Annotated in this window: 89 protein-coding genes, 1 tRNA gene, 1 other RNA gene and 1 pseudogene; 66 read left to right on the forward strand and 26 right to left on the reverse strand. The window is 36.9% G+C overall.

Annotation, left to right across the window (positions count from 1 at the left end; all coding sequences use genetic code 11):
• Nucleotides 1-2: 2 nt before the first annotated feature.
• Together ACIP9W_RS18480 and ACIP9W_RS18485 are read right to left on the reverse strand one after the other, a co-directional pair.
• Nucleotides 3-92: transfer RNA gene (locus tag ACIP9W_RS18480), tRNA-Ser, on the reverse strand.
• Between the two features lie 139 nt (nucleotides 93-231).
• Nucleotides 232-873: a hypothetical protein gene (locus ACIP9W_RS18485; protein ID WP_400792407.1), complete on the reverse strand. Its 642-nt coding sequence runs from the start codon at nucleotides 871-873 to the stop codon at nucleotides 232-234.
• A 170-nt stretch (nucleotides 874-1,043) separates the two neighbouring features.
• Here ACIP9W_RS18485 and tlp point away from each other — a divergent pair, with 170 nt between their 5' ends.
• The 3 genes and pseudogenes from tlp to ACIP9W_RS18500 all read left to right on the forward strand — a co-directional run bounded on the left by tlp (nucleotide 1,044) and on the right by ACIP9W_RS18500 (nucleotide 3,733).
• Entirely contained in the window at nucleotides 1,044-1,280 is a 237-nt protein-coding gene (tlp, locus tag ACIP9W_RS18490) for a small acid-soluble spore protein Tlp (RefSeq protein WP_400792410.1), read from the forward strand.
• 126 nt (nucleotides 1,281-1,406) lie between these two features.
• Nucleotides 1,407-3,003 (forward strand): annotated as a pseudogene (locus ACIP9W_RS18495) (DEAD/DEAH box helicase).
• A complete protein-coding gene (locus ACIP9W_RS18500) occupies nucleotides 2,951-3,733 on the forward strand; it encodes a YqhG family protein (RefSeq protein WP_400792413.1) in 783 nt (260 codons plus the stop codon). The pseudogene ACIP9W_RS18495 and the gene ACIP9W_RS18500 overlap by 53 nt, the downstream one beginning before the upstream one ends.
• A 264-nt stretch (nucleotides 3,734-3,997) precedes the next feature.
• Here the strand turns inward: ACIP9W_RS18500 and ACIP9W_RS18505 are convergent, their stop codons facing one another.
• Nucleotides 3,998-4,555 carry a GbsR/MarR family transcriptional regulator gene (locus tag ACIP9W_RS18505; RefSeq protein ID WP_400792416.1) on the reverse strand — a complete coding sequence of 186 codons (558 nt, stop codon included), beginning with the start codon at nucleotides 4,553-4,555 and terminating at the stop codon, nucleotides 3,998-4,000.
• A gap of 353 nt (nucleotides 4,556-4,908) precedes the next feature.
• Here ACIP9W_RS18505 and ACIP9W_RS18510 point away from each other — a divergent pair, with 353 nt between their 5' ends.
• The 14 genes from ACIP9W_RS18510 to ACIP9W_RS18575 all read left to right on the forward strand — a co-directional run bounded on the left by ACIP9W_RS18510 (nucleotide 4,909) and on the right by ACIP9W_RS18575 (nucleotide 22,413).
• Entirely contained in the window at nucleotides 4,909-6,162 is a 1,254-nt protein-coding gene (locus tag ACIP9W_RS18510; RefSeq protein ID WP_400792419.1) for a quaternary amine ABC transporter ATP-binding protein, read from the forward strand.
• Nucleotide 6,163: 1 nt separating this feature from the next.
• The gene (locus ACIP9W_RS18515) at nucleotides 6,164-7,021 is read left to right on the forward strand and encodes an ABC transporter permease (RefSeq protein ID WP_400792422.1); all 858 of its coding nucleotides are present in this window, start codon (nucleotides 6,164-6,166) and stop codon (nucleotides 7,019-7,021) included.
• Nucleotides 7,018-7,917 (forward strand): glycine betaine ABC transporter substrate-binding protein, encoded by a 900-nt coding sequence (locus ACIP9W_RS18520; protein ID WP_400792425.1) that lies wholly within the window; start codon nucleotides 7,018-7,020, stop codon nucleotides 7,915-7,917. Before ACIP9W_RS18515 ends, ACIP9W_RS18520 begins: the two co-directional genes overlap by 4 nt.
• A gap of 229 nt (nucleotides 7,918-8,146) precedes the next feature.
• A complete protein-coding gene (locus ACIP9W_RS18525; RefSeq protein WP_400792428.1) occupies nucleotides 8,147-9,352 on the forward strand; it encodes an EAL-associated domain-containing protein in 1,206 nt (401 codons plus the stop codon).
• Nucleotides 9,353-9,920: 568 nt separating this feature from the next.
• Nucleotides 9,921-10,694, forward strand: a complete 774-nt coding sequence (locus ACIP9W_RS18530; protein ID WP_400792431.1) for an ABC transporter ATP-binding protein — start codon at nucleotides 9,921-9,923, stop codon at nucleotides 10,692-10,694.
• 15 nt (nucleotides 10,695-10,709) lie between these two features.
• Nucleotides 10,710-12,605, forward strand: coding sequence for an AMP-binding protein (locus tag ACIP9W_RS18535; RefSeq protein ID WP_400792434.1), 1,896 nt, complete (start codon nucleotides 10,710-10,712; stop codon nucleotides 12,603-12,605).
• 2 nt (nucleotides 12,606-12,607) lie between these two features.
• A complete protein-coding gene (locus tag ACIP9W_RS18540) occupies nucleotides 12,608-13,492 on the forward strand; it encodes a branched-chain amino acid ABC transporter permease (RefSeq protein ID WP_400792436.1) in 885 nt (294 codons plus the stop codon).
• Between the two features lie 4 nt (nucleotides 13,493-13,496).
• A complete protein-coding gene (locus tag ACIP9W_RS18545; protein ID WP_282242472.1) occupies nucleotides 13,497-14,558 on the forward strand; it encodes a branched-chain amino acid ABC transporter permease in 1,062 nt (353 codons plus the stop codon).
• A 160-nt stretch (nucleotides 14,559-14,718) separates the two neighbouring features.
• Complete coding sequence (locus tag ACIP9W_RS18550; protein WP_400792439.1) at nucleotides 14,719-15,942, forward strand: ABC transporter substrate-binding protein; 1,224 nt, start codon at nucleotides 14,719-14,721, stop codon at nucleotides 15,940-15,942.
• A gap of 42 nt (nucleotides 15,943-15,984) precedes the next feature.
• Nucleotides 15,985-16,773 (forward strand): ABC transporter ATP-binding protein, encoded by a 789-nt coding sequence (locus ACIP9W_RS18555; protein ID WP_400792442.1) that lies wholly within the window; start codon nucleotides 15,985-15,987, stop codon nucleotides 16,771-16,773.
• 209 nt (nucleotides 16,774-16,982) lie between these two features.
• On the forward strand, nucleotides 16,983-17,750 hold the full coding sequence (locus ACIP9W_RS18560) for a LysM peptidoglycan-binding and 3D domain-containing protein (protein ID WP_400792445.1): 768 nt from the start codon (nucleotides 16,983-16,985) through the stop codon (nucleotides 17,748-17,750).
• Nucleotides 17,751-18,518: 768 nt separating this feature from the next.
• Complete coding sequence (locus ACIP9W_RS18565) at nucleotides 18,519-20,123, forward strand: ATP-binding protein (protein WP_400792448.1); 1,605 nt, start codon at nucleotides 18,519-18,521, stop codon at nucleotides 20,121-20,123.
• A gap of 8 nt (nucleotides 20,124-20,131) precedes the next feature.
• Nucleotides 20,132-20,836, forward strand: coding sequence for a response regulator (locus tag ACIP9W_RS18570; protein ID WP_400792451.1), 705 nt, complete (start codon nucleotides 20,132-20,134; stop codon nucleotides 20,834-20,836).
• Nucleotides 20,837-21,090: 254 nt separating this feature from the next.
• Nucleotides 21,091-22,413 (forward strand): CitMHS family transporter, encoded by a 1,323-nt coding sequence (locus ACIP9W_RS18575; RefSeq protein WP_400792454.1) that lies wholly within the window; start codon nucleotides 21,091-21,093, stop codon nucleotides 22,411-22,413.
• Nucleotides 22,414-22,449: 36 nt separating this feature from the next.
• On the opposite strand, the gene yyaC is transcribed toward ACIP9W_RS18575, so the two are convergent.
• Nucleotides 22,450-23,022 (reverse strand): spore protease YyaC, encoded by a 573-nt coding sequence (gene yyaC, locus ACIP9W_RS18580; protein WP_400792457.1) that lies wholly within the window; start codon nucleotides 23,020-23,022, stop codon nucleotides 22,450-22,452.
• Nucleotides 23,023-23,214: 192 nt separating this feature from the next.
• On the opposite strand from yyaC, the gene ACIP9W_RS18585 reads away from it, so the two are divergent.
• A complete protein-coding gene (locus tag ACIP9W_RS18585; RefSeq protein WP_400792459.1) occupies nucleotides 23,215-23,856 on the forward strand; it encodes an SIMPL domain-containing protein in 642 nt (213 codons plus the stop codon).
• Nucleotides 23,857-24,095: 239 nt separating this feature from the next.
• On the opposite strand, the gene ACIP9W_RS18590 is transcribed toward ACIP9W_RS18585, so the two are convergent.
• Complete coding sequence (locus ACIP9W_RS18590; RefSeq protein ID WP_400792462.1) at nucleotides 24,096-25,220, reverse strand: amidohydrolase; 1,125 nt, start codon at nucleotides 25,218-25,220, stop codon at nucleotides 24,096-24,098.
• A gap of 177 nt (nucleotides 25,221-25,397) precedes the next feature.
• Between ACIP9W_RS18590 and ACIP9W_RS18595 the strand changes: the two genes are divergently transcribed.
• The 9 genes from ACIP9W_RS18595 (at nucleotide 25,398) to ACIP9W_RS18635 (ending at nucleotide 34,730) form a co-directional block, all read left to right on the forward strand.
• A complete protein-coding gene (locus ACIP9W_RS18595; protein ID WP_400792465.1) occupies nucleotides 25,398-25,847 on the forward strand; it encodes an Lrp/AsnC family transcriptional regulator in 450 nt (149 codons plus the stop codon).
• A 92-nt stretch (nucleotides 25,848-25,939) separates the two neighbouring features.
• A complete protein-coding gene (locus ACIP9W_RS18600) occupies nucleotides 25,940-26,788 on the forward strand; it encodes a M55 family metallopeptidase (RefSeq protein ID WP_400792468.1) in 849 nt (282 codons plus the stop codon).
• A 36-nt stretch (nucleotides 26,789-26,824) separates the two neighbouring features.
• The gene (locus tag ACIP9W_RS18605; protein ID WP_400792471.1) at nucleotides 26,825-27,751 is read left to right on the forward strand and encodes an ABC transporter permease; all 927 of its coding nucleotides are present in this window, start codon (nucleotides 26,825-26,827) and stop codon (nucleotides 27,749-27,751) included.
• Between the two features lie 3 nt (nucleotides 27,752-27,754).
• Complete coding sequence (locus tag ACIP9W_RS18610; protein ID WP_400792474.1) at nucleotides 27,755-28,696, forward strand: ABC transporter permease; 942 nt, start codon at nucleotides 27,755-27,757, stop codon at nucleotides 28,694-28,696.
• A gap of 13 nt (nucleotides 28,697-28,709) precedes the next feature.
• Nucleotides 28,710-29,753 (forward strand): ABC transporter ATP-binding protein, encoded by a 1,044-nt coding sequence (locus ACIP9W_RS18615; RefSeq protein ID WP_400792477.1) that lies wholly within the window; start codon nucleotides 28,710-28,712, stop codon nucleotides 29,751-29,753.
• Nucleotides 29,750-30,700, forward strand: coding sequence for an ABC transporter ATP-binding protein (locus ACIP9W_RS18620; protein ID WP_400792480.1), 951 nt, complete (start codon nucleotides 29,750-29,752; stop codon nucleotides 30,698-30,700). The genes ACIP9W_RS18615 and ACIP9W_RS18620 overlap by 4 nt, the downstream gene beginning before the upstream one ends.
• A 25-nt stretch (nucleotides 30,701-30,725) precedes the next feature.
• Complete coding sequence (locus ACIP9W_RS18625) at nucleotides 30,726-32,354, forward strand: peptide ABC transporter substrate-binding protein (protein ID WP_400792483.1); 1,629 nt, start codon at nucleotides 30,726-30,728, stop codon at nucleotides 32,352-32,354.
• A 158-nt stretch (nucleotides 32,355-32,512) separates the two neighbouring features.
• Nucleotides 32,513-32,890 (forward strand): DUF3899 domain-containing protein, encoded by a 378-nt coding sequence (locus ACIP9W_RS18630; protein WP_400792486.1) that lies wholly within the window; start codon nucleotides 32,513-32,515, stop codon nucleotides 32,888-32,890.
• 52 nt (nucleotides 32,891-32,942) lie between these two features.
• Entirely contained in the window at nucleotides 32,943-34,730 is a 1,788-nt protein-coding gene (locus ACIP9W_RS18635) for a S9 family peptidase (RefSeq protein WP_400792489.1), read from the forward strand.
• 218 nt (nucleotides 34,731-34,948) lie between these two features.
• On the opposite strand, the gene ACIP9W_RS18640 is transcribed toward ACIP9W_RS18635, so the two are convergent.
• A complete protein-coding gene (locus ACIP9W_RS18640) occupies nucleotides 34,949-36,262 on the reverse strand; it encodes a helix-turn-helix domain-containing protein (protein WP_400792491.1) in 1,314 nt (437 codons plus the stop codon).
• A 116-nt stretch (nucleotides 36,263-36,378) separates the two neighbouring features.
• Between ACIP9W_RS18640 and ACIP9W_RS18645 the strand changes: the two genes are divergently transcribed.
• From ACIP9W_RS18645 to ACIP9W_RS18655, 3 genes are read left to right on the forward strand one after another with little or no spacing between them, the layout of a single operon-like run.
• Nucleotides 36,379-37,911 carry an AbgT family transporter gene (locus ACIP9W_RS18645; protein ID WP_400792494.1) on the forward strand — a complete coding sequence of 511 codons (1,533 nt, stop codon included), beginning with the start codon at nucleotides 36,379-36,381 and terminating at the stop codon, nucleotides 37,909-37,911.
• Between the two features lie 17 nt (nucleotides 37,912-37,928).
• Nucleotides 37,929-39,239, forward strand: a complete 1,311-nt coding sequence (locus ACIP9W_RS18650) for an amidohydrolase (protein ID WP_400792497.1) — start codon at nucleotides 37,929-37,931, stop codon at nucleotides 39,237-39,239.
• Nucleotides 39,240-40,676 (forward strand): M20 family metallopeptidase, encoded by a 1,437-nt coding sequence (locus ACIP9W_RS18655; protein WP_400792500.1) that lies wholly within the window; start codon nucleotides 39,240-39,242, stop codon nucleotides 40,674-40,676.
• A gap of 671 nt (nucleotides 40,677-41,347) precedes the next feature.
• Here the strand turns inward: ACIP9W_RS18655 and ACIP9W_RS18660 are convergent.
• From ACIP9W_RS18660 to ACIP9W_RS18675, 4 genes are all read right to left on the reverse strand, one after another.
• On the reverse strand, nucleotides 41,348-41,914 hold the full coding sequence (locus ACIP9W_RS18660) for a PepSY domain-containing protein (RefSeq protein WP_400792503.1): 567 nt from the start codon (nucleotides 41,912-41,914) through the stop codon (nucleotides 41,348-41,350).
• Nucleotides 41,915-42,082: 168 nt separating this feature from the next.
• On the reverse strand, nucleotides 42,083-42,634 hold the full coding sequence (locus ACIP9W_RS18665; protein WP_400792506.1) for a PepSY domain-containing protein: 552 nt from the start codon (nucleotides 42,632-42,634) through the stop codon (nucleotides 42,083-42,085).
• 80 nt (nucleotides 42,635-42,714) lie between these two features.
• Nucleotides 42,715-44,073, reverse strand: coding sequence for a sensor histidine kinase (locus ACIP9W_RS18670; protein WP_400792509.1), 1,359 nt, complete (start codon nucleotides 44,071-44,073; stop codon nucleotides 42,715-42,717).
• Nucleotides 44,070-44,771 (reverse strand): response regulator transcription factor, encoded by a 702-nt coding sequence (locus ACIP9W_RS18675; RefSeq protein ID WP_400792512.1) that lies wholly within the window; start codon nucleotides 44,769-44,771, stop codon nucleotides 44,070-44,072. Before ACIP9W_RS18675 ends, ACIP9W_RS18670 begins: the two co-directional genes overlap by 4 nt.
• Nucleotides 44,772-45,248: 477 nt before the next feature.
• On the opposite strand from ACIP9W_RS18675, the gene ACIP9W_RS18680 reads away from it, so the two are divergent.
• From ACIP9W_RS18680 to ACIP9W_RS18775, 20 genes are all read left to right on the forward strand, one after another.
• Nucleotides 45,249-45,881, forward strand: coding sequence for a Yip1 family protein (locus tag ACIP9W_RS18680; protein ID WP_400792515.1), 633 nt, complete (start codon nucleotides 45,249-45,251; stop codon nucleotides 45,879-45,881).
• A 175-nt stretch (nucleotides 45,882-46,056) separates the two neighbouring features.
• Nucleotides 46,057-47,043, forward strand: a complete 987-nt coding sequence (locus tag ACIP9W_RS18685) for an N-acetylglucosamine kinase (protein WP_400792518.1) — start codon at nucleotides 46,057-46,059, stop codon at nucleotides 47,041-47,043.
• A complete protein-coding gene (locus ACIP9W_RS18690; RefSeq protein ID WP_400792521.1) occupies nucleotides 47,040-47,987 on the forward strand; it encodes a GNAT family N-acetyltransferase in 948 nt (315 codons plus the stop codon). Before ACIP9W_RS18685 ends, ACIP9W_RS18690 begins: the two co-directional genes overlap by 4 nt.
• Nucleotides 47,988-48,006: 19 nt before the next feature.
• Nucleotides 48,007-49,059 (forward strand): serine hydrolase domain-containing protein, encoded by a 1,053-nt coding sequence (locus ACIP9W_RS18695; protein WP_400792524.1) that lies wholly within the window; start codon nucleotides 48,007-48,009, stop codon nucleotides 49,057-49,059.
• 10 nt (nucleotides 49,060-49,069) lie between these two features.
• Complete coding sequence (locus ACIP9W_RS18700) at nucleotides 49,070-49,777, forward strand: PIG-L deacetylase family protein (RefSeq protein ID WP_400792526.1); 708 nt, start codon at nucleotides 49,070-49,072, stop codon at nucleotides 49,775-49,777.
• An 11-nt stretch (nucleotides 49,778-49,788) separates the two neighbouring features.
• Entirely contained in the window at nucleotides 49,789-51,357 is a 1,569-nt protein-coding gene (nagZ, locus tag ACIP9W_RS18705) for a beta-N-acetylhexosaminidase (protein ID WP_400792529.1), read from the forward strand.
• 119 nt (nucleotides 51,358-51,476) lie between these two features.
• A complete protein-coding gene (locus tag ACIP9W_RS18710; protein ID WP_400792631.1) occupies nucleotides 51,477-52,550 on the forward strand; it encodes an anhydro-N-acetylmuramic acid kinase in 1,074 nt (357 codons plus the stop codon).
• Between the two features lie 102 nt (nucleotides 52,551-52,652).
• Entirely contained in the window at nucleotides 52,653-53,987 is a 1,335-nt protein-coding gene (locus tag ACIP9W_RS18715; protein WP_400792532.1) for an ABC transporter substrate-binding protein, read from the forward strand.
• 60 nt (nucleotides 53,988-54,047) lie between these two features.
• Nucleotides 54,048-54,983, forward strand: a complete 936-nt coding sequence (locus tag ACIP9W_RS18720) for a carbohydrate ABC transporter permease (protein ID WP_400792534.1) — start codon at nucleotides 54,048-54,050, stop codon at nucleotides 54,981-54,983.
• A gap of 14 nt (nucleotides 54,984-54,997) precedes the next feature.
• Nucleotides 54,998-55,969, forward strand: a complete 972-nt coding sequence (locus ACIP9W_RS18725; RefSeq protein WP_400792537.1) for a carbohydrate ABC transporter permease — start codon at nucleotides 54,998-55,000, stop codon at nucleotides 55,967-55,969.
• Nucleotides 55,966-57,129 (forward strand): exo-beta-N-acetylmuramidase NamZ family protein, encoded by a 1,164-nt coding sequence (locus ACIP9W_RS18730; RefSeq protein WP_400792540.1) that lies wholly within the window; start codon nucleotides 55,966-55,968, stop codon nucleotides 57,127-57,129. The genes ACIP9W_RS18725 and ACIP9W_RS18730 overlap by 4 nt, the downstream gene beginning before the upstream one ends.
• A gap of 12 nt (nucleotides 57,130-57,141) precedes the next feature.
• Nucleotides 57,142-58,056, forward strand: a complete 915-nt coding sequence (gene murQ, locus ACIP9W_RS18735; protein ID WP_400792543.1) for an N-acetylmuramic acid 6-phosphate etherase — start codon at nucleotides 57,142-57,144, stop codon at nucleotides 58,054-58,056.
• A gap of 5 nt (nucleotides 58,057-58,061) precedes the next feature.
• A complete protein-coding gene (locus tag ACIP9W_RS18740) occupies nucleotides 58,062-59,021 on the forward strand; it encodes a GNAT family N-acetyltransferase (protein WP_400792546.1) in 960 nt (319 codons plus the stop codon).
• Nucleotides 59,022-59,061: 40 nt separating this feature from the next.
• On the forward strand, nucleotides 59,062-59,940 hold the full coding sequence (locus ACIP9W_RS18745; protein WP_400792549.1) for a MurR/RpiR family transcriptional regulator: 879 nt from the start codon (nucleotides 59,062-59,064) through the stop codon (nucleotides 59,938-59,940).
• Nucleotides 59,941-59,968: 28 nt separating this feature from the next.
• Nucleotides 59,969-61,135, forward strand: coding sequence for an N-acetylglucosamine-6-phosphate deacetylase (gene nagA, locus ACIP9W_RS18750; RefSeq protein WP_400792551.1), 1,167 nt, complete (start codon nucleotides 59,969-59,971; stop codon nucleotides 61,133-61,135).
• Nucleotides 61,136-61,145: 10 nt separating this feature from the next.
• Complete coding sequence (gene nagB, locus ACIP9W_RS18755; protein WP_400792633.1) at nucleotides 61,146-61,853, forward strand: glucosamine-6-phosphate deaminase; 708 nt, start codon at nucleotides 61,146-61,148, stop codon at nucleotides 61,851-61,853.
• A 24-nt stretch (nucleotides 61,854-61,877) separates the two neighbouring features.
• Nucleotides 61,878-62,975 (forward strand): ABC transporter ATP-binding protein, encoded by a 1,098-nt coding sequence (locus tag ACIP9W_RS18760; protein WP_400792554.1) that lies wholly within the window; start codon nucleotides 61,878-61,880, stop codon nucleotides 62,973-62,975.
• 672 nt (nucleotides 62,976-63,647) lie between these two features.
• On the forward strand, nucleotides 63,648-64,361 hold the full coding sequence (locus ACIP9W_RS18765) for a Type 1 glutamine amidotransferase-like domain-containing protein (RefSeq protein WP_400792556.1): 714 nt from the start codon (nucleotides 63,648-63,650) through the stop codon (nucleotides 64,359-64,361).
• A gap of 35 nt (nucleotides 64,362-64,396) precedes the next feature.
• Nucleotides 64,397-65,584 (forward strand): MFS transporter, encoded by a 1,188-nt coding sequence (locus tag ACIP9W_RS18770; protein ID WP_400792559.1) that lies wholly within the window; start codon nucleotides 64,397-64,399, stop codon nucleotides 65,582-65,584.
• Between the two features lie 58 nt (nucleotides 65,585-65,642).
• Nucleotides 65,643-65,834 carry a hypothetical protein gene (locus ACIP9W_RS18775; protein WP_282242431.1) on the forward strand — a complete coding sequence of 64 codons (192 nt, stop codon included), beginning with the start codon at nucleotides 65,643-65,645 and terminating at the stop codon, nucleotides 65,832-65,834.
• A gap of 64 nt (nucleotides 65,835-65,898) precedes the next feature.
• On the opposite strand, the gene ACIP9W_RS18780 is transcribed toward ACIP9W_RS18775, so the two are convergent.
• From ACIP9W_RS18780 to ACIP9W_RS18820, 9 genes are all read right to left on the reverse strand, one after another.
• On the reverse strand, nucleotides 65,899-66,477 hold the full coding sequence (locus ACIP9W_RS18780; RefSeq protein WP_400792561.1) for a TerD family protein: 579 nt from the start codon (nucleotides 66,475-66,477) through the stop codon (nucleotides 65,899-65,901).
• Nucleotides 66,478-66,510: 33 nt separating this feature from the next.
• Entirely contained in the window at nucleotides 66,511-67,587 is a 1,077-nt protein-coding gene (locus ACIP9W_RS18785) for a toxic anion resistance protein (RefSeq protein WP_400792564.1), read from the reverse strand.
• Between the two features lie 18 nt (nucleotides 67,588-67,605).
• Complete coding sequence (locus ACIP9W_RS18790) at nucleotides 67,606-69,219, reverse strand: YceG family protein (protein ID WP_400792566.1); 1,614 nt, start codon at nucleotides 69,217-69,219, stop codon at nucleotides 67,606-67,608.
• Nucleotides 69,220-69,243: 24 nt separating this feature from the next.
• A complete protein-coding gene (locus ACIP9W_RS18795; protein WP_400792569.1) occupies nucleotides 69,244-70,050 on the reverse strand; it encodes an HAD family hydrolase in 807 nt (268 codons plus the stop codon).
• Nucleotides 70,047-71,162 (reverse strand): cysteine protease StiP family protein, encoded by a 1,116-nt coding sequence (locus ACIP9W_RS18800; RefSeq protein ID WP_400792572.1) that lies wholly within the window; start codon nucleotides 71,160-71,162, stop codon nucleotides 70,047-70,049. The genes ACIP9W_RS18795 and ACIP9W_RS18800 overlap by 4 nt, the downstream gene beginning before the upstream one ends.
• A 1-nt stretch (nucleotide 71,163) precedes the next feature.
• The gene (locus ACIP9W_RS18805; protein ID WP_400792574.1) at nucleotides 71,164-72,519 is read right to left on the reverse strand and encodes a phosphoribosyltransferase domain-containing protein; all 1,356 of its coding nucleotides are present in this window, start codon (nucleotides 72,517-72,519) and stop codon (nucleotides 71,164-71,166) included.
• Entirely contained in the window at nucleotides 72,446-73,606 is a 1,161-nt protein-coding gene (locus ACIP9W_RS18810) for an HpcH/HpaI aldolase/citrate lyase family protein (protein WP_400792576.1), read from the reverse strand. Before ACIP9W_RS18810 ends, ACIP9W_RS18805 begins: the two co-directional genes overlap by 74 nt.
• Before the next feature lie 118 nt (nucleotides 73,607-73,724).
• Entirely contained in the window at nucleotides 73,725-74,300 is a 576-nt protein-coding gene (locus ACIP9W_RS18815) for a TerD family protein (protein ID WP_282242424.1), read from the reverse strand.
• A gap of 14 nt (nucleotides 74,301-74,314) precedes the next feature.
• Nucleotides 74,315-74,929, reverse strand: a complete 615-nt coding sequence (locus ACIP9W_RS18820) for a TerD family protein (RefSeq protein WP_282242423.1) — start codon at nucleotides 74,927-74,929, stop codon at nucleotides 74,315-74,317.
• 375 nt (nucleotides 74,930-75,304) lie between these two features.
• Between ACIP9W_RS18820 and ACIP9W_RS18825 the strand changes: the two genes are divergently transcribed.
• The 3 genes from ACIP9W_RS18825 to ACIP9W_RS18835 all read left to right on the forward strand — a co-directional run bounded on the left by ACIP9W_RS18825 (nucleotide 75,305) and on the right by ACIP9W_RS18835 (nucleotide 80,622).
• Nucleotides 75,305-77,644, forward strand: coding sequence for a helix-turn-helix domain-containing protein (locus ACIP9W_RS18825; RefSeq protein ID WP_400792580.1), 2,340 nt, complete (start codon nucleotides 75,305-75,307; stop codon nucleotides 77,642-77,644).
• Nucleotides 77,645-78,036: 392 nt separating this feature from the next.
• Nucleotides 78,037-79,425 (forward strand): MFS transporter, encoded by a 1,389-nt coding sequence (locus ACIP9W_RS18830; protein ID WP_282242421.1) that lies wholly within the window; start codon nucleotides 78,037-78,039, stop codon nucleotides 79,423-79,425.
• A 15-nt stretch (nucleotides 79,426-79,440) separates the two neighbouring features.
• On the forward strand, nucleotides 79,441-80,622 hold the full coding sequence (locus ACIP9W_RS18835) for an amidohydrolase (RefSeq protein WP_400792583.1): 1,182 nt from the start codon (nucleotides 79,441-79,443) through the stop codon (nucleotides 80,620-80,622).
• A gap of 422 nt (nucleotides 80,623-81,044) precedes the next feature.
• Here the strand turns inward: ACIP9W_RS18835 and ACIP9W_RS18840 are convergent, their stop codons facing one another.
• Together ACIP9W_RS18840 and ACIP9W_RS18845 are read right to left on the reverse strand one after the other, a co-directional pair.
• Nucleotides 81,045-82,694, reverse strand: coding sequence for a methyl-accepting chemotaxis protein (locus tag ACIP9W_RS18840; protein WP_400792586.1), 1,650 nt, complete (start codon nucleotides 82,692-82,694; stop codon nucleotides 81,045-81,047).
• Nucleotides 82,695-82,716: 22 nt separating this feature from the next.
• Entirely contained in the window at nucleotides 82,717-83,694 is a 978-nt protein-coding gene (locus tag ACIP9W_RS18845) for a BMP family lipoprotein (protein ID WP_400792589.1), read from the reverse strand.
• Between the two features lie 315 nt (nucleotides 83,695-84,009).
• On the opposite strand from ACIP9W_RS18845, the gene ACIP9W_RS18850 reads away from it, so the two are divergent.
• Nucleotides 84,010-85,413, forward strand: coding sequence for a tetratricopeptide repeat-containing diguanylate cyclase (locus ACIP9W_RS18850; protein WP_400792592.1), 1,404 nt, complete (start codon nucleotides 84,010-84,012; stop codon nucleotides 85,411-85,413).
• Between the two features lie 75 nt (nucleotides 85,414-85,488).
• On the opposite strand, the gene ACIP9W_RS18855 is transcribed toward ACIP9W_RS18850, so the two are convergent.
• Nucleotides 85,489-86,115, reverse strand: coding sequence for an alpha/beta hydrolase (locus tag ACIP9W_RS18855; RefSeq protein WP_400792595.1), 627 nt, complete (start codon nucleotides 86,113-86,115; stop codon nucleotides 85,489-85,491).
• 152 nt (nucleotides 86,116-86,267) lie between these two features.
• Between ACIP9W_RS18855 and cypC the strand changes: the two genes are divergently transcribed.
• Both cypC and ACIP9W_RS18865 read left to right on the forward strand, forming a co-directional pair.
• Nucleotides 86,268-87,524 carry a CYP152 family fatty-acid peroxygenase CypC gene (gene cypC, locus ACIP9W_RS18860; protein WP_400792597.1) on the forward strand — a complete coding sequence of 419 codons (1,257 nt, stop codon included), beginning with the start codon at nucleotides 86,268-86,270 and terminating at the stop codon, nucleotides 87,522-87,524.
• Between the two features lie 22 nt (nucleotides 87,525-87,546).
• Nucleotides 87,547-87,768: a hypothetical protein gene (locus tag ACIP9W_RS18865; protein WP_400792599.1), complete on the forward strand. Its 222-nt coding sequence runs from the start codon at nucleotides 87,547-87,549 to the stop codon at nucleotides 87,766-87,768.
• A 477-nt stretch (nucleotides 87,769-88,245) separates the two neighbouring features.
• Here ACIP9W_RS18865 and ACIP9W_RS18870 read toward each other — a convergent pair whose 3' ends face one another.
• Nucleotides 88,246-89,154 (reverse strand): DMT family transporter, encoded by a 909-nt coding sequence (locus ACIP9W_RS18870; protein ID WP_400792602.1) that lies wholly within the window; start codon nucleotides 89,152-89,154, stop codon nucleotides 88,246-88,248.
• A gap of 205 nt (nucleotides 89,155-89,359) precedes the next feature.
• Here ACIP9W_RS18870 and ACIP9W_RS18875 point away from each other — a divergent pair, with 205 nt between their 5' ends.
• From ACIP9W_RS18875 to ACIP9W_RS18885, 3 genes are all read left to right on the forward strand, one after another.
• Nucleotides 89,360-90,583 (forward strand): ATP-grasp domain-containing protein, encoded by a 1,224-nt coding sequence (locus ACIP9W_RS18875; RefSeq protein ID WP_400792605.1) that lies wholly within the window; start codon nucleotides 89,360-89,362, stop codon nucleotides 90,581-90,583.
• 87 nt (nucleotides 90,584-90,670) lie between these two features.
• Nucleotides 90,671-91,114 carry a CotY/CotZ family spore coat protein gene (locus ACIP9W_RS18880; protein ID WP_400792608.1) on the forward strand — a complete coding sequence of 148 codons (444 nt, stop codon included), beginning with the start codon at nucleotides 90,671-90,673 and terminating at the stop codon, nucleotides 91,112-91,114.
• Between the two features lie 136 nt (nucleotides 91,115-91,250).
• Nucleotides 91,251-93,419, forward strand: coding sequence for a YheC/YheD family protein (locus ACIP9W_RS18885; RefSeq protein WP_400792611.1), 2,169 nt, complete (start codon nucleotides 91,251-91,253; stop codon nucleotides 93,417-93,419).
• A gap of 495 nt (nucleotides 93,420-93,914) precedes the next feature.
• Here ACIP9W_RS18885 and ACIP9W_RS18890 read toward each other — a convergent pair whose 3' ends face one another.
• Entirely contained in the window at nucleotides 93,915-95,135 is a 1,221-nt protein-coding gene (locus tag ACIP9W_RS18890) for an ATP-grasp domain-containing protein (RefSeq protein ID WP_400792613.1), read from the reverse strand.
• Nucleotides 95,136-95,286: 151 nt separating this feature from the next.
• On the opposite strand from ACIP9W_RS18890, the gene ACIP9W_RS18895 reads away from it, so the two are divergent.
• Together ACIP9W_RS18895 and ACIP9W_RS18900 are read left to right on the forward strand one after the other, a co-directional pair.
• Nucleotides 95,287-96,678 (forward strand): Mur ligase family protein, encoded by a 1,392-nt coding sequence (locus ACIP9W_RS18895; protein ID WP_400792615.1) that lies wholly within the window; start codon nucleotides 95,287-95,289, stop codon nucleotides 96,676-96,678.
• A 144-nt stretch (nucleotides 96,679-96,822) separates the two neighbouring features.
• Nucleotides 96,823-98,217, forward strand: coding sequence for a UDP-N-acetylmuramoyl-tripeptide--D-alanyl-D-alanine ligase (locus ACIP9W_RS18900; protein ID WP_400792617.1), 1,395 nt, complete (start codon nucleotides 96,823-96,825; stop codon nucleotides 98,215-98,217).
• A 131-nt stretch (nucleotides 98,218-98,348) separates the two neighbouring features.
• Here the strand turns inward: ACIP9W_RS18900 and ACIP9W_RS18905 are convergent, their stop codons facing one another.
• Nucleotides 98,349-99,278 carry a C40 family peptidase gene (locus ACIP9W_RS18905; RefSeq protein ID WP_400792619.1) on the reverse strand — a complete coding sequence of 310 codons (930 nt, stop codon included), beginning with the start codon at nucleotides 99,276-99,278 and terminating at the stop codon, nucleotides 98,349-98,351.
• Nucleotides 99,279-99,630: 352 nt separating this feature from the next.
• On the opposite strand from ACIP9W_RS18905, the gene ACIP9W_RS18910 reads away from it, so the two are divergent.
• The 4 genes from ACIP9W_RS18910 (at nucleotide 99,631) to ssrS (ending at nucleotide 102,720) form a co-directional block, all read left to right on the forward strand.
• Nucleotides 99,631-101,082 carry a hypothetical protein gene (locus ACIP9W_RS18910; RefSeq protein ID WP_400792621.1) on the forward strand — a complete coding sequence of 484 codons (1,452 nt, stop codon included), beginning with the start codon at nucleotides 99,631-99,633 and terminating at the stop codon, nucleotides 101,080-101,082.
• Nucleotides 101,083-101,189: 107 nt separating this feature from the next.
• Nucleotides 101,190-101,873 (forward strand): YqjF family protein, encoded by a 684-nt coding sequence (locus ACIP9W_RS18915; RefSeq protein ID WP_400792623.1) that lies wholly within the window; start codon nucleotides 101,190-101,192, stop codon nucleotides 101,871-101,873.
• A gap of 65 nt (nucleotides 101,874-101,938) precedes the next feature.
• Nucleotides 101,939-102,460: a YhcN/YlaJ family sporulation lipoprotein gene (locus tag ACIP9W_RS18920; RefSeq protein WP_400792625.1), complete on the forward strand. Its 522-nt coding sequence runs from the start codon at nucleotides 101,939-101,941 to the stop codon at nucleotides 102,458-102,460.
• A 66-nt stretch (nucleotides 102,461-102,526) separates the two neighbouring features.
• Nucleotides 102,527-102,720, forward strand: a non-coding RNA gene (gene ssrS, locus ACIP9W_RS18925) — 6S RNA.
• A gap of 397 nt (nucleotides 102,721-103,117) precedes the next feature.
• On the opposite strand, the gene ACIP9W_RS18930 is transcribed toward ssrS, so the two are convergent.
• On the reverse strand, nucleotides 103,118-104,788 hold the full coding sequence (locus tag ACIP9W_RS18930) for a zinc-ribbon domain-containing protein (RefSeq protein WP_400792627.1): 1,671 nt from the start codon (nucleotides 104,786-104,788) through the stop codon (nucleotides 103,118-103,120).
• 202 nt (nucleotides 104,789-104,990) lie between these two features.
• Between ACIP9W_RS18930 and ACIP9W_RS18935 the strand changes: the two genes are divergently transcribed.
• Entirely contained in the window at nucleotides 104,991-105,365 is a 375-nt protein-coding gene (locus ACIP9W_RS18935) for a hypothetical protein (protein WP_400792629.1), read from the forward strand.
• Nucleotides 105,366-106,114 lie beyond the last annotated feature (749 nt).

Below are 106,114 nucleotides of genomic sequence, written 5' to 3' on the forward strand. Positions count from 1 at the left end.
GGAGGAGGAAGAGGGATTCGAACCCCCGCGCGGTATGACCCGCCTGTCGGTTTTCAAGACCGATCCCTTCAGCCAGACTTGGGTATTCCTCCGAAATATTATTGAAGACAAGATATAGTATACAACACATTTCATGAAAAAAGCAATACCTTTTTTAAAAAAAATTAAAACCAATAAAAGTTATTAAATCATTGCATTAAAAAGCACCTCTACAAAGAGATGCTTTTTAAATTATTCGTTTATAATTTCTTCATAGCCTACCATTTGATCCAGATGGCTGGCGATCATAGCGATGATTGTACTGCCCTCTTCTTTTTTAAAGCTAAAGTTACTTTCGTCTTCGAAGTACTCGGTGTCTTCCGTCCAAATACGATTAACTCTTCGTAAAACGCCATCACCATTTGCACTATCGATACCAAATTGATAGGTTACTTCAATCTTATCATCGATTTGGAAGGCGGTAACTTCTGGAGTTTCCCATTCAACGTCAATTTCTTCGAGCGTAATTTCATCATCTAGAACTTCGTATCCCTTTTCTAAATCATAATAATCAGCTTCATCTTCTTCCATAAATTCATGGAAGCTTTCATGAACTATTTCTATAATATCGGTTATGTCATCTAACATTATTCTAATAGGTTGGTGAAGTACTGTATCAAAACTTTCTTCGTAAAATTCTTCATTATAAGGGTCGAAATGCAGAGTAAAGAAATATTCTCTTTCTTCTTCATCGGTTTCTACAAAAAATTCCATTCGTGGATGTTTGGAAGCTTTATTTATACTCATATGTCCACGTTTGTCATATTCCTCACAAATGGATTCCAATTGTTCCTGAAGCTCACTAGCTACTCTGTTAAACCATTCCATCGACATATCACCTTCGCCTCCTTAGTAGTGTTTTTCCTTTTCTATCTTCTCCTAAATTCTTCATTTAATTCATACTATTTATAACGATTTTTGTATTAATTGTTATACAGAATATTTTTAGTTTGAATGGGCACGATAATTCTCGTATGCCTATATTTGTACAGAAGGAGGAAAAAATGCGTAAAAATACTTCAAATCCAGATGATCGTTCTGATAATGTAGAAAAGCTTCAAGATATGGTGAAGAACACAAAGGACAATATGGAAGCAGCTGAAGAATTAATGGCTTATACCAGTGGTGAGGAACGAGAAGCTATCAAACAGAAAAATGAACGTCGTGAAGAGAGTCTAGAAGGATTTCAAAAAGAGATTATCGATGAGACTCAGGTTAGAAAAAACGGTTACTCATCATAACTAGCAAAAAGATGGAGAGAAATCTCTATCTTTTTTTATTCGCCAATTTATTTCGCTTAAATGAACATAGGTACTTCTTTTTTGGACACTCTAAGAGGAAAAAGAAAGTTACATGAGGTGAGATTCATGATAATTGAAAGGTCATCTGAATGGAAAGAAGGTTTCATAAGCAGATTAGAAAACCAGGAGCCTTGGGATAATTGGACATTATATAAGATGAGTTACGAAGCGGTAAAAAACAATCTGATAACGGATTTTTCTGGGCTCCAATCACCTAAGTATTTACCAAACTTAACACCTCTTGCTCATCAATTAGAAGTGGCAGAAACGGTCATTAGTAGGATGAATGGAAAAGCAATTCTTGCAGATGAGGTAGGTCTAGGTAAAACAATTGAGGCAGGTTTAATATTGAAGGAATATCTTATTCGAGGATTAGTAAAAAAAGTATTGATTTTGGCACCTGCTTCTTTGATCAATCAATGGGTTGAAGAATTGAACTATAAATTTTACATTCCTGCAATTGCCTACAGAAAGAATACTTCCATCGATTACTATGATGTAGTTGTGATGAGTATGGACACTGCCAAAAAAAGCCCACATAAGGAACTTATATGTGCACAAAATTATGACATGATTATTATTGACGAAGCACATAAACTTAAAAACCATAAAACGAAAATTTACGAGTTTGTTCAAGGTTTGAAGAAAAAGTTTTGTTTGTTATTGACAGCAACTCCTATTCAAAATAACGTATTTGAACTATTTTATCTCATTTCGCTGCTGAAGCCAGGACATCTTGGTAGTTATGAAACATTTCAATCATCCTTTTCCGCTAGTAAACACAGTCTAGAACATGATGAATACTTAAGAGAATTAGTTAATCAAGTAATGGTAAGAAATAGAAGAGAAGAGACAGGTATTGAATGGACAAGTCGTCGTGTCCAAACTATACCAATTGAATTTACGAAAGAAGAAAGAGAAGTTTATGATTTGATATTGGAACTTAAAAATGTCTCATCAGTCTTCTCAGGTGCATTTTCGATGATTACTTTGCAAAAGGAAATGTGCAGTAGTAAAGAAGCGACCTATTTGACGTTAAATAAAATGCGGCAAAACTGTACTGCTCAAGAGGAAATTGCCTTCGTTGATCATATTATTCAAAAACTGATGACATTAGAAATAAACTCAAAGGCAGAAAAAGTGTATGAGATTATCTCCCAAGCAAATGATAAGGTGATTATCTTTACAGAATACAAGGCTAGTCAAGTTTATCTGCAATGGTACTTAAATTCTAAAGGCATAACAAGTGTACCCTTTAATGGGCAATTCAATAAGAGTAAAAGAGAATATATGAAGCATCTATTTAAAGAAAAATTTCAAGTGTTGATCGCTACTGAGTCTGGCGGGGAAGGGATAAACCTTCAGTTCTGTCATCACGTCATAAACTATGACTTGCCGTGGAATCCGATGAAGCTAGAGCAACGAATCGGACGTGTCCATCGGTTAGGGCAAGAACATGACGTTCATATTTACAATTTGGCGATTGAAAACACGATTGAAAAAGATATATTGGACTTACTTTACGTTAAATTAGATGTCTTTGAAAAAGTAGTAGGAGAGCTGGACGATATACTGACAACTTTTAAAAAGACAATTTAAGGAGGATCATTATGTATCCACAACAAGTTCACGATTACTTACAAAAGTTTTTCAAAGAAAATAATTGTGAAATAGTGCATGGTAATGAGCATTATATGACTGTTCAATTAACCGTTGATATGGACAAAAAAATTATGAATCGCCCTTTTCATTGGCAGTATATAGAGAATACAAACGGTGTGCCTGACCCGGCTCAATTAACTTTAATCACAGATCAAACGAAGATTAGTAACAATATGAAAGGAGAGGTGGTGCATTTTGGTTCTCCTAGACTAAGTCAGATCTTTCATACAACAAGAGAGCTTGGTGCTTGTGTACAAATGTATGAACGAATATTAAATAATATGGAAACTAGACCTATATTAACTCCGTGGCTAGGGGTGAATTATAAAGTATCATATTATTGTGATCGAACAAAGGAAATGCTCTATTCATTAGGTATTAATTTAATGACTGGTGAAGTGATAAATGGTTTTCAGGAATCAATCGCTACCAAAGAGTTGGATACTCAAAAGTCAGAAAGAGCCTTTCTTTTACCTTATATTATTAAACCTCTTCGTGCGCTAGAGAGATTAGATGCTGTAATTGAAAATCTAATACAACAGGAAGATCACGCATGGGCAGAAGAAGCAAAAAGTAGATGGCAAAAAGATCAGGCTATTTTAGAGCACTTTTACGAAGAGGTAAAAGAAAAGCCGGAATGCTATGAGATGGAGAAAAAAGCAATGGCAGAACAATACGAGGCAAAGATTAAAATTGACATTATAAACGGTGGATTATTTTATATAAGGTGAAACTTCAATCAGTGGGGGTTTTTCGACGCACAGGACGTGCTAGTGGGGACGTTGCGACATGGACGTCGTGCTTTTAGTCCCCGTCAGCCCCCACTGATTGTTAGGTGAACCAATCGGGCGCATGCCAGCAGTTGATCTCCCACTTATTTTTTAGCTTTTCTTTAATCTTGAAGTGGGAGTCTTGACTTGCCGTTAATGCGGGATGAAATGAAAAAAGGTACTGCTAGGAAAAGTTTTCTTTTCGGCAGTACCTTTTTCGATTGTTCAGTCTTTAGAATCGATATCTGAATCGTTCATGATTGGGACAAGGTCGAAAATCTTTTGGTCTTCAAAGACATCTACCAAGCGCTCGAGCCACTCATAATAATTTTTAATATATTTTAGTTTTTCGATATCGATTTGAACTTCTTCTAATAATTCCTCACTAGCTGTTGGATCCGTTGATAACTGCTCGAGTTCAGTTAATGATTTTTTAATCGCAACTAAATGAAGGGTAACCGATCTCCGCCATTTGATCGAAAATAGATCAATAAAACTTTGATACCAATCATCTGATACTTTATATAAATCCTTTCGAACTCCTTTTTTCCATGCGCGTTCGACTAATTTTAAATCAGACAAAGCTCTGACGGAAGTACTCATGCTTGTTTTACTCATTCCAAGCTTTTCCGTCATGTCATCTAATGTTAGTGGTTCATTTTGAAAAAACATCATTCCGTACTGTCTACCTGCAGAGGGTACCAAACCGTAGAGATGTATATTTTGTGCAATTGTCTCGATAATACGTTCCCGTGCTTTTTCGAGTTTTTCGTAACCTTCCATTTACGTCTTCCCTCCACTAAAAATCAGCTTATCTTACGTACACTAGCTGACAAAAAAATCAATTACGTCTCGGCGTAATTGCATCAAGATTTTGAATTGCGCAATCGCAATTAACTCCCTTCAAAATCTGTGACATCCGCCGGAGGCCTAATTTAAATTTAGAGGGATTTTGGGATCCTTCTAAATTTAAATTAAATGTATTATATCCATGAAAAAAAAGCAATTTATTTAAATATTTTTTATACAGTTTTTACTGTACAAACTATAGAAAAAGTTTTTACTGTTGTTTTGCGAACATATTACATATATAATGATTAGGTGTTCATTTATTATGAGCAGTTAGGAGTGTGTATATGAACGAACAAAGTATCAAGAAAAAAATCGTGGTTAAAGATACTACGAAGGTTTTCGGAAAGAACATGAAGCGAGCAGTACAGCTTCTAAAAGAAGGAAAGTCAAAAGGGGATATTTTAAAAGCAACCGGCGCAACAGTAGGTGTGAAGAATGTAACTTTTGATGTGTATGATGGTGAAATTTTTGTCATCATGGGTCTATCTGGAAGTGGTAAATCTACATTAGTTCGGATGTTAAATCGATTAATCGATCCGACCGTGGGGCAGATTTTGCTAGATGGCGAAGACATTGTGCAGATGAATAAAGAACAGTTACGAGAAGTAAGACGAAAAAAAATAGGCATGGTTTTTCAAAATTTTGCTCTTTTTCCACATAAGACAATTGTTGAGAATACCGAATATGGTTTGGAAATCCAAGGAGTACCAAAAGATCAGCGCCGAATAAAAGCGGTCGAATCATTAAAGCTTGTTGGTCTTGCTGGATACGAAGATCAATACCCGAACCAACTTAGCGGTGGAATGCAACAACGTGTGGGACTTGCAAGGGCACTAGCCAATGATCCAGATATTCTACTAATGGATGAAGCATTCAGTGCACTAGATCCCCTTATTCGGAAAGATATGCAAAATGAGCTACTGCAGCTTCATAGCGATATGGGGAAAACGTTTATTTTCATCACCCATGATTTAGATGAAGCCCTTCGCATTGGAGATCGTATCGCACTTATGAAAGACGGAGAAATTGTGCAAATTGGTACACCAGAAGAGATATTGATGAGCCCTTCGAATGAATATGTAGAACGCTTCGTTGAAGACGTCGACTTAGCGAAAGTATTAACGGCGGGACACATTATGAAACAAGCAGATACAGTACAGGTAGACAGAGGACCTCGCGTTGCCCTTCGTTTAATGAAACAACTCGGAATTTCTTCTATTTATGTGGTAGATAAAAGTAATCGTTTAATGGGTGCAGTAACTGCACAGGATGCAGTAGCAGCTTCAGAAACAGATAAGTCACTCGAAGAAGTATTAATCTCTAATCTTCCCATGATTTCGCCAGATACTGTGTTGACGGAGCTTTTTGATGTAGTATCCACTGCTACGATTCCGGTAGCAGTTATTAGTGAAGATCGAAAGTTGCTAGGGATTATTATTCGCGGGGCACTGATTGGTGCTTTATCAGGTGATAACCAGTTTATCAATAATGATGGAATGATCGAGCCAGCAGACCAAATGAATACGGAGGTAGTATAAGATGAACGAATTATTACCTAGACTTCCGTTTGCAGATTGGATTGATAGTGGCGTTGATTGGCTCGTTTCTACATTCGGTTCTGTGTTGGATGGAATTGCTAATGTACTAGGAGGAGTTGTGGAAGGAGCGGTAACAGTTCTGGATATGGTTCCATCGATTTTACTAGCGATCATCTTTGCTTTAATCGCTTATTTTATTTCTACTCGAAAAATAGCCTTATTTACATTAATCGGTCTTTTGTTCATCGATTACTTAGGCTATTGGTATCCAATGCTTCAAATGTTGGCCCTCGTATTAACCTCGGTATTTCTTGCTGTAGTAATCGGTATTCCAATTGGTATTTGGGGTTCGCAAAAGGAAGGCGTTCGTAAGGTGGTCAATCCGCTACTAGACTTAATGCAAACGATGCCTGCATTCGTTTACTTAATACCGGCGATTTTCTTCTTTAATATTGGAGTTGTTCCAGGAGTAGTAGCTTCGGTCATTTTTGCGATGCCTCCAACGATTCGTTTAACTATGTTAGGAATTGAACAGGTCCCAAAAGATTTAATAGAAGCGACAGAAGCATTTGGTTCTACGGCTGGACAACGACTAATGAAAATACAAATTCCACTTGCTAAACCAACGATCATGGCCGGCGTCAATCAAAGCATCATGCTTGCCCTATCGATGGTTGTTATTGCATCCATGGTTGGTGCACCAGGACTTGGGGAAGAAGTTTATCGATCTGTGACACAATTGAAAACCGGTGTAGGGGTGGAAACTGGAGTTTCTATCGTTATTATTGCCATTATTTTAGATCGTATTACGCAACAAGCAGGTGTAAGAAAGAAAAAAATAGGGGGAAAATTATCATGAATTTAGCTAAAAAAATTACAGGTTTAGGAGCAATCGCTCTACTATCTATCGGGCTTGCTGCATGTGGTTCAGATGAGGGTAATAGTTCCACTTCAGAAGCTGGTTCAGTTGGAAAGTCAGTCAATTATAAAATTACTGGTATTGACCCAGGTGCCGGAATTATGGAAGCAACAGAACGTGCTATTTCAGATTATGAATTAGAAAAATGGGATTTAGTTTCTGGTTCAGGGGCTGCGATGACTGCTGCATTGAAAAAAGCGTATGATGCAGAGAAGCCGATTATTATTACGGGTTGGACGCCTCATTGGAAGTTCGCAAAATATGATTTGAAATATCTTGAAGATCCAAAAGGCTCATATGGTGCGGAAGAAGAAATCCATACGATTGGTCGAACAGGACTGCAAGAAGACTTACCTGAGGCTCACCAAATCCTATCGAATTTCAGTTGGTCTGAAGAGGATATGGGTGAAATTATGATTGCCATTCAAGAAGGTGAAAAACCAGAAGTTGCTGCACAAAGCTGGGTAGATGCAAATACCGAAAAAATTGCTGAATGGACAAATGGCGTTGAAAAAGTAAACGGTGATGAAATTAAGCTAGCGTATGTTGCTTGGGATAGTGAAATTGCCAGCACAAATGTGATGAAAATCGTTTTAGAAGATATGGGGTATAAGGTAACAACAGTACAAGTAGAAGCAGGGCCTATGTGGACTGCGATTGCAGATGGTAGTGCAGATGCATCACTTGCTGGATGGTTACCTTTAACACACGCAACTTATGCAGAGAAGTTCGATGGAAAGTTTGAAGACCTTGGTGCTAGTATGACGGGTGTTAAAGTAGGTTTAGTTGTGCCATCTTATATGGACATTACATCTATTGAAGACTTACAAGAATAATAAGTAAATAGAAAGCTCATCATTCATATCGGATGATGAGCTTTTTGCACTCTGCCGAAAGCAACCAACTCTTCAAGTAAAAGGATTACTTGAATATAAGATATCATGAATGCTATGCATTACTGCACTATTTTGAAAGAATTCGATTGCATGTTATATTTTAATGGAATACCATAAGGAGAAGGATGAATGAAGATGAAATCGTCTGTAGTTTAAGGGGGTTCTGAAGATGGATGCAATTGAAGTACTAACTAACTTAGATAAATTAGAGGTGTGTTTTCAACCAATTTTTAGTGCGGATGAGCATGTAGTTATTGCATATGAAATCTCAGGCAAACTTATTGTTGACAATAAACAGCCTAACTTGAATTCATTTGCCTTTGACGAGGATATTCCGGAAGAGTACCGTGTGGAAGTAACACATAAAATTTGGGATCTTGCTCTTTCTCAGTTAAAAGGGGAAGCGAAAGATTTTGATATTTATTTGCCGTGTAATGCCAATTTACTTGTGCTTGACTATGGCGAAAGTTATTTTGATATCATTAAAAAATATATTCCGGAAGATGAGCTAGAACGCATAGTGGTCGTCGTATCGGAGCATGACTTTAAAGGTGCATTTAAAGAACTGAATAATGTTCTTCGTTATTTCCGAACATACGGGATAAAAATTGCTATAAACCAGGTTGGTTCAGAAAGTCATCTAGATTATATTAATATGCTATCTCCTAATATCCTAAAGTTGAATATAGCTAAGTTGAGCTATGAGTCGTGGGGTGTAGAAAATGACTTGTTCACCTCCCTTAGTACAATGGCGCGTAGAATTGGTGCAAATATGTTATTTGAAGGCATTGATAGTGTTCACCAGCTTCAATTTGCTTGGAAAAACGGCGGTCGCTATTATCAAGGGAAGTACTTAGCAGATGTACATACAGCAACGATTCCACGTGATCAGTTGAAAGAAAGCTTTAAAGAAAAATGTAAGCAATTCATCTCTGCAGAAAAACGGCTTCTTGAAGAAAACTACAAGGAGTTAAAAAGTTTACAGAGTATATTAGAAAAATCTATACACCTGATAAAGCCGACGAGTGATGACACGAATCAGCTTCTTGCACTTGCCGAAGCGTTAGATGATTATTCCTTCCGCCTTTATATTTGCGATGAAGAAGGTTTTCAAACATCCCCTAATATTATGCGTGTTAATGACAAGTGGCATATACAAAAAGAAGCGATCAATAAAAATTGGAGTTGGCGTCCATACTTTTTGAAGACGATTATTACAATGCGTAATAATCAAAGCGGAGTTTTTTCTGATGTGTATAGCGACATCGACACTGGGGAAATGACGCGTACTTTTTCATTGCCTATTAATGCAAATGGTTATTTATTTATCGATATTTCCTATGAATACTTATTTAAACATAATATTTTTAGGTAAAATAATATATGTTTTGATTGGTCCAAAGAACTTAGTAGTCCTATCCTATCTATGTTTAGGAATAGGTGATGAGTTCTTTGTACTTCATGATGCGGAGGGATGCGACTTTGTCATATCCTTTCGCATTTTTTAATGATTGTAGTAGTCGTTCGTTTTTTTAAAAGCATGGATAAGAGAGCCTCAATAGAGATGTTAAAAGATTATATCTACATTCTTATAAAAAATTTCAAATGCTGAAAGAGATATGAATGAAGAAGTTCTTGTCGAAAGTTGAATAACCTTAGTAACTCTGTTTATGATCAATCGTCATAGATGGAGTTTTTTTTCGTTAAAGTAATTACGAAATGAAAGAATATCTTAGTATAAGTAATCTATTTAGTCTATTTTATTGTAATTATATAGAAAATAGTATACTTTATTTCTCCTCCATATTCTGTGCATTTTAATGTAATTATCGACAAAATACTAGTTCTTAAGTTCCATAAATTACATTGACAAAGCTGTCGCTCCTGAAGTAGTATTCAGAATATATTAAAAATTATAATTTTTTTTGGGGAGGAGAATCCTAGTGGAGCCTATTCTAGAGATAGAAGCCGTGTCTTTACAATTCGGTGGAGTAAAAGCATTAGATGACGTCACCTATCATATAAAAAAGGGAGAGATTTTCTCACTTATTGGTCCCAATGGTGCAGGGAAAACAAGTATGCTCAACTGTATAAGCGGTTTATATCAACCAACTAGTGGTTCAATCCGTTATAAAGGACAGGAAATAGTGAATATGAAGCCTTATCATCGGACAACACTTGGAATTGCACGGGCTTTTCAAAATATAGCATTGTTTGCTCATATGTCGGTATTAGACAATTTAAAGCTAGGTAGACATACATTGATGAACTCGGGTGCAATAAGCGGAGGATTGTATGTTGGCAAAGCAGCCAAGGAAGAAATTGAACATCGAAGAAAAGTAGAAGAAGTCATTGAGTTTCTAGAACTGCAAGATATACGACATACGCCCGTAGGAACACTCCCTTACGGATTACAAAAAAGAGTGGAAGTAGGCAGAGCGCTAGCACTCGGACCGGAGTTAATACTATTAGATGAACCAATGGCCGGGATGAACAATACAGAAAAAGATTTGATGGCGCGTTTCATACTAGATATGCATGAGGTGATGGATATAACGGTTGTGTTGATCGAGCATGATTTAGGAATCGTCATGAATTTATCTGATCATATTGCAGTTTTAGATTTTGGAAAACGTATTGGATTTGGTACTCCGGAAGAAATACAGAAAAATCCGGATGTCATTCGAGCTTATATTGGGGAAGAAACCGTTATTTAGAAAGGTGGAACAAAAATGGGGTCAAAAAAAACATTACCTAATCTTTTAGCGGAACGCGGATTTCAACATGAACAAGAAGTTGCACTCAGGCAAAAACACCTGGGAATATGGAACGAAATTACTTGGGGTGACTATTTAAAAAAAGTAGAACAATTAGCTATTTCGCTTGCTAAAAGGTTAGCTTTCAAAAGCGGTGAAAAACTTGCAATCATAGGGGAAAATCGACCACAGTGGCTCTACTCACAAATGGCAGCCCAAAGTTTGGGAGGGATATCGGTTGGGATTTATCAAGAGTCCCTTCCGGAGCAGATTATCTATTACTTAAACGATTGTCAGGCACGTATTGTTGTAGTGGAAGATCAGGAGCAAGTGGATAAATTGCTTGAAATCGAAGAGGAGATTCCGCTGGTTGAACATATTATTTACTACAACAAACAGGGGATGCGCCATTACAGACATTCAAAGCTAATAGATTTGGAGGATTTATTAGATCAAGGAATCAATTTAATAGAGGATAATCCACACTTTTTTCAAGATAAACTAGCGCAGATGCTCGGAGATGATTATGCAATGATTGCATATAGTGCTGCGGCAACTGGCAAACCAAAAGGGGTGTTACTTACACATAATAGTTTAATAGAGGCTGCTAAAAATCTTACGCTGGTCGACAAGATGGAAAACAAAGAGGATTACTTTTCTTTTCTGCCGCTATCTTGGATTCATGAGCAAGTGATCAGTAGCGTTATTCCGTTAACAACTGGAATCGTTATAAATTTTCCGGAAAAGCCACATACCGTAATTGGTGATTTGCGCGAGATAGGGCCTAAAACACTGCTAGCACCGCCAAGAGTTTACCAAAAAATCATGTCTGATTTTACGATAAGAATGGAAGGAGCAAGTTGGTTTAAGAAAAAAGTCTACCAAACTTTTAAAAAGTTTGGAGACAAAATGGCGCAATCGAAGCTAAACAAACAAACTCTTTCAAATGGGGAAAAATTCATGTACCAACTTGGAGATATCCTTATTTTCAGCGCAATTCGAGATCATCTTGGATTATCTAGGATTAAAAGGGCGTACATTGCGGGAGCTGCACTTGAAGCAGAAGCTTTTTATTTCTTTCATAGTATTGGAGTGAATGTAAAACAAACGTATGGAGGGACAGAATTAGCTGGAATTGCCTTTGTTCAGCATGATAACGATATTAATGTGGAGAGTGCGGGTGTTCCTCTGCCTGGAACTGAAGTGAGAATTGGAGAGGATGGAGCTATTTACGTAAGAAATTCTTCCATTTCTACGGAGTATTTACACGAAAAAGATCGCGAAACAATTAGCGACGGTTGGATTACTCTAGGGGATTGTGGGCGCTTAGGAACAGATGGACATCTTTATATGCTTGACCGCAGAGAAGATATTATAAAAGACCAAAATGATAAACTCATCTATCCGAGAATTGTAGAAAGTAAACTGAAAACAAGTCCCTATATCCAAGAAGCTGTCTGCTTCGGCAAGGATAAGCCGTATATGACGGCTATTTTGAATATCGACTTGAATAGTGTAGGTCGCTGGGCAGATAAAAATAGAATTGTTTACACGGAGTATTCGGATTTAGCAAGAAATGACCAAGTGGTGGAGTTTATCGAACATCAAGTTACTGAGTTAATGGGTCAATTACCAGCTTATGCACGGGTAAAAAGGTTTACTATTTTACACAAACAGTTTACTGCTGATGATGGTGAGCTTACACGTACATTAAAGGTAAGGAGGAAGTTCATCGAGGATAAGTACCAGATGCTTATAAATGGTATGTATTCGGAAACTCAAAAAGTGACGATGACTAATTTTGAAAAAGAATCTATAGGGGAGATTAGTTTACAAGTCATTCAATTGAACATGAAACAGGGGGTGGCATAAACATGACATTTTTTCTTCAAATGCTCGTAACAGGAGTGGTAGTCGGAAGTATTTATGGACTCGTCGCATTAGGGTTTGTACTAATTTACAGAGCAAGCGGCGCATTGAATTTGGCGAATGGCGAATTCGTTATAATCGGACCTTATATCTGCTTGATCTTAATGACGGCTTATAAAATTCCATTCATCTATGCATTACTTATAACGCTCATTTTCAGTGCTGTTCTCGGTTTAGTTGTCGAGAGACTAGTTATCAGACCTATACAAAATGCACCGGTTGTATCGGTCATCATGGCCACCATAGGTTTGTCGAGCTTACTAGGCGGTGCAGTGCATATGATTTGGGGACATCAGACACGTACGTTTCCACCGGTTTTTCCACAAACCCCTATTAATATTGCGGGAGTCATTATTTCTCCTGTTTATCTTTGGTCATTTATAGTAGTAGTCCTGCTACTTGTCATTTTTTCTCTCTTCTTTAAGTTCTCTAAAATGGGAATTGCGATGAGAGCAGTTGCTGATGATCGTCAAGCTGCATTGTCCATGGGGATGAGTGTGAAATACGTTTATGCTGCAACTTGGACAATTGCAGCTGTTGTGGCTGCAGTTGGTGGGGTGCTTCTTGGTAATATAAATGGTCTGAGTCCTACCATGTCTGCAATTGGCTTAACGGTTTTGCCAGTCGTTATTTTAGGTGGTTTGGATAGTGTTCTAGGAGCAATTATTGGAGGATTTATCATCGGGATTGTTCAAAACTTAGCTGGAGGATATTTGGATCCTCTTGTAGGAGGGGGTCTGAAGGATGTAGTTCCTTTTATCATTGTACTCCTTATATTGATGTTAAAACCACATGGATTATTTGGTAGTCGAAGAATCGAGAGGGTGTGATGGAGTGCGTAATTTATTTGTAAGGGAAAGTGGGAATTATAAAACTTCCTATAGCGACGATATGAAGTTGTTTGGAACTACTGGAGCTAAAGTCAAAGCCCTACTTATTGTACTTATCGTACTCGCACTGCCTTTGTTGGTGTCCAACTATTGGATAGGACTGTTCACATTATGTGCAATTGCGTCTGTTGGGGCGATTGGGCTTAATATTTTGACTGGTTTAACAGGGCAAATATCGATTGGGGTAGGAGCCTTTCTAGGGGTGGGAGGTTATACTTCGGCAATATTGACGTCCACTTATGGTTTAAGTTTTTGGATAGCGTTGCCAATAGCGGGAATTGTAACGGCCCTAATAGGCGGTCTATTTGGCATCCCTTCATTGCGTTTGAAAGGCTTGTACTTAGCGATTGCCACCCTAGCTGCTCAAGTCATTATTCTTTTTGTTATTAGCAGATGGGATAGTGTAACAGGAGGAACGGCAGGAATGGTCCTGAACCGACCGACAATTGGGGAATTTTCTTTATCCAGTAATACAGGTTATTACTATTTATGTGCAATTATTCTTCTATTAACTATATTGTATGCTACAAATTTGATAAGAACACGAACTGGTAGAGCTTTTCTAGCGGTCCGAGATCGTGATATTGCAGCACAAATAATGGGGATTAATCTCTTCCAGTATAAAGTAATGGCATTTGCGATCAGTTCCTTTTTTGTCGGAATTGCAGGTGCGTTATTAGCGCATTATACGATGATTGTTAGCCCAGAGCTTTATAGTTTTCATGTATCAATCGAATATTTGGCTATGATTTTAATCGGGGGCTTAGGCAGTATATTTGGTTCCATATTGGGAGCTATCTTTATCACGCTTTTGCCGGTAAGTTTAAGCTCTATTATCGACGTTTTAGCTGCCTTTGCACCAGATTTGTACCAGCTACTCTCCGCTTTTAAAGATTTTGTATTTGGTGCGGTAATTATTTTGTTTTTAATATTTGAACCAGGTGGATTAGCTCATATTTGGCTCAATATGAAAAAGTACTTTAGATTATGGCCATTTTCCTATTAATAATAAAAGGGTTTTAACTTCATTCAGCAAATAATAACTGCTGAATAAAGTTAAAGCCTCCGGCGGATGCCACAGATTTTTAGAGGAATTTCTCGAGCAAGCTCGAGAAAATCTGGGCGCAAATACGCCGAGGCGAATTTGATAAAAAAGGGGGATATTTGTGAAAATGAGAAAAAGTAAGTTTACGAGTTTGATAATGGGGATAATATTCGTTTTATTGCTTGGTGCATGTTCGGATGAAAAAGTAGCGGTAAACGGAGAGGTAAAAGAAGGAGGTAGAACGGTTAAAATTGGTGGGCTTTATGATATTACTGGGGGAACTGGTGATGTAGGGACTCCTTATGCAGAAGGAGAACAAGCCTATTTCAAGTATTTAAAAAGCAAAGGTGGAGTTGATGGCCTAACTATTGAGTTAACGGGGAAAGACTATGCGTATGAAATTCCTCAAGCACAAAAGATTTATCAGGAACTTCGTGATAAGGAAGAGGTTTCCGCTGTACTTGGTTGGGGGACTGGTGACACGGAAGCTTTGCGTCAACAAGTGGCTAGTGATAAACTTCCATTCTTTTCTGCTTCCTACTCAGAAAACTTAAAGAGTCTCGAGGAAAGTCCGTATAATTTCTTGGCTGCTGCATCTTACTCAGACCAAGGGCGCTCTGTTTTGAAATGGATCAAAGATAATCATAAAGGTTCTGATCCAACAGTCGCACTTTTATACAATGATACTGCATTTGGACGTTCACCGATTGAAGATATTAAAGCATACGGTGAAGAAATAGGTGTAAAAATCGTAGATGAGCAAATCGTCGATGTACAAGCTACAGAAGCGCAATCTCAATTGTTGAATATGCAAAAGAAAAATCCTGATTATGCAATTATTCAAGAAACATGGGGGGCAACAGCGACTATTTTAAGAGATGCTAATACGCTTGGAATCGAGACACAATTTATCGGTTTGAACTGGGCATCTGGTGAAGGGGTAATTGACATTGTTGGTGCTGACGTTGCAGAAGGCTATATAGGAATTCTTTCTCATGCAATGCCGTCAGAGGATCTTCCAGGAATGGCTGAAATAAAAGAGTATTTAGATGCAGAAGGAAAGACGTTCGAAGATATAAACCAAAAATTCATTCAAGGGTGGACAACTGCAAAAATCCTAGTAGCGGGAATTCAAGAAGCAGCTAAAAAACATCCGGAAGGAGATTTAACTGGGGAAGAAATTCGTTCAGGACTGGAATCTTTAAAGGATTTAGATCTTGGTGGTTTAGGAGCTCCTGTTAGCTTTAGTGCAGATAGCCATACAGGCACTGAACAGACACGCCTTGGTATTGTGAAAGGTGGTAAATGGGAGCCGTTAACAGATTATTTCAGCCACAACGATTAATAAATGCTTACAAATAACTGAATTTGTGGAGAGGAGAATAAGATGCTCCATGTAAATAATGTCGAAGCGGTCTATTCGAAAATCATATTAGCCTTAAAGGGGATGTCGCTTCACGTACCAGAGGGAAAGATTGTTGCATTGTTAGGTAGCAATGGAGCAGGTAAGTCGACAACCTTAAAGTCAATTTCTGGTCTACTGTCTGGCGAAGGGGGACAAATCACAGCTGGTACAATCGAGTTTCAAGGGAAAAGTCTGAACAATATGACACCTGATGTAATTGTAAAGAATGGCATATTTCTTTGTATGGAAGGGAGACATGTATTTAGAGATTTAACAGTCGAAGAAAATTTATTGGCGGGGGCCTATTCACGTAAGGATCGAACTAATATTAAAGCAGATATAGAGAAAATATTTGTCTATTTTCCTAAACTAAAGTCTTTACGCTCAAGAAAAGCAGGGTACTTATCCGGTGGAGAGCAACAAATGCTTGCTATTGGGAGGGGGATTATGGCAAAACCCAAACTATTATTGCTGGATGAACCTTCCTTGGGGATTGCGCCGCTTCTTGTGAAAGAAATTTTTCAAATCATCAAGCGCATCAATCAAGAAGAGGGAACTTCCATGCTAGTTGTGGAGCAGAATGCCAATGTTGCCCTGTCCATTGCCGATTATGGATATATTATGGAGAACGGTAGAGTCGTCATGCAAGGAAAGGCGGACTATCTATTGTCCAATGAAGAGGTTCGTGAACATTATTTAGGTATAGGAAAGGAGGAAAAAAACTACAAAGAAAATAAAGTATATAGACGACGCCAACGAGTAGTATGGTAATTTCATTTTGTTAACGAGCTGACTATGTGAGTAGAATGAGTATAGAACCTCCTTATCGTCCCATATTTAATGGTCGATGAGGAGGTTTTTTAGTTAGTGCACTAAACCTTGTCATATAATTGAAATCTCCTTCTCATCATTTTGCAATCGTATTGACATCTTCAAATGTTAAACTAAGTGTCGTTAGTGAAAAGGAGGAAATTCATTTTATGAAAAAACAAATTGTTGCACTAACCGCAATCGCAGCACTATCAGTAGGGGCAGCGGGACAAGCATCCGCATCAAGCGTTCATACGGTAGAAAAAGGAGAAACACTTTGGTCTATTTCAAAAGAGAGAGATGTAACTGTACAAGACTTACAGGTATGGAATGGACTCGAATCAACTGTAATTTATCCAGCTCAAGAGTTAAAAATTGAAGATAAACCTGAAACGCATGTCGTTGTTTTGGGAGATTCTCTTTTCAATATTGCCAAACAACATAATATCTCGGTGGATGAGTTAATGGATCGTAATCAACTAACTAGCGATATGATCCATCCTGGAGATGAATTAGTAATTGAAGGTACTAAAAAGATTGTACCGAAAGTAAGCGCTGCTTCTTTAACAAGTGCAAATGTATCTAATGAGACAGTTAAAACTGCAGAGCCTACTGTAGCTAAAGCGACAGCTCCAGTGGAAACGGCAACGAAAGAGCTTACAGTCACTTCTACAGCTTATACAGCAAGTTGTGAAGGATGCTCAGGAGTAACAGCTACAGGGATTGACCTACTTGCAAATCCTAACCAAAAAGTTATATCAGTAGATCCTTCCGTTATTCCACTAGGTTCAAAAGTTTGGGTAGAAGGCTATGGGGAAGCAATTGCTGGAGATACTGGTGGGTCGATTAAAGGAAATAAAATAGATATTTTCATCCCATCAAAAGAAGAAGCGGTCAATTGGGGCAAGAAAACCGTTAAAGTGAAAATTTTAGATTAAGATAGTTGGAAAAGATGGGGCCTAGCACTCGTCTTTTTTTGTGTTTAAGAAGATAGTTTTCTGGATAACTTTTTTTCCACCGTATAAAGTATGCCACTTTATAGAGAAACTGATTGATAATCAGCAATGGTTGCTGCCAGTAGCAAATTGGTTTCTTTCACTGATAAATTGGTTGCTCTTATGCGGTTTTAGTTGCTTTCCGAATAAAATTGATTGCTTCCAAAAACTGATTGGTTGCTCTTAACCATAAATTGGGTAATAGTGTAGCTAGATACTTCACACTAATAGGGGAACTGCGCGGTAATTATCGGTGTCTCACTTCAAGTAAACTTGCTATTTTAAGAATTAGTTGCTTTTCAGGTAGATTTGATTGCTTTCAATGAACAATCTGTTGCTCTTATCCACTTATTGGAAATGTACAGTCGGAAAACTGTTGCTGATTTTTTTTTAGCAAGTCAATTACAAATAAAAAAGAATTTACCCTTGTTCCTCTAGTGGGCTAATGAGCCAGTCCAACGACGCCCTAAGCCTCATCGCCCGCCCGTACGACTGCAGCGAAAAACATAGCGGTCACCTTTATAAAACTTTAACTGCACAGTTTCCCTATAATGCGAAATATCCTTTATTACTCCTACTGATTTTGTTAGAAACAGTGTTACTCTTCCGCTCATTGAAGAAACAACCGACAAACTATATAATAACTGGATAGGCTATAACACTATATATACTAATAATACTGAAGGCGTGAAGTGAGTTATGGGTGTTTCAATGAAAAAATCGCGAGTGACGTTATTGACACAAATGACATTACTTATAATAGTTGTTGTGTTAATCAGCACATTGTTAGTAAGCATACTCTTTTCTACGATGCTCGATGATATTGTAGAAAACAATATGGGAAAACAAGCGATGACTGTCGCACAACTAACTGCACAACATCCTACAATTATTGAAGCATTTGAAGACGAAGATCCATCTGAGCGCATTCAATTGATTTCTGAAACAATACGAAAAACAACTGGAGCAGATTATGTAACTGTTGCGAATGATCAGGGGATACGTTATTCGCATCCTAATCCCGAAAATATAGGGAAACCAACACTCACGAGTAATGAAGCACCTCTTCAGGAGCATAAATCTATCATTTACCGAGGTAACGGGATATCAGGTCCAGCCATAAAAGCAAAAACCCCTATTTGGAACGATAAAGGAGAAGTGATCGGAGTCTCCTCCGTCGGATTTTTAGTGAATAGCATAGAACAACAAGTACTCAATTATAAAAAACATGTGATTCAACTAGCTATTATTCCACTTCTAATAGGAATAGGCGGTGCAATATTAATAGCGAGAAGGCTAAAAAAACTGACATATGGATTAGAACCAGCGGAAATCTCCTTTCTTTTTACAGAAAAAGAAGCAACGCTTGAATCTATTCGCGATGCCACAATCACTGTGAACATCGAGAAGAAAATTACATCAATGAATAGGCGTGCACGCGAATTATTTAATGATCAGCAGCTTATTGCTGGTTCGATTATTGCAGATAATCAGCTAGAGAACTATATAAATGAAGCAATCAAAACAAAAGAAAGTTTTACAAACAGAAAGCTGTTGCTTAATCAACAACTTTATGTGCTCGATGCTTCGCCAATATTAAGTGAGCAAGATATGATGGGGATTGTTTTAACAATACGAACAGTATCAGAAATTGAACAATTGACGGAAGAATTTTCGAAGATAAAAACCTTCTCTGAAAATATGAGAGCCCAAAATCATGAGTTTCTCAACAAATTAAATACCATCTATGGGTTGCTCACTTTGGAAGAATATGATCGTGCAATTAGTATCGTATCTTCGGAAGTGAGTGAACGACAAAATATTGTTTCTTTCCTTGTGGAGTCTGTAAAAGATCCATTAATCGCGGCTTGCTTGCTTGGCAAAATAAATCGTTCAAAAGAATTACAAGTCACTTTAGAAATCGATCCTGATAGTCGATTAGATAGCGTCTTAGATAATGCGGAATCGAATCATTTTGTCCCAATAATCGGTAATATTATAGAAAATGCAATGGAAGCAACAAGAAAAAAGAACGAGCATAAAGGTTTAGTCAAAGTATCATTTACCGATTTGGGTAAAGAAATCATATTTGATATTGAAGATAATGGTCCAGGTATTCCTACAATGATGGAAGATATTATTTTTCAAGAAGGATACACAACTAAAGGTGGAGAAAACCATGGTCTAGGATTGGCTATTGTGAAAAATTCCATTGGATTATTGAACGGTCAGATTTACATCGATACAAGTGAATTAGGCGGTGCAAGATTTACAATTGTTATTCCACAAAACAGTAGGATAGAAAAGGAGGGATAAAAGGAAATATGTCTAAAGAGACGATAAATGTCATTATTGTAGAAGATGATGAAGATGCAGTGAATATTTATAAACAGTTTACCAATCAACTCGATCATTTTAATGTCATAGCTACGGCAAGTTCTGGAAGCCAAACGTTACAGCTATTAAAAGCAATACAGCCTCAGCTTCTCTTGTTGGATGTTTTTTTACCTGATATGAATGGAATTGAATTACTTAGAGAAATTCGGAAGCAGTATCTTGGTATAGATGTCATTATGATCACTGCGGCGAATGATACTAAAACTGTCAGCGAAGCAATACGCGGTGGTGCGTTTGGTTATCTCATAAAACCTATCATCATCGATAAGTTTATTGCCGCACTAAAGCAATATGACGAAGTGCGGGAGCAATTACATCAAAATCCACTAGTTAATCAGGAAAACATAGACGATTTATTCCGGTCGAACAATAAAATAAAGTCGATGCCTAGCACTAGTCAAGTAACTTATCCAAAAGGAATTGATAAACACACGTTAAAACTGGTTAGAAGTAAGATTATGCATATTAATGAGAGTTTAAGCGCAGACGAATTTAGTCGAGTAGTTGGAATAAGTTATTCAACTATGCGTCGGTATTTGGAGTATTTAGTTTCACTAGAGGAAATGGAAGTAGAAGTTTTATACGGAAGTGTTGGAAGACCCGAAAGAAAATATAAACTGTTATCCAAATAAAATCCCTATTGATGAATTGTGATATACACTTCTCAATAGGGATTTTTTTGTGTGAAATAAATTGGTGAAAAATATGAAAATAATTATAACAATAAAAAAAATAACCATTATTATTTTTTTGTATTTTAAATTTTTTATAGCTGATAAGATTAGAAAAATAAGAAAAAGGTGAAGAAAGCGCTATCATTTAATTCATTCATTGGGGATGTTAAGTGAAAGCGAGCACGTTTTCAAAGTAATGAGGGGGTTAATAAATGTTATCACTATTAGGTTTTTCAATGGTCGCAGTATTTATGTATTTAATCATGTCGAAGCGACTGTCGGCATTAGTTGCAATTATGATTGTGCCTATAATTTTCGGAATTATCGGTGGATTCTTGACGGATTTAGGACCGATGATGGCAGCTGGCGTAGAAAAAGTGGCTATGACGGCTATTATGATTTTATTTGCTATTTTATATTTTGGAATAATGATCGATACCGGTCTATTTGATCCTTTAATCGCTAAAATATTGCAATTAGTAAAAGGTGATCCATTAAAGATTGTAATAGGGACTGCAGTACTTTCTATGATGGTAGCGTTGGATGGAGATGGGACAACTACTTACATCATCACGGTATCTTCCTTGTTGCCACTCTATAAGCGACTCGGTATGAATCGTTTAGTTTTAGCGACAGTAGCGATGTTATCTATGGGAGTTATGAATATGACGCCATGGGGTGGAGCATCCGCAATGGCTATGGCTTCATTAGGGCTAGATTCTTCGGAATTGTTCATCCCGATGATTCCAGTAATGGGAATCGGACTTGTTTGGGTTATTGTAGCGGCTTTTATGTTAGGAAAAATGGAACGAAAAAGAGTTGGAGTTATTGAACTAGAACCGATCCAAAAATCCGGGGGTAGTCAGTTCGATACAAAGCCAGAGCTAGCTGCAACAGCTGAAGTAGCTCATTATAAACGACCAAAACTTGTTTGGTTCAACCTAGGATTAACGATTTTACTAATGGTTTGTCTAATTCTTGACTTCATGTCGCTTGCTATCTTGTTTATGATTGCCTTTGGTATTGCATTGCTTGTAAACTATCCAGATATTAAACTACAACAGGAACGTATTGCGGTGCATTCTAAAAATGCATTAGCCGTAGTATCTATTGTTATCGCAGCAGGTATTTTCACGGGGATTATGAGTGGTACAGAAATGATTGATGCGATGGCAAATACATTAGTTGCGATTATTCCTGATGCACTAGGACCATATTTGACAGTAATCGTGGCATTTCTTAGTGCTCCATTTACTTTCTTCATGTCGAATAATGCATTCTATTTTGGTGTATTGCCGATTATTTCGCAAGCTGCTGAAGCATACGGTGTTAGTGCAGTAGAAATAGGACGTGCATCGTTACTAGGTCAACCAGTTCACGTACTAAGTCCTTTAGTTGCAGCAGCACATTTATTAATTGGCTTAGTTGAAACGGAATTTGGTGATTTGCAGCGATTTGCATTGAAATGGGCTTTTGGAACGGTTGTGGTAATGACAATTGCGGCATTAGTGATAGGTGTTATTACAATTGGATAATACAAAAAGACGATGAATCTAGGATTCGTCGTCTTTTTAGATTGATCTTAATAGAATGGTGGAGGTCGTTTTTGCGAGACTCATTACAGTATCTAGTCTCGTGCTATTTAATGATTTTATAGGGGAATCAGGGTCTAAATAATTTACAATTCCTTTTAAATGATAGTTACCCACAGCTGGTAGCATATTATTGATCGCATATCCTGGAGTGAGTGGACCGTCCTTTAATATAATAGAACCAATTTGGTGACCATCTCCTAAACAGGCATCCACGCCGAAAATAATAGGGTTTTTGAATTGGAGATGAATTTCTTCTAGTACAGTTTTCAAATTGAGTGCATGTACCGGTTCTGCAATTGTTCCAAAAACATGGAAGGGGAAGTTTTGTTCTTTTAACATAGTTCCAACAAATGGCCCGTATGAATCTCCGGTCGAACGATCAGATCCAATGCATAGAAAGACAATATCGCTTTTGGATGCTTTACATAATGTGCGTAGCAGAGAGGACATCTCATTCATATCTTCTTCCGTAGATGATTCTGCGGAATAAGTGAAATACAACGTACTATTATGCATAGTCACTGTTTTTCTTTTCTTAAAAGGAAACACCTCGTCACGCTCCCCTCAGTTGAAAGTCCACTTTAGAATATTCTTCCGATGTAACTGTTTATATTAATTGTAGTATAAGTCCGAATTGTTCGAAACTCAAGCGGAGTTTCTTTGCTTCAATCAAGGGGTATTATGTTTCTGAAATAGCGCGCATAGAATAATTAGGAGGAACAGTATGAAAGGGGCGATGGTATGTATTTTTCAAACGTTCAATATCCTCCACTGCGAGTTATAACAGTGACGGGAAATGGAAAAGTTGATGCACAACCGAACTATGTACAACTCCAGCTAGAGGTGAGTACAGAGGGGGAAGATTTAAGTAGAGTCCAACAAGAAAACGCGAACTTGATGAACCAGGTCATTCAGTCTATTTTAGCATTAGGGATACCTAGAGAGAATATCCAAACTTCTACTTATAACATAGTTCCGAATTATGACTTTGTAGATGGAAGGCAAGTGTTTCGCGGGTATGAAGTAAGAAATGCGATTACCGTAAAAGTAACAGACACAGCTCAAGTTGGTACTGTTATCGATACTGCCGTACAAAATGGTGCAAATCGCGTTTCATCTGTTCAGTTTAGAATTGATGATACGTCCCCATATTATCAGCAGGCACTTCGTCTAGCACTCCAAGATGCACAAACAAAAGCAAAAACGATAGCAGAAACGATGCAATTACCTTTACATCCACATCCAATAGAAATTGTAGAAGAAAGTCAAAATCAACCTGTTGCATTTAAATCAGTCGCCATGGTCGAACAAAATTTTACGACTCCAATTGAAGAGGGCCAAATCACAATTAGCGCAGCAGTAAGGGTTAAGTTTCAATACTGATTAATAAAGGTCAGGATAATTTTAGTGGAAAAGTTAACTGGTATCCCGATTTTAAGTATTAAATATAAAATAGATGAAATTAGTTTATAACAAAAAATGAACGATCTAGGATATCCGGATAAAATGTCCGCCTCTCTACTTTAGTGAAGAGGCGGAGAAGTTTAATCTATCAAAAAGATATTTTTAGAGATTTATTAAACACATTAATCTCCAATATTAAGAAAGTAGCGTTATTATGTTCAATTAACAATTTCTCCATTGATAAACACTTTCTCAACTTTACTCGTAATATTGAAGGGGTTACCACTCCAGATAACTAAATCTGCATCTTTGTTTGGGGCAATCGAGCCGACACGATCTTCAACTCCTAAATGTTTGGCAGCATTTAATGTAATTGCTTGCAAGGCTTGTTGTTCGGATATCCCATTTTTAATTGCGTGTACTGCACTCGTTACTAAATATTCAATACCAACTACAGGATGATCTGTGGTAATTGAACAAGGAACTCCGGCATCTATAAGAGCTTTTATTGTGGACCAGCCTTTATCTTTTAACTCCACTTTTGATCGTGTAGACATGGTGGGACCGACAGAAACTCGGACATCATGTTTTGCAATATAATCAGCAATATGATGACCATCAGTACAATGCTCAATAGTCACATCGATATCAAATTCTCGTTTAATACGGAGAACTGTTATAATATCATCTGCTCTATGTGCATGAACGCGTAATGGAATTTCTTTTTTTAGAACCTTTGCCATATTTTCCAAATCTAGCTTTCTTTCTTTTTTCTCGCTGTATAAATAATTTTGGGTCTCTATTAGTTTCTCACGTATTAAGGCGGCAACTCCCATCCTAGTAACCGGCATCTTTCCTTTAACTCCATGAAATCTTTTAGGATTTTCCCCAGTCGCCGCCTTCATTCCAGAAGGTGATTTAATAATCATCTCATCGACGATAATGCCAGCTGTTTTTAATACGACCATTTCTCCTCCAATGACATTTGCACTTCCAGGCATGACTTGAACGGTTGTAACACCAGCTTTACGTGCATCTGTAAATCCCATTTCCATAGGATTAATCCCATCTAAAGCGCGTACTTGTGGTGTTACTGGATGGCTAACTTCATTGAAATCAGCCCCTTCGTTTCCTACCCCCTCTTCAGAAACTCCAAGATGTGTATGTACATCTATTAAACCAGGTGTTATAAATTTTCCTTGTGCGTCTGTAACAGTATATTCTTCAGGAATATCTGCTTTCGGTTCAATGCTTTCAAAGATCCCATTTTTAATGAAAATTACATGATTCTCTAGAATATTACCCCGACCGTCCCATATTGTTGCATTAGTAATTGCATTCATTTTAAAACCCCCGTTATTTTTAAAAAAGATTGATTTATGAAAATAGTTAATATAGAATAGGCTCTAACATTCCCTATTCAGATAATACATTTTTTTCTGAATATTGTAAATCGGCAAAAATAACAATAATATTCCGGATTTCAGTAAAATTAATAATTTGAAAGGAGTAGGTTCTAGTTGAAATATGATCTGGATGAATTAGATCGAGGAATTATTAAGCATCTTTCAAATGATGGACGCTTATCATTTACTGAACTATCGATACGTCTGCAAGTGACTGAAAAAACAATTCGATTACGCTACAAGAGTTTAATAGACAAAAAAATCTTTGAAGTAGTTGGTGTAGTAAATCCTGTAGCGGTAGGACTGAAGGCAGGAGCCATTATTCAAGTGAAGGTGAAAGCAAAATCATTCTCGAAGGTAATTGAAAAATTAAAGGAAATTAGAGAAATTAGGTTCATAACCCTCGTATCAGGGGAATATCCAATTCTTTTTCAGGTATCGGTAAAGGATCAAGAAAGAATCACAGAAATTCTTCAAGAAGTCAATAAAATCGAATGGATAACTGAAACCAATACCATTATTCAGCTTGAGGTGTATAAAAATACGTTTGAGTATAATTTTTAAGTCAAAATATATTTAAAGTAGTCAGTATTTTTAGATTTATAGATAATGAAGCTTTTGCTTTTTTATAGAACTATACAAAGGAGTAGATACAAATGAAAATTTTTATTTCAGCTGATATGGAAGGAATTTCGGGAGTAGCAACTAATCAACAATTGAAAACTCCTTCTGAATACCAACGTTTTCGTAAGATGATGACGGCAGATGTAAATGCAGCAATTGAAGGTGCTGTTAATGGAGGAGCTACAGAAATAGTGGTAGCAGATGGTCACGGTAATATGTCTAACATATTAATAGAAGACTTGGATACTAGAGCAAGACTGGTATCAGGTAACAATAGAGTGATGTGCCAACTGGAAGGTTTGGATGATTCGTTTAATGGTATTCTTTTTGTCGGACATCATGGTCGTGAAGGAGGTTCTGATGTAGCAGTCATTAGCCACACTCTTGCAGGGATTTGCGTGAATGAAATGAAAATCAATGGTCATGTAGTCGGTGAAACGGAGATGAACACTTATGTAGCAGGAGCATTTGGTGTTCCACCTTTGTTTATAAGCGGCGATGACGCATATGTCAATGAAGTGCTAGAAACCTTACCTTATGTAGAATCAGCTATTACCAAACGGGCTGTAGACCGCTTTGCTGCGGAGCTGATACATCCTGAAATAGCGAGAAAACTCATTCGTCAAAAAGCCGAAGAGGCTGTAAGAAAAGCTGCTAGCCAGAAGCCGGTTACATTATCAGGACCTATTACATTTGAAATAGAATTTAAAGGTTCACAACAAGCGAAAATGACAACGACCATTCCAAGTGTGGAATTAATTGGGCCAAAGAAAATTCGTTTTACAAGTGACGACATTATTACCGCTTATAAACATATGTGGGGTTGTGTAATTATAGCTATGGCAGCAACTAATGGGGTTTTAGGCCATGTCAATACATAATTAGCTTGAGCAATAAGAACGGGGGTGTAGATAGGTATGTATATTGTGAAAAGATTTATCACAATGCTTCTTACAATCTGGGTGATTGCTTCATTGACTTTTTTAATCATGAAGATAATCCCGGGAGATCCATTTGCATCTGATGCAGATGTACTGCCTGAAGAGGTAGTAGAAAATATGAGAGCTAAGTATAACTTAGACGAACCAGTTCCTGTGCAATACATCCTGTACTTGAAGAATTTAGTAATGCTGGATTTGGGACCATCCATTAAGTCAGAAACTAGAACTGTTAATGATATTATTATGTCTGGATTTTCTGCCTCAGCAACTCTTGGGATGCAAGCAATCATTGTAGCCCTTGTATTTGGATTATTACTGGGGATTATTGCGGCTTTAAATCATAATCGATTCCTCGATAATGCATCTATGATTTTTGCCATCATCGGTATATCGGTACCTAGTTTTATTTTATCTCCATTACTTATCAACTTCTTTGCAGTAAAGTGGGGTTTACTCCCTGTAGCTTCGTGGGGAAGTTGGCAGCATTCTGTATTACCCACTTTGGCACTTGCAACTACGCCATTAGCGGTTATAGCTCGATACATGCGTTCTAGCATGTTGGAGGTAATGAACCAAAACTATATTAAAACGGCTGATGCAAAGGGATTATCTACCGTTAAAATTGTGCTTAATCATGGAGTTCGGAATGCTATTTTGCCTGTTGTATCATTCATAGGTCCTTTATTTGTATCATTAATTACAGGTACCTTTGTTATCGAAAAAATATTTGCGATTCCAGGTATCGGGAAGTACTTCGTTGATAGCATATTTAATCGTGATTATCCAGTTATCATGGGCACAACCGTGTTTTTCAGTACAATCTTAGTTGTCACTCTATTTTTAATCGATATCTCCTACCGTTTTATTGATCCGAGAATTAAGCTGACAAGCGAGGGGGATTAGTAGATGGAAAAAGTATTGAGCGATTCTTTGTTTCGTCCAGTAGATCCAACAAAGATACAAGAAAATGAAATTCAACGACCAAGTTTAGGGGTTTGGAAGGAAACCTTTCTAAGTATCCTTAAAAATAAATTAGCTTTAATAGGGCTCTTTCTTTTAGTCATAATTATCTTGTTAGCCCTTTTTGGACCAATGATGGTTCCCCACAGTGGCTCGCAACAAAATCTGGCTAACACAAATCAGTCGCCGTCAGGTGAGCATTGGTTTGGAACAGATAACTTAGGTCGTGATATGTGGACTCGTACATGGGAAGGTGCAAGGGTATCCTTGACTATTGGATTTGTAGCAGCCGTAATTGACCTTTTTCTAGGGGTAGTGATTGGTGGCGTTTCTGGTTATATGGCTGGAAGGGGAAAAACAGGGGATCGTGTTGACAGTGTATTAATGAGAATTGTAGAAATTCTATATGGAATTCCGTATTTGCTCGTTGTGATTCTATTAATGGTGATCATGGAGCCTGGTATTACATCTATTATCATAGCTTTATCTATTACCGGATGGGTAGGAATGGCAAGAATTATAAGGGGGCAAATTTTACAATTAAAATCCCAGGAATACGTTTTAGCGGCAGAAAAACTAGGTACTTCCCATTTCAAAATCATTACACGTCATCTATTACCAAATACAATGGGAATTATCATTATTAATTTAACGTTTACAATTCCCACAGCCATTTTTGCTGAGGCCTTTCTAAGCTTCCTAGGCCTGGGTGTCCAAGCTCCATTTGCAAGCTGGGGAACAATGGCTAATGATTCGCTAGGAGTTATATTAAGTGGGCATTGGTGGAGATTGTTTTTCCCTGGATTTATGATCGCATTGACTATGTTTGCATTCAACGCCTTTGGTGATGGAATACAAGATGCCCTTGATCCAAGAGCTCGTAAGTAGGAGGTATAAAACAATGAATCACTTATTAGAAGTAAATAATTTAGAAATTAATTTTAAAACATATGGCGGAGAAGTAAAAGCGGTTCGAGATGTTTCCTTTCATGTGGAAAAAGGAGAGGTAGTTGCCATTGTTGGTGAAAGTGGTAGTGGAAAAAGTGTTACTGTCCAATCTATTATGGGTCTAATTCCTACGCCACCAGGCATTATTAAGGGAGGAAGTATTAAATTTCAAGGAAAAGAACTACTGAGAGCATCAAAAAGGGAAATGCGGAAAGTCAAAGGGTCAAAAATCGGTATGATATTTCAGGATCCGATGACTTCCTTAAATCCCACCATGATTGTTGGTAAACAAATCGCGGAAGGACTTATTAATCATCAAAAACTATCAAAACAAGAGGCAAAAATAAAAGCAATTGATATGATAAGACAAGTTGGGATACCAAATCCTGAGGAACGTTATAACCAATACCCACACGAGTTCAGTGGAGGAATGAGACAACGAGTAATGATTGCGATTGCTCTCGCCTGTAACCCGGAATTACTTATTGCTGATGAACCAACCACGGCATTGGATGTAACCATTCAAGCACAAGTATTGGAGTTAATGAAGGATGTACAAAAGGACACGCAAACGTCCATTATACTCATTACTCATGATTTAGGCGTCGTTGCGGAAACTGCTCAACGTGTAATGGTAATGTATGGAGGGGTCATGGTCGAAAGCGCCTCCGTTTTCGATTTGTTCGAAAATCCCAAACATCCTTATACATGGGGGTTATTGAACTCCATTCCAGATATTGAAGGAACCGAGAAGAAAAAGTTAATACCGATAGAAGGCTCTCCACCTGATTTATTTGCACCTCCAAAAGGCTGCCCATTTGCTCCACGGTGTAAGTATGCAATGGATATATGCATAGAAGAAATGCCTAGTGATTACCAAATTAATAAGGGGCATTCTGCAAGATGTTGGCTAAATGATTCTCGTGCACCTAAAGTTGATATACCTGTCGCTATTAAAATTGATGAAGCAGTTGCAGTTGGGAGTGGGGCAAAATGACTGGAAACTTGGTAGAAATCCAATCATTAAAAAAATATTTTCAAATAAAAAAAGATGTAACTGTAAAATCAGTGGATGATATCTCTTTCTACATACGAAAAGGAGAGACTTTTGGTCTTGTAGGAGAAAGTGGAAGTGGCAAGTCTACTTTGGGGAAAACACTCGTAGGACTTCATGGTCCTTCTGAAGGGAATATTATTTATAATGGTCAAAATATTACGCAGTTAAATAAAGAAATAAAAAGAAAAGTGAATAAAGAAATGCAAATTATTTTCCAGGATCCTCATGCATCTCTTAACCCACGAATGCGTGTAGGAGACATTATCGCTGAAGGAATGGATGCATATAAGCTGTTTAGTGGAAAAGAACGAACAAATCGAATTTATGAATTATTAGAGCGGGTCGGCCTTAGCCCAGCACACGCTAAACGCTTCCCTCATGAATTCAGTGGAGGACAACGGCAACGAATCGGGATAGCTCGAGCTTTGGCAGTCGAACCCAAATTTATTGTTGCGGATGAGCCTATTTCAGCACTTGATGTCTCTATTCAAGCACAGGTTATTAACTTGTTGGAAGACTTAAAGCTATCTGAGGGTTTGACCTATCTATTTATAGCTCATGATTTAGGGATGGTAAAACATATTAGTGACCGAATTGGTGTGATGTATTTAGGTAAGATGATGGAGTTAAGTAAAAGTGATGATATATTCACAAACCCATTACACCCTTATACACAGGCATTATTATCCGCTATACCGAAAACAAATCCACGAGCTGTTCAAAAAGATCGGATTGTACTTGCTGGTGATCCACCGAGTCCTACTAATCCTCCAAGTGGTTGTCGTTTCCGAACAAGATGCCCACATGCTATGGAAATATGCGCATTGGAAGAGCCGCAATGGAAAGAGATTGAGGACGAGCATTGGACAGCTTGTCATTTATATTAAATTAAAAAAGTAGGGGGAAAATCAAATGAAAAAGTGGTTATTATCTTTGGGAATAATGCTAGCAACATCCACCGTTTTGGCAGGGTGTTATGGAGGGGGGACAGATGGTGAATCCTCGGACAAGGAAAATAACAAAGGAGATATCAAGCAAGAAATCGTGGTAAATGCGATGACTGAACCACCTGCAATTGATCCTGCTAAGGCAACGGATACAACTTCTGGTTGGGTACTAGATCATATCTTTGAAGGATTGTATACACGTGATAAGGAAGGGAAACCCGTTTTAGGCGTGGCAAAAGATGTAAAGGTGTCAGACGATGGAGCGACTTATACTTTTACACTACGTGATGATGCAAAATGGTCAGATGGCTCCCAAGTAACTGCGGGTGATTTCGAATATGCATGGAAAAGAGTATTAAATCCGGAAACTGGAAGTGCGTTTTCATTTTACCTGTATTATATAAAAGGTGCTGAAGAATATAACAAAGGTAACGGTACAGCAGAAAATGTTGGGGTAACAGCTGTTAATGATACTACACTAGAGGTACAACTGAATTCACCACTGGCTTACTTCGATAGCCTACTTACATTATGGACATTCTATCCAGTTCAACAAAAGCTAGTTGAAGATAATACAGAATGGGCTGCAGAAGCAAACACATATGTTAGTAATGGACCTTATAAGATGACAGAGTGGAAGCATGAAAGTAATGTTGTTCTTGAAAAGAACAATGAATACTATGATAAAGATGTTGTGAAATTAGATAAAGTGACTTTCAAGCTAGTAAATGAATCTACCACTTATTATCAAATGTTTAAAACAGGTGAACTTGATTTAATCAGCACATTACCGAGTGATGTACTTACAACTGAAAGGGAAAACGAAGAATATCTTGAAGTTCCTTATTATGGAACATATATGTATATGTTCAATGTTGAAAAAGAACCATTTACAAATGCCAAAGTTCGTAAAGCCTTTGCAATGTCAATTGATCGTCAATCCTTAACGGACAATGTAACATTAGGTGGAGAAACACCAGCATATGCAATGGTTCCTGAAGGTGCTGATACACCGGAAGGAGATTTCCGTAAAGTCGGCGGAGACTATTTTGAAGAAAACATTGAGGAAGCAAAAAAACTTTTGGCAGAAGGTATGGCTGAAGAAGGTTGGAGTGAGCTACCAGAAGTAACATTGATGTATAACACATCTGAGAATCATAAGAAAATTGCAGAAGCAGTACAGGAAATGATTAGTAAAAACTTAGGTGTGAATCTTAAATTAAGTAACCAAGAGTGGGGTACCTATTTGGAAACAACAAAACAAGGAAACTTCCAAATGGCTCGTATGGGCTGGATTGGGATTTTCTTAGATCCAGTCGTTAATCTTGATTACTACTTAGGGGACAGTCCGAATAACCGTACAGGATGGGTCAATGAAGAATATGATTCTATCATGGCTCAATCAAAAGTAGAGCAAGATGTAAATAAACGTTATGATCTCTTGCATCAAGCTGAGGAAATCTTAATGACAGATATGCCATTTATGCCGGTGAATTTCTATAAATTTAATTACTTGGCTAATCCTGATTTTGAAGACATCGTGTATTACGTGAATCGTTACCCTAACTTAAAGTGGGCAGAAAAAACGAAATAATAACTTTTTTTCTTAATGAAGTGTTGTAGATTGATAAAGTTCCTCCGCAAGCATTTTGCCGAAAAGAGTTTAAGCTTTTCTAAGAAGACTTGGTATTAGAGGGACTTTATCTTTTTTCTTATAGGAAAAATTGGTCTAAATTGTTAAGAGGTGACAGAATGGCAAGATTTATTTTACTTTCTAGTATTATAGCTATAATTTGGATAGGTTTAAAAGTGGTATTGAATTTGAGTCTAATAGAATGGATAAATTACACATTTTTGTATGGTTTAACTGCTACAATAATATCAGTTTGTGTGGTTATTTGGAAAACAAAATTTTTTAATTTATTTACAAGTGGATTTCAATCATTGGAGCATTTTTTGCTACCTATGAGTAAGTCTAGATCACTTGAACGTGCAAACAAAGAACTCGCTAATGATGAAAATTTAAATCAATTTAAACAAAAGCTAGCCAAGGTACTGTTTTTCACCATGTCGAGTCTATCTGTATCCTCTATTTCCGTATGTGTTATTGGATTAATGTTTTTCTATTAGAAAAAATATATTATTCGTTATAGCTTCTATTTCTGAGGAGGAGACTGAAAAAATGACATCTTTAAATCAAGACTTATATAAATACTTAAATGTCCGAGGAGCATACCATCCTCAAGTTCTACCAAATCAACAAGCTCTTACATTTATATCAAAGAAAACAGGGATTCCTCAAGTTTGGAAGTGGGATGCGGTAACAACAAAAATCCAACAGTACTCCCACTTACCTGACAGAGTTCTCTCCGTTCATCATTCTCCATCTGGAAAACAAACTATTATAGGAATGGATGAAAAAGGAAATGAAAAACAGCAATTGTACATATTGCATGAAAGTAGCTTGAATGCAAAGGAACTTGTGATATCAAAAGAACATTTTCATGAGTTTGGTGGCTGGTCGCCTGATGAAAGCAAGATTGCCTTTACAAGTAATCGTCGTCATCCAGGCTACTTCGATGTATTTATCATGGATTTGGAGACAAAAACAGAGAAAGTTGTTTATCAGATTGATGGAAATTGTACGCCAATTGGTTGGACAAAGGACGGAGAGCAATTAATCCTAAGTATGCCGGATACTAATATTGATCAATCCTACTATATATTAAACTTAGAAAAGAAAAAGCTCTTTAAACTCTTTGAAAGTAATAGTTTAGCTAGGTATCAATCGCTTCAACTAAGTAAAAATGGAGAGAAGGGATTTCTTCTAACGGATGTTAATCAGAACACTCTAGGTATCCATCAATTTACCTTTAAAGGAACTTACGAATTGCAACAACTTCTAACAATAGATAAATGGGATATTGAAGAAATTAAGTTGTCACCCGATAATTCTTTACTAGCTTTTACAATAAATGAGGGCGGATACTCTCGGTTAGGAGTCTATGATTTAACAAAGCAAATTCATCGTTACATAGATGGGTTACCGATCGGTGTAATTGATTCCCTAACTTGGCTTAACGATAATGAAATATGTCTAGGACTAAAAAGCCCTATTATCCCAGGGGATATTTGGAAGATTTCTCTAGAAAATAACCAAGTAGAACGTATCACATTCATGGGTGAAGAAAAAGATGTAGAACATTTGTGGCAAGAACCAGAGCTTTGCACATTCACTTCATTTGATGGACTGGAAGTATCATACTTTTTATATGGCAAAAAGAAGAATATTCAGCCGGTGGTTGTGTATGTTCATGGAGGACCTGAGAGTCAAATACGTGCCGAGTATAACCCTGTCATTCAATATCTTGCGGCTAATGGCTTTGCGGTAGCAGCGCCGAATGTGCGTGGTAGTATGGGATATGGACGAACGTACGTGAAATTAGATGATGTAAGAAAGCGAATGGATTCTGTGGCTGATTTAAAATGGCTTGCTGAGGATTTAGTACATACACATGGAGCTGACCCTAAACGAATAGGTATTATGGGGCGTAGCTACGGCGGATTTATGGTGTTGGCAGCTCTTACACATTATGCAGATATTTGGGCTGCAGGGGTGGATATTGTGGGTATATCACACTTTAAGTCATTCTTGCAAAATACGGGGTCTTGGCGTAGAAAATTACGTGAGTTTGAATATGGATCATTAAAAGAGGATGGGGAATTCTTTGAAGAAATCGCTCCATTGAATCATACCGATAAAATAAAAGTACCATTGCTCATTTTCCACGGAAGAAATGATACACGGGTGCCTGTTAGTGAAGCAGAACAACTAACGGCAGATTTAAAGGAACAGGGAAAGCAAGTAGAGCTTTTTATTTTCGAGGATGAAGGGCATCAAACAGAGAAGATTGAAAATCATATTAAAATGAATACGAAAATTGTTCAATTTATGCAAAAGTTTTTATAGGTTAATTTTAAGGAATCTAGAAAGTCTAGGGATGTTGTATTTGAATAGGGAAAATTTTAATAGATATATTAAGGCACAAAGTACTTCGACGAACTACCGTACTGCAAAAGTAGTTTAATAACGTATTTATGGTAGAGTTTGTATGATAGTTTAAGAATAGATTTGACCGTTTGATACTACTATCAAACGGTCTTTAAATGCCAATTTTGATTCACTCTCTATAGTCTGTCAAAATGTATTTCATACACCTTTTTCGGACGTCCTCGCAACTTTTTCTGTAGTTGAGTAGATACAGTGGCAGCTCCATGTTCCTCTAGTTTTTTTAATATGCGATTTGCAGCTCTTGTTGTAATTCCAAGATGGATGCTTAAGTCTTCTGACGCGATCATGTTAGATTGTAATTTATCCATTACGGCAATAATTTTTTGTATTTGTAAGGGAGAGGTGTTTAGTTTTACACTTAATTTTTCTATTCCCAAATCATATTGCGTATCTACTCTTATCCAATCTTTGTCGCCTAGTGGGCCGATCAATGTTTCCTCCTTGGACAAAATATAGGACTGAGTTTCTGAAGTTGCACAGATTTGTGAGGCTTTTTCTGCGTTAAGTTGCGCTTCTTGAATGGAGTTGCCAATTCCCCAACCGATGTGTACAGGAAATTTTAATTCCTGTGTTAAAAATGATGCTAATTGACAATTTTGCATCTCGTTTGTGATTAGTTTGAAATCACTATAGTTAGTAATAATTTCATAATAAAAAACATTTCGATGGATAATAAAAGACATTTGGTTGTTCTTACTAAAATCAAGAATTGCCTTATGTAATGACATTTGTCGATATTCTAAATCTGTCATATTATCACGATTAATAGCCATTTCCAAGTGACCAATAACTACTTGGTTTTCAATCAATTGAAGGAGCTGTATTTCTTTTAATAACGCCTCAATTATCTTGTTCATACTTTGTTCAGAGGGAACAACTAATATGGGCTTGATACCATACGGCTCTAACATTTCAGGTAAATTACCTAGTCGTGTCATACTCACATCTACTTTGTTTTGTTTCCACATCTCTATATGATAATCCCGCAACTTATTATATACATCCATATCTGCGTATGCTTGCATACTAAGATCAAAGAGATACGGGGTATCATCTTTTTCAGCCCATTCATACACACCTAAATAATTGTTTTCTTCATATAAAAAATCTACTAAACATCTTTTCATTTGGAAATCTTTATGCTTATAAATATATTCGGAAAGAGCTCTGTAAAAGTCTGCTTGAGTGATGTCGAAATGCAACATTGGGACGGGTACATTCGGAAAATGTTGTTGAATAAAAAAATAAGGAATCTGTCCACTAAACAATATACCATCTACTTGTTGAATTTTTTCTAAAAATATTTCTTGTAAATGGGCTAATGAATCATAAACAGTAAACTCAAAATTACATGGTTCAATGCTTAGTAATTCTACATTCTTTACCCACTTTAATGAATTTTTTGTAGTGAAAATACGAATTCTTGGCATTTTTATACTTTTCTCCTTTTTCTAAAAATATATTGATAATTTTTTTGTATTCGTTTACTCTGTTATTTAAAGACATATCACAAAGGGGTCTTTTAATCAAAAAAGGGGTGATTTTATTGCAACAAGTATTTACTAAGGCTGAAAAGAACGAGGAAAATAGATTTTCAAAGTTTTTGTCGTTTGTTGAGAAAGTAGGCAACAAGCTTCCACATCCATTTATCTTGTTTTTCTACTTAACTGTTCTTCTCGTCATTCTATCATGGATTTTAAGTTTGTTTAAGGCAGCGGTTGTCCATCCGAATACACAAGAGATGGTTGCGGTTAAAAGCATTATATCAGCGGAAGGTATTCAGTTTATATTATCTGATACACTCAAAAACTTTACGGGCTTTGCTCCTCTAGGTTTAGTTTTAACAATCATGCTAGGTATTGGTTTAGCTGAAAAAGTCGGATTATTGGAAATGCTCATGAAAAGGGCAATTCTAAGTACACCAAAAAAGATTATTACATTTGCAGTGTTCTTTATCGGTATTTTAGGAAATGTTGCTTCAGATGCAGCTTTTGTTGTAATACCTCCTTTAGCAGCACTTGTTTTCTTGTCTGTTGGTAGACATCCTATAGCTGGGTTAGCAGTTGGTTTAGCGAGTACGGGTATTGGATTTTCGGCGAATATATTAATTGCAGGTACAGATGCGCTTTTATCTGGAATTTCTACTGAGATTTCGAAAGGGATTAATCCCGATGTTATAGTGACTCCACTTGATAACTGGTTTTTCATGAGTGTTTCTACATTTGTGTTAGCTGCTCTAGGTACCTTGATTACCGAGAAATATGTCGAACCGCGTTTGGGCGTCTACAAAGGGGAGCAACAATCTATCTCCAAAGACATAAGTCCGTTAGAAAAAAGAGGCTTACGTAATTCCTTTATCTCTGCAATCGTTTTCATAGCAGTTATAGTTGCTGGAATGCTCATTCCAAACTCACCGCTTTTGAATGAAGATGGCACTATATTACGCTCGCCGTTTTTATCAGGTATTGTGCCAATTTTATTTTTATTCTTTTTAGTAGTTGGAATTACTTATGGTGTTAGTACAAAAAAGATTCAGTCTTCTGCTGATATTCCAAAATTGATGACGGAAGCGATTGGAAGTTTATCTGGATATATTGTATTAATCTTTATGATTGCTCAGTTTGTAGCTTACTTCAATTGGAGTAATATTGCCATTTGGTTGGCGGTTCATAGTGCAGATTTGTTAACTACACTAAATATGACGAATGTATTTGTTATTGTATTGTTTGTTTTATTAACAGCATTCTTGAGTTTATTTATTATTAGTGGTTCTGCGTTGTGGTCATTGGTTGGTCCAGTGTTTGTTCCACTGTTTATGGTGCTGGGCTATCATCCAGCATTTATTCAGTTGGCATATCGTATCGGTGAATCATCTACCAATATGGTGACACCTTTAAATCCTTATTTTGCGATTATTTTATCGTTCATGCATGTATATGATAAAAAAGCAGGCATAGGTACACTTATGTCACTCATGATCCCGTATACTATAGCGTTCCTCATTGTATGGACAATTTTAATGTTAGTATTCGCATTATTTGGAATTCCGATTGGACCAGGTGTTTCATTGTATCTATAGACTAAGGAGTGGAAAAGATGAGTATTTTTGCGATTAACTCAAGTTTGCCTGAACAAATGTTGGAATGGAGAAGAGATTTCCACCAGTATCCTGAAATCGGTTGGACAGAATTTCGTACTGCCTCCATCATTGCATACGAATTAAGTCAATTAGGCTTTCAAGTGGAAATAGGAAAAGAAGTAGTATCAGAAGAACGGATGGGTGTACCTGCTCCAGATCAATTAGAAGCTAGTTACGAAAAAGCTGCAAGTAATGGTGGTTACACGGAATATATGAAAAAGATGGTTGGAGGATATACAGGAGTAGTTGGAACGATTAAAGGGAAGAAACCAGGTCCAACCATCGCATTCCGTTTTGATATGGATGCATTAGAAATAGAAGAATCAAAAGAAGCATCCCATATTCCTCAGCAATACGAGTTCCGTTCTAGGTATGAAGGAAATATGCATGCTTGTGGTCATGATGCTCATTGTGCAATTGGATTAGGTTTAGCGACTGTGCTTGCAAATAATACAGACCAGATTGAGGGAACGATTAAAATCATCTTTCAGCCCGCGGAAGAAGGTGTACGTGGTGCAAAATCAATGGTGGAAGCTGGCGTAGTAGATGGCGTAGATTACTTTTTGGGTATGCATGTAGGAGCAGGTTCCCCGCTAGGTACATTAATTGCAGGGGCAAATGGATTTTTAGCGACAACTAAAATAAATGCAAAATTTGTCGGAAAAGCTGCACACGCAGGAGCAGAGCCTGAGAAAGGGCGCAATGCTTTACTTGCTGCCGCTTCCGCTATTTTAGGAATTCATGCGATTCCTAATCATAGTGGGGGTGCATCCCGTATAAATGTAGGAACTTGTATAGCGGGAGATGGACGTAATATAGTGCCGGCACATGCATCTTTACAACTCGAAACACGTGGAGAGAACAGCGAAGTACACACATACGTTCATGAACAAGCGATAGCTGTGTTAGAGGGAGCGGCGAAAATGTATGGAACAGAGCTTTCTTATGAAATAGTTGGGGCTGCTAAAACCTGTTCATCTTCTGAACAATTAATAGAATTAGTTACTAAAGCCGCTGAAGGCGTTCAAGGATTAGAGGAAATCATTCCAAGTTCTAAATTTGCTGCTGGGTCAGAGGATGCGACTTATATGATGGACCAAGTGCAAAAGCAGGGAGGACATGCAACATACGCAGTTTTCGGCACAACGTTGGCAGCTGGACATCATCATGAAAAATTCGATATTGACGAAAAGGTCCTGCAAATAACTTTGAACACTTGGCTAGGTGCAATTGAACAAGTTTATCAAAAGGAAGGTGTGCAACTTTAAATGGACAATATGAAAGATATAATCGGTTCTTTAATAGATGCAAAAAGTAAGGAAATTACGGAGTTAAGTGATCAAATATGGGATACTCCTGAAACTCGTTTCCAAGAATATCAATCTGCTAAACTGTTAAGTGATTATTTAGAAGATAATGGTTTCTCTGTAGAGCGCGGAGTAGGGGGCATTGAAACAGCTTTTACTGCGACTTTCGGTCAAGAAAAACCGGTTATTGGGATTCTTGGAGAATTTGATGCACTTTCAGGGTTGAGTCAAAAAGAAGCTTCAGATGTAAGAGAAGCGCTTGAAGAAAATGGAAATGGGCATGGCTGTGGTCATAACTTATTAGGTACTGCAGGAATTGCAGCAGTTATTGCATTAAAGCAACTGATAGAGGAAAAGAAAATAACTGGTTCTATTAAATATTTTGGGTGTCCGGGTGAAGAAGGCGGATCGGGAAAAACTTATATGGTTCGTGAGGGTGTCTTTAACGATATTGATGTTGCGCTTACATGGCATCCAAACTCATACTCAGGTGTTTTCTCATTTTCATCGCTTGCGAATTATCAAGTTTATTTCTCTTTTGAAGGGAAAGCTTCGCATGCTGCAAATTCACCTCATCTTGGACGAAGCGCGTTAGACGCAGTCGAATTGATGAATGTGGGTGTCAATTATTTAAGAGAACATATTATTTCCGAAGCTAAAGTCCATTATGCTGTAACGAATACAGGTGGTTCTTCTCCAAACGTTGTACAATCAGATGCAGAAGTGCTGTATTTGATAAGAGCTCCACATATTAGTGAGGTAGAGGATATTTATCAACGTGTTATTAAAATTGCTGAAGGCGCAGCGTTGATGACGGAGACAAAGGTTACTGTTCGCTTTGACAAGGCGTGCTCTAATTACATTCCAAACGATACGTTAAATATTGTTTTGCAAGATCAATTAGAACATTTTGGTTTGCCAAACTATGATGATAAAGAATTGAGTTATGCACAAAAAATGGCTAAAACTATTACGCAAGAAGAAGTAGATGCAGCTATTCTGGATGCAGAAAAACTATCTAATTATCAACTATCGGACGAATTTTATACTCCACAATATCCTTTTTTCAATGAGGTTATCCCTTATGCAAAAACTCGTGAAGTAATGCAAGGTTCTACAGATGTGGGAGATGTTAGTTGGATTGTACCAACAGCTCAATTTTTTACAACATGTTTTGTAGCAGGAACTCCATTACATACATGGCAACTTGTGTCGCAAGGGAAAACGTCTTTGGCACATAAAGGGCTATTGTATGCAGGTAAAGTGCTTGCTGCTGGTGCCGTAGAGGTTTTTGAAAATCCTGAGCTAATCGAAAAAGCGAAGGAAGAACTAGCTAAGCAAACAAAAAATGCGTATCGAAATCCATTACCAAAAGAGCTCCAACCTAGTATTAGATAAATTAATAAATGAAAAGGTACCAGGCTATATTAACAATGGCCTGGTACCTTTTTTAGAGCTTGTCGATCAGTAAAGGGAAACTGAATGATAGTGAGTTGAAGAAAGTGACTGCTTGGATTTAGCACGGCGGCGCTTCACTTTCCGCAGGAGTCTCGCATCGCCGCACTAGACCACTCCGATTAAGTAGTTGCAGAAAAAAGTATTTCCAATAAGTGGCTAAGGGCAACCAAGCAGCTGTCGAAAGCAACCAGTTGTAGTCTGAGAGCAATCAAACGACTGTTAAGAGCAACCAGTTACAATCTTACAGCAACCAAATGCTCCCTGAGAGCAACCAATTTTCCTAAAACAAGTTAACTTGGGGTGAGATGGCAATAATATTAGAGAACTAACTAGGTTAATTTTCTAAAAAACTTCCAGTTGATCGGCTTTGTCGCGTTCGGCCTGTGTTTTGTCGTGTTCAGAGGCTAGTTTGTCGTGTTGACAGCATGTTAGGTCGCGTTACGCCATTTAATGGCATTTAATAGTTTGAAAAACTGGATTGAGCGTAGCGAAGGAAGCGGCTGAAGCCAAGTCGTCGGAAAGCGTACGCCATGCAACGAATATCTTAGCTGACTCAGCAAATAAAAACTGCTGAGTGAAGGAACTCTGAATTAGAACGTAACGCCTAATACTTAGTCGTCGTAGCCATCGTCATCAAGATCTAGTTCTAACACTGTACCGGTAGAAGCATCGATTGTAACGTCAGCTTCACCTTTATTTGTACGAAGTTCGATTTCATACTCATATCTATTATCATCTTCATCCAATTTGATTTCAGTCACTTCGCCGTTTACTTGTTTTTTCGCAATAGCAATAGCTTCTTTTTCTGAAATTAAGGATTTAATCGATGCTGATGTAGCACGTGCATTATCGTAATGATCATCATCTAAGTCTAGTTCAATTACTTTGCCAGTAGAAGCATCAATTGTAATATCATGCTCTCCATCAGCGTTTCGCAGGTCTAACTCATATTCAAATCTACCATCATCAGAATCTAACTCGATTTTAACTACGTCGCCGTCCACTTGATTTTTGGCGATAGTAATAGCTTCTTTTTCAGAGATAATTGATTTTGTAGCACTTGGAATTTGTGTGCTTTCAAGCTTGCTGTCATTTCCTTTTGCATATGCATTCATTCCGATTGCACCGCTTACTAAAAGAGTAGTTGCTAATGAACCAATAAATAATTTTTTCATCATTTATGCCGCCTAAGTTTGTTTTGTCTTACAGTTAATACTATAACCAGACAAAACTAAAGGACGGGGAAAGGAAGGTTAAAATTTGGAGAGAAAAAGATTTCAATATTTTAACCAAATAAAACACCAGGTTCGTCCCTGAAATTAGGTAAACCTGGTGCTTATATTTTTTTAGTCATCCCAATCTACTGATTTCACTTCTCCGGTGTAGGCATCCACTTGAACGACGGCTTCACGATCATCTTCCCCATTTTCGATTTCCACTTCTACTAGGTAATAGGGGGATTGACCAGAAATCGCATGAAACTCTGCGTCATCCTCATCTGCCATCCCTTTAAGATGATTGGCTGCTATTTTTACAGCTTCTTGTTTAGTTATTAAGGTGACTTCAGCAGGTTCTTCTGCTGGTTTTTCTTCTTCATTTGTCAGTACTGGTTCTTCCTTTTCTACTTGCACTGGCTTTTCTGTTTGGGCTAGAGATAGCACGTCTCCACTTTTTGCATCTATTTTAATGACATATACGCCGGTTTCGAGCTTTATTTCTATTTGATATTCGTCTTTAGTCTTTGTTGTTTTTATAATATCTCCAGGATACTTTTCAAGGACAACTGAGTTCGCTTCTTCTTCTGTTAGGTCTTTTGCTGAGATTGAAGGGGCTAGCCAAAAGACCAGGCAAACCACAAGGAGAATAATTCCTACTGGCCATACCCATTTCTTTTTCATCCTGTATCACTCCATGTCACAATTTGTTAGCCATAGTATACAACCTGAAAGTAAGAAAATGATGAGAAATAGATGATTTTCTATCTGCTTTCTGTTGATTTGAAAAAAAGCGTAACAGTAGTACCACGATTTTCTAAGCTATTAAGCTCTATCCGTATCCCGATTGCATTTGCTATTTGCTTTGCCATTGTAAGTCCTAGTCCAGAACCACCTTGTTTTCTGCTTCTTGCTTGGTCTACACGGTAAAAACGGTCAAACACCTGAGGTAAATCATCCTTTGGTATTCCTATTCCTTTATCTTCAATTTGGATATATGTCTCATCGGATGCTTGTCCGATATGAACTATAATTTGGTCCTCACTATATTTTCTGGCATTATCTAAAAATATATAAAGTAATTGTCTCAGTTTTTGTGCATCTGTGTAACCAGTCGTGATTCCGTTGCCTTCCACTAATACTTTACGTTGATAGGTATTTTGAAAGGTGTTTGCTGTGTCTGTTACAAGCTCTGTTAAGTTGATTTGTTCTATTTGAATATTCCATTGTTCCTGCTGTCTTGCTAGTTGTAATAATTGCTCTGTCATTTCTCTCATCCGCACAGCTTCTGAGTGAATGGCATCAATCGATTCCTCAAACAAATCGGGTCTTTCTAAGCCTCTTCGTTTTAGAAGGTCAGCATAATTTTCAATGATCGTTAGGGGAGTTCTCAATTCGTGTGAAGCATTGGAGACGAATTGTTCCTGTTTTTCAAAGTTTGATTGGAGTATATCAATCATATGATTAAATGTTTCTCCCATTTCTACTAGTTCACTCTCCGAAGTATTTTCCAGTTCTAATCTTTTAAATTGAGCATTTTTTTGGATTTCCTTCATCGTATCAATCATGGATCTAATTGGTTGGATTATTAAATTACTCAAAACTCTACTAGACAGAAAAACAGGTATCATTGCAATTATCGTTACAACGATAAGCACGATTCGTAATATATTGAGCATGTTATCCATTTCCTGTATGCTACTTGTTACTTGCAGGTTCACAACACTTCCATCATTCCAAACAACTGGATAGGAGACGAATACATAGCGTTTCTTTTCTAATTTGACTACTTCACTTGTCTCCCCAGTAAAAAAATTCTTTGGTCGTGATTCTAGTGCTGCCTCAGAAGGAGAGGTGATTTTCGCGTGAGTTGTTAAATCATTTTTTACTACTCGAATCATCCCTTCGACGGGAAGATAAGCACGAAGAAGTTGATCAGGAGGAAGACGATCTTTTGTCTTTCCGATATCTGTGACAATCTTTTCTACATTCGCCTCTGCTCTATTAAGTTCGTTCGTCAGCATTAAATGGCTGAAAAGAAAATAGATAGAAGCGTTCATCAGGATTAATAAAACAATAAACAACACGGAAGTATATAAATTTATCTTATTTCGAAGTTTCATGTCGCATCCTTTAAGACATAACCGACGCCTCTTACGGTATGGATGAGTGCGTGATCATAATTAGCATCCACTTTTTTGCGTAAGTAACGAATATATACATCTACGATTTTTGTTTCTCCATCATAATCATAGCCCCAAACCGCTTCTAAAATTTGCTCACGGTCTAAAACCTGTCGCTTATTTTTTAATAAATATAAAAGAAGATCGTATTCTTTTGGTGTTAAGTCAATATCGCATTCTTGGCGAATTACTTCTCGTGTTTTTTCGTTTACTTTTAGATCGCCGACATGAAGCCATTCATCATCTACTGTTACTGTGGAGGTTGCAACTTGTTTTATACGCAAGACTGCGCGAATTCTTGCAAGTAATTCTTCCATGCGAAAGGGTTTGGTAATATAGTCATTAGCGCCGAGATCAAGACCAGATACTTTGTCTTCAATCGAATCTTTGGCAGTCAACAATATAACTGGGATTAAAGAGTCTTTTAATCGGATGCGTCGGAGTAATTCAATTCCACTCATCCCGGGCAGCATGACATCTAATAATATGAGGTCCCATTTTTTAGAAAGATACGCTTCTAGTGCATCAATGCCATTTGTAGCCTTCCCTAGTTCATATCCTTCATATTCTAACTCGATTTCCAGAAGTCTTAAAATTTTCTCTTCGTCTTCTACAACTAAAATAGATTCTTTGGACAAAAGCTATTCCACCCCTTGTTCTAAATCACTGTCTATATCTTACATTACTTGAGTAAATAATAAAAAGAAGTTGATATGAAACCATGAAAAAAGCTCAATTGATTCATCACGAACCAATTGAGTTATACTTACTTCTTCATGTTAGACAATTACATGATGAGACGATAGGAGGTATTAGTCTTTCGTAATCAATTAACAAAATCAGATTGAGTTAACCTTTATAAAATCCGTTCTATATAATCACCTCCGGATTAAAGTTTTCTCTCTTTTAAAGAGATTAGTATAGTGTATTAAAACTATTTGGAAATGCTTAGGTCCCTATCTTGAATAGAAAAAAGTCTAGTGCAATTTCAATTGAAAATTATAAAATTGGAAGGAATTTGGTGTTTTTTGTCGAATCTATATGTAAACCTTTAAATAAAAATGGTTGTATTTGCATATTTTAAGAGAGAAAGAAATTCATGAGGGGGGAGTAGTTTGAAAAAGGAAGAAGTTGAATCGCTAAATCCGTTTTTCTCCATTTGGCTTTCCACAAGAGAAACGATTCGTTATGTGTTGGATTATAAAGATATAAGGTTTTCATTAATGATCGTGGCTATTGCAAGTATACCAAATGCAATTGGTGCGATAGGAGAATGGGAAACGAGGTTTGATATACCATTATGGAGGTTGCTGATTGGGAGTTTAATATTAGGCCCGATAATCGGTTTAATTGGATTGCCAATTGGAGCAGCTTTATATACCTTTGTCGGAAAATGGTTTGGTGGATCTGGAAAGTTTAAAGAAATGGTTCAAGCTGTAGGTGTAAGTATGATTCCTATTATTTGGATGACACCTTACTATATAGTAGATGCATTAATTACTAACAAGGCAAAGGCAGATACGATAACTTGGCAATTATCCGCAGGTGCAATTGGTTGGTCGTTACTATCGTTTTTGATCATGACGACATTCACGATTTGGATGATTGTCATTCAAAGTAAGGCAATTGGAGAAGTACATCAGTTTTCTAGTTGGAAAGGGTTTTGGACGATAATTATCCCTTCTACCGTGATTTTTATTATTATATTCATTATTACAATCACTATTGTATTTTCATCTCTGGGGTAAACATATATTCATATATAGAAGGTGCTAACGCTTTATCTATTTTTAATAGTAAAGTTTTGGCACCTTTTTGTGTTAATGAAATTAATTAACGAAATTAAAATAAAAAGTTGAAATAATATTTCAAATATTTATAATAGATGAATATAATTGTATTAATAATAGGGGAAGTGATTCATTGTATCTATTAGGGATAGATGGAGGCGGCACGAAAACAGAAGGAGTGGTAGCGGATGCATATGGAAACGTTTTCGTTAGGGTAGTAACGGGTCCAAGCAATCCAACTTCCATGTCTAAAGAAGAATTTGAACGGACTATAAGCGAATTATTGCAACAAATACAAAGTAAAAATCCAGATATATTTAACCAAATTGAAGTTTGCTTCGCGGGAATGGCTGGAGTTGGAGAGAAAGGTAGTCAAAGATATACGAAGGAACTATTAAAAAAATATTTACCTTCAAGAACCAATATCTTCGTGGATAACGATGCCGTTAATGCTTTGTATTCCGGTACGTTAGGAGAAGCAGGGATTGTACAAATAGCGGGAACTGGTGCCATCACATTTGGGATCAACAAAAATAAGAAAGTGTCACGAGTAGGTGGCTGGGGTTATTTATTTGATGATGAAGGTAGTGGCTTTTACTTGGGGAATGAGGCTCTAAAAGCTGTATTCAAAGAACATGATGGTCGTGGACCTTCCACCACATTGAAAAAGCAAATTTTGAGTTATTTTCAACTAGAATCAGTTCCTGAAATTATTGAAAAAGTATATGGGCGGGAACATCCTAAATCTGTGATAGCACCAATTAGTCGTTTTGTAGTAGAAGAGGCAATAAATCAAGACGTAGTAGCACTGGAAATTATAGATGAGGCATGTGAGAAAATGTTCCATTCTATTAAGACTTGTCACCAAGTTCTATTTCAAAATGAAGAGCCTACTATAATAGTGCTGTCTGGTGGGGTTTTTACAGATTCAAAACTGTTCATTCAACGCTTCCAGAAATTAGCGATGAGTAGCACTTTACCCAATCTCATGTTTCGTAAAAATATTATCCCGCCAGTGGGCGGTGCCATTGTAGCTGGTTTAAATAATGTACAGATGAAGCTTGGAGTAGAATTTGCTGAAACATTCTATAAGCAGTTTAAAGAGTTTGATATCCTATGATATTAAAAAATGTTTTAGATATAGAGATAGATGACATAGTCCAACTTTGGAATGATAGTATCGGTGAAAGATTTCCGATGTCTGAAAAACTGTGGACGCAAAACACATTGCAGGATAAAAATGTTTTAAGAGAGGCGTCCATTGCAATTTATCAAAACGAGCAGTTAATGGGGCTAGTAGTAGCGAAGTATTATCAAGAAGATTTTCAGGTAAATATATCTCCAAATATAGGTTGGATTCAATGTCTACTTGTTAGGAAATCAGCAAGAAATCAAGGTATTGGATATAAACTTTTAAATCATGTTGAGAAGGTATTTTGCGATCTATCTCTAAGTGAGATTCGATTAGGAGGAGATCCTTGGCACTATTTTCCGGGAGTGCCTTACGAGGATATAGTAGCAATAAAATGGTTTGAAAAACATGGATATAAGAACAACTCCATCGTAACAGATTTATTGAAGGAAGTAAGAAACATGAAACCATACAAGCTTGAAAATTCCTCCCATCATTTTAGAGTATTAACGAAGGAAGACATTCCAAAATTGCTCTCATTTCTTGAAGTAGTATTTCCAGGGCGATGGCATTATGAAGCTTTGCGTTATGCGGACATGGGCGGAAATGGAAGAGAATTTATTGGATTATTTTTGGGTGATGAATTGCAAGGCTTCTGTAGGATAAATGACATAAATTCTCCTATTATCGCCCAGAATGTATATTGGTCTCCGCTAGTTTCGGGACCACTCGGAGGAATTGGTCCATTAGGGATTGCACGTCATGTAAGGGGAAATCAGTATGGTATTGATTTGATAAGAGCTGCAGCCAATGAGTTAACGGCTAGAGGGATGGACTATATCGTTATCGACTGGACTCAACTAGTTAGCTTTTATGAAAAACTCTCTTTTATGCCATGGAAAGAGTATCAAACGATGTCAAAATCTATTTAGTATTTTAGGGGGATGGTTGATGAGATCACAGATTATTTCATTTTTACAAAAAGAAATAGATAACAGAGTAACACCTGGTGCAGTCATTCGCATCAAGCATAAAGGGGAATGGATTATAGAAGAGGCATTAGGAAGCAATAGTTTGGAAGATGATAAAGTTCCTATGACAGCTGAGCATCTTTTTGATGTGGCTTCCTTGACAAAAGTCATGGCTACCTTACCAGCAATACTTCAACTTTTTCAAACTGGGGATATTTATTTGCAAGATAAGGTAGCCCGATTTCTACCAAATTTCGCGCAAAATGATAAAGGAAATATAACGCTTCAACAATTATTGACTCACTCATCTGGACTCATTGCCCACCGTCCTTATTTTGAAAAACAGCTTACGTATGATGAGGTGTTAGCTGATATTTACAAAGAAAATCTAGTTTATACTCCCGAGACAAAAGTAGTTTATAGTGATTTAGGTTATATACTTTTAGGCGCCATTATTGAAAAAGTAACTGATCAACCTCTTCAAGACTATGTGAAGAATAATATTTATAAACCTCTACAAATGTCCCATACAACCTATTTACCTAGTGTAGAAAGACATCAATATGCACCAACTGAGTATTTGCCACACTTGCAAGACTTTAAGTACGGGATTGTCCACGATGACAATACGGAATTTATGGGAGGAATTAGTGGGCATGCAGGATTGTTCTCAACTATAGGAGATATTGCGAAGTTTTGTGATATGTTGGAATGCAATGGAGAAAAAGATGGCAAGCAGTTTCTACATCCATTATGGATTCAAAAGTCTCGAGAGAATTTCACCTCTTTCTCCTCAGAAGCAAGAGGAATTGGATGGCAATTAAAAGGAAATGGCACGAGTCCTATAGGTGATTTGATGTCTACTCAAACTTATGGACATACAGGGTTTACGGGAACAAGCTTTTATATAGATCCAAAAAGCGAACTTATTATTATTTTGTTAACAAATCGTGTGTATTTTGGCAGGCAAGATGAAATGGTTCGTTTAAGACCACGGCTACACAATCTCATTATGACAAATTTAACTAGTTAGGAGCGTAATTATGCATTTAATGATTGTAGGTGCGCATTGTGGAGATGGAGAAATACAAGCTGGTGCAATTGCACACAAATATGCAAAAGCAGGATATAAAGTGACCTTTCTACATTTGACTGCGGGAGAAAAAGGTACTCCTCCCCATGTAGATGTAGAAACGTATAGAAAACAAAAAATACAAGAAGCGGAGAAAGCGGCCGCTGTTTTAGGCGGGACAAGTATTACGCTAAATCACAAGGATGCTGAGCTTACTTTTAATGATGAGCTTGTTAAAGAAGTGGCAACAGTTTTCAGAAAAGAAAAGCCTGATTTTGTCATAACACACTGGATAAATAGCATGCATCCAGATCATCGTCTTTGCCAGTTAGTTGTGCAGGACGCTTGGCTAAAAGCATCACTTCCTGGTTTTGATTTGGAGGGATTGCCACCTCACGGACTTCGAAGAGTTTTCCATAGTGAAAATTGGGAGGACATGGAGGGATATGAGCCGGATATATATGTAGATGTGTCGGAATCTTTTGACGCCTACTTAGAAGCATTGTCTTGTTATTGGTTTATCATGAATTCTTCCAGTTTTCGCTACTATGATTATTACAAAGCATTAGGGACGATGCGTGGTTGTTTAGCAAGGACAACATATGCGCAGACACTACAAAACTCAAAGGGACTACATGTAAGAAAAGAAGGAGATATTCCTGGATTTCCGATTGGATAAGGAGGAGCACAATGAGTTTGCAGAAAAAAGCAGGTCGATTATTAATAGCTGGTTTTAAAGGAACGACCATTTCCGAAGAGATCAAACACCTTATACATGAATACCACATAGGTGGAGTAATATTATTTGGTCGTAACATAGGAACTCCAAAAGATATTCTGGCCCTCACCCAAAGCTTACAGCAGGAAGCTAAAGAAGCCGGCTATAAGACACCTTTGTTAATTTGTATCGATCAAGAAAATGGAGTAGTTCGTCGTTTGGGAGAAGGAGCAACGATTGTGCCGGGTGCGATGTTACTTGGTGCAACATATCGACCTAATTACGCTTATCAGGCAGGATTTGTAACTGGCAAAGAGTTAAAAGCACTCGGTATTAATTGGAACTTGTCTCCTGTGGTAGATATCAATAATAATCCTGAAAATCCTGTGATAGGAGTGCGATCTTTTGGTGAAAAACCGGATGAAGTAACGGAAATGGCTAAACAATCTATGTTAGGTATGCAAGCAGCAGGAGTCATGACGACTTTAAAACACTTTCCGGGACATGGTGATACAAGTGTGGACTCTCACTTGGATTTACCTGTTATTACTCATGATCTTAAAAGGCTACACGACGTGGAATTAGTCCCTTTTAAAGGGTGTATTCAGGCAGGTGCTGACGCCATCATGAGTGCCCATGTGTATTTTCCGGCACTTGAAACGGAAACGAACACACCTGCTACATTATCCCGCGCAGTTATCACAGGTTTACTTCGAGGGGAACTTGGTTTTGGCGGGGTTGTGACAACTGATTGCATGGAGATGGACGCAATAGCAAAAGGAGTAGGAACTGTAAATGGATGTGTACAAGCCATTAAAGCAGGCGTCGACTTAGTGATGGTATCTCACATACATTCCTTGCAAGAGCAGGCAATACTAGAAATTATGGAAGCAGTAAAAAATGGAGATATAGAAGAGCGGCAACTGGATGATTCTATTGCCAGAATTGAGCGTATGATTGCCAAATATACTTCCTGGGAGGAGATAGAGGACGCACAAGTAGTGGCAGACTTCGTTGGATCTGAAAGTCATCAAAATGAGATGAGAGAGATTTATCAAGCTGGTATTACAATTGCTAGTGGACAGGGATCAGCTATATTACCTAGTGATCGTGTGTTGCTCATTTTCCCGACCAATGAATATGCAACAATGGTCGAAGATAAACGATATGCAACATTAGAAATGGCGGAGCAATTAAAAAAGGTACATTCGAATATGGAAATAATAGAAATAAAGTCTCCCCAATTCATAGATCAAATAGAATTTATAGTCTATCAAGTGAAAAACTTTGATAGAGTAGTTGTTTTAACCTTGAATGCAGTTCAGAACAAAGGTCAGCAAACACTAGTAAATAGATTATTAGAAACAGGAAGACCGATAGATGTTGTAGCTGTACGTTCACCTTATGATGCAAAATTATTTCCACAGGTAAATCGCATGATTTGCACATACGAATTTACGAAAGTGGCATTTGAAATCGTTGCTGAATATTTGGTTGGAAAAAGAGATATTAAAGGGAAATTACCAGTAGCACTACAATAAGTGAAAATATTTTTCGGTAATTTAGAAAAGTATTGAAATTTAATTTCAGAACATTTAAAATACAGTTAAGCGCTTTCATCTTATTATTTTAATAGAAAGGGAGTGTCACGTTGAAACCTATGCGTGTGTGTGGTCTTATGTCAGGAACTTCTCTCGACGGGCTAGACATCGCCATTGTAGACTTTTCATTTGTTGATAAACAACTTCAGTATGAATTAAAGCAATTTATGACGATCCCGTATTCAAAGGAATTGACGACCCAATTATTACAATTAATGAATCCAACTGTAACCATTCAAGAAGTGTCTTCTATGAATATGTACTTAGGCGAACTTTACGCACAACTCATTAAAGCTGCTCTTGAAAATTTTTCAATGGATTACAATTCAATCGATTTAATCAGTACGCATGGTCAAACAATTTGGCATGAACCTATTATTGAATATGATGGACTGTTTGCACGATCGAATACACTGCAAATTGGAGATATCTCCGTACTTGCGGAATATAGCGGTATTCCAGTAATCGGGGATTTCAGAACGAGAGATATGGCTGCAGGGGGGCAAGGTGCTCCACTTGTACCATTTGCAGACCAACTCCTTTTTCAAGCCGAGGAAGTAGGAAGAGTACTTGTCAATATTGGCGGAATTGCAAATATTACTGTACTTCCTTCGAAGAATGCAGAGCAGGATGTTCTTGCGTATGATACGGGTCCCGGAAATATGATTATTGATGCATTTGTTTCATTGTATACAAATGGAGAGCAACCTTATGACGAAAATGGTAATTTTGCTAAAGAGGGTACTGTACATCAGGAATGGTTAAAAATATTGATGAATAATGATTATTTCAGTTTACCTGTGCCCAAAAGTACAGGTAGAGAATTATTTGGGAAGACATATGCAGAGCATCTTTGGTTAGAGGGGGATCAATTTGGAATTTCTGCTTTGGATAAAATAGCAACCATAACTATGTTTACTGCATATTCAATAGCAAGGGAAATTCAAAAATACATTCAGACACATCATTTAAAAGAGGTATTCATTAGTGGTGGAGGGGTTCATAACGCTACATTGTTAGCTTATTTTAAGGAATTTTTACCTGGAGATATAGTTGTGAAACCATCAGATGCTTTAGGTATAAATAGTGACGCAAAGGAAGCATTTGTTTTTGCGTTACTTGGTTATTTATGATTTCATAAAGTACCGAATAACTTACCTACCACTACAGGAGCGAAGCGTCAAACGATTTTGGGGAAAATTGCTTGGTGAGAACATTTAAAGGGGAAATGTAGAATGAAGAAAATGTGGAAAAAGTCGATGCTTTCAATCGCTTCACTAGGTTTAGCAGCTTCTGTATTAGCAGCTTGTAGTGATGATACAAAGGAAGTGGGCTCGGCGGATGAATTCAAAGGGAAAATAACTGTTTGGGACGGTCCAAGATGGCCGGACAAAGATGAAAATAAATTTCATTGGTTAGAGGCTAAGATTAAAGAATACGAAGAAGCACACGAAGGAGTAGAAATCGAATTAGTTCAAGTTCCTTGGGCGGAAATGGGAGATAAACTAGGGGTAGCTATTGCCGGAAAATCATGGCCAGACATTGCACCTGTCGATATTAGTGGCAGTGCTGTAAGTATCGATCATATCGAGCAAGGGGTTGTAGAGCCGTTAGATGACTATTTTGATAAAGAGGCAAAAGCGGATTTTTATGAAAATGCTTTAGATGCTTACACGTATGACGGAAAAATGTACGGCATTCCGAACTCAATCACGCTTCACTCTATGCTTCTAAACTTAGATTTGTTTGCTGAAGCAGGAGTAACCCCTCCCGAAGGTGGAGAATGGACGTATGAGGAGTTTTTGGATGCTGCCAAAAAGCTAACGTTTGATCGTGACGGCGATGGAAAGATAGATGTTTATGGTTTTTCAACTTATATTATGCCTGGATACTATGAGGCATGGCCATTCTTCTATAAAAACGGAGGATCACCACTTAACGAAGACATGACAGAATTTACATTTGATACTCCAGAAGTGGTTCAAGCAATTCAAGACCTGGCGGACTTAAAGCTGAAAGAAAAAGTCGCACCTGAAACTCATGGTGGAAATGACGTTGGTGGCACATTCCAAGCTTGGGCAAATGAGGAACAACGTACAGTAGCAATGCAACCTTGGGCAACATGGGCAATTGGTGCTGCACAAGGTAAATATCCGACAAACTTTGCTGTAGCTAACTATCCTACAGGCGAATCTGAAAAACCTACAACAATCGGTGGTGTAGGTGGTTGGGTAATGTTCCATCAAGGAGAAGACGCAAACAAAAAAGCAGCAGTAGCTGACTTCATGAAGTTTATATCGACAGCAGAAGAGCAATACCATATGGCACAAAATTATGGTATTTTCCCAGCACGTGTTAGCGCAGCCGAAATGGATCCTTTTAAAGATAATCCAGAAATGACTCGTGCAATGGAAATGTCTGACCAAGTTGTTATGCTTCCTCGTCATCCTGAATGGAGAAAAATTGACGAAGCAATTCAAACACAGCTTCAATTGGTTTTTAATGGAGAAAAATCAGCAGAAGATGCAATGGCAGATGCAAAGAAAGCTGTTGACGAGTTACTAAAATAATTATTTTATAGCAGGCTCTGCATCATGCAAGCCTGCTTCAATTTTAGGAGGTGACCCATTTTGATACAACAGCCAATTGGTGCAACACCAAAAAAAGAAGGAACAGAAAGAAAAAAACCAAGCAGAAAGATTTTACTACAAATGATGAAAAATTATAGTTCCTATCTGTTTTTAATGCCAAAATTGCTTTTATTTACACTGTTCGTGGCTATTCCGGTTGTTTGGGCTTTTGTGCTTTCATTTCAAGAGTACAAAGTATTTGGTAGTGAGTTTGTTGGAATTGATAACTACATAAAAGTATTTGAAAGCGAAGCTTTTCGAATAGCTTTGAAAAACACGTTGCTTTTCACAGTTGTAACCGTTCCGTTTAGTGTGATAAGTGCTCTTGTCATTGCATCCATGATATTTGTATTAGGAAAGCTATCTCAAAGCTTCTTTCGTTCAGCTTTTTACCTGCCAACAGTTACTTCCATGGTCATTATCGCAATGGTATGGCGTTGGATGTATAACTATGAATTTGGATTATTTAACTACGTATTAGGTTGGTTTGGAATCGAACCTCTCAATTGGTTAGGGCAATCATCAAGCGCTTTATGGGCTTTGATTATTATGCAATGCCTCATCCCCTTCGGCGTTGGTATTATTATGTATTTAGCATCGATGGGTTCTATTTCGGAATCTCTTTACGAAGCAGCAAGGATTGATGGAGCAAGTACCTTTAAGCAATGGCTTTATATTACAGTGCCATTATTGAAACCTACAACATTGTATCTTGTGTTATTAAGTACAATTGGCTCCTTTCAAGTATTTACTCAGATCATTATGATGACGGGTGGAGGACCGGGTAGCGCTACCGAAACGTTAGTCCATCTTATTTATAAAACGGGTTTCCGGGATTTTGAATTTGGTTTCGCTGCTGCACAATCGGTTGTATTATTTGTTATCATCCTTATCTTCTCGATTATCCAATTTCGGGTACTTCGTCATGATGAGTGATTGGAGGAACGACTATGAAAAAAAATTCGTTTAACGGATTAAATAAACTAATTATTTATGTACTATTAACGATATTTGCGGTTGTTTCACTACTTCCACTTTATTGGGTATTCTCTACATCACTACAGCTAAGTAGCTACCAATCAAAAGATATGGAACGCCCTATATCTTATGTAGATGCAAATCCACCCAAAATGTATCCTATGGGAATTCCTTTATATTTTGAGCATTGGTCTGGAGCAAGAGAAGCGAAAAAAGCAGACAATATAGAAGATGAGACATATCACCGCGAGATGATGGAGCATATTGTTGACAATACATTCTCGAGCTTTAAGAGTCTCTTTCAAAAGCATGATATTGGAAAGTGGTTTTTTAATAGTTTGTATATTTCAGTGGTTGTTACGTTCGGAATCTTATTAATAGATTCGATGGCGGGTTACGTATTAGCTAAAAAGAAATTTCCTGGTAGAAACTTAATTTTTTGGATTATTATTTCTACGATGATGATTCCAGGACAAGTGACGCTCGTACCGCTTTTCATGATGATTCGTGATTTGGAACTGATGGATACACATTGGGCGCTCATTTTACCTGATTTATCGATGGTGTTCGGTGTGTTCTTAATGAGACAATTTATGTATTCTATCCCAGACGAGTTACTCGAAGCGGCGAGAATGGACGGGGCAAGTGAGTGGAGGACGTTCTGGACTGTCGTTTTACCTCTTGCAAAGCCAGGACTGGCTGCCCTTGGTATTTTTACCTTCATGAATGTTTGGAATTCATTTTTATGGCCGATTATCGTCTTGAATAGTGCTGAGTTATATACATTACCTGTAGGATTAAAAACATTACAAGATGCCAACTTAGCTAGTTTTAAATTGTTGATGAGTGGCGCGGCGGTTGCAGCTATTCCAATGATTATTGTATTTATACTATTCCAACGTTACTTCGTAAAAGGGTTAACGATAGGCGGAGTAAAAGAATGAAACATAACGTTAAATTGGGTATAGATGTTTTTATGGAAAAGCATATAAGTGTATTAAAGGGAAAAAGAGTAGGGCTTTTAACCAATCAAACAGGTGCTAATGCCAAGTTGATATCTACTATTCGTTTATTTCACCAACATCCAGACATTAACTTAACCACACTGTTTGCTCCTGAGCATGGATTGAAAACAGCTGTGAAGGAAGGTGAAAGATTTTCTCATATGATCCATGAAGAAACAGGTATAACAGTATTTAGCCTGTATGGTCAATCTAAGAAGCCAACGCCTATTATGATGGAACAAGTAGACGTAGTAGTTTTTGATATTCAGGACATTGGTTCGAGATACTACACCTATTTATATTCACTTGTTTACATGATGCAGGCATGTGCCAAAATTGGGAAGAAGGTTATTATATTAGATCGTCCGAATCCAATTGGAGGATCTGCGGTGGAGGGTAATTTATTGGAGGATGATTTCAAATCATTTGTCGGTTTGTACCCAATACCCAATCGTCATGGTATGACTGTCGGCGAATTGGCGACCTATTTCAATGAAGAGTTTTCCATTCACTGTGATTTGACTGTCGTAGAAATGGAAGGCTGGGTAAGAGATTGTTATATAACGGATATACAATTGCCATGGATCCCGCCTTCACCTAACACAACGAATTTAGATATGATGCTGTTGTATCCAGGCACCTGCTTAATAGAAGGAACTAATTTATCTGAAGGCCGCGGCACCACACAACCATTTGAAATTATTGGAGCTCCATTTATAAACGGAGTCTATTTACAGGATGAGATCAATGCTTTGGGGATGGAGGGGGTAACCGCTAGGGATATCTCATTCAACCCTACATATCAAAAGTACGAAGGCGAAAGTTGTGAAGGTATTCAGCTACATATCACCAACCGAACATTGTTTAAACCATTATCTACTATTGTCCAAGTGTTAAGGGTAATTGCTAAAATGTATCCGGAAGAACTAAAGTTTCTAGAATACGACAACTTAAAGCATCCCATGTTCGATTTGCTAGCTGGCAGCGATAGTTTACGAAAAGGATTGTTAACAAATCAAACAGATAAATTTCTATTAACATGTCAATTAGACAGTGATAAATTCATAGAAAATAGACGACCATACTTACGATATAGATAGGAAGGAAGAGCGATGAACAATATATCACTTCTAACAACTGAAAAGTTTAACCCGAAGTCGCATCACTTAGATGAGATGAATATAAAAGAAATCTTAGAACTCATGAACGAGGAGGATCAATCAATTCCCCAAGCAGTTCAGAGAGTGATTCCACAAATTGAGGAAACCGTTAAAAAAGTAGTAAAAGCTTTTGAAAGTGGAGGTAGTCTCATTTATATCGGAGCTGGAACAAGTGGTAGAATTGGTGTCTTAGATGCAGTAGAATGCCCTCCGACTTTCAGTACCTCTCCAAATATGGTGAAAGCTGTTTTAGCGGGGGGAGAAGGAGCTATGTTCACAGCGGTAGAAGGAGCAGAAGATGATGAATTGCTCGGTGCAGAAGATTTGCAAAAACTAAATGTGAGCGAAAATGATGTGGTTATAGGAATAGCTGCAAGCGGTCGAACTCCTTACGTGAAGGGTGCATTAATATATGCAAATTCCTGTAAAGCAACAACTGTGAGTCTTTCAAGTAATAAAAACTCGACGATAAGTGAATTTGCTTCTATTAATATTGAGGTTGTAACAGGTCCCGAAGTACTGACAGGATCGACACGTTTGCGCGCAGCCACTGCTCACAAAATGATTTTAAATATGATATCCACTACAGCTATGGTTAAGACTGGGAAAGTATATAAAAATTTAATGGTAGATTTGAATGCTAGCAATTTCAAGCTTAGAGAACGTGCTAAAAAAATGGTTTGTTACAGTACAGGGGTTTCAGATGAGGAAGCAGAACATATCCTTGAAGAAACTGCTTATGACGTAAAACTAGCAATTGTCATAATTTTAACAGGTGTAGATAAAGCTAAAGCAAAAAAGCTTATTTCAGAAACAGGAGGATTTGTAAGAGACGCGGTAAAATTAGCTTCTATAAAAGAGGGGTGAACGATATGTACCGATCATTTCGAAGCGGGGATGAAATAGGAATCATTGAATTGTGGAACAAAGTTTTAAATCGCGATCCGATTAATGCATCACGATTTCGGAAGCAAGTATTACTAGATGCTAACTTTGATCCAAATGGATTGATTGTAGCAGTTCAAGAAGAAAGAATAGTAGGAGCGATATTAGCGATAACAAGGAAGCTGCCGATGGAAGGAACGAATTTGGAATCAGATACAGGATGGATTACATTTTTCATGGTGGAAGCAGGTTATGAAAGAAAAGGAATCGGGCATCAATTAGTAGAACGAGCATGTCAATATATTAAAGATCAAGGGGCAGAAAAGGTTTTCTTTTCATCGTATGCTCCCAACTACTTTTTACCAGGTATCGATGAAGAACGATATTCAAGTGGCTATGCTTTTTTAAGAAAAGAAAAGTTTAAAAGAGTATATTCTCCTGTTGCTATGCATCGTGTATTAACAAATTATGAATATCCATTAAACGTTCTGGAATTAAAAAAGCAACGTGAACAGGAAGGCTACTCCTTTGGCCGAGTTCAAGACGGAGATTTATATGCATTAATCCAATTTGCGAATATCCATTTTAATCCTGATTGGGGAAGAGCGATCCGCGAGGGTATATTACAAGGAATGGATCCATCGCAAATTCTAGTAGCAAAAAAGCATAATAATATAGTTGGATTTGCCCTCTACGGAGGCTATGAAGGGATTAGAGAGAGATTTGGACCGTTTGGTGTAGATGAAAATGAGCAGGGTAAAGGCTTAGGAAAAATTCTTTTACATGAGACATTACAAGCAATGAGAGAACAAACCATTCTCGGAGCATGGTTTTTATGGACGAGTGAAACGAGTGCTGCAGGACATCTTTATTTAAAAAATGGTTTCCAAACCTTTAGAAAGTTCCATGTCATGGTAAAAGAACTGACAAATGAACAACAAGAATAAATACTGTAACTATTGAAATATAGGTAGAAGGATTGATTGGATGGGAATAGCGAGCGGAGGATTAGTTTTATTAAGTGAAATGCGAGAGACGCTTCCACCGTCTGAGCAAAAAATTGCGGACTATATTTTAGAAAACCCTGAAAAGACAGTAGGGATGACGGTGTCCGAACTAGGAGAAATGAGTCAAACAAGTGGAGCTGCGGTAACGAGATTGTGTAAATCTTTGAAACTAAAAGGATTTCAAGAGTTAAAGCTTCGGATAAATGGAGACTTAGGCCGTAAAATTGAAACGATTGACCGCGATATTAAACCAAATGAGCCCGTATCTATCACGATACAAAAGGTGACCGAACAAGCAGTACAAACATTACTAGAAACTGCCGAGTTAATTGACAGTCAGCAGTTAGAATTAGCTGTAAAAGCAATTGTAAAGGCTAACAACATCCATTTTTTTGGAGTAGGTGCTTCCGGTATTTCCGCAATAGATGCTCAGCAGAAGTTTTTACGTATTCATAAAGCATCAACGGTTAGTACAGATTTACATATGGGAGCTACGATTGTTGCGAACACCAGTAAAGAAGATGTTGTATTTGGTATTTCATTCTCAGGAAACACGTTCGAGGTGGAGAAAATATTAGAATTAGCAAATGAGAAGGGAGCTACGACCATTAGTTTAACTAAGTACGGTCAATCTCCTATTTCCCAAATATCAGATATCCAGCTATATACCTCTCCAACAAGAGAGGCCAATTTCCGAAGTGGTGCGACCTCTTCAAGATTGGCGCAACTACATGTGATGGACATATTATTTATGTCTGTAGCTTCCAAACAATTTGATACAACCATAACTTATCTTGATTCTACAAGAGAAGCAATTGAGGATATCCAAAATCAAACCTTTCGTAAGAAGAAAAAATAACGTTTCTAAAAATAAGAGGGTGCATAAAATGTCTGATTATATCCTTCAAAATATCCGAATATGTTTAGAAGATGGGCAAGTGAAATGGGGAGAAATTTTAATACAAGAAGGAAAAATTGCGCTAATTTCTGAACAGTCCATAGAAAATAGTATTGCAACCCGGTTCGATGGTAAAGGGTTCTTAGCACTTCCCGGTTTTATAGACATTCATATTCATGGGGCAGTAGGTGCTGATTTTATGGATGGCGAGGAACAAGCAACAAAGGAAATTGCAGCATACTTACCTCAAGAAGGGACGACCTCGTTTTTAGCGACGACCCTTACACACTCTCCTCAACAAATTCAGAAATGCGTGGAAGTGAATTCCCGCTTTCTGTCAGGGCTTGAGGAATATGAAGGTGCTGAAATGTTGGGATTCCATTTAGAAGGTCCATTTATTCACCCAGACCAATCAGGAGCACAACCGTTACAGTATATTCGTAAGCCTTCTATTGAATTAGTCAAAGAATGGTTTGGTGAACAGTTGAACTATTTAAAAATAGTAACGTTAGCACCAGAGTTAGATTCCAACTTTGAAATGATTCAATTTCTTACAAAAAAAGAGGTAATCTCTTCAGCAGGTCATACAACAGGAACATTTGCTGATATTGCGGAAGCTACTCGACATGGATTAACGCATTTAACTCATTTCACTAATGCCATGACTGGCTTGCACCATAGAGAAATTGGGGTTGTAGGTGCAGGTTTTTTGAATAACCAATTATTTTGTGAAGTAATCGCTGATGGAATTCATTTATCCGATGACATGTTAAAGCTAATTGTTCAAGTAATCGGATCAGATCGCTTAATACTCATCACTGATTCAATGCGTGCTAAAGGCTTACCGTCAGGCAATTACATGTTAGCGGACCAAAAAGTACAAGTGATTGGATCCAAAGCAACTTTAGAAAATGGAACACTAGCAGGAAGTGTGCTGAAAATGAATGATGCACTAAAAAAAATACAAAGTCTGACAGAAATTCCTGTTTTGGATTTAGCAAAAATGACATCGATGAATGCAGCTGAAAGGCTAGGAGTTTACGACAGAAAAGGAAGCCTAACGGTTGGGAAAGACGCGGATATTGTATTACTTAGTAAAGAATTTGACGTACGTTACACTTTTTGCAAAGGTAGGCTAAGTTATTCTCATGATTAGTTCGAAGAAAATACGCTGGATTGAAGTAGACACTTACCAAGAAATGAGTTTAAAGGCCGCAGATTGCTTTGAACAGCAACTATTACAGAAACCAGATAGTGTGCTCGGATTAGCAACTGGTGGTAGTCCAATAGGATTTTATGAAGAGTTCGTGAAGAGATATAAGCAAAGGGTTTTTTCATTTTCTCAAGTGAAGACATTTAACTTAGATGAGTATGTTGGAGTATCTCCAGCTGATGTGACTAGTTATCACAGTTACATGGAAAAACACTTATTTAGTCAGGTTGATATAGAGAAGAATGATATTCATATACCAAACGGATTAGCTCCAAACTTGCAGGAAGAATGTGTTCGTTACGAACAATCAATTCTACAAAGCGGAGGTATCGACTTACAGCTACTTGGAATTGGTGTGAATGGTCATATTGGTTTCAATGAACCAGGTACTTCGTTTCAATCAAAAACGCATGTAGTAACATTAGCAGAAGATACGAGGGCAGCAAATTCAATATATTTCTCTTCTAAGCAGGAGGTCCCGGAATACGCAATTTCTATGGGAATAGAAACGATCATGCAAGCAAAGAAAATTATACTACTTGCTTTTGGTGAACAGAAGATGAGAGCGATAGAACGATTAAAACAAGAAAGCATATCAGAAGATTTCCCGGCAAGTCGATTAAAGGAACATCCAAACGTAACAATAATTTATGGTAGATAAAAAAAGTTTGGGAGGAGAAGTCGTATGGCAGAGTTAAAATTAATAAATCTAACAAAGGAATACGATAAAGGTGTCTTAGCGGTAAAAGATTTTAACTTACATATTCAAGATAAAGAGTTCATCGTATTTGTTGGGCCATCTGGTTGTGGAAAGTCAACTACTTTAAGGATGATTGCCGGTCTAGAAGATATTTCAGCAGGGGACTTTGAAATTGATGGAAAACGAATGAATGATGTGGCACCTAAAAATCGTGACATTGCCATGGTTTTTCAAAACTATGCTTTATATCCACACATGACAGTTTATGAAAATATGGCATTTAGCTTAAAACTTCGTAAAGTACCGAAGAAACAAATTGACAAACGAGTACAACAAGCGGCCAACATATTAGGCTTAGAAGAGTATTTAAATCGAAAACCAAAAGCCTTATCCGGAGGGCAACGACAACGTGTTGCATTAGGTCGTGCTATAGTGCGAGATGCGAAAATTTTCTTGATGGATGAACCATTATCAAACTTGGATGCAAAATTACGAGTTCAAATGCGAACAGAAATTCAAAAATTGCATCGTCGATTACAAACGACAACCATTTACGTGACTCATGACCAGACGGAAGCAATGACGATGGCTACACGACTTGTAGTGATGAAAGATGGTATTATTCAACAAGTAGGAACTCCAAAAGAGGTATACGATCTACCTGTAAACGTATTTGTAGGAGGGTTTATCGGTTCACCTGCTATGAATTTCTTTAAAGGAATGTTGACTGCTGAAGGCTTACTATTAGGAGATATAAAAATGCGTGTTCCTGAAAATAAACAGGGACTCCTAAAAGAAAAAGGCTATTTTGGAAAAGAAATAATTTTAGGGATTAGACCCGAGGATATTTATACAGACACGAAAGATATTAGCGCACATGTCCATTCAACATTTCAAGCTACAATCGATGTTGCCGAGTTAATGGGTGCGGAAACTTACCTTTACTCAACGTTAAACGGATCAGAATTTATCGCTCGAATTGAGTCAAACTCAACAATTCAACCATTAGATACTATTTCCCTAGCGTTTGACATGGAGAAAGCGCATTTCTTTGATGCAAATACAGAGAATCGTATTGTTTAAACGGTTATCGCACAAGAGCCACTCTTCTATTTTGGAAGGGTGGTTTATTTGGTTGAACCAAAAATTATAGAAGACATAGACATGTGGACAACTTTTTCGAGTAGCATATTCAATGGCATATTTTAATCATAATATAGGGAAACTGTGCGGTGGTTAATGTTGTCTCAATCCAAGTAAACTTGTTATTTTAAGAAATGGTTGCTTTAACTTGGAATTTGATTGCTCTATTATTGACTTAGTTGCTTTAGGAATGGAATTGGTCGCTCTCCATGCCTGATTGATTGCTCTTATCCATTAACTGGATAAGAGTGCAGAAAGATTCTTCAAATTATGGAGATTCTGCGTAGTAAATAGACACCAGACTTCCCATTATTGCCAAAAGAGTATCAGCTAGATTGGTTTCGTCGTGTTCGAAGGGGAGTTTGTCGCGTTCGACCATTTACTGGATTTTAAGACGGTAAATATAAAGTAGGGATAATAAGTTTTATCAAAACAGCTGGAACTAAGTAAGTAGCAAACTCCTTTCATTTTCTCGCTTTAGTACTTTGTAATAACTGGAGTCTTGCACTTTAGCTTTCTACTAATAGCTCTTTTTTCATGTTATTATAGGTACAATAAAGGAACTTGTTTCCATCTCAATATTAAAAGACGGATTACTAGGAGGATAAAGAAATGAGACAAATTATTGCAATGGGGGGCGGCGGTTTTTCAATGGAACCGGAAAACCCGTTATTAGATCGATATATTTTGCAACAATCCACGAAAAAGAGACCGAAAATTTGTTTTATTGGAACGGCAAGTGGGGATGCAGATAGTTATATAGAAAAGTTTTATCAGTTTTTTCGACAAGAAGAATGTGAACCGACGCATTTCTCTTTATTTAAACCTTCTACGCGTGATATTAAAAAATTCATCATGGAACAAGACATCTTATATGTAGGTGGAGGAAACACCAAAAACCTAATGGTTCTTTGGAAAGAGTGGGAGCTTGATAAAGCTATTCGAGAAGCTTATAACAATGGAACAATTTTATCAGGTATTAGTGCTGGATCGCTTTGCTGGTTTGAAGAAGGGGTGACGGACTCTTATGGAGATGAACTTGAGCCTATTTCATGTCTTGGTTTAATAAGCGGGAGCAATTGTCCCCATTATGATGGTGAGGCAGATAGACGTCCTATGTATCAAAAGTTTATACGACAAGACATTATTGGGGCGGGATACGCTGCCGATGATGGAGTTGCTCTACATTTTACAGATGAAAAGTTGTCCAAGGTTGTGAGCTCTCGTCCACAAGCACACGGATATTATGTGGATAAGGGCTTAGAAACAAAGTTATCCACAATGTATTTAGGCGAAGAAGAAATAATTGTTGATAATAAAATGTAATGGGTAGTTTTCGATAAAGAGGCGATTTTTTAGAAATGAATTATATACAAAGAGGAACAAAAGAATATAAAAAGACAAATTTGGCCTTATTTGCCGCGGGGTTTATAACGTTTGCTAATTTATATAGTACGCAAGCAGTGCTACCAGAGTTTTCAAAGGAATTTCATATTTCACCGGCAGTAGCGAGTTTATCCTTGTCTTTTGCAACTTTTGCATTAGCGATTAGTCTCGTCATATTTGGATCTCTCTCAGAGGCATGGGGACGTAAAAGATTGATGACGATTTCTATTATTTCGGCATCTGTCTTAACGTTGGCAATTGCTTTTTCACCGAGTTTTGAACTTCTGCTTGCTTTGCGAATCATTCAGGGAATTGCGTTTGCAGGTCTTCCGGCTATTGCGATGGCATATTTGGGTGAAGAGGTGGAGCCAAAAAGCCTTGGAGTTGCTATGGGACTTTATATAAGTGGGAATTCAGTTGGTGGATTAGCAGGACGAATTATTATGGGAACGATGACAGATTTGTTTAGCTGGAAAATTGGAATGATTTTTCTTGGGTTACTTAGTATTGCGATTAGTATTTACTTTGTTGCTGCCTTGCCTACTTCTAAACATTTTGAACCGCGAAAGTTACAGGTTAGGGCTTTAGTAAAGTCGCTATTGGCTCATTTAAAAGATCCGGCAATGCTATGTCTTTTTGGTATAGGCTTTACATTAATGGCTGGTTTTGTTTCTTTGTATAACTATATTAGTTATAAATTACTTGATCCTCCCTATTCGTTGAGTACAACCATTGTCGGTTGGATTTTTATCATTTATTTGGTTGGAACGTTCAGTTCTACATGGTTTGGTAGTCTTGCTGATCGTTTTGGTCGACAAAAAGTTTTGATTTCAGGGATTGTCATCATGTTTGCTGGTAGTCTTATCACGCTTGATATTCATCTGGCATTAAAGATTGTTGGCATTACCATATTTACTTTTGGTTTTTTTGGTACTCATTCGATTGCGAGTGGATGGGTAAGTCATCGCGCAACTCATGATAAAGCACAGGCTTCATCGCTTTATTTATTCTTTTATTATGTCGGGTCGAGTATTGGTGGTACTGTGGGTGGAATTTTTTGGTCCAACTTTGGTTGGGCTGGAGTTGTTAGTTTGATCGCTTTTTTTCTTCTAGTGGCGATGTTACTTTCACGCTTCCTTCGTCGATTTTTAATGCATGAATGAAAACAGGTTTACTAGCCATATTAAAAAGGCACGAATGAGATGAAAGGGTGATGTAGACATGTCTTTTGAAAATTATAAAAAAGCAAGTAAATACACGAATTCGTTAAATCCAGACATTAAAAGCAAAAATATGAAAGAAGAAATTTCGATTGAGGCTGAATTTGATAGCTTACTACCAAAGCAAGAGCCAATGACGCCGAACCAACGTAAAGAGGGTATAGCGGATAAAATGTACAAAGATAAAGGTTAAGTAAAAAGGGGGGCTATCCACAAGTCATTATTGACATTGGGGATAGCCCCAAAACGTTTTCGCTTTAGTTTAGTCCAAATTCGGTAATTAATGCAGCTAATCCGCCTTGAAAGCCGCTACCTATTGCATTAAACTTCCATTCGTTATTGTGTCGGTAAATTTCTCCAACTACAAGCGCTGTTTCAATGGAAAAGTCTTCACCTAAATCATAACGGACGATTTCTTCATTTGTATCTTCATTGACAATTCGGATAAAAGCATTGGAAACTTGACCAAAGTTTTGTTTACGTAATTCTGCATCGTGAATAGTAACCGTAAAAACGACTTTTTGTACAACGCTTGGAACAAGTGGTAATTTGATGAGTAATTGCTCATCATCTCCGTCACCGACTCCAGTACGGTTATCCCCAGTGTGGATAACTGAGCCATCTTCACTTTCAAGATTATTATAAAAGATAAAGCTTTTTTCATTAAATGCTTTCCCGTTCCCATCCACGATAAATGCGGAAGCGTCTAAGTCAAAGTCATTCCCACCACTATACCTATTCGTATCCCAGCCTAATCCGACTAAGACATTTTTTAATCCTGGATTCGTTTTCGTTAAATCAATTTTTTGCCCCTTTGAAAGGTTGATAACTGACATTCTGTTTCCTCCTCATCCATTGTTAAAAATAAATTATTTTCTTTGTCCGTCCTCGTATTTCTTTTGTAGCTCTTCTAGTCGAAGACGTCCTTGTTCCCTCATTTTGCGGTTTTCTTCTTCAATTGCCTTTGTTTCATTCATTCCACGCATAATTGTATCCCATGTTTGTTCAATTGTTTCGATTTTAATGCTAGGTTGGCCAGACATTCGAGCGATATCTACACTTTGTTTCGAAATGTCATTGGCATTTCGAAGAAGCATTTCATTTGTTCTACGGTCTAATTCACTCATCGATTTTGCCACAAGATTTTGTCTTTTAGCCGAAATGGCATTAATCAGTCCGGTTTTAAATATTGGAATAGTCGTGACGAATGCAGAGTTTATCTTACCGATTAACTTTGTATTGCCTCGTTGTAGCATTCTAATTTGTGGAGCCGATTGATAGGAAACTTGTTTAGCCATTTCTAAATCGTATATGCGTTGGTCGAGTAGCTCGATTGCATTTTGTAGGCTATTTAGCTCCATTAATACAAGCTGATCACCGGATTCTGCTTTTTGTTGTAAATTAGGAACAAGTTGTCTTAGCTGGTTTACTTTGAGTTCACCTGCAACAATATACTTTTCTAGTTCCATAAAGTAGTTAAAGTTTTTATCATACAGCTCTTCTAATGTAGCTGTTGAATTTTTCATCTCTTTTTCATATTTTGTTATTTCAACATATACTTTATCAATTTCACTACCCATTGTTTGGTATTTGTTGAATAACTTTTCGATAAGCTTTTCACCTTGTTTGAATATTTTACCGAGGAATGAAGGCTTTTCAACGAAATCTTTTTTGTCGAATTTATCCATGATTTTACCAAGCTGTTTTAAAAGTTCGCTTGATTCTTCCATGCTGCTCGATTTGATCGTGTTTAAAATTTTGCTTGTAAATGTAGATATTTCATTTGCTGGCTCACGACCAAATTCCAGAAGTTCCACCTGGTTTTTAGGATCTATTCTAGCTACTAGCTGTAACACTTGAGGATCTCGCTTTAGTTGTGCTTTTAAATCGTTACTTTCTTCTAAAAGCTTTTCTTGTTGTTCTATTTCTAGCTTTTCTAGTTCCACTTTCTATTCCCCCTAATACTATCGAAATTTTTTAAAGATTTTTTGTACGACACTTGGATTTTTAAATGGTTCATTAAAACTTCGATCATCCATCCAATGTAAGTCGAATGTACCTTCTTGTACCCATTTTTCAATGTCCAAATGACCTTTGGGGTTAACAATGATAACATCTAGTCCTAGTAAATGCATCATACACAATGCATTAGCGTCTGCTCTACTTAACTCTGGACCATTTTCCTCATTATAAAGAAAAATGGTGGGGACAAATTGTGGATAGTCAAAAGTTTGTAAAAGACGAATTACAAAGTCTGGTAATACCATAGATTGTGCAAATGCATATAGCTGAAGATCTTCCGTTGATTCTTTTCCTTGAGGAAGTAAAATTGGATCTTCTGCATGTTTAGCTATTGCTTCTCCAATGACAGTTTGTGTGCCTGTTGGTAATTTTCCATATGTCCACCAATTGGCAGCTTTCATCTTTTCGGCATCTAATATTCCATTTGCCCCTAAAGCATCTCGATAATGAAATAGCTGATTTGTTTTTTGCTCCTTTGTGAAAGGGAAATGTCGAATGACATGTGTATCCTCACGTTCAGTTAAAGAATGCACATTGTTCCAGAAGCGCTTGCGATTTTTATCAATTCCCATCATTTTAGCAAACACAACAGGGATAGTTACTTGCTTATTGCTTACCTCAAAATATGGACGAATCATCGCTCTTTCTTTTGCGATTAAAAATACTTCATCTTCCGTCGTTTTTAACCGAATAGAATTCGTAGAAAAAGACTTGAATTGGAATGGCTTATATAATCCTGAGTTTTCATGATGTAATAGTTCATTAATCTCTTGCGTTGCTTTAAAAGCAACAGTTCCTGCAATTTTCGGCATTTCATCTGGCAATGGTTTTAGTTCAGTTTCTATTTTCGGAAAGCGATGACTATGCTCTGCATCAATTCCTAGCATTTGTTTTGGCCAAGCATCATCGGAAGGATTAAATACAACTACATGAAATCCGAAATTAGCTAAATAGGAAAGGAACCATTTTTCGCTAGGTGTAGAATCGCCATACCAAAGAAATCCAGGTAGTCCTTTTTTAAAATCTACTTTTTCTAAAGCAGGTTCTACATGGTTGAAAATCCACTTCACTAGATCGGTTGTAATTCGTCTATATTCGTGATGAAGGGTTCCTTCTGCATAAGTAGCTTGCAGGTTTTTTGATAGATCTATTAATGTGGTTCGAATTCTTCTATTTAGGCCAGCATCATTTAAAGCAGGCAATAGTGCATACCCGTCTAAAAAGGCGACCATCCGATTTGGGGATAATCCTTTTTCTTTTCGATGCATATCAAACAATTGATTGATCGAGCGTAACCTTTCTGCTGTGATTTCTTTATTGAGCGCATCAGAAAGGATGGTTAACATGCCAGAAGACTCGTTTACTTGTGTATGCAGGAAAGAGAAATATTCATCTTCATCTAAGGACATACCGACGTATTGGCAAACTAATTGAGGGTAAGTTAATGTTTCCCCGTCAATAGATACTTTCGTAGAATCTCCTAAAGAATCTTTTAACCAATTTCCAATATTGGATGAATCCCACGAGTTCATCCGTTTTGGATTTAAATTCACCATGGGTTCTCCCCCTATTCACAACTATTATAACAAATACTCACATACTTTTTTTACTATTTCTTCCCCAGCAAGTACTCCGCTATTGTTTGTAACGAAAACATGAGGAGGGAGTAGTTCCTTTTGTTTTACTGCTTCCCCGTGAGAGGGGATATAGCCTTGATCAGCACTCATAACCATATCAAAATCAAGCATGGAATCACCTGCAGCAATAACAGTTTTAGCCTCTATTCGTTCTTTCACAAATTGAAGTGCCGTTGATTTATTAATACAATTTGGCATAATATACAATTTTCTGCCTTGATGAGAAAGTGTAAAACCTTGTTCATAAAAAATTTGCGAAAGATTTTCAAGCTCTTCCACTGAGAACATTTTTTCATCAATAATCATATATACAAACCAAGACTCTGCATGTAAAACGCGGAGAACGAACTCTTTTTTAGCATATGCCTCTAACTGGGGCATTACATGTTCAATCGATGTGCAATCTAGCTGGAGTTGCTTTTTCACTTTGTCTGACCACTCCGTAAGAGGTTTTCCATTTTCTAAAATAACAGCTCCATTGGAAACGATTGCATAGGTTGGTTTTTCAGAAGGTTTGAATATCCCTGTAATCCGATTATATTGACTCGCAGTTCTTGTAGTAACTGGTACAAAAGTGATGGTAGGTGAAAGTTTATGAAAGTATTCAATTTCTTTTGTGGTCATAAAAGCAGTTGGTTTTTCATCGACCCATTCTACAGGGGAAAGGTCCTTTTCTTGGACCTCAGTACCCCTGGAGTTTTTACTATAGATAAGTGTACGATCTAAATCACTGGCAAAAAGGATAGTCATCGTAGATCCTCCGATTCAATCAGTCCAATAGCAAGATAAAATAATTCGGGAACTACTTCAATTGGAATGTTTTTTTCCTTGCTCAACTGCAGGATATGGCGGACTGACTCATGACTCGTATCACGTACTAATATTTTATATGGTTTTCTTCTCAATAATACCCTTGTTGTTTCTCCAACACTTGGTTTTACTTTACTAATATCTATTGTTTTATAGAACTGTTTACCAATTGCTTCTACTTCCTGCATACCTCTCCAAGTTCTTGTATCCGTAATAGGGAATTCTGCTGCTAATTTCTTAATGCTAGTTTCCTGCTCTGAAAATCGTTTAGAAATATGGTCAATAAATTCATTAGATACGTCTTCATTTTCAAGTTCTGCATAATATTTTGCCCCGTGATAATCACCAGGGTGATGAAGTTGATCGTTTAAAACGGTGCGACTAACAAGGCCGGATACGGTTGAATTTAAGCATGCATTTGGAATAAGGAAATCTTCCCTCGTACCAAATAGTGTGGCGCATTCCCCAGGATCGGTTAAAACAGCCAAATCATCATTTAAACGAAGTTCGTATGCTTCATTTAAATACTGTACTGATTTTGTTAGCTCGTTTTGAATGGCCCCTTTTCCAGTCCAACCATCTACAAATTGTATATGGCTATTTGGGTGAAGTTCCCTGATTGTTTTAACTGCTTCCTCATCGATTCCTTTCCCTCTTAGTATAGATATACTAAAATGAGGCCAATTAAGTTTCAAAAAGTTTTTAGCATATCTTTTCATTAATATGCCAATTGGACTTCCTGCTCGTGCAAGAGAAACAAGTACGACATCATCCGTGTTTGCGAATTTACGCACTCGTCTCGTTAAAATGCCAACTAGTTGTGCGATATGATCAGCAGAATCCTTTAGCGCTTGCTCGTATACTTTAACGTATTCAGCGGTGGGGCGATATTCAATCGGTAATGACTCAGCATAGTGAGAACCGTTTTGAAAAGACTTTTCCCGTGATTCGATCGATGACTCGATTTGTTCGTTCGATAAATCCTTCAATAAAAAAGTAATATCTTCTGGAGAATAGCTTGTTTTTACTAACTCATTCGTATGTAACTTCATCTTATTCTCCTCCTTCTTCATATGGCAGAGTAAGGGATATCCATGTAACAGGTGCAAAATTCCCTAGATGTGTAAGCAGTGGAAACCAGCTCGTTTTTTCTTTCACAGCTTCTGCTATTACAATGATTTGTTCGGCTTCAACTTCTGCTAGGTTATATATATATTGATCGATTCCGATTGAGTCCGGTAAAGTGAATTTACATTTTTGTTTAATAGGATAGGGTTTTTCATCTTTAGCGAAAATTGGGCTTCTTGTCGTTGTTTGCACTTTCGTCTTTTCGCCAAAAGCCAAAGCAAATCTTAATGGAACATATATATTTTCTCCCACACCAATCACGAGTGTAGATTTGTTTCTATCGATAGAAGGGAGCTTATTAATCATATTTTGAATCCATTCTTCCATTTCTTCGTGATGATCAGAAGTTATACCAAATCTGCCTGTAAAAGCGTTGTATGCAGCATGTGCACTATAGTAAGAAGAAGTGACTGGTGCCGTTAATGATTTATCCGCAAATAGTTCAAATTCCTTCCGGCCTTCAAGATAACTCTGCTCTTTTTCTTCAATCGATGCTTCATTGCTCAATAAAAACTGACCAGAAAGAATAGAAATTACTTCTGCTGATATACCGCGAGCTTTCATCACATGATTAAATTCACTTCGTTGATCGTCACTTCGCCAATCTAAAATAGATAAAACTTTATATTGTTTGTCAGGAAATGATTTACTTAACGCTGCGATAAGGTTGGAGGCGGTAAGGCCTGTGGTAATTTCATCATCCACCAGGACAATCGTTTCCGCTTCCATTAATATTTCTTCAGGTGCATAGACGCGGTGTGAGGTAGCATGAGAATGCTCTTCTTCAAAATAAAAGGAAGGCTTTAAATTGATTATTTCTTCTCTCGTTGTATGGATATATGTTGCATCATAAAAGTGGTTGAATACCGCATGTCCTAAGCCAGTAGCAGTTTCAGCAAAACCAATAAAAACAGTTTTGGTTGGTAATTTTGCTTTGTATGCCAATGATTTTGCGCTTAATGCTCGATCTGGAATACCTGAATTAACCATTTCCACAATTTCATCTAACTGTGGAAGAGGTTTTTGACCTTCATTCTCCAGAAGCATAGAAGCTAAAATAGACCCAGTTGCAAGAGAGATGGCGGGGTCTACTGCCAAATGCTTTCCGAGTAAGCGGCTTACGAATAAAAAGTTTCTTTTTTTGTTTATTCTTACCCCCATTTCAAAAAGGGCATCAGGTGAAAAGTTATTTGGATTGTTTTTTACTTCAATTGTTAATTTTAAGTCTCCGTGTAAGTTGTACGTTTTTGATATGTTGGAGGAAGTCGAGTGATGTAACATTTTCTTTAAGCACCCCATATATTTCTGCTTGTGTTAGTATTTTTAAAGCCCAGTTATAATGAGGCTTCACTTCATTCATTTTGTTTCTCGCCGAACTTCGTAAAACTCCGTTCGTCTCGTCTTTGTTTCCGACGATTAATCGTGCATCATCGTATATTTCTTTTGGTACTATGTAAGCAGCATTTACAATGTCAATTTGAGAAGGATGAATACAGGTTTTCCCGAAAAAACCATTGTCAATATCTAGTTGTACTTCGTTCCATAGAACAGCTTCAAATCCATTTAAGTCATGAGTAGTTATCGCATGGTTTTGCGAGCTAAAATAATCATAAACAGGACCAGAGACGATAAAGTTATCCTCTTGTCTTGTGAATTGGTTTAAAACAGCAGTTAAACAATCTGAAACAAGCTTTATATCATATACTGTTCGGTTGCCAGGACGTCTTAAACCAAAGAGGCTTGTAAAGTCGGTTGCCCCTACACGAATGGTTAAAATAGTATCTTCATATTCCTTGAATAACTTGTACAAGCTAGTAAGCTCTTGTTCTCTCAATTCTGTATAAATTATTTCTTTTGTTTCTAAAATAGGCAATGCGTATAAATAGGTTGAATAATATCGATTAATGTCTTGCAAGCAGGCTAAAAAATTCTCGGCATTCGAAGTTGTACATTTGGGGAAAACAATCCCAGTAAAAAGACCAATGGTGCTGCCTAATTGTTCTGCTAGTTTTTGAAGCTGCTCTACGTTTCTAATGCGAAGGAATAGAAGGGGGAGTTCATGTTCTGAAGTTACTCCTTTTTCAAAACCTTGGTCTATTAGGCGGAGCTCATGGATGACGTTATGTTCTGCCAAGATAAGCTCAGAATCTGCAATCGAGTCTTCTAAGCAAATAATAGCGTTTGTTAAATTTCGTAAATTATTGTTTGTTAACTTTGATTTGATGTCCGGCATGGAACCTGGAATATATAAGGTAGCTCCTAGTGCAATGCCTAATTTTTTTTTATCTAGATCTTTCGAAAAATCTTTAGGCGGTACATGAAAAAAATGTTGTAATTCGTTGTCATGCACTCCTCGAAAATGCTTCATGAATTTCACTCCTAAAAATGAAGAAGGCGCTGTTAGGTTCACCCATATTCCACTTATGTTTTACTTTTTGTAAAATAAAAAGCAAGGAAAAAGACCCTTGCTTTTTGCTTGTGCTGTTTTAGTTAAGACCGAAGTCAGTAACTAAAGCTGCTAAACCACCTTGGTATCCACTACCAATGGCATTGAATTTCCATTCGCCGTTATGACGATACAATTCTCCTACTACTACTGCAGTTTCAATAGAAAAATCTTCTCCTAGGTCATAACGGATCAATTCTTCTCCACTATCAGCATTTAAAATTCGTGCATATGAATTGTTTACTTGACCAAAGTTTTGGCCACGTGCTTCTGCATCGTGAATAGTAATACTAAATGCAATTTTTTCAATGGAAGCCGGCACGGTTGATAGGTTAATATTTACTTGCTCATCGTCCCCATCTCCGTCTCCAGTACGATTGTCTCCTGTATGGACAACAGCACCACCAGCACCCGTTGTATTATTATAGAAAATGAAGTCACTTTCAGAAGAACATTTTCCATTGCTTCCAAGTAAGAATACAGATGAGTCTAAGTCAAAATCGTTCCCACCGTCATATTTATTTGTATCCCAACCTAATCCTACTGTTACATTCACTAAACCTGGGTTTGTTTTTGTTAAATCTACCTTTTGTCCTTTTGATAAATTAATGCCCATTCATAAACAACTCCTTATAAGTATTTGTTTGCAATAGAACCTATGTCTAAATCAGATGTGCCTTCACCGACAGCGGAGAATTTCCATTCAGAACCATGACGATATAACTCACCTGGGAAAAGAGAGGTTTTTCCAGCATAGCTTTCGGATAAGTTATAATGTACTAACTCTTCTTTCGTTCCATTATCTACAAGTCGGATGAAGGCATTTTGAATAAGACCGAAATCTTGCTTTCTTTGTTTCGCTTGATAAATGTTAACTACGAATACCAACCTATGTACGGAAGATGAAATCGCGTTTAAGTTAACATTGATAACCTCGTCATCGCCTTCTCCGGCTCCAGTTAAATTATCGCCTGAGTGAACGACACTACCATCTTGGCTTGCTTTGTTGCCAAAATACACTAGGTTTTTTTTAGATTGCAATTTGCCGTTCTCATCTAGCAGTAATACAGAAGCATCACAATCTACTTCAGCTCCGCTAGCACCGCCACCTAGTAGACCTCCTAAAAAGCCACCACTTTTTTTCTTTTCAACAGGGTCCCAACCTAAACCAACCATAACGCTTGATAAAGAAGATCTCCCTTTAGTTAAATCTATTTTTTGACCTTTTACCAAATTAATGCCCATTCATATCCCTCCATTTAAAAATAGCCTTATAAATGATACGTTATTGCGTGCAAAAAGTTTCAAAAAATAGAACAAATCATACATTCTGTTTTTATAAAGAGCAGGTAGAGAATGTATATCAGAATCTTTTACCTATTACTATTATTAACACAAAAAGAGCTGAACTTCACTTAATATGAAATTGTCCCGTAAATGTTTTTTTATTTTCTTTTTATTTTAACCAATCGAGGTCGTTGAAAATAGAAACTGCGATAAATACAATCTCAAAATTAACCCTCTGTAAAAAGATAGTCGTGCTAAGTTAAACTGATAAATGTTGCACCATATACTTCTCTATTAGTAAGATGACGATAAGAGTTTTAGGAGGTGATCGTTATGGACGAGCGATTAAAAGATTTTCATCTTCGGATACAAAAAATTGGAAATGTGGACCGTGAAGTAAATCGCGGGATTGAATTTGTTTTAGTGATCGAAGGGGAACTTACGATTGAGACGAGTAGTAGAATTTATCAAATGAAAGAAAAGGATTTACTTGTTATTAATCGAAACGAGCTTTTTGAAATGAAGGGAAATAAAGAAAACAGTGTTCTGCGATTCACCATTTCTGATTTGTATATGGAACAATCCTTTAAAGAGTATCGCCATCAATGGTTTGAATGCTTTTCGCAAGACATAGACATCGGGCGGGAAGCATTAATGGATCAGCTCCGTACATTGTTTGGTGAAATGGTCATCACTTTCTACCGGAAAGACGATATTTACACGATAGAAATGCAACGAATTGTAAGTGAAATTCTTCTTATACTTATTCGTCGTTTCAAAGAGGAAGGAAATGCATTAGGGCAGCTAGATACTGAAGATGATAGACTCGTACAGCTCATTGATTATATGGAGAGACATTATCAAGAACAGATTACACTAGAACAGATGGCTCATATGCTCTATGTGTCACCAGGGTACTTATCCCGCTATTTCAAACGAAAAATGGGCTTGGGATTTAGTCGTTTTTTAATGGATATTCGTTTAAAGCATAGTGTGAAAGACTTACTTTATACGTCAGATTCCATTGCTTCTATAGCGATGAATAATGGCTTTCCGAACACGAAATCCTTTACGAGCCTTTTTAAAGAAATTTACGAGGAAACACCAAAAATATATCGGGAACGTCATATGGAAGAGGATATAACCATCGATAACACTGGAAACATAAAAGGCGTGGAAACAATCACTAACTCATCCTCCATTTTTCTTCAATTAGGGTCAATGCTTGCTGAAACAAATAAAACATACAGCAATACGGAAACACGTTTTGAAGAGTTGCGAATTGATGTTTCTGTTCCTACAAATGACAAAATTACTCGCCCAGATCATGTTTTAATCGTTCGAGAATTAAAAGAGCTATTAAAAGAGGATATACGGGAGCAAGTATTAACTGTAAAAGAAGATTTAAGGCTTAGCTATGTAGGGATTCAAAACTTAGTAAGTAATGCTACATTTCTACCAACTGTTGAAACAGATGAGGCGATTGCGACTTCTTCTCCGTATTTTAAGGCAGATATGGCTATTAACTTTTTGAAAAAGCATGATCTTGCCATATTTAGTCGTGTTAGCTATCAAGATATATCAGCGGATGAAGCTTCTTATTTTAAAAAATTGGAGGAATTTCTTCGCCATTGTCTTCAAGTGTTTGGCGAGAATTATGTTAGTAAGTGGCATGTTCTCTTTTATGAATCGTATTTTACAGCAGTTGATCAAAAAGAATTGTGCCGTATGTATACGAAATTGTACAGCAGTATCAAGAAAATTGTTCCCGGTATCCATATCGGTGTGTATTTGCCGTTTTCTTTTGAAGAAGAAAAAACAAGCAATCGTCATTCATGGATTTTACAAGAAGAAGATCGCATAGATTTTATTGGTTTCCATGCCAATCAAAATGAAGTCATTGATTTTGAGGAGACGAGTAATGATCGATTTTTGCTAGCAAAGGATTATATTAAAGAAAAAACAAATAAAATGAAATATTATCTAAAGCAGCATCATATCGACAAACCCCTCCATTTAGTGACGTGGAATACGTTATCTGGAAATACACGTTATACAAACGGCACATTTTTTCGAGGGGCTTTAGTGTTAAAAAGTGCATGGGATATTTCAAATGATGTCGACTCACTTGCTTTTTGGATTAACACGGAATTGCATGAAGTTGATGATCAACACCATCGTATTCAATTGGAAGGAATGGAATTGTTTCATTATTTTAATGGAAAACGTCCGGCTTTTTATGCAATGTCGTTTGCAGAAAAACTGTCTGGAAGCATTGTTGCACAAGGACTAGATTTCATCATGACGGAGTATGAGAGGGGCTATCAATTAGTGCTCATGAATTGTATTAATATAAACCCTTATTTCTCCATTGAAGATGCATTTTTGAAAAAGTTGAATAAGGATGTACGGGTAATTATAGAGGGGTTGAAGCCTGGTGAGTATCAGGTTAGAAAGTATACGTATGATAAAGATAATGGAGCACTTTATACAAATTGGTGGAACTTAGGTAGTAAGCATGGAGTAGATATAGAAATAGCTGAATATATTAATCGACTTAGTCATCCATCCTTGCAAATTTTTGATGAAACAATAGATGGAGACTGGTCATTCTACTCCTATTTAACCATCAACGCCATTCACTTTTTTGATATACGCAAATCGTACGTTTAACAGCAGTCATATGGACATCGGAACACATCAGTGAATACTAGCGTAGCTAGTATCCCCTGGTGTGTTTTTTGTGCAACCAAATATACCATTTTTCGTTGTCCATTATTCTATATTTCCGAACGAACCTTTGAGAAAAATCTACACTAAAAGGTACAATATTAACCGTCTTTTTTGTACCTAACATTTCGTCAATCAAAATAATGCCTAATTTTATATAGGAACACATCAAAAAAGGCATGATGATAAAATGATCTTTCTTTTAAAATATAGCTATAGGGAAGCTTCCCCAACAAGTTAAAACAGGCCTTGTACTAATTCTAAAGTATTTTGTATGAAACAGCATTTTTAACAAATAATCAATACGTAGTGAAACAACGAAATAAGGAGTGTACATGATGGAAACAACCTATAAAGGTTCAAATAAAATGATTACAGGTATCGTTTTTGGTGTATTAACATTCTGGTTATTTGCCCAAGCGATGGTTAACGTGGTTCCAGCTATCCAACAAGATTTAGGGATTTCGATGGGAACATTAAATATTGCTATTAGCTTAACGGCATTATTCTCAGGTATTTTTATCGTAGCAGCAGGTGGACTTGCTGATAAAGTAGGACGTAAGAAAATTACTAATATTGGGCTGATCTTAAGTATTATCGGTTCACTTTGCTTAGTGTTAGCAAATGGTGCTACTTTACTCATTATTGGTCGTATTATTCAAGGGATTTCAGCGGCATGTATTATGCCTTCTACAATCGCATTAATGAAAGCTTACTTCGAAGGAGCAGAACGTCAGCGTGCGCTAAGCTTTTGGTCTATTGGTTCATGGGGTGGATCTGGTGTTTGTTCTTTACTGGGCGGAGCAATCGCAACATATATGGGATGGAAATGGATTTTCATTTTTTCAATTATCTTCGCAGTTCTTGCGTTATGGTTAATAAAAGACACGCCTGAAAGTAAAGCAAAAGACAATGGTAATTCGAAATTCGATATAGGTGGATTAATTGTCTTCATTATTACGATGTTGGCGCTGAATATTTTCATCACACAAGGTGCTGAAATTGGCTGGACAAACTGGATTACAATCGTTTTAGTAGCGGTGACAATCATTGGTGCGATAATATTCGTGAAAGTCGAAAATGGTAAATCAAATGCGTTAATCGATTTTGCGCTATTTAAAAATGCACCATATACAGGTGCAACAGTTTCTAACTTCTTGCTTAATGCGGTTGCAGGTACATTAGTGGTTGCAAATACGTATGTACAAGAGGGGAGAGGATTTACATCTTTCCAATCGGGTATGTTATCAATAGGCTACCTCATTGCAGTTCTAGGAATGATTCGTGTTGGTGAAAAAATTCTACAAAAAATTGGTGCGAAAAAACCGATGCTTTGGGGTGCATTTTTGACTCTAATCGGTGTTGGTGTAATGGGCTTAACATTTTTACCAGACGTAGCGTATACAGTTGTCGTATTCATCGGTTTTGCTTTGTTCGGTTTAGGCTTAGGTTTGTACGCAACACCGTCTACAGATACAGCTGTATCCAATGCACCGGATGATAAAATTGGAGCAGCATCTGGTATATATAAGATGGCTAGTTCCCTCGGCTCAGCTTTTGGGGTTGCAATTTCTGCTACTGTATATGCAATGATTGCAGACAAAAGTGGAGTTGATGCAGCGGCAACTGGTGGTATTATAACAAACGTGATTTTCGCAATCATTGCATTGCTATCAATTCTCTTCATGGTTCCTAATAACGCTGGTAAAAGTGAAGTTAAATAAGGGAGAGTGCAGATTATGAAAGAAACATTAATGAAAATGTTAGAAGAGCGAGAAGAAGAAATTATTCAAATTCGTCGATATTTACACGAAAACCCAGAGTTATCTTTTAAAGAAGAAAACACGGCTAAATATATTGAAGACTTTTATAAAGGTAAAGATGTGGAAGTTCAAACGAATGTTGGGAATGGATACGGTATTATTGTAACAATCAAAGGGGCTAAACCTGGTAAAACAATTGGGCTTCGTGCAGATTTTGATGCACTCCCAATTGTAGAAGAAACACCAGTCCCATTTAAATCGAAAAATGAAGGTGTGATGCATGCGTGTGGTCATGATGGTCATACAGCTTATTTATTGGTATTGGCAGATTGCTTGATCCAATTGAAATCAGAGTTGTCTGGAACGATTAAAATCATTCATCAGCATGCTGAAGAGGTTCCACCAGGTGGGGCAAAAAGTATTGTAGAATCTGGATTAATTGATGATTTAGATGAAGTGTATGGAATTCATTTGCTACCGATGGGTCCGGCAGGATTAGTCGGCTATCACGCTGGCTTCGCATTCAATGGAAGAGCATATATGAAATTAAAAATTCAAGGTAGAGGTGGACATGGTTCCTCTCCTCATTTAGCGAATGATGCAATTGTTGCAGGTGCACATTTTGTTACAGCAGTTCAAACGATTATTAGTCGCAGATTAAGTCCGTTTGATATTGGAGTGATTACCATTGGTTCATTTGATGGGAAAGGTACATTCAATGTCATTAAAGATAGTGTAGAACTTGAAGCCGACATTCGTTATATGACAGTGGAAACGAAAGAAACGATTGAAAGAGAAGTAAGACGTCTTGTGAAAGGACTGGAAGAAGAATTTGGTGTTACTTGTGAGTTAACATATACACCAGATTATCCACCAGTATACAATAACCCTGAATTGACAGCGAAAGTGGCTGAGACACTTAAAAATGCCAATGATCCACATATTAAAGAAGTGAGAGAGTTCCCGGCACTAGCTCCATCAGAAGATTTTGCTTACTATGCGGAGAAATTCCCAGCGTGCTTCTTCTATATTGGCTGTACGCCTGAAGGAGTGGAGGATCCATATTTTAATCATCATCCCAAATTTGATATTGATGAAGCATCTTTATTAGTCGCAGCAAAAGCTGTAGGACAAGTTGTATGTAGTTTGCAGGAATAAAAAAGTAAGGCTATCTCTAAAGTCTATTTTGACTTAAGAGATAGCCTAGTTTTGTTGCATGATAAAATGAATTAAATAATTCATAAGGAAGTCGCTATTTAGGGAAACTGCGTGGTATTTATCGGCGTATCATTCCAAGTAAACTTATTATTCTAAGGAATGATTGCTTTCAACAGCGATTTGATTGCTTTCATGCTGATTTAGTTGCTTTCCAGGTAGATTTGATTGCTTTCAATTATTGGTTGGTTGCCCTTAGCCATTTTATGGATAACATGATCAAAAAGATGTTGATGATTTTGTTTTTAGCAAGTCAATCATAAATATATAAGAATTTATTATTGATTTTCGCTCACCCCACGAAAAGCGTACTGTAGTGAAAATCATGGCGGACACTTCATTCAACTCACTACCGTACAGTCTCCCTAAACCGTAAACTTGGAAATTCTTTGTTGCAATTCTTCTGCAAGGTTTGCTAAGGAAACGGCCGCAGCAGTGACCTCTTCCATAGAGGCTAATTGCTCCTCGGAAGCAGCTGCAACGGAATTGGAGCTGTCCGCAGTTATTTTAGCGACATTGGTCATCTCTTGCGCATGAGTAGATACTTGTACCATTTGATCATTAATATTGTTAGTAACTTTCGTAATAGTACTTACTTGTTCTTTTACAAGCTCTACAGAAACCAGGATATCGTGGAATGTCTCTTCGGTCTGATGGGCAATTTCTAGACCAGCATTCACTCTATTTTTCACATCATTTATCGAAGCGACGGTCTTGTTAGTATCTAGTTCAATTTCTGATGCAATTCCGGAAATACTTGAAACAGAATTTCTTGTTTGCTCGGAAAGTTTTCTTACCTCATCTGCTACGACAGCAAATCCTTTTCCTGCTTCACCAGCTCTTGCAGCTTCAATTGCAGCGTTTAATGCAAGTAAGTTTGTTTGTTCAGCGATATCAGTAATTAGTTTTAATACGTGTACGATTTCTTTGGTGCGATCGTTTAGTATAATAAGTGCTTTGTCTGTTTCCTCAACGGATGTGCTGATCGATTTCATCTGTGAGACGGTTTCTTGAACGAACTCAGCACCTTGTTTTGTTTTTTCATTGGTTGAAACGGAAAGCTCCATGACTGCATTCGCTTGCTCAGCTATTTGAGTGACTGCGTTTAAACTTTCTTCAGCTGAACGTGCAGACTCATCAGACATGAAGGTTTGTTGGTCCGCTCCATCTGAAACAAGTTGAATGGAAGTAGAGATTAGCTCGGTTCCTTTCATTGTTTCATCTGCACTTGCCATTAACTCTTCTGCAGAAGCAGCAACTTGGTTGGAGCTATCTGATACATGGGTAATGACATCTCTTAAATGGATGGTCATTTGTTGGAAGGAATTTTGTAAAGCAGCTACTTCGTCACGAGTTGTGACATCTGCTAGTTTGACAGTTAAATTTCCTTTTGCAATTTCTTCTGCATTTTTAGTAATTTGTTTTATTGGACGTACAATCCGGTTCGTAAAGAAGAAAGTCGATAAAATACTGCCAATTAAAAGGACTGCCACTAAAATAATTGAAATAGACATAATTCCATTAATCTTCGTTTGTAAGTCAGACTGCATCATTAGATATTCAGATGTAATACTTCGTTTTAGTTCGATTACATCATTTATCATCCCTTTTGTTCGAAGAGATTGCCGCTTTATTTCGGCTATATTTTGCGTACTTAACGCGTTATTTGTCTCGTTTAAAATTTCTTCATATTTACGAAAAAGTTGTTTCGAAATAGCTTGCTGGTCCTCTTTTGTTAAGGTAGGGCTTAGTGCGTCGTAGAGTGATTGCATATTTGCTAAGTCGACGTCTATATCGTTTTTATTGCTCTCGGAAATATTTAAAGAATAAGCGCTTAAAGATTTTTGAAGGCTTTTTGCTGTGCTATTCAGTTCTTCTACTTTCACTAAGTCCTTCACGATTTGTTCGGTAGAAGATTTTAGTGAAGCTAATTGAGTAATGTTATATCCAATAATGCAAGTTGAAAGCAGTAATGGGATAAGAGAGATCAATAATATTTTTTGTTTAAGTTTCATCTAATTTCACCTCACTTTTTTATTATTGTATTGTAATCGAGCCATTTGAAATATCTTCTTGTAGTTTATCGAGTTTACTCTGTTCGGCGGGTGAAAGATTAATGACACGAATAGGAGCCAAATTTACACCGTTTTCTTTTATGCCTAACACCTGATTTTTTTCGGAAATTTTCCCGGTTTCCACGAACTCTTTGATCGTATTGAAAATAGCGATGTCTACTTGTTTTAACATAGAGGACACGATACTGTTCTCAGCCAAATAGTATTGATCACTATCTACTCCGAATGAGTAAATACCAGCTTTCTGGGCTTCTAGAATTGCCCCAACTCCTGTAAATCCAGCTGCAGGATAAATAAAATCTGCTCCAGCAGCAATCATTTCTTTTGCAATACTTGCTCCGAGTTTATCGTCGCCAAAACTATTTGCATAAGTAGTAAGCACTTGTGCTTCTGGGTTTTGGGATTTGACTCCTGCTGTGAAACCTCTCTCAAATTTTTGGATAAGGGGGGTATCCATACCTCCTATAAATCCAACAACATTGCTTTCTGTTCTAAGTGCAGCTAAAGCTCCTAATAAATAAGAACCTTCATCTTCTTTAAAAGTAACATTATAAATATTAGGCACATCCGATACGGAATCAATAAGTACGAACGTAGTATCTGGATATTTTGGAGCTATTGTTTCAAGCGCCTCTTGTAAAGAAAAGCCCAGACCTATGATTAAATCATTCCCTTGTGCAACTAGCTCTTCCAGTCCATTTTCATATGTATTTGTATGTTGAATTTCTCGGTAATCAAAAGATATATTTAACTCATCACGAGCTTGTTCCAAGCCTATCAATCCAAGGTCCGAGAATGATTGATCTCCTAGACCGTCATCTGAAAGCATCACCCCTATCTTTACTCTTTCTTTGGCATCTGTACTCTTTTCCTTATTCGAACATCCAGTGAGTATAAGCGAAAAAATGATGGCCATATATAAAATGATGCTCTTCTTCATAAAATCATTCCTAACTATTTATTATTTCCACTTAATATGTATCGGCAACTCGGTAAAGTTATTAATAATTAGAGATATGGCATGTTAAAAGTAATGATAAATTACAATCTATTGACAAATTATTTCACACTTACGAATAAATGCAATGATTAGATAATTAGACATTTCCAAGTTATAATGAATTGAGTAAAAAGTGATTATAAAAAAATGGATATATAGGGAAAAAGGATATTCAACACATTTTATAAAATAGGTGTTAAGTATCATTCATATTATTTTAATCTAGAATCCTGAAAAGATTGGAGTAAAGTGATCATGAAAGAAGTATTAAGCAGTTTGCAGGCGGAGGTTACGCAGTTACGAGCTGACGGGAAATACCAAGAAACAATAGAACTGGCAAACGAGCTATTAGAGCTTGGAATAGTACATAAAGATTACAAATCTATACTTATTGCTCATATCACTCAGGCCGCTTCTTATTATTCAATTGGATACATAGAGGAAGCCTTTGCAAGTATGGAACGGTATGAGGAAATTACAATGGTTCATGGGGATGATACAGATTATCTGCAATTATATAATGTTATGTTCTTGTTATATGAATTCAATAAGCAATATGAGGATGCAAAGGAAACCTTAAACAAAAGTATGCAACTTGCGAAGCGACTAAAGAGATATAACATCTTGAGTAATGCCTATAGTAATTATAGTCATGTTTGTATTAAGCTTGATGCTTATGAAGAAGCATTAGAAAATGCTAAAAAAGGGCTTGCTGCCGCAAAGCTACATGAGCCTTATTCTCCTGTTTTAGAAGTACGGGTAATGTTTAATATTGCTCATGCGTATATTTGCTTGAATCTATTAGAAGAAGCGAAATTAGTGATGGATGAAATGGAAAAGAAAAATGTGTTCGAATCCTTTATACGAGAACGTGCACAGTTTCAAATGTTAAAAGGGAACTGGTTGAGTAAGAGAGGGGCATATAAAGAATCCTTTGAAGCATATTCCTCTGCAAAGGAAATTGTAGATACTTATCAGGATGTGTATTTATTGAAGACTATCCAAGAAAAACGATTGAAAATAAGCGAGGCTATGAAGGACATCCATCAATCCTATCAAGTGCAAAAAGAGTATATCCAACTGCTGCAGAAGATTAATGAACGAGAACTTGAATTTAAGGCTATAAAGCTGAATGTAAAGCATCAATTATCCAAGATGCAGAAAAAAGCAGAATTAGATTATTTGACAGGTTTGTACAATCGAAGCTACTTAAATGAACTTGCTACAAGTTGGTTCAGTAACTTGAAAAATGTAAATGCACCAATTAGTTGTATAGCATTTGACCTAGATGGGTTTAAGATGGTTAATGATGTACATGGACATTTAGTAGGTGACGAAGTTATTCGAGAAGTAGGGATGCTATGTAAAAATACTTTGAGTGCTGGGTTCTTTGTTGGTCGTTACGGTGGAGATGAGTTTGTCATAATCGGTAGAGAATCATTTGAGGAGACGTTTAGACTTGCGAATGTCCTAAAAGAAACTATAGCAAGCCTACAATTAGTGAAAAACGGGCAATTTATACAAATAGCGGCCAGTTTTGGGATTTCTTCTACGGAACATGAGTCCATTCATTCTTTTGATGAGCTTTTTCATCTGGCCGACATGCGGCTGTATCAGGCAAAACAAAATGGTAAGAATCAAGTGTATGCTAGAAGTTAAATATACGAAAATTCCCAGTACGATAATTATTCTCGAAATTGAAAAGGGACTCTAGCAGAGTCCCACAAGTTGGTATTATTGATCCTTTAGAAATGCTAGTAAATCTTGATGGTTTTCCGGTGTTACACCGTGCCCATCCCCGTATGTTTTAAACGTAACATTTGCTCCGAGCGCTTCGAAATAATCTTTGCTTTCTGCCCCCCACTGGGAAGGAATCACGTAATCATAATCCCCATGAGAAATGAAGATGTTCAGATGGTCGACTGGACGTTTACTATATTCTTCTTTTACAAAATCAGGTATGTATCCACTTAATGCAACAACTCTGTTAATCGAATTCCCCATAACTAGTGCTAAAGATTGTACGAGTATGGCTCCTTGGCTAAAGCCTAATAGTGTAATATCGTTTGGATCAAGGTCATACTCTTCGATTGCTTCGTGTATAAAAGATTGAACAAAAGTTAGTACTTTATCAAATACATCCCGATCGGGTTTACCTACTTCTGCAATTGTAAAAAACGCATAGCCTGGATTGTAAACAATCGGGCCACGTAAACTGAAAATGTGATGGCTTTCCTCAAAATTTCTGACTAGCTGTGGTAAGTCTTCTTCGCTACTTCCCATGCCGTGTAATAAAAAAATAGCCGGTTGCTTTCCAGTTTCCACAGGAGCTGTATGTTTATACGTAAAAGGTGATTTCATTTCATTTCTTCCTTTCAAGCTAAAAGTATATCCATTTTAACATAGCAGAAGTTTTTCATCGTCAGATATCTATTTTGTGAGTTTTAATGGGAATGAAAGGGGAAGAATAAGAAAGGGAGAAATCTATGGAGAAGTAAAAGGAGACGGATTATATGACAGGTTCTAGACAAGTACCGCGTGAAGAGGGATTAGATAATAGTTTAAGCTTGTTAAGAGAAGGATACATGTATATTCCAAATAGAAGGCATAGCTTTGCAACTGACGTATTTGAAACACGTTTATTAGGGCAAAAAGCAATTTGTATGGGAGGAGAAGGAGCAGCAGAGATTTTTTATGATAATGAAAAATTCATAAGAAATGGGGCAGCTCCCAAACGTGTGCAGAAAACATTATTTGGTGAAAAAGGGGTTCAAACCTTAGATGGAGAGGCTCATACCCATCGTAAAAAGATGTTCATGTCCTTAATGACGCCAGAAAAGCTAGAAGAACTTAAAAATATTACTACCAACCAATGGGCATACGCCGCGAAAAAATGGGAACCTAAAGAAGAGATCATACTTTATGAAGAAAGCAAACAAATTATGTGCCGCACAGCTTGCCAATGGGCTGGTATACCATTGGAGGAAAGAGAAGTACTAGAACGAGCAAATCAGTTAGGGAATCTATTTGAGTCTCCAATCTCCGTAGGTCCAGGGTATTGGAAAGTCCGACATTCCCGCAAGAAAGTGGAAAAGTGGATAGAGGAGATGATCGTACAAGTAAGAGAAGGAACGATGAAATGCTCTGAAGAATCTGCGCTATATACTTTTTCTATGCATCGTGATTTAGAAGGAAAATTGTTGGATATAGAAATAGCTGCTGTGGAATTGGTCAATATATTACGACCGATTGTGGCTATTGCCATATTCATTAATTTTACGGCGTTGGCAGTACATCATAATCCTAAGGAAAGTGAAAAGTTGAAAAACAGTGACGACCGGTATGCTCATATGTTTGTACAAGAGATTCGACGTTACTATCCTTTTTTCCCATTAGTTGCGGCTAGAGTAAAGAAAGAATTCACATGGAAAGATTACACATTTGAAGAAGGAACACTAACCTTGCTTGATTTGTATGGAACAAATCATGATGCTGAGCTTTGGGATGATGTTGATACATTCAATCCAGAAAGGTTTGCTGATTGGAAGGGGAGTCCTTTTAGTTTTGTTCCTCAAGGCGGTGGAGATTATATGATGGGGCATCGCTGTGCAGGAGAATTTGTCACAATTGAAGTGATGAAGGTAAGCTTGGATTACTTAGCGAATCGTCTATCCTATCAAATTCCCTCGCAAGATTTGAGTTACAGTCTGGTAAGCATGCCAAGTATGCCTCATAGCAAAGTAATTCTTAAAAACGTCAAACGAATATAGTATGGGACAGGAGATAGTAGCAGTGAAAGAATTCAAAATAACTTACTTTTTTGATGAAGAGCATTATATTCGAAGATTCATCCATGTAGAGTCCCAAGAAAAAGCGGAAGAACTCGTTCAAATGGAGCGAGATCAATATATTTCCTTCACCGATAGTAGAGGAATTTACCATGAACTGAATACGCGAAATGTTCGAGTGACTCAAATATCCGAATACCACAGAATAGATAAAACGAAAAAATAAGGTTATACTGTGTCCGCCGTGATTTCACACGACAAAGCCAAGTAAGTGGAAGTTTTTGGTGAATGATTCCGGATAAAGTTCAACAAAATAGTCGTCTCATTCCAAGTAAACTTGCTTTATGAAAAAATGGTTGCTCTCAGGAGTAATTTGGTTGCTGTAAGACTGCAACTAGTTGCTCTCAACCGTCGTTTGGTTGCTCATGAACTACAATTGGTCGCTTTCGACAACTGTTTGGTCGCCCTTATCCATTTTCTGGATTCACTTATTCTGCAACTACGTAATTACAGAAATTTATTGTGGCAGCGAGAGGTAGACGAGACCCTACAGTCGCTCGCCCACGGAAAGCGAAGCGCCGCCGTCCTTATATCCAGGCGGACACTTAATTCCACTCACTACTGCGCAGTTTCTCTATCATGTGCGTTATGCATTTAACGCACCTTGAGCTAAATCGGATCAGAAACAGGTGCTTTTCTAATTTTATATTTCTTTTTGGGGAACAGATCCTCGTCTTCTACCATACAAATGTACGATTAATACACCTGCGATTGCGATAAATCCTCCAATGATAGAAAGAATGGTTGGTAGTTCACCTAACCACAACCAAGCGACCACTATCGCAATAACCGGTTCTGCATAGAGTAAGCTAGAGATGGAGCTTGCTTTACTTAGCGATAAAGCGATCGCCCAAGTTAAATAGGCAATGGCTGTTGGAAATACTCCTATGTATATTGCGGACAAATTTGCTTCAAGAGTTGCATGCCCGATGTCGTCTAGCAATCCTGGAACAAACACAAGAAAAGGAATGGTACCTGTCCAAGTGAAATAAGCGGTTAACTCAATTGGATTGTATTTTAACAGTAATGATTTCTGATATACAAAAAATATGGAAGTTGCAATAGCCGCTATAATAACTAAAAATACGCCAGGCGAGATGTTGAATATGGAATCTCCAGTACCTATTCCGATTAACACAATACCAACAAAACCAAATCCTAATCCAAACCATCCAATCGTTCCGAGACGTTCTTTTAATACGATCACTGCGATAATAGTTGTGAAGATGGGAGCAGAACCGATTAGCATCCCTGCAGTGCCGGCAGTAATAGTCAGTTGTCCAAAGGTTACACATATATGATATAAACTGATTCCAATCCATCCAAGAAACGCTATTTTGAGTAAATCTTCTTTTTTCGGCAAGCGAAAACTAACCCCTGGCCAACATGCAATTATTGCGAAAATAATGGATGCAATGGTAAAGCGGAATAATATCAAATGACCGGCAGAATAGCCACCGTGTAAGCTAGAACTAATTGCTGCAAAAGTGGATCCCCAAATAAAGACTGTAAATGAGGCTAAAATGAGTGCTTTCTTATTCAATTTTTTCACCAGACTTTCTACTAACGAATAGATGAAAAAGCACCTACCGTTATTTATATTACATAGTAAAAGTAAACAACTAATACTACAATAAAACCCACTATAAAACAACTTAATGAAAAGAATTATCCTATTAGGCGAATGTAGTGGCTAAATGGTTTTCCATACATACTTTATAGAGAAAAAGTGTATAAATGAATAGGTGGCTATTCCTATGAGAACAATTGTATTTATTGGAAGTTATAAATATGGAACAAGTAAGGAAGCCCTGAAAATAGCAAAAGAAATGGGATATTGTGTCGTTCTTTGCACGGACAAGACTAAGCGCATAAAGAGTAATTCTGATTTCTCGGAAGTGGATCAGTTTGTGCTAATGGAAGATTTATTAGACGAACAGCAAATGGTGGAAGAAATAACGAGGCTGATGGAACAAGGGAAGCATATTTGCGCATGCGTCAGTTTAATTGATCCATATGTTTCTTATGCAGCCAGGATATCAAAGTCTTTTGAGCTAGCTGAAACGTCCATCGATTCCTTAAGATTAATGGAAAACAAAATAGCGATAAGGGAAAAACTAAAGAACTTTCCGATTACCCCCTTTTATACAATTTTTCGGCCAGATGATTCCCTTGAAAAGTTTGAAAAAGAATATAAATCCCTCTTTCCCTTTATTATAAAACCCCCAATATCAAATGGTTCAAAGGATGTACTACTTGTTGAAACGATAGAAAAGCTAGTAAATGCTTTATCGTTACTAAAAAAAAATCACCCACATTACCCATTTTTAATAGAAGAATTTTTACAAGGACCACAGTATCTTATTGAAATTTTGGTTTATAAAAATGAAATTAAGTTCCTCGGATTAGTGGAGCAGGAAGTGTTATACAATGGCAGATTTATCGTTACTGGTTATAGTTTTCCTGGGAAAGTCGATATGGATGAATATCGCAGTTTATATGCTTGCATTTCCAAAATTATAGAAGAAATAGGTCTTGAGAATGGATCCTGTCATATGGAAATGAAACTTGTTAGTGGTGAATGGAAACTAATAGAAATAAATCCGAGAATGGCTGGAGGAGAGATGAATAGAATTATCGAAGAAGGAACCGGGATTAATCTGTTAGAACAAATTTTAAAAATATATTTAGGTGAGGAGCCTATTTTACTAGAAAAGAAGAAAAAGCAAGTGTATGCCAAATATTTAACAATAGGTTCCCGTGGAAAACTACTCAAAATTTCCGGAAAAGAACAGGCTTTAATGCATGAAGGTGTGAGACATGTTCACATTAAACCGCTTGAAGGAAGAATTATAACGAGCCCATATTCAATGGGAAATCGCTATGCATGTGTCATTGCTGTTTCAGAAACAGCGGAACAAGCAGAAGAGATTGCCTTAGAAGCTGCAAAAGAAATTAAATTTTATCTAGAACCTTTTTGAAAGCAACAGTGGTTCAATAAGGTAGTCTGTTTACCCGTGTAACCTTCTCAAGCCGTAATATTATAAGTACTAAGAGTAGGAAGGGGGTTGAAAAATCAATTGAGCAGCGAAATAAAAAGTAACCAATGTATATGTGATGCACTCTGTGAATTAAAATTGCTCCAGGATTTATTAAATAATTCCCAAACGAAATTTTTCGGTCGATTACTTGCCAAAATAGCAGGTACCGATACGATTCCCTTACTCTTAATAACCAAAACAGGGGACCCATTAAGCTTTAGCAGTACGGAAGAGTGTTTTGAAACAATTTATTTTAGAATAGAGTCCATCGATAAAGAAAGATGTTGTACAACAATTTCGTTACTACGTCCTCTTGATATTGAAGGGAATTACTCTAATTCTTTTTGTGATTTGGTTAGATTAGAAAAAACATCTATATGCAAGAATGTTGATTTGTCACGTATTTGTGCCATACAACTATTGGAGACCGAATTGTTAACAAGAAAAATAATTATTGAGCCGAAATGGTAATGGCACCTCTTCACCCTACAAGTCTTGGGGTGTTTTTTATTTTTACTTAAAAAACTGAACGTTTGTCCGTATCCAATGCAAGATGGATGAATTTAATACAAATATAATCACACGAATGTTAAAAGGAGAATATTAAATGACAACAATAGGAATGCTGCACCATCGTAAAGATCCAAAATCCGTCATCAAGTCATATGCATATGCTGCAGTCGCTAAGGCGGAGGGGGTCAACTTTTTTTACTTTTCACCAGGTGTAGTAAATTTTGTGAATCGATCTATTCGAGGTCAAGTTTATGAAAATGGTAGCTGGAAAGAGAAAATAATGCCTTTTCCAGATGTTATTTATAATGCAGGGAGCCCTGAAAAATTAGCGAAGTCAAAAGAAATCATTGATAAATTGAAAAGTGAAATCCCATTTACTACAAACTCGATAGGTAATAAGTGGAATATAACTGAACGCCTAATGGAGGCAAAGGAATTTGCAAGCTACTTAATCCCCTCTGAAGTGGTAAAGAATGTAGAGAATTTTTACAAGTTCATCTCTTCTTTTCATAAAGTTGTCCTTAAACCGATTGATGGAAGAAAGGGGAAAGGAATCTTTTTTATTTCTGAAATAGAAAAGGGTTATGAAGTGAGGAAGGACTCAGATAATGTATTTTATACAAGGGAACAGCTGAATGTATTTTTGGAGGATAAGCTATCGTCCGGCACTTTTATAGTTCAACCATATATACAATCGGTCAATAAATCTGGTCAAGTGTATGATTTTAGGCTTCATGTCCAAAAAAATGGCGAAGGCAAGTGGGTGATTACTACTATTTATCCACGAGTCGCTCCAAATGGATCTATCATTCCCAATATTAATAATGGTGGTTTCACAAATTATTTAGATCCATTTTTGCTACAGGAATTTAAGGAAGAAGCATTTGATATTAGACGGATGCTTGAGCACTTTTCGTTGTCGTTAGCTAATCATTTAGATGAAATACAAATGGTGAAATATGGAGAAGTTATCGATGAAATAGGAATTGACGTTGGACTAGATGAAAATTTAAAAATTTGGATTTACGAAGTAAACTGGCGTCCAGGCTGTCCTCCTGCTTTTTATTTGGAACTAGATGTAGTAATCCATTCCATTCAATATGCAAAATTTATAGCAGAAAATCAATCGAAAATAAAAAAGGAAATTAGCAAAGTAAAGAGGAAAAAGATCGAAGAAAAAGGAGAAATACCAATCATTGCGATAACGGGAAGCGCTGGTAAAACAACGACTAAGGCATTCCTTGCATCGATATTGTCTAAGAGGTGGAACATTTTTGAATCCAAAGATTATTGGAATACAACGGAGCATACCAAAAAACATGCTGCAGAAATTAATGATGCTCACGAGGCGGTAGTATTAGAATATGGTATGGCTTATCCAGGGGTTATCACGGAACATTGTAGCATTATTAGACCAAACATTAGCATAGTGACCAATATCGGTCTTGCACATGTCGGAAACTTTGATAGTGATATTAGAGGAGTCGCTCATGCAAAATCTGAACTAATTCACGGGATGGATCAAGAAGGTATCCTCGTCGTAAACAAAGATGATGAAAACTCTAAGTATTTGGAGACTCAGCAATTTAAAGGGAAAATAATGACGGTCAGTACAAAATCACCAGCTAACTACAGGGCCTATAAGATTCAATATAAAGAGAATGGTATGAGTTTCAAAATGAGACTGCAGCGACAAGAAATTGAACTATTTATCCCTATTTTAGGGGAGCATCATGTATACAATGCTTTAAATGCGATTGCTGTGGCTGACTATTTAGGATTCACCCCAATGGAAATTAAAGCCGGGTTAATTTTTAGAAAACCGCCTAGAAGATTAACAATATATAATTGTCGGGACAACATTACAGTAATTGATGACACTGTCCACTCTCATCCACAAGGAGTACGTGCTGCGTTGGATGTACTAGCTAATATAGGGAAACAACGAAAAATAGCAATTATTGGTCAAATGAGAGAGCTAGGGGAGTTAAGAGAACAAGAATATCGGAAAGTCGGCGATTACGTTCAAGAAAAAGGCATTGATATATTAATCACCTATGGATTTAGAACGGAAGAAATTGGAGCTCAAGCGAAAGCAAAAGGATTTCCCTCTAAAAATGTTTATCATTTTTTAAATAAGGAACAATTACATGAATTATTGGCAGAAATTGTGGAGAAAGACGATACGATTTTGATCAAAGGAGCAAGTAAAACGAATATGTTTGATACAGTCAAGTTTTTGGATCAAACGTTTAAAGAATAATCTTAAAGAAACCTGAATAACACTCTTACTAAAGGAGCGTTAATCAGGTTTCTTGTATTTGGATAAGACTTATGGAATTTTTTATGATGCGTTCATATAGGGATACTGCACGGTATTTATCGGCGTCTCACTCCAAGTAAACTTGTTTTATGAAAATTGGTTGCTCTCAGGAGTAATTTGATTGCTTTCAGCCTAGACCTAGTTGCTCTCAACAATTGTTTGGTTGCTTTCGACAGCTGTTTGATTGCCCTTAGCCATTTATTGGAGATACTTATTCTGCAACTACTTAATTGGAGGGATTTAGTGCGGCGGCGCGAGACTATTGCGGGAAAGCGAAGCGCCACCGTGCTAAATACAAGCGGTCACTTTCTTCAACTTACTACCGCGCAGTTTCCCTATAACGTTCGTCACTTGATTTATCTTTCCATCTTAGCTAGGGAACTACACTTTTATTGATAAAATTAAAAAAAGAGCACCTGTAAGGTGTTCTTAGTTTTACTCCTCTTCTAAATGGAAAGTAATTTCGCTTGCTGCTGTATTTGCAAGTTTTTTGGCTTCTTCTAAACTACTGCCAACAGCAATTACATAAGCATATCGATGTCCCATGGATAATGGTGGCGTTAAAAGAGTTCCTTTTTTAGGCTTCACGTAAACCTCTACGACTCCCGGCGATTTTTTAGCCCTCGCTTTACCAGTTACTTTAGCTAGTATTCCTTTCTTTGTGGCAATAACATATTTGGTAAAAACAAATTTCTTAAATTTCGGTAATAGAGCAGGACTTTTTCCTAAATATAATTTAAGCGTCTCTTCTACTAAATTAATTCCGAATGCTGCTTGAATCATTTTGTTCATGGCACCTCCGGAAATTCTTGGATTAATCTCGATGAGTTTCCAACCATTCTTGGCTAAACGGATTTCCAAATGTAAAGCGCCATTTTCAATATTGAGCTCTTGAATAATGGATTGCAGAACATTTTCAATTCCTTTTCTAATCGTTAAAGGAACATTTGCAAGCACACCATAACCTGTAATGATAAATCGCTTGTTCTTTGTAATTTCTTGTTCAAGAATTGCAACAATACGAGGTTTATGTTTGTGAACGATTACTTCTACCAAATATTGATCACCATCTATATATTCTTCAATCATTATGGTGGTATCTGGATTCTTACTTAGAAGATTTTCAATATGTTTTTTTAGTTGTTCTTTTCCTTCGGCTAACAATACGTCTTTAGATCCGGTGGATTTGGGTGATTTTATAATAATAGGAAAATCAAACTGTTCACATATCGTTTCTATAGGAATTGAATCGCCTGGGTTGATCAAGAAAAATTTAGGGGTATAGGGCTGATCTTTTAAAACCGACCGTGTCTCCTCTTTATTTTCCATTATTTCAATGGCTTTGGACAGAACATAATTGTGACAAAATTCATCACAAAGGATAGAAGCGGTATGAACAAAAGGATCAACAAAACTAACGATGATTTTTATATCGACACCAACTTTTTGTAACTTAAAAATTTCTTCTCTCATATCGTCTAGCTCGTATGTGTTTACAAAAACCATTTTATGGACGTCTGTATATTCCTGTCTTTGTTGGATTTGCTTCTCGTTATTTGTGAAAAGGATGGTAAAGTATCCTAAATCTCCAGCTGCTTTAATCGCTTCCCTGCTAGATCCGGATTTGTTTGTGCTGATAAAAATAATTGCTTTCAAACGGCTCACTCCCTTCTCAAAATTTTCATTAATATGTTTCTTTCTATATTTATGACATGTTCTAGCTTTGGCATAGTTATGTATCACGCAATTATGTTCCATTTATCCAGTCAACTTCCGTTTAAAAACATATTATATAGAGGAAAGGAGTGTGAATAAGCAAATGAAATCCCATACAGTCGGCAATATAAGAACAATCATCTCTGGTGAGTTGGTGCAAGGTTCTGATGAAGTGCTAGTAAAATATGGAGCATACCGTTTAAAACAAATAAAAAATCAAAATACCATACTTTTTACAGATAAAAGAATTATCGACTGGAGAAGCCTTAAAAAGTTTTTCCCTTTAGTGCTTGCAACAGAGTGGAAATATAATAAAGATGAAATTCCTGAGAATGTAACTGTCATCCAAGTAACGAATGCCGACGAAGCATATTGGAAATTTGTTCACTACTATCGCAGTCTATTTCATATCCCTGTGGTAGCCATAACAGGAACCTCAGGAAAAACAACAACAAAAGAAATGATCAAGCATATTCTTTCAGCAGATAGGATAGTTACAGCTACAAGTCTTACTAGTAATTCTAGAACGGCAAATTTGCAGTATCTTTTGAGCATAGATGAAGAAACGGATGCGGCTATTTTTGAAACGGCTGTTGGTTCACCAGGGGATGTATTAAAAGCAGGGGAATATTTCAAACCTACCATAGGGATCATTACGAATATCGGAGCACATCACCTAAATTATTGTAAAACGCTAGAAGCCTATATTGAGGCGAAAGGAGAGATGTTACAAATTGTTAATCCGGCAGGAATATTAATTATAAATGCGGAGGATAGCAATACAAGCAAGATTAATATGAGTAGCTTTAAAGGCAAAATTATAAAAGTAGGGACTCATAGATCTTGTCATTTTCGAGCTCGTAATATTCAGTACTGTCAAGACGGTATGGAATTCAGTGTTAAGCACAAGAAGAGAAATTATCAAGTATATGTACCTGGGCTGGGGGTTCATCAAGTCTATAATGCGCTTGCAGCTATTGCGGCTGTTTATGAAATGGGAGTAACTATCCCGGAAGCTGCTTATCAATTAAAAACGTTTCGGAAGTTCAATAAGCAACTGCAAGTGGTGGATGGTATAAATGACTCTGTGATTATAGATGATACATGGAGTATAACAACAACCTCTTTAGAAGCAGCATTAAAAGTATTAAATGAAATTGGCAAAGGAAAAAAGAAGGTAGCAATCATAGGGACAATTACTGATTTAGGTTCATGGGGTTATATTATTCATGAACAGGCAGGAGATTTAATTTACCAGAATGGAGTGGATGTACTCATTACGATAGGAGAGCATGCGAGCATAATAGCAGAACATGCGGTAAAGAGAGGTTTAACTTCACCGGTCTACACATTTAGGAATGAAGTCCTCGTTTTAAATCTATTAAATAAAATTATAGACTCCAATACAATTGTTCTGATTAAGGGAGATATGTACAGCCAACCTATAATTGAGTTAGCTGCATTATTGAGGAAGAAGAAATAATTCATTACTGCACCAAGCTACTAATAATACTGTTCGGAAATATTGGTGATAAATAAATTTAAAAAGATGGACAAACACTGTGCACATTTCATACCTAATCATCTAAAAACTGATTTCATACTATACAGAGGGAAGGAGGGTACTATGAAACCTTTACGTGTGAAAGAAATCCGAAATTTATTACAAGGGGAACTAATAAGTGGTTCCGAACTTTGGAATGTAAGTAATGCTATTTACTATAATCGGCATGAACTAACAAAACGAAATTCGCTAATGTTTGTAAGCAGGAGTGATTCTATTAACTGGCAGGAAATTAATAATAAGGGACCATCTCTTGTGATTTCAGATAAGCCTTCCTCAGAATTGAAAAATGCTCTATCGGATACAACCGTTATAAGAGTAAGAAGTCTCGTGCAAGCGTATTGGAAATTTATGGACCACTATAGAAATCTATTTCAAATACCAGTTGTTGCAATAACAGGGACATGTGGTAAAACTACAACGAAGGAAATGATCAAACATATTTTAAGTAAAAGATGGAATGTGCAAGCATCAATTAGCAGCAAAAACGAACCACGTCAATCTTTGCCTTATTTGATGGGCATTGCTGAAAACACAAATGCAGCTGTTTTTGAGCTTGGATTGGGTAATACCGGGAATATAAAACATCAGTGCAATATTTATCAGCCGACAATCGGAATTATTACAAATATCGGCGTTCATCATTTAGATGGTTGTGGAAATCTGGAAGGATATATAAAAGCGAAGTCAGAGATAGTGGATGGCATAAAGAAAAACGGCACATTAATACTAAATGCCGATGATGCCAATACAAAAAAAGTTCCTTTACAATCATTTAAAGGAAAAATAATCTATTTTGGAGTAAGTGAGAAGTCTCATTTTAGAGCTTCCAATATTAAATTTGCAAATAATGGAATGAATTTTCAAATTCATATATCCAATAAAAAATATAATGCATTTATACCAGGATATGGTGAACATCAAGTATATAATGCGCTTGCAGCAATCGCAGCTGTAAACGAAATGGGGATGGATATAGATGAAGCCATTTCCCAATTAGCGACCTTTAAAAATATGACAAGACACTTAGAGTTTTCAGATGGACTAGGTGGAAGTACAATTATAGATGATACTTGGACAAATAATCCTACATCTGTCGAAGCTGCATTAAAGGTGCTAGATTCTATTGGGCAGGGGAAAAAGGTCATCCTTGTACTCGGCGATATTAAGCGATTAGGAAACTTTGAAAAGAAATATCATCGGGAAATTGGAAGTATGGTTGCAAAAAGAAACATTCATACACTTATTACAATAGGGAGCAAAGCAGAAGATATAGCAAACCAAGCAAAGAAAGAAGGAACAGAGGCCACAGTCCATATTTTCAAAGATGTCAAAGGGGCTATTGATGTATTAGAGCCTATCCTTGACGAAAATTCCATATTATTGATAAAAGGTCCAATGTCGAGCCGATCGATGATTGACTTCGCCAATAGCTTGAAAGAAAATAAAAGAAAATAATAGAACGATAAAAAAGAAGCATTCAGGCACTACGCATTGAATACTTCTTTTGTTTTCACAGCTTTTAAGATATCGAAAAAGAGGGAAGGGAAGTGGCGGACCACTTTCCTTCCCTCTTAAATTATAGTGACTTAAAGAACGCGTTTTGCTGTTATATAATGCTGATTATAATAATCAACAAATAGCACTCTTGTTATAACTCCGTTTGAATTTGGAATAATGATACGGTGATCCCCCGCGTAAATTGCTACCATAGTTGGTGTTTTAGATCCTTTAGTACTGTTAAAGAAAACTAAATCACCTTTCTTTAAGTTGGAGCGAGACACGGTTGTCCCTTTTTTCATTAGTTCTTTCATATTAGTTGTCCCTAATTTAACACCATTTGCTTTGTATACATAATCCACAAATCCAGTAGCAGTGAAACGTAATGCTGCAGAATTATTGACATTACCCATTTTCACTTTACTCTTTAAACTGATCGTTTTTGCAACGATGTTATCCCCTTTAGTTGCAGGGTTTGCAGGAAGTAGAGTCGGTAATACTCTTCTTGCTGTAATATAGTTATCTTTATAATATGGCTTACTGTTTAAGTCTGAAATAACAATATTTTGTTTTGGGTCTGCCATGTGAATGACTTTATTGTTCCCTATATACATGGCAACGTGATTTGGCACTTTACCACCTCTGCTATCAAAGAAAAGAAGATCCCCTTTTTGTAGTTGAGTTCTGGAAACGGCTGTTCCTTGTTTCATCATATAATCTTCATTATACGTTCCAAGGTCTACTCCATTTTTCTCGAAAATGTACATTAGAAAACTTGCACATGAAAATTTGTAAGGATATGTATCCTTGTACACTGTATTACTATAAGTAGCTTTGCCTATTAAACTCTTAGCTGTTTGAATTAATTGATTGGCCTTTGCTTCTACTGCTTGTTGATTATGCTGACTATTAACGGCTGCAGCTGAAGCATCTATTGGATGAATAACAGTAGGAGAAACCCCTAATGCACTAAAACCGATTACGACTGATAATGTAGTTGTGACGAATTTTTTTTTCATTATGTCCCTCCAGAATTTTTATTGGTGGCTTTCACTGCACTGATTTTAGCATGTAAAAGTATAACTACTTTTAGGTAGATTATTCCACGCAAGAATATGACAGGAAGGAAGCCTTGCCACTAAAAGGTTTGTCGGGGAACTTTACAGTTTGATTACAAATGTTACAAAAGCCCTCATATATCTCGGTATGCAAGGATGGAAAGTAGTGTCTGCTCTAGTAGTAGTTGTATCTTTATGGTTTGGCTAAGTCTAATCCGTACCATTAATTCTAATGAAAAGATCAATCACTTTATTTTTAAACTAATTGGCCACATTTGCCCAAATTTCTGCATATGATGTGTAGAAGGGGTGTATGATGAACGATTATATAAAGATGTTTAAACAATTTTTGCCGCAAACTGCAACTGTATTAGAATTACAACAGCCTGAAAAGAAACCAGCAGTGATAGTAGCAGATATCGATGGGGATCAGGTGGCTGAGTTAATCGGGGCGTTCCAGTATCAAGGGAAAAACTATATTTTAATATTAAAAAACAGAAACAATCAGTGGCAGCCATTAATTATGATAAGTGGAAGTGGTTATGGTATTTCAGATTTAGTAGCCTTACCACTCACAGATACTGGTGTAAATACGCTAATCATTGGTTGGCAACAAGGTAGTATATGGTCCCAATTAAATTTACTGCAATGGACAAATAATGGTTTTGTCTGGTTACCTACGAATGATATTGTCTATAGTAAGTTGGAAACAGAAGATATGAACAAAGACGGCAAGTATGAACTTGCTATTTGGACGCATGATACCGGGGAAGCTTATAAAGTGGAAGTTTATCGGGTTGATAAAAATAATCTTGTACAGGCAAAAGATGTCTATCCATATTATTTTAAAAAAGTCGCAGCCTATTATGAAAAGCTACTACAAACAAATGATTATTCTTATTACTGGTACTACTTGGCTGATGCTCAAAGGAAAGCGGGAGAGCTGGATCAAGCTTTAGCTTCTATTGATAAAGCTCTATCTTTTTCTTCTCCTTATCCATCAAAAGAAGTGCTAACAGAAAAAAGAGAGGAAATCTTAAAACAACAGGGGACAACAAATTCAGATAGACCAGTTGTAATAGATTGGGCGATGGGAGATGTAACCGGTGATGGAGTCCAGGATACTGTCTATTTAACCGGGGAAATGACAGAGGGAAGTCCACTTTGGAAAAACATTACCCTTGTAATACTTAATGGAAAAACCAATATGTATGAAAGTATTTCTTTGAAGGAAAATATGGGATATAACCCAACGATTTTTCTCGGTGATTTTACTGGAAATCATGTAGATGACATACAAATAGTGATTGATACTGGTGGAAGTGGCGGAACGATTTATGCATATGTATTTGCATTTTTAGATGGGGAAATGAAACAAATATTTGATACCGATGTATATAATGAGCATTCCAAATATGAAGTTAACTACCGAGACCATTATAAAGTAACAGTAACTAGCTCGAATCCAAAGAAGGAATACACACTAGATTTAATGTACAAAGGAGAAGAGTATTTATCGGAAATTTATAATAAGGACGGTACGCTAAAAGAACCGATAGAAGGATGGGTAGACCCGATTAGTGGTTTATATCCGGTTGATTATGCAAGGGATGGCACTTATGAGCTCCTGTCTTATCAAGAAATTGCAGGTAGATATCACGCGGATGCATTGGGATACGTTCAAAATGAATGGAAATGGGATGGACAGGAATTTGTATTCAATCGGCAAAATGTTTCTATTTTCGGTAAGGATTTAAATGCTTAAAGAAACAAGTTTCAACCCCTTTTTTAATAGAAAGGGGTTTTTGTGTTTGAGGAATAAAAAATAGGGCACTATAAGCATGTTATCTCGTATGAAAGGAGAAACTTCATGTGAAAAAAACTTGGATCATGACTCAGGAATGGCATCACGTATTGTTTCTGCATTGGCCGGTTTCTCCTGAGAAAATATGCAAATATATCCCTGCAGAACTAGAACTGGATTTATATAATCATCAAGCATGGATTGGAATAGTATTTTTCCAAGTGAAAGGAAATCGCCCAAGATTCATCCCTCCTTTACCTGGGTTCAAATCTTATTTAGAACTAAACGTTCGAACGTATGTTACTTACAAAGGAAAAACGGGTGTTTATTTCTTCAGTTTAGATGCTAATCATCCCTTAATTGTGGAGTTAGCGAATTTGGGTGATTTTTTACCGTATCGTAACGCTAAAATAAGTTTTAAAAAGCACAAAAAAATATTTTCACTCTACAGCAAATACGAACGCCAAAATGAAAATATCCTAACTACATTCGAACCAATCACTAAACCATTGGAAAGTACTCGGCTTAATACTTGGCTAACAGAAAGATATAGCCTATGGACGAAAACAAAAGGACGGTTGTTCCGGGTAGATATAAGCCATACTCCCTGGAGACTGCAAAATGTAAATGGGCTTGTTTATGAGAATACAATGGCTCCTTTTTTAAAAGAGAATTTTAGTATGAAGCGTCCCCTAGCTCATTATTCCACTATGAAAAAAGCTCGATTTTACCCTCCAATATTAGAAAAATAAATGAATAAATAGTAAAAAATTACGCACACTATCCTCGAGTAGTTAGATTAAAAGGAGGAATTAGTATGAATAAATTGCTTCAAATTTCTATGATGATGCTTCTTGTTGGATCATTAGCAGCGTGTGGGACAAATAACAAAAATGATGATGTCGCTGACAATAGTGCAACTACAACGGATAATGTGACAGATACAAACATCAATACGGACACCGATACAGTTAATACGGACACGGATGATACAAATGGTCACGAAGGTCATAAAGTAGAGTTAGCGGATGATGTGGCTGACAAAATCCAAGGAATGGAAGAAGTAAAAGGTGCAAGTGTATTTGTGACAGATAACAATGCATATGTTGCTGTTGACCTGAAAGATGGGGTAGACGCGAGCGAAGAATTGGAAAATAAAGTTGCAGATGAAGCTAGAGCGGCAAATGCAAACTTTAATAATGTATATGTGACAACGAATCCAGATTTCACTAAACAATTTAATGAATACGGCGAGAAAATTAGAGCTAATGAACCTGTAGAAGGATTTTTTGAAGAGTTTTCGGATACGGTAAAAAGAGTTTTCCCAGATGCACACTAACTAAAAGTAATAATCTGTGCCAATCATTTCCGTTGATTTTCGCAGGGAATAGGTTTATTATATAAATACGAGCTGCATTGTACGTATGGATATTAAGTTTTAACCTTTATGCTGTAACAGGGAGTTTTATATAGAAGCTGGAATGACAGGCCTTATTCTCTTTTGACAATAAGGACATGCAAGATAGCTTTTGCGAACACCCACTTTGAGGAGTGGTGGTTTAAAACTTTCTAATAAAATACGGCAAAGGCGGCTTATCTAAAAAGCTTATAATAGCAATGTTTATAGAGCACTCCTTCCAGAAATGGTTGGGGTGTTTTTTTATATATTTTTGGTTTGTCGCAAATTTATCGCAATAAAATTGAAATTTATATCTAAATATAAACTTATGCATAAATTTCTTATTATCGCTTAGCGTAATCACATCTAAGCCAGTAGATCATACTAAATGAATCGTGATATCTGAATCTGATCACTACTGTTTTAGTGACTTTCCACTTTCCTGATATTCGTTAATACTAATTATCCAAATTTTTTCTTTTTTCTACAAATAAAATCCCCCCAGAAATTCAAGCTCTAGGGAGGAGTATCACAAAAATCTTCTTCTATAAGACGCTTACGTATAAATGAAACCGCTCGTTCTGTAAGTGGAGTTACTTAGATTGTTTTCCGGCGCTTATTAATTGCACAATCTGGACACCAATGTCCTTTTTTTATTACGCATGGTATAGTATGCCATTTATGACCTTCCTTACAACGGAAAACTAAAGGTGTTTTTGAATCAATGTACTCATTAGATAAACAAGTTCCTTCTCTTTCATGAACGATTTTAAGTAATTCTTCAAAATGTATTTGACGCCGTTTCTCAGAATTGCAATGTTTACACCATTTACCGAGTACTTCTAATTCATAAGGTTTTAGTTGGAAAGTATGGCCCTTGTGGCACTTGAAGTCGAGTTTGGTCAAATAATGTTCATAATGGTTAGTTAGGAGTTCGCCGCTATTCAATTTTGCAAGAGATTTCAGATAAGCTATTTTACTTTTAGATTTGTAAACCAAGTCCGTACTAATTTCTATCTTCTCGTTATAAGGGATGTTACGCTTAATTAATTCATGTTTGATAAAATCACTTAATTCTTCGGGATGATTGTAGGGGATTTCAATTAAATGAATGTTTAACTCCTTGCAACGATGCCTTTTTTCTAAGTCGAGAATTATTTGTTTCATAAATCCTTCAGCATTTCCATGAAAGTACTTATTAAATTTATAATGTTGCTCGCCTTGATATTCAAAACCAATCTTTAATTGATTTGATAACTCACAATATCCATCAAGCTCTAGTGAATCACCTAAGATTTTACGGGTTTTAATAAATGTGGACCCTAATAGTTTTTGAAAAATAAATCTACATTTTTCTTCATTGATTGAATAATTACAATTTGTACACCATGCATCTTTATTTTTAACATTTGTCGGAAGAAGCTCGAACTTGTGTCCTTCTTTACATACAAATCTGATGGGGGATTTTGCATCCAAGTATATAGTAGAAAGGCATTTACCACCCTTGGATTCAGCTATTGAGTTTAACTCACTTAATGAGATTTTTCGACATTCGTGACACCAGCGACCAGCTTTTACCGCACCGCCTGGTGCAGGCCATTGATGACCATTTTCACATTCCCAATCATAGGTAGCTTGCATACCTTTATATTCATTAGATAATAATTTTCCATTACGACTTTCTGCGATTTCTTGTAAATGCTCAAGATCTTTTGGTAATGAATTTGAACATGTATGACACCAATGCCCTTTGAGTATATTTTTAGCTGCTGTCTCCCATTGATGTCCAAATTCACATTCCCATGTCATTTCCACGCTACAGTTTATATACGTATCTGAAAGACATATTCCTCCGCGATTAACAGCAATTTGCTTTATTTTATCCAAATTATAAGTTGGATTATTACATTCTTTGCACCAAGAATCTTTATTTTTAATGCTATCAGGAGTTGCGGGCCATTGATGCCCAAATTCACATTCCCAAAGTAATTTAGTTTTGTTATTAATATATTCTTTAGACAAGCATTGCCCATTTTTTTTTATAGCAATATTTTGCATTTCTTCAATAGTGCCTTTAGTATTACCATTGCAGGAAGGGCACCAATTATTAGAGTATAGAATATTGTTAAAACTAGCCTCCCACTCATGTCCGCAAATACATTTCCAATGGTATTTATCCTTTACTTTTGTATAAGTTTTGGATAAGCAACTACCCCCTTTTTGTGCAGCAATACTTTTCAGATCTTCAATTGTGTATAAAACACTCATATCTAATCCCCCATAAATGTTATTTGGAGGTATTATTTACTCATTTTTATTGTGTATACTTCAAAACAAAGAAAAATGATTTGGCTAGGACAAATCTGTAGAATTATTTTGTAAGAAATTACAAGTCAAAATCATTTAATAATGAAAGAAAAAAATATGCACCAATCTTCCTGGCGAAGGATTTGTTCAAAATAGAAATAACTTGCATGGTGTTTTTGATGTTGAAAAGGGGAAAAAATTAAAAACAATTACTCTTATTGAAGCTCTTGAACGAGTTAAATATATTTATGAAACGACAATAAGCGAAGATCTAGAAGGAGCTGTTAGATATCTGAATGATTATAGAAATATGATTACTCACCATTCAATATCAATTGATAGTTCAGAAGTTGATATTCTAATATCCAATATTAAATTCACTTACCAAAATTCTATTGTCTTTTTTGATAAACACCTACCCGGTACTCTAGAAATCATTGACCAAGAAATATTTGAATTAACTAAAGAGGAGTATAAAGAACACCAACGAGATATGGAAGACTACTATCATGAAGTAGCTATGAGTAAAATAACTTAAAAATTCTATTTAACCACCGTTTTATAGACAAAATACTAGCCCCCTTAAAGTAACTTTTAAGGGGGCTTAAAATACTTATTTTTGTCTATTTACTCGTCTACGATCAAAATTATAAAAGAGTGGGAGTACCCTCTCTTCCGTCGAAAAAAAGCAATGAATGATCAAGTTTTAGATCTGCCTGTGCTGCTTAAACTAAAGAATGGATAGGCACCGTTTGATGAAACATCTAAACTTGAAAATATCAGAGAGTGAAAAATAAAAGAAATTCAAATCTTAAATTTTGAAGGTGTACTTATAACTACTACGGTCTTAGGGGATCTTAAACTCTTCTGTTACTGTAACATTTGGTCGGCCTCTTCTTAGTGAGAGGAAATACGTGAAATGAGTTTCTTCTATATATAGATCGATTGTTCGACATTTTTTTAAGAAATTTCGAGAAAAAACTTGCTATAATATTTAGAGGGTGATATGATAATCACCTGTCGTTTTAATTACTAATTTTTAAAAACGATATTAAAAGTTGTTGACAACGACAACTGAACTTGTTATCATATAAAAGTTGCCCCGAATAATCGGTGGTGGCGAAAAATGAACATTGAAAACTGAACATGCAAAACGTTAAGATATAAGCTATCAGATTAACTTGTTAGTCTGATAGCAAAACAATTATGACATCATTTAATGATGATGCCAGCAAAACAAAATGAGCTTTTTAAGTTCTCTATTATGGAGAGTTTGATCCTGGCTCA

This window comes from Psychrobacillus sp. NPDC093180 (assembly GCF_044754065.1).
Taxonomy (GTDB): Bacteria; Bacillota; Bacilli; order Bacillales_A; family Planococcaceae; genus Psychrobacillus.

Excerpts from the sequence above, each read along its gene's own strand:
- ACIP9W_RS18590 (WP_400792462.1), bottom strand. The coding sequence starts at position 25,220 with ATGAATGCAATTACTAATGCAACAATATGGGACGGTCGGGGTAATATT.
- ACIP9W_RS18690 (WP_400792521.1), top strand. The coding sequence starts at position 47,040 with ATGATATTAAAAAATGTTTTAGATATAGAGATAGATGACATAGTCCAA.
- ACIP9W_RS18635 (WP_400792489.1), top strand. The coding sequence starts at position 32,943 with ATGACATCTTTAAATCAAGACTTATATAAATACTTAAATGTCCGAGGA.
- ACIP9W_RS18600 (WP_400792468.1), top strand. The coding sequence starts at position 25,940 with ATGAAAATTTTTATTTCAGCTGATATGGAAGGAATTTCGGGAGTAGCA.
- ACIP9W_RS18850 (WP_400792592.1), top strand. The coding sequence starts at position 84,010 with ATGAAAGAAGTATTAAGCAGTTTGCAGGCGGAGGTTACGCAGTTACGA.
- ACIP9W_RS18770 (WP_400792559.1), top strand. The coding sequence starts at position 64,397 with ATGAATTATATACAAAGAGGAACAAAAGAATATAAAAAGACAAATTTG.
- ACIP9W_RS18800 (WP_400792572.1), bottom strand. The coding sequence starts at position 71,162 with ATGAAGTTACATACGAATGAGTTAGTAAAAACAAGCTATTCTCCAGAA.
- ACIP9W_RS18765 (WP_400792556.1), top strand. The coding sequence starts at position 63,648 with ATGAGACAAATTATTGCAATGGGGGGCGGCGGTTTTTCAATGGAACCG.
- ACIP9W_RS18610 (WP_400792474.1), top strand. The coding sequence starts at position 27,755 with ATGGAAAAAGTATTGAGCGATTCTTTGTTTCGTCCAGTAGATCCAACA.
- ACIP9W_RS18810 (WP_400792576.1), bottom strand. The coding sequence starts at position 73,606 with ATGAAGCATTTTCGAGGAGTGCATGACAACGAATTACAACATTTTTTT.
- ACIP9W_RS18790 (WP_400792566.1), bottom strand. The coding sequence starts at position 69,219 with ATGGTGAATTTAAATCCAAAACGGATGAACTCGTGGGATTCATCCAAT.
- ACIP9W_RS18570 (WP_400792451.1), top strand. The coding sequence starts at position 20,132 with ATGTCTAAAGAGACGATAAATGTCATTATTGTAGAAGATGATGAAGAT.
- ACIP9W_RS18520 (WP_400792425.1), top strand. The coding sequence starts at position 7,018 with ATGAATTTAGCTAAAAAAATTACAGGTTTAGGAGCAATCGCTCTACTA.
- tlp (WP_400792410.1), top strand. The coding sequence starts at position 1,044 with ATGCGTAAAAATACTTCAAATCCAGATGATCGTTCTGATAATGTAGAA.
- ACIP9W_RS18910 (WP_400792621.1), top strand. The coding sequence starts at position 99,631 with ATGATGAACGATTATATAAAGATGTTTAAACAATTTTTGCCGCAAACT.
- ACIP9W_RS18775 (WP_282242431.1), top strand. The coding sequence starts at position 65,643 with ATGTCTTTTGAAAATTATAAAAAAGCAAGTAAATACACGAATTCGTTA.
- ACIP9W_RS18605 (WP_400792471.1), top strand. The coding sequence starts at position 26,825 with ATGTATATTGTGAAAAGATTTATCACAATGCTTCTTACAATCTGGGTG.
- ACIP9W_RS18920 (WP_400792625.1), top strand. The coding sequence starts at position 101,939 with ATGAATAAATTGCTTCAAATTTCTATGATGATGCTTCTTGTTGGATCA.
- ACIP9W_RS18930 (WP_400792627.1), bottom strand. The coding sequence starts at position 104,788 with ATGAGTGTTTTATACACAATTGAAGATCTGAAAAGTATTGCTGCACAA.
- ACIP9W_RS18555 (WP_400792442.1), top strand. The coding sequence starts at position 15,985 with ATGCTCCATGTAAATAATGTCGAAGCGGTCTATTCGAAAATCATATTA.
- ACIP9W_RS18615 (WP_400792477.1), top strand. The coding sequence starts at position 28,710 with ATGAATCACTTATTAGAAGTAAATAATTTAGAAATTAATTTTAAAACA.
- ACIP9W_RS18660 (WP_400792503.1), bottom strand. The coding sequence starts at position 41,914 with ATGATGAAAAAATTATTTATTGGTTCATTAGCAACTACTCTTTTAGTA.
- murQ (WP_400792543.1), top strand. The coding sequence starts at position 57,142 with ATGAACAATATATCACTTCTAACAACTGAAAAGTTTAACCCGAAGTCG.
- ACIP9W_RS18855 (WP_400792595.1), bottom strand. The coding sequence starts at position 86,115 with ATGAAATCACCTTTTACGTATAAACATACAGCTCCTGTGGAAACTGGA.
- ACIP9W_RS18535 (WP_400792434.1), top strand. The coding sequence starts at position 10,710 with ATGGGGTCAAAAAAAACATTACCTAATCTTTTAGCGGAACGCGGATTT.
- ACIP9W_RS18505 (WP_400792416.1), bottom strand. The coding sequence starts at position 4,555 with ATGGAAGGTTACGAAAAACTCGAAAAAGCACGGGAACGTATTATCGAG.
- ACIP9W_RS18875 (WP_400792605.1), top strand. The coding sequence starts at position 89,360 with ATGAGAACAATTGTATTTATTGGAAGTTATAAATATGGAACAAGTAAG.
- ACIP9W_RS18485 (WP_400792407.1), bottom strand. The coding sequence starts at position 873 with ATGTCGATGGAATGGTTTAACAGAGTAGCTAGTGAGCTTCAGGAACAA.
- ACIP9W_RS18575 (WP_400792454.1), top strand. The coding sequence starts at position 21,091 with ATGTTATCACTATTAGGTTTTTCAATGGTCGCAGTATTTATGTATTTA.
- ACIP9W_RS18835 (WP_400792583.1), top strand. The coding sequence starts at position 79,441 with ATGAAAGAAACATTAATGAAAATGTTAGAAGAGCGAGAAGAAGAAATT.
- cypC (WP_400792597.1), top strand. The coding sequence starts at position 86,268 with ATGACAGGTTCTAGACAAGTACCGCGTGAAGAGGGATTAGATAATAGT.
- ACIP9W_RS18830 (WP_282242421.1), top strand. The coding sequence starts at position 78,037 with ATGATGGAAACAACCTATAAAGGTTCAAATAAAATGATTACAGGTATC.
- ACIP9W_RS18780 (WP_400792561.1), bottom strand. The coding sequence starts at position 66,477 with ATGTCAGTTATCAACCTTTCAAAGGGGCAAAAAATTGATTTAACGAAA.
- ACIP9W_RS18840 (WP_400792586.1), bottom strand. The coding sequence starts at position 82,694 with ATGAAACTTAAACAAAAAATATTATTGATCTCTCTTATCCCATTACTG.
- ACIP9W_RS18510 (WP_400792419.1), top strand. The coding sequence starts at position 4,909 with ATGAACGAACAAAGTATCAAGAAAAAAATCGTGGTTAAAGATACTACG.
- ACIP9W_RS18620 (WP_400792480.1), top strand. The coding sequence starts at position 29,750 with ATGACTGGAAACTTGGTAGAAATCCAATCATTAAAAAAATATTTTCAA.
- ACIP9W_RS18565 (WP_400792448.1), top strand. The coding sequence starts at position 18,519 with ATGAAAAAATCGCGAGTGACGTTATTGACACAAATGACATTACTTATA.
- ACIP9W_RS18540 (WP_400792436.1), top strand. The coding sequence starts at position 12,608 with ATGACATTTTTTCTTCAAATGCTCGTAACAGGAGTGGTAGTCGGAAGT.
- ACIP9W_RS18670 (WP_400792509.1), bottom strand. The coding sequence starts at position 44,073 with ATGAAACTTCGAAATAAGATAAATTTATATACTTCCGTGTTGTTTATT.
- ACIP9W_RS18760 (WP_400792554.1), top strand. The coding sequence starts at position 61,878 with ATGGCAGAGTTAAAATTAATAAATCTAACAAAGGAATACGATAAAGGT.
- ACIP9W_RS18640 (WP_400792491.1), bottom strand. The coding sequence starts at position 36,262 with ATGCCAAGAATTCGTATTTTCACTACAAAAAATTCATTAAAGTGGGTA.
- ACIP9W_RS18655 (WP_400792500.1), top strand. The coding sequence starts at position 39,240 with ATGGACAATATGAAAGATATAATCGGTTCTTTAATAGATGCAAAAAGT.
- ACIP9W_RS18710 (WP_400792631.1), top strand. The coding sequence starts at position 51,477 with ATGCGTGTGTGTGGTCTTATGTCAGGAACTTCTCTCGACGGGCTAGAC.
- nagZ (WP_400792529.1), top strand. The coding sequence starts at position 49,789 with ATGAGTTTGCAGAAAAAAGCAGGTCGATTATTAATAGCTGGTTTTAAA.
- ACIP9W_RS18900 (WP_400792617.1), top strand. The coding sequence starts at position 96,823 with ATGAAACCTTTACGTGTGAAAGAAATCCGAAATTTATTACAAGGGGAA.
- ACIP9W_RS18725 (WP_400792537.1), top strand. The coding sequence starts at position 54,998 with ATGAAAAAAAATTCGTTTAACGGATTAAATAAACTAATTATTTATGTA.
- ACIP9W_RS18525 (WP_400792428.1), top strand. The coding sequence starts at position 8,147 with ATGGATGCAATTGAAGTACTAACTAACTTAGATAAATTAGAGGTGTGT.
- ACIP9W_RS18560 (WP_400792445.1), top strand. The coding sequence starts at position 16,983 with ATGAAAAAACAAATTGTTGCACTAACCGCAATCGCAGCACTATCAGTA.
- ACIP9W_RS18730 (WP_400792540.1), top strand. The coding sequence starts at position 55,966 with ATGAAACATAACGTTAAATTGGGTATAGATGTTTTTATGGAAAAGCAT.
- ACIP9W_RS18585 (WP_400792459.1), top strand. The coding sequence starts at position 23,215 with ATGTATTTTTCAAACGTTCAATATCCTCCACTGCGAGTTATAACAGTG.
- ACIP9W_RS18805 (WP_400792574.1), bottom strand. The coding sequence starts at position 72,519 with ATGTTACATCACTCGACTTCCTCCAACATATCAAAAACGTACAACTTA.
- ACIP9W_RS18885 (WP_400792611.1), top strand. The coding sequence starts at position 91,251 with ATGACAACAATAGGAATGCTGCACCATCGTAAAGATCCAAAATCCGTC.
- ACIP9W_RS18795 (WP_400792569.1), bottom strand. The coding sequence starts at position 70,050 with ATGACTATCCTTTTTGCCAGTGATTTAGATCGTACACTTATCTATAGT.
- ACIP9W_RS18820 (WP_282242423.1), bottom strand. The coding sequence starts at position 74,929 with ATGGGCATTAATTTGGTAAAAGGTCAAAAAATAGATTTAACTAAAGGG.
- nagA (WP_400792551.1), top strand. The coding sequence starts at position 59,969 with ATGTCTGATTATATCCTTCAAAATATCCGAATATGTTTAGAAGATGGG.
- ACIP9W_RS18815 (WP_282242424.1), bottom strand. The coding sequence starts at position 74,300 with ATGGGCATTAATTTATCAAAAGGACAAAAGGTAGATTTAACAAAAACA.
- ACIP9W_RS18825 (WP_400792580.1), top strand. The coding sequence starts at position 75,305 with ATGGACGAGCGATTAAAAGATTTTCATCTTCGGATACAAAAAATTGGA.
- ACIP9W_RS18665 (WP_400792506.1), bottom strand. The coding sequence starts at position 42,634 with ATGAAAAAGAAATGGGTATGGCCAGTAGGAATTATTCTCCTTGTGGTT.
- ACIP9W_RS18695 (WP_400792524.1), top strand. The coding sequence starts at position 48,007 with ATGAGATCACAGATTATTTCATTTTTACAAAAAGAAATAGATAACAGA.
- ACIP9W_RS18650 (WP_400792497.1), top strand. The coding sequence starts at position 37,929 with ATGAGTATTTTTGCGATTAACTCAAGTTTGCCTGAACAAATGTTGGAA.
- ACIP9W_RS18905 (WP_400792619.1), bottom strand. The coding sequence starts at position 99,278 with ATGAAAAAAAAATTCGTCACAACTACATTATCAGTCGTAATCGGTTTT.
- ACIP9W_RS18745 (WP_400792549.1), top strand. The coding sequence starts at position 59,062 with ATGGGAATAGCGAGCGGAGGATTAGTTTTATTAAGTGAAATGCGAGAG.
- ACIP9W_RS18625 (WP_400792483.1), top strand. The coding sequence starts at position 30,726 with ATGAAAAAGTGGTTATTATCTTTGGGAATAATGCTAGCAACATCCACC.
- ACIP9W_RS18515 (WP_400792422.1), top strand. The coding sequence starts at position 6,164 with ATGAACGAATTATTACCTAGACTTCCGTTTGCAGATTGGATTGATAGT.
- ACIP9W_RS18845 (WP_400792589.1), bottom strand. The coding sequence starts at position 83,694 with ATGAAGAAGAGCATCATTTTATATATGGCCATCATTTTTTCGCTTATA.
- ACIP9W_RS18715 (WP_400792532.1), top strand. The coding sequence starts at position 52,653 with ATGAAGAAAATGTGGAAAAAGTCGATGCTTTCAATCGCTTCACTAGGT.
- ACIP9W_RS18740 (WP_400792546.1), top strand. The coding sequence starts at position 58,062 with ATGTACCGATCATTTCGAAGCGGGGATGAAATAGGAATCATTGAATTG.
- ACIP9W_RS18630 (WP_400792486.1), top strand. The coding sequence starts at position 32,513 with ATGGCAAGATTTATTTTACTTTCTAGTATTATAGCTATAATTTGGATA.
- ACIP9W_RS18500 (WP_400792413.1), top strand. The coding sequence starts at position 2,951 with ATGTATCCACAACAAGTTCACGATTACTTACAAAAGTTTTTCAAAGAA.
- ACIP9W_RS18700 (WP_400792526.1), top strand. The coding sequence starts at position 49,070 with ATGCATTTAATGATTGTAGGTGCGCATTGTGGAGATGGAGAAATACAA.